Annotated in this window: 145 protein-coding genes, 5 tRNA genes and 2 pseudogenes (1 of these 152 cut by a window edge); 84 read left to right on the top strand and 68 right to left on the bottom strand. The window is 38.5% G+C overall.

Annotation, left to right across the window (positions count from 1 at the left end; translation table 11 throughout):
- The 26 genes from rpsK to rpsJ all read right to left on the bottom strand — a co-directional run.
- Positions 1-282, bottom strand: partial view of a 30S ribosomal protein S11 gene (gene rpsK / locus B9N62_RS07545; RefSeq protein ID WP_021091081.1) — the 5' portion only. Its footprint begins 111 nt before the window's first position; only the first 282 of its 393 coding nucleotides appear in the window; the start codon lies at positions 280-282; the stop codon falls past the left edge of the window.
- Positions 283-304: 22 nt separating this feature from the next.
- Positions 305-673 carry a 30S ribosomal protein S13 gene (gene rpsM / locus B9N62_RS07540; RefSeq protein ID WP_012140556.1) on the bottom strand — a complete coding sequence of 123 codons (369 nt, stop codon included), beginning with the start codon at positions 671-673 and terminating at the stop codon, positions 305-307.
- 3 nt (positions 674-676) lie between these two features.
- Positions 677-790 (bottom strand): 50S ribosomal protein L36, encoded by a 114-nt coding sequence (gene rpmJ, locus B9N62_RS07535; protein WP_002941545.1) that lies wholly within the window; start codon positions 788-790, stop codon positions 677-679.
- Positions 791-979: 189 nt separating this feature from the next.
- The gene (infA, locus tag B9N62_RS07530) at positions 980-1,198 is read right to left on the bottom strand and encodes a translation initiation factor IF-1 (RefSeq protein ID WP_002848031.1); all 219 of its coding nucleotides are present in this window, start codon (positions 1,196-1,198) and stop codon (positions 980-982) included.
- A 34-nt stretch (positions 1,199-1,232) separates the two neighbouring features.
- Positions 1,233-1,991 carry a type I methionyl aminopeptidase gene (map, locus tag B9N62_RS07525; RefSeq protein WP_072595226.1) on the bottom strand — a complete coding sequence of 253 codons (759 nt, stop codon included), beginning with the start codon at positions 1,989-1,991 and terminating at the stop codon, positions 1,233-1,235.
- A gap of 1 nt (position 1,992) precedes the next feature.
- On the bottom strand, positions 1,993-3,255 hold the full coding sequence (gene secY / locus B9N62_RS07520) for a preprotein translocase subunit SecY (protein ID WP_072595225.1): 1,263 nt from the start codon (positions 3,253-3,255) through the stop codon (positions 1,993-1,995).
- A complete protein-coding gene (gene rplO / locus B9N62_RS07515; RefSeq protein WP_021089212.1) occupies positions 3,255-3,656 on the bottom strand; it encodes a 50S ribosomal protein L15 in 402 nt (133 codons plus the stop codon). Before rplO ends, secY begins: the two co-directional genes overlap by 1 nt.
- 15 nt (positions 3,657-3,671) lie before the next feature.
- Positions 3,672-4,115 (bottom strand): 30S ribosomal protein S5, encoded by a 444-nt coding sequence (gene rpsE / locus B9N62_RS07510; protein ID WP_002941646.1) that lies wholly within the window; start codon positions 4,113-4,115, stop codon positions 3,672-3,674.
- A 15-nt stretch (positions 4,116-4,130) separates the two neighbouring features.
- Positions 4,131-4,487, bottom strand: a complete 357-nt coding sequence (gene rplR, locus B9N62_RS07505) for a 50S ribosomal protein L18 (RefSeq protein WP_087584993.1) — start codon at positions 4,485-4,487, stop codon at positions 4,131-4,133.
- A 10-nt stretch (positions 4,488-4,497) separates the two neighbouring features.
- Positions 4,498-5,034 carry a 50S ribosomal protein L6 gene (gene rplF / locus B9N62_RS07500; RefSeq protein ID WP_054197279.1) on the bottom strand — a complete coding sequence of 179 codons (537 nt, stop codon included), beginning with the start codon at positions 5,032-5,034 and terminating at the stop codon, positions 4,498-4,500.
- Between the two features lie 190 nt (positions 5,035-5,224).
- Positions 5,225-5,620 (bottom strand): 30S ribosomal protein S8, encoded by a 396-nt coding sequence (gene rpsH / locus B9N62_RS07495; protein ID WP_021091129.1) that lies wholly within the window; start codon positions 5,618-5,620, stop codon positions 5,225-5,227.
- 9 nt (positions 5,621-5,629) lie between these two features.
- A complete protein-coding gene (locus tag B9N62_RS07490; protein ID WP_002941532.1) occupies positions 5,630-5,815 on the bottom strand; it encodes a type Z 30S ribosomal protein S14 in 186 nt (61 codons plus the stop codon).
- A 1-nt stretch (position 5,816) separates the two neighbouring features.
- Positions 5,817-6,362 (bottom strand): 50S ribosomal protein L5, encoded by a 546-nt coding sequence (rplE, locus tag B9N62_RS07485; RefSeq protein WP_002941643.1) that lies wholly within the window; start codon positions 6,360-6,362, stop codon positions 5,817-5,819.
- Positions 6,363-6,367: 5 nt separating this feature from the next.
- Entirely contained in the window at positions 6,368-6,604 is a 237-nt protein-coding gene (gene rplX / locus B9N62_RS07480) for a 50S ribosomal protein L24 (protein WP_002941666.1), read from the bottom strand.
- The gene (rplN, locus tag B9N62_RS07475; RefSeq protein WP_021091075.1) at positions 6,604-6,972 is read right to left on the bottom strand and encodes a 50S ribosomal protein L14; all 369 of its coding nucleotides are present in this window, start codon (positions 6,970-6,972) and stop codon (positions 6,604-6,606) included. Before rplN ends, rplX begins: the two co-directional genes overlap by 1 nt.
- Entirely contained in the window at positions 6,972-7,223 is a 252-nt protein-coding gene (gene rpsQ, locus B9N62_RS07470) for a 30S ribosomal protein S17 (protein ID WP_021091107.1), read from the bottom strand. Before rpsQ ends, rplN begins: the two co-directional genes overlap by 1 nt.
- Position 7,224: 1 nt before the next feature.
- Complete coding sequence (gene rpmC, locus B9N62_RS07465) at positions 7,225-7,419, bottom strand: 50S ribosomal protein L29 (protein WP_002941625.1); 195 nt, start codon at positions 7,417-7,419, stop codon at positions 7,225-7,227.
- Positions 7,406-7,831 (bottom strand): 50S ribosomal protein L16, encoded by a 426-nt coding sequence (rplP, locus tag B9N62_RS07460; RefSeq protein WP_021091116.1) that lies wholly within the window; start codon positions 7,829-7,831, stop codon positions 7,406-7,408. Before rplP ends, rpmC begins: the two co-directional genes overlap by 14 nt.
- 2 nt (positions 7,832-7,833) lie before the next feature.
- Positions 7,834-8,532, bottom strand: coding sequence for a 30S ribosomal protein S3 (gene rpsC, locus B9N62_RS07455; RefSeq protein WP_002941650.1), 699 nt, complete (start codon positions 8,530-8,532; stop codon positions 7,834-7,836).
- Between the two features lies 1 nt (position 8,533).
- A complete protein-coding gene (rplV, locus tag B9N62_RS07450; protein ID WP_009295259.1) occupies positions 8,534-8,866 on the bottom strand; it encodes a 50S ribosomal protein L22 in 333 nt (110 codons plus the stop codon).
- A gap of 11 nt (positions 8,867-8,877) precedes the next feature.
- Positions 8,878-9,159, bottom strand: a complete 282-nt coding sequence (gene rpsS / locus B9N62_RS07445) for a 30S ribosomal protein S19 (RefSeq protein ID WP_002941639.1) — start codon at positions 9,157-9,159, stop codon at positions 8,878-8,880.
- Positions 9,160-9,161: 2 nt separating this feature from the next.
- The gene (gene rplB / locus B9N62_RS07440) at positions 9,162-9,995 is read right to left on the bottom strand and encodes a 50S ribosomal protein L2 (RefSeq protein WP_021091121.1); all 834 of its coding nucleotides are present in this window, start codon (positions 9,993-9,995) and stop codon (positions 9,162-9,164) included.
- A gap of 1 nt (position 9,996) precedes the next feature.
- The gene (locus B9N62_RS07435) at positions 9,997-10,278 is read right to left on the bottom strand and encodes a 50S ribosomal protein L23 (RefSeq protein ID WP_002941535.1); all 282 of its coding nucleotides are present in this window, start codon (positions 10,276-10,278) and stop codon (positions 9,997-9,999) included.
- 1 nt (position 10,279) lies between these two features.
- Entirely contained in the window at positions 10,280-10,894 is a 615-nt protein-coding gene (gene rplD, locus B9N62_RS07430; protein ID WP_012140561.1) for a 50S ribosomal protein L4, read from the bottom strand.
- On the bottom strand, positions 10,891-11,469 hold the full coding sequence (rplC, locus tag B9N62_RS07425) for a 50S ribosomal protein L3 (protein WP_002941563.1): 579 nt from the start codon (positions 11,467-11,469) through the stop codon (positions 10,891-10,893). The genes rplD and rplC overlap by 4 nt, the downstream gene beginning before the upstream one ends.
- Positions 11,470-11,489: 20 nt before the next feature.
- Entirely contained in the window at positions 11,490-11,798 is a 309-nt protein-coding gene (gene rpsJ, locus B9N62_RS07420; protein WP_009295257.1) for a 30S ribosomal protein S10, read from the bottom strand.
- Between the two features lie 257 nt (positions 11,799-12,055).
- On the opposite strand from rpsJ, the gene B9N62_RS07415 reads away from it, so the two are divergent.
- The 4 genes from B9N62_RS07415 (at position 12,056) to B9N62_RS07400 (ending at position 17,653) form a co-directional block, all read left to right on the top strand.
- A complete protein-coding gene (locus B9N62_RS07415; protein ID WP_087584992.1) occupies positions 12,056-15,112 on the top strand; it encodes an Eco57I restriction-modification methylase domain-containing protein in 3,057 nt (1,018 codons plus the stop codon).
- The gene (locus B9N62_RS07410) at positions 15,075-16,169 is read left to right on the top strand and encodes an ATP-binding protein (protein WP_087584991.1); all 1,095 of its coding nucleotides are present in this window, start codon (positions 15,075-15,077) and stop codon (positions 16,167-16,169) included. The genes B9N62_RS07415 and B9N62_RS07410 overlap by 38 nt, the downstream gene beginning before the upstream one ends.
- 78 nt (positions 16,170-16,247) lie before the next feature.
- Positions 16,248-17,102 carry an S-adenosylmethionine tRNA ribosyltransferase gene (locus tag B9N62_RS07405; protein ID WP_087584990.1) on the top strand — a complete coding sequence of 285 codons (855 nt, stop codon included), beginning with the start codon at positions 16,248-16,250 and terminating at the stop codon, positions 17,100-17,102.
- Entirely contained in the window at positions 17,102-17,653 is a 552-nt protein-coding gene (locus B9N62_RS07400; RefSeq protein ID WP_087584989.1) for a ribonuclease HII, read from the top strand. The genes B9N62_RS07405 and B9N62_RS07400 overlap by 1 nt, the downstream gene beginning before the upstream one ends.
- A 45-nt stretch (positions 17,654-17,698) precedes the next feature.
- Here the strand turns inward: B9N62_RS07400 and tpx are convergent, their stop codons facing one another.
- The 3 genes from tpx to B9N62_RS07385 form a co-directional block, all read right to left on the bottom strand.
- On the bottom strand, positions 17,699-18,223 hold the full coding sequence (gene tpx / locus B9N62_RS07395; RefSeq protein ID WP_021091125.1) for a thiol peroxidase: 525 nt from the start codon (positions 18,221-18,223) through the stop codon (positions 17,699-17,701).
- A gap of 14 nt (positions 18,224-18,237) precedes the next feature.
- Positions 18,238-19,380, bottom strand: coding sequence for a trans-sulfuration enzyme family protein (locus tag B9N62_RS07390; protein WP_087584988.1), 1,143 nt, complete (start codon positions 19,378-19,380; stop codon positions 18,238-18,240).
- A gap of 216 nt (positions 19,381-19,596) precedes the next feature.
- Positions 19,597-20,052 (bottom strand): DIP1984 family protein, encoded by a 456-nt coding sequence (locus B9N62_RS07385; RefSeq protein ID WP_087584987.1) that lies wholly within the window; start codon positions 20,050-20,052, stop codon positions 19,597-19,599.
- A gap of 99 nt (positions 20,053-20,151) precedes the next feature.
- On the opposite strand from B9N62_RS07385, the gene B9N62_RS07380 reads away from it, so the two are divergent.
- The gene (locus B9N62_RS07380; protein WP_087584986.1) at positions 20,152-21,318 is read left to right on the top strand and encodes a MalY/PatB family protein; all 1,167 of its coding nucleotides are present in this window, start codon (positions 20,152-20,154) and stop codon (positions 21,316-21,318) included.
- Positions 21,319-21,821: 503 nt separating this feature from the next.
- On the opposite strand, the gene sodB is transcribed toward B9N62_RS07380, so the two are convergent.
- Entirely contained in the window at positions 21,822-22,439 is a 618-nt protein-coding gene (gene sodB, locus B9N62_RS07375; RefSeq protein WP_087584985.1) for a superoxide dismutase [Fe], read from the bottom strand.
- Positions 22,440-22,882: 443 nt separating this feature from the next.
- Between sodB and B9N62_RS07370 the strand changes: the two genes are divergently transcribed.
- The 3 genes from B9N62_RS07370 to B9N62_RS07360 are packed head-to-tail and all read left to right on the top strand — an operon-like array spanning position 22,883 to position 25,712.
- Positions 22,883-23,875, top strand: coding sequence for a DctP family TRAP transporter solute-binding subunit (locus B9N62_RS07370; RefSeq protein ID WP_087584984.1), 993 nt, complete (start codon positions 22,883-22,885; stop codon positions 23,873-23,875).
- Positions 23,875-24,417: a TRAP transporter small permease gene (locus B9N62_RS07365; RefSeq protein ID WP_087584983.1), complete on the top strand. Its 543-nt coding sequence runs from the start codon at positions 23,875-23,877 to the stop codon at positions 24,415-24,417. Before B9N62_RS07370 ends, B9N62_RS07365 begins: the two co-directional genes overlap by 1 nt.
- A gap of 11 nt (positions 24,418-24,428) precedes the next feature.
- Complete coding sequence (locus B9N62_RS07360) at positions 24,429-25,712, top strand: TRAP transporter large permease (protein ID WP_087584982.1); 1,284 nt, start codon at positions 24,429-24,431, stop codon at positions 25,710-25,712.
- Positions 25,713-25,737: 25 nt separating this feature from the next.
- Here B9N62_RS07360 and B9N62_RS07355 read toward each other — a convergent pair whose 3' ends face one another.
- From B9N62_RS07355 to B9N62_RS07340, 5 genes are read right to left on the bottom strand one after another with little or no spacing between them, the layout of a single operon-like run.
- Positions 25,738-26,790, bottom strand: coding sequence for a GGDEF domain-containing protein (locus B9N62_RS07355; protein ID WP_087584981.1), 1,053 nt, complete (start codon positions 26,788-26,790; stop codon positions 25,738-25,740).
- Positions 26,783-27,862, bottom strand: coding sequence for a GGDEF domain-containing protein (locus tag B9N62_RS07350; RefSeq protein ID WP_257640220.1), 1,080 nt, complete (start codon positions 27,860-27,862; stop codon positions 26,783-26,785). Before B9N62_RS07350 ends, B9N62_RS07355 begins: the two co-directional genes overlap by 8 nt.
- Before the next feature lie 46 nt (positions 27,863-27,908).
- A complete protein-coding gene (locus B9N62_RS10525; RefSeq protein ID WP_021091126.1) occupies positions 27,909-28,067 on the bottom strand; it encodes a hypothetical protein in 159 nt (52 codons plus the stop codon).
- A gap of 10 nt (positions 28,068-28,077) precedes the next feature.
- Positions 28,078-29,922, bottom strand: a complete 1,845-nt coding sequence (locus tag B9N62_RS07345; RefSeq protein WP_087584980.1) for a mechanosensitive ion channel family protein — start codon at positions 29,920-29,922, stop codon at positions 28,078-28,080.
- On the bottom strand, positions 29,915-30,559 hold the full coding sequence (locus tag B9N62_RS07340) for a carbonic anhydrase (RefSeq protein WP_087584979.1): 645 nt from the start codon (positions 30,557-30,559) through the stop codon (positions 29,915-29,917). Before B9N62_RS07340 ends, B9N62_RS07345 begins: the two co-directional genes overlap by 8 nt.
- A gap of 170 nt (positions 30,560-30,729) precedes the next feature.
- Between B9N62_RS07340 and B9N62_RS07335 the strand changes: the two genes are divergently transcribed.
- The 5 genes from B9N62_RS07335 (at position 30,730) to frr (ending at position 33,709) form a co-directional block, all read left to right on the top strand.
- The gene (locus B9N62_RS07335) at positions 30,730-31,428 is read left to right on the top strand and encodes a Bax inhibitor-1/YccA family protein (protein ID WP_084109905.1); all 699 of its coding nucleotides are present in this window, start codon (positions 30,730-30,732) and stop codon (positions 31,426-31,428) included.
- Positions 31,421-31,804: a thiamine-phosphate pyrophosphorylase gene (locus tag B9N62_RS07330; protein ID WP_087584978.1), complete on the top strand. Its 384-nt coding sequence runs from the start codon at positions 31,421-31,423 to the stop codon at positions 31,802-31,804. The genes B9N62_RS07335 and B9N62_RS07330 overlap by 8 nt, the downstream gene beginning before the upstream one ends.
- 66 nt (positions 31,805-31,870) lie before the next feature.
- Positions 31,871-32,200, top strand: coding sequence for a preprotein translocase subunit SecG (secG, locus tag B9N62_RS07325; protein WP_087584977.1), 330 nt, complete (start codon positions 31,871-31,873; stop codon positions 32,198-32,200).
- A gap of 2 nt (positions 32,201-32,202) precedes the next feature.
- Positions 32,203-33,162, top strand: coding sequence for a polysaccharide deacetylase family protein (locus B9N62_RS07320; RefSeq protein ID WP_087584976.1), 960 nt, complete (start codon positions 32,203-32,205; stop codon positions 33,160-33,162).
- Positions 33,152-33,709, top strand: a complete 558-nt coding sequence (gene frr / locus B9N62_RS07315; RefSeq protein WP_072595202.1) for a ribosome recycling factor — start codon at positions 33,152-33,154, stop codon at positions 33,707-33,709. Before B9N62_RS07320 ends, frr begins: the two co-directional genes overlap by 11 nt.
- A 490-nt stretch (positions 33,710-34,199) precedes the next feature.
- On the opposite strand, the gene B9N62_RS07310 is transcribed toward frr, so the two are convergent.
- The 5 genes from B9N62_RS07310 to B9N62_RS07295 all read right to left on the bottom strand — a co-directional run bounded on the left by B9N62_RS07310 (position 34,200) and on the right by B9N62_RS07295 (position 34,785).
- Positions 34,200-34,289, bottom strand: a tRNA-Ser gene (locus B9N62_RS07310).
- 58 nt (positions 34,290-34,347) lie between these two features.
- Positions 34,348-34,503, bottom strand: coding sequence for a hypothetical protein (locus B9N62_RS10520; protein ID WP_180382176.1), 156 nt, complete (start codon positions 34,501-34,503; stop codon positions 34,348-34,350).
- Between the two features lie 32 nt (positions 34,504-34,535).
- Positions 34,536-34,609, bottom strand: a tRNA-Cys gene (locus tag B9N62_RS07305).
- 6 nt (positions 34,610-34,615) lie between these two features.
- A tRNA-Leu gene (locus B9N62_RS07300) sits at positions 34,616-34,702 on the bottom strand.
- Positions 34,703-34,710: 8 nt separating this feature from the next.
- Positions 34,711-34,785: transfer RNA gene (locus B9N62_RS07295), tRNA-Gly, on the bottom strand.
- Positions 34,786-34,891: 106 nt separating this feature from the next.
- On the opposite strand from B9N62_RS07295, the gene B9N62_RS07290 reads away from it, so the two are divergent.
- The 9 genes from B9N62_RS07290 (at position 34,892) to B9N62_RS10515 (ending at position 40,053) form a co-directional block, all read left to right on the top strand.
- Positions 34,892-34,967 (top strand) — tRNA-Ala (locus tag B9N62_RS07290).
- Positions 34,968-35,157: 190 nt separating this feature from the next.
- Positions 35,158-36,378, top strand: a complete 1,221-nt coding sequence (locus B9N62_RS07285; protein ID WP_087584975.1) for a tyrosine-type recombinase/integrase — start codon at positions 35,158-35,160, stop codon at positions 36,376-36,378.
- 4 nt (positions 36,379-36,382) lie between these two features.
- Entirely contained in the window at positions 36,383-37,105 is a 723-nt protein-coding gene (locus B9N62_RS07280; RefSeq protein WP_087584974.1) for a hypothetical protein, read from the top strand.
- A gap of 224 nt (positions 37,106-37,329) precedes the next feature.
- Positions 37,330-37,542 (top strand): helix-turn-helix transcriptional regulator, encoded by a 213-nt coding sequence (locus B9N62_RS07275; protein ID WP_087584973.1) that lies wholly within the window; start codon positions 37,330-37,332, stop codon positions 37,540-37,542.
- Positions 37,539-37,808: a hypothetical protein gene (locus B9N62_RS07270; protein WP_087584972.1), complete on the top strand. Its 270-nt coding sequence runs from the start codon at positions 37,539-37,541 to the stop codon at positions 37,806-37,808. Before B9N62_RS07275 ends, B9N62_RS07270 begins: the two co-directional genes overlap by 4 nt.
- Before the next feature lie 4 nt (positions 37,809-37,812).
- On the top strand, positions 37,813-38,049 hold the full coding sequence (locus tag B9N62_RS07265; protein WP_087584971.1) for a hypothetical protein: 237 nt from the start codon (positions 37,813-37,815) through the stop codon (positions 38,047-38,049).
- Complete coding sequence (locus tag B9N62_RS07260; RefSeq protein ID WP_087584970.1) at positions 38,027-38,830, top strand: phage antirepressor KilAC domain-containing protein; 804 nt, start codon at positions 38,027-38,029, stop codon at positions 38,828-38,830. The genes B9N62_RS07265 and B9N62_RS07260 overlap by 23 nt, the downstream gene beginning before the upstream one ends.
- A gap of 50 nt (positions 38,831-38,880) precedes the next feature.
- A complete protein-coding gene (locus B9N62_RS07255; protein WP_087584969.1) occupies positions 38,881-39,639 on the top strand; it encodes an aspartate carbamoyltransferase in 759 nt (252 codons plus the stop codon).
- Between the two features lie 267 nt (positions 39,640-39,906).
- Entirely contained in the window at positions 39,907-40,053 is a 147-nt protein-coding gene (locus B9N62_RS10515) for a hypothetical protein (RefSeq protein WP_180382175.1), read from the top strand.
- A gap of 288 nt (positions 40,054-40,341) precedes the next feature.
- Here the strand turns inward: B9N62_RS10515 and B9N62_RS07250 are convergent, their stop codons facing one another.
- Positions 40,342-40,563 (bottom strand): acyl carrier protein, encoded by a 222-nt coding sequence (locus B9N62_RS07250; protein WP_087584968.1) that lies wholly within the window; start codon positions 40,561-40,563, stop codon positions 40,342-40,344.
- Positions 40,564-40,720: 157 nt separating this feature from the next.
- Between B9N62_RS07250 and B9N62_RS07245 the strand changes: the two genes are divergently transcribed.
- The 14 genes from B9N62_RS07245 to B9N62_RS07180 all read left to right on the top strand — a co-directional run bounded on the left by B9N62_RS07245 (position 40,721) and on the right by B9N62_RS07180 (position 48,700).
- Positions 40,721-41,086, top strand: a complete 366-nt coding sequence (locus tag B9N62_RS07245) for a hypothetical protein (protein WP_087584967.1) — start codon at positions 40,721-40,723, stop codon at positions 41,084-41,086.
- A complete protein-coding gene (locus tag B9N62_RS07240) occupies positions 41,083-41,352 on the top strand; it encodes a hypothetical protein (protein ID WP_087584966.1) in 270 nt (89 codons plus the stop codon). The genes B9N62_RS07245 and B9N62_RS07240 overlap by 4 nt, the downstream gene beginning before the upstream one ends.
- Positions 41,315-41,653, top strand: a complete 339-nt coding sequence (locus tag B9N62_RS07235; RefSeq protein ID WP_087584965.1) for a hypothetical protein — start codon at positions 41,315-41,317, stop codon at positions 41,651-41,653. The genes B9N62_RS07240 and B9N62_RS07235 overlap by 38 nt, the downstream gene beginning before the upstream one ends.
- Before the next feature lie 102 nt (positions 41,654-41,755).
- Positions 41,756-41,947, top strand: coding sequence for a helix-turn-helix domain-containing protein (locus B9N62_RS07230; protein WP_009492892.1), 192 nt, complete (start codon positions 41,756-41,758; stop codon positions 41,945-41,947).
- Positions 41,944-42,390, top strand: a complete 447-nt coding sequence (locus tag B9N62_RS07225) for a hypothetical protein (protein WP_087584964.1) — start codon at positions 41,944-41,946, stop codon at positions 42,388-42,390. Before B9N62_RS07230 ends, B9N62_RS07225 begins: the two co-directional genes overlap by 4 nt.
- On the top strand, positions 42,387-42,710 hold the full coding sequence (locus tag B9N62_RS07220; RefSeq protein ID WP_087584963.1) for a hypothetical protein: 324 nt from the start codon (positions 42,387-42,389) through the stop codon (positions 42,708-42,710). Before B9N62_RS07225 ends, B9N62_RS07220 begins: the two co-directional genes overlap by 4 nt.
- Positions 42,711-42,962: 252 nt before the next feature.
- The gene (locus tag B9N62_RS07215; RefSeq protein WP_087584962.1) at positions 42,963-43,328 is read left to right on the top strand and encodes a hypothetical protein; all 366 of its coding nucleotides are present in this window, start codon (positions 42,963-42,965) and stop codon (positions 43,326-43,328) included.
- Between the two features lie 152 nt (positions 43,329-43,480).
- Positions 43,481-43,723, top strand: coding sequence for a hypothetical protein (locus tag B9N62_RS07210; protein WP_021083829.1), 243 nt, complete (start codon positions 43,481-43,483; stop codon positions 43,721-43,723).
- Entirely contained in the window at positions 43,717-43,995 is a 279-nt protein-coding gene (locus B9N62_RS07205; protein ID WP_087584961.1) for a type II toxin-antitoxin system RelE/ParE family toxin, read from the top strand. Before B9N62_RS07210 ends, B9N62_RS07205 begins: the two co-directional genes overlap by 7 nt.
- Before the next feature lie 547 nt (positions 43,996-44,542).
- A complete protein-coding gene (locus B9N62_RS07200) occupies positions 44,543-45,667 on the top strand; it encodes a PepSY-associated TM helix domain-containing protein (protein WP_087584960.1) in 1,125 nt (374 codons plus the stop codon).
- A 71-nt stretch (positions 45,668-45,738) separates the two neighbouring features.
- Positions 45,739-46,761, top strand: coding sequence for a ribonucleotide-diphosphate reductase subunit beta (locus B9N62_RS07195; RefSeq protein ID WP_087584959.1), 1,023 nt, complete (start codon positions 45,739-45,741; stop codon positions 46,759-46,761).
- On the top strand, positions 46,748-47,239 hold the full coding sequence (locus B9N62_RS07190) for a hypothetical protein (protein ID WP_180382174.1): 492 nt from the start codon (positions 46,748-46,750) through the stop codon (positions 47,237-47,239). Before B9N62_RS07195 ends, B9N62_RS07190 begins: the two co-directional genes overlap by 14 nt.
- Positions 47,240-48,007, top strand: coding sequence for a carbon-nitrogen hydrolase family protein (locus tag B9N62_RS07185; RefSeq protein ID WP_087584957.1), 768 nt, complete (start codon positions 47,240-47,242; stop codon positions 48,005-48,007).
- A gap of 60 nt (positions 48,008-48,067) precedes the next feature.
- A complete protein-coding gene (locus tag B9N62_RS07180) occupies positions 48,068-48,700 on the top strand; it encodes a protein-L-isoaspartate(D-aspartate) O-methyltransferase (protein ID WP_072595253.1) in 633 nt (210 codons plus the stop codon).
- Between the two features lie 35 nt (positions 48,701-48,735).
- On the opposite strand, the gene B9N62_RS07175 is transcribed toward B9N62_RS07180, so the two are convergent.
- From B9N62_RS07175 to B9N62_RS07155, 5 genes are all read right to left on the bottom strand, one after another.
- Positions 48,736-49,320 (bottom strand): hypothetical protein, encoded by a 585-nt coding sequence (locus tag B9N62_RS07175; RefSeq protein ID WP_087584956.1) that lies wholly within the window; start codon positions 49,318-49,320, stop codon positions 48,736-48,738.
- 186 nt (positions 49,321-49,506) lie between these two features.
- On the bottom strand, positions 49,507-51,504 hold the full coding sequence (locus B9N62_RS07170; RefSeq protein ID WP_087584955.1) for a TonB-dependent receptor domain-containing protein: 1,998 nt from the start codon (positions 51,502-51,504) through the stop codon (positions 49,507-49,509).
- A 225-nt stretch (positions 51,505-51,729) separates the two neighbouring features.
- Positions 51,730-53,304, bottom strand: a complete 1,575-nt coding sequence (gene recJ, locus B9N62_RS07165) for a single-stranded-DNA-specific exonuclease RecJ (protein ID WP_087584954.1) — start codon at positions 53,302-53,304, stop codon at positions 51,730-51,732.
- A 351-nt stretch (positions 53,305-53,655) separates the two neighbouring features.
- On the bottom strand, positions 53,656-54,207 hold the full coding sequence (locus B9N62_RS07160) for an NAD(P)H-dependent oxidoreductase (protein ID WP_087584953.1): 552 nt from the start codon (positions 54,205-54,207) through the stop codon (positions 53,656-53,658).
- Between the two features lie 105 nt (positions 54,208-54,312).
- Entirely contained in the window at positions 54,313-55,947 is a 1,635-nt protein-coding gene (locus B9N62_RS07155) for a CTP synthase (protein ID WP_084109918.1), read from the bottom strand.
- A gap of 128 nt (positions 55,948-56,075) precedes the next feature.
- Between B9N62_RS07155 and B9N62_RS07150 the strand changes: the two genes are divergently transcribed.
- The 3 genes from B9N62_RS07150 to B9N62_RS07140 are packed head-to-tail and all read left to right on the top strand — an operon-like array spanning position 56,076 to position 58,945.
- Entirely contained in the window at positions 56,076-56,291 is a 216-nt protein-coding gene (locus B9N62_RS07150; RefSeq protein WP_021091886.1) for a DUF4492 domain-containing protein, read from the top strand.
- A 1-nt stretch (position 56,292) separates the two neighbouring features.
- Positions 56,293-57,828, top strand: a complete 1,536-nt coding sequence (locus B9N62_RS07145; RefSeq protein ID WP_087584952.1) for a cytochrome ubiquinol oxidase subunit I — start codon at positions 56,293-56,295, stop codon at positions 57,826-57,828.
- The gene (locus B9N62_RS07140; RefSeq protein ID WP_257640223.1) at positions 57,818-58,945 is read left to right on the top strand and encodes a cytochrome d ubiquinol oxidase subunit II; all 1,128 of its coding nucleotides are present in this window, start codon (positions 57,818-57,820) and stop codon (positions 58,943-58,945) included. The genes B9N62_RS07145 and B9N62_RS07140 overlap by 11 nt, the downstream gene beginning before the upstream one ends.
- Positions 58,946-59,364: 419 nt before the next feature.
- Here the strand turns inward: B9N62_RS07140 and B9N62_RS07135 are convergent, their stop codons facing one another.
- Positions 59,365-60,114 carry an XRE family transcriptional regulator gene (locus B9N62_RS07135; protein ID WP_087584951.1) on the bottom strand — a complete coding sequence of 250 codons (750 nt, stop codon included), beginning with the start codon at positions 60,112-60,114 and terminating at the stop codon, positions 59,365-59,367.
- Positions 60,115-60,195: 81 nt separating this feature from the next.
- Here B9N62_RS07135 and B9N62_RS07130 point away from each other — a divergent pair, with 81 nt between their 5' ends.
- The 19 genes from B9N62_RS07130 to B9N62_RS07045 all read left to right on the top strand — a co-directional run bounded on the left by B9N62_RS07130 (position 60,196) and on the right by B9N62_RS07045 (position 70,916).
- A complete protein-coding gene (locus B9N62_RS07130) occupies positions 60,196-60,378 on the top strand; it encodes a hypothetical protein (protein WP_021090359.1) in 183 nt (60 codons plus the stop codon).
- A gap of 1 nt (position 60,379) precedes the next feature.
- The gene (locus B9N62_RS07125) at positions 60,380-62,389 is read left to right on the top strand and encodes a Mu transposase C-terminal domain-containing protein (RefSeq protein ID WP_087584950.1); all 2,010 of its coding nucleotides are present in this window, start codon (positions 60,380-60,382) and stop codon (positions 62,387-62,389) included.
- Entirely contained in the window at positions 62,364-62,495 is a 132-nt protein-coding gene (locus tag B9N62_RS10815) for a hypothetical protein (RefSeq protein ID WP_257640219.1), read from the top strand. The genes B9N62_RS07125 and B9N62_RS10815 overlap by 26 nt, the downstream gene beginning before the upstream one ends.
- Positions 62,496-62,506: 11 nt before the next feature.
- Positions 62,507-63,412: an ATP-binding protein gene (locus tag B9N62_RS07120; RefSeq protein WP_257640218.1), complete on the top strand. Its 906-nt coding sequence runs from the start codon at positions 62,507-62,509 to the stop codon at positions 63,410-63,412.
- Entirely contained in the window at positions 63,412-63,660 is a 249-nt protein-coding gene (locus B9N62_RS07115) for a hypothetical protein (protein ID WP_087584949.1), read from the top strand. The genes B9N62_RS07120 and B9N62_RS07115 overlap by 1 nt, the downstream gene beginning before the upstream one ends.
- 63 nt (positions 63,661-63,723) lie before the next feature.
- Positions 63,724-64,065: a DUF7768 domain-containing protein gene (locus tag B9N62_RS07110; protein ID WP_087584948.1), complete on the top strand. Its 342-nt coding sequence runs from the start codon at positions 63,724-63,726 to the stop codon at positions 64,063-64,065.
- Positions 64,066-64,100: 35 nt separating this feature from the next.
- On the top strand, positions 64,101-64,589 hold the full coding sequence (locus B9N62_RS07105) for a host-nuclease inhibitor Gam family protein (protein ID WP_087584947.1): 489 nt from the start codon (positions 64,101-64,103) through the stop codon (positions 64,587-64,589).
- A gap of 194 nt (positions 64,590-64,783) precedes the next feature.
- A complete protein-coding gene (locus tag B9N62_RS07100; RefSeq protein WP_087584946.1) occupies positions 64,784-65,152 on the top strand; it encodes a hypothetical protein in 369 nt (122 codons plus the stop codon).
- Positions 65,146-65,397 carry a hypothetical protein gene (locus B9N62_RS07095; protein ID WP_087584945.1) on the top strand — a complete coding sequence of 84 codons (252 nt, stop codon included), beginning with the start codon at positions 65,146-65,148 and terminating at the stop codon, positions 65,395-65,397. Before B9N62_RS07100 ends, B9N62_RS07095 begins: the two co-directional genes overlap by 7 nt.
- A 282-nt stretch (positions 65,398-65,679) precedes the next feature.
- Positions 65,680-66,078 carry a phage protein GemA/Gp16 family protein gene (locus tag B9N62_RS07085; RefSeq protein WP_087584943.1) on the top strand — a complete coding sequence of 133 codons (399 nt, stop codon included), beginning with the start codon at positions 65,680-65,682 and terminating at the stop codon, positions 66,076-66,078.
- Position 66,079: 1 nt separating this feature from the next.
- Positions 66,080-66,265, top strand: coding sequence for a hypothetical protein (locus tag B9N62_RS07080; RefSeq protein WP_021090302.1), 186 nt, complete (start codon positions 66,080-66,082; stop codon positions 66,263-66,265).
- Positions 66,262-66,936 (top strand): hypothetical protein, encoded by a 675-nt coding sequence (locus tag B9N62_RS10810; RefSeq protein ID WP_257640216.1) that lies wholly within the window; start codon positions 66,262-66,264, stop codon positions 66,934-66,936. The genes B9N62_RS07080 and B9N62_RS10810 overlap by 4 nt, the downstream gene beginning before the upstream one ends.
- A 90-nt stretch (positions 66,937-67,026) precedes the next feature.
- A complete protein-coding gene (locus B9N62_RS10805; protein ID WP_257640215.1) occupies positions 67,027-67,476 on the top strand; it encodes a hypothetical protein in 450 nt (149 codons plus the stop codon).
- Complete coding sequence (locus B9N62_RS07070) at positions 67,452-67,769, top strand: hypothetical protein (protein WP_021090379.1); 318 nt, start codon at positions 67,452-67,454, stop codon at positions 67,767-67,769. Before B9N62_RS10805 ends, B9N62_RS07070 begins: the two co-directional genes overlap by 25 nt.
- 1 nt (position 67,770) lies before the next feature.
- Positions 67,771-68,193 (top strand): HK97 gp10 family phage protein, encoded by a 423-nt coding sequence (locus tag B9N62_RS07065; protein ID WP_087584942.1) that lies wholly within the window; start codon positions 67,771-67,773, stop codon positions 68,191-68,193.
- Between the two features lie 95 nt (positions 68,194-68,288).
- Positions 68,289-68,477, top strand: a complete 189-nt coding sequence (locus B9N62_RS07060) for a hypothetical protein (protein ID WP_087584941.1) — start codon at positions 68,289-68,291, stop codon at positions 68,475-68,477.
- The gene (locus B9N62_RS07055) at positions 68,467-68,997 is read left to right on the top strand and encodes a hypothetical protein (RefSeq protein WP_087584940.1); all 531 of its coding nucleotides are present in this window, start codon (positions 68,467-68,469) and stop codon (positions 68,995-68,997) included. Before B9N62_RS07060 ends, B9N62_RS07055 begins: the two co-directional genes overlap by 11 nt.
- Positions 68,987-69,244, top strand: a complete 258-nt coding sequence (locus tag B9N62_RS07050; RefSeq protein ID WP_087584939.1) for an ABC-three component system middle component 8 — start codon at positions 68,987-68,989, stop codon at positions 69,242-69,244. The genes B9N62_RS07055 and B9N62_RS07050 overlap by 11 nt, the downstream gene beginning before the upstream one ends.
- Positions 69,231-70,916 carry a hypothetical protein gene (locus B9N62_RS07045; protein WP_087584938.1) on the top strand — a complete coding sequence of 562 codons (1,686 nt, stop codon included), beginning with the start codon at positions 69,231-69,233 and terminating at the stop codon, positions 70,914-70,916. Before B9N62_RS07050 ends, B9N62_RS07045 begins: the two co-directional genes overlap by 14 nt.
- Before the next feature lie 2 nt (positions 70,917-70,918).
- Here B9N62_RS07045 and B9N62_RS07040 read toward each other — a convergent pair whose 3' ends face one another.
- The 5 genes from B9N62_RS07040 to B9N62_RS07025 all read right to left on the bottom strand — a co-directional run bounded on the left by B9N62_RS07040 (position 70,919) and on the right by B9N62_RS07025 (position 74,431).
- Entirely contained in the window at positions 70,919-72,475 is a 1,557-nt protein-coding gene (locus B9N62_RS07040) for a terminase large subunit domain-containing protein (protein WP_087584937.1), read from the bottom strand.
- On the bottom strand, positions 72,476-72,787 hold the full coding sequence (locus B9N62_RS07035) for a hypothetical protein (RefSeq protein WP_087584936.1): 312 nt from the start codon (positions 72,785-72,787) through the stop codon (positions 72,476-72,478). It lies immediately after the preceding gene.
- A gap of 9 nt (positions 72,788-72,796) precedes the next feature.
- A complete protein-coding gene (locus B9N62_RS07030; RefSeq protein WP_087584935.1) occupies positions 72,797-73,123 on the bottom strand; it encodes a competence protein CoiA in 327 nt (108 codons plus the stop codon).
- A gap of 48 nt (positions 73,124-73,171) precedes the next feature.
- Positions 73,172-73,318, bottom strand: a complete 147-nt coding sequence (locus B9N62_RS10510) for a hypothetical protein (RefSeq protein WP_180382173.1) — start codon at positions 73,316-73,318, stop codon at positions 73,172-73,174.
- A gap of 99 nt (positions 73,319-73,417) precedes the next feature.
- Complete coding sequence (locus B9N62_RS07025; protein ID WP_087584934.1) at positions 73,418-74,431, bottom strand: phage portal protein; 1,014 nt, start codon at positions 74,429-74,431, stop codon at positions 73,418-73,420.
- Between the two features lie 138 nt (positions 74,432-74,569).
- Here B9N62_RS07025 and B9N62_RS07020 point away from each other — a divergent pair, with 138 nt between their 5' ends.
- The 24 genes from B9N62_RS07020 to B9N62_RS06905 all read left to right on the top strand — a co-directional run bounded on the left by B9N62_RS07020 (position 74,570) and on the right by B9N62_RS06905 (position 91,116).
- On the top strand, positions 74,570-75,322 hold the full coding sequence (locus B9N62_RS07020) for an XkdF-like putative serine protease domain-containing protein (RefSeq protein WP_087584933.1): 753 nt from the start codon (positions 74,570-74,572) through the stop codon (positions 75,320-75,322).
- Positions 75,322-76,215 carry a phage major capsid protein gene (locus tag B9N62_RS07015; RefSeq protein ID WP_180382172.1) on the top strand — a complete coding sequence of 298 codons (894 nt, stop codon included), beginning with the start codon at positions 75,322-75,324 and terminating at the stop codon, positions 76,213-76,215. Before B9N62_RS07020 ends, B9N62_RS07015 begins: the two co-directional genes overlap by 1 nt.
- A 10-nt stretch (positions 76,216-76,225) precedes the next feature.
- Positions 76,226-76,432 carry a hypothetical protein gene (locus tag B9N62_RS07010; protein WP_087584932.1) on the top strand — a complete coding sequence of 69 codons (207 nt, stop codon included), beginning with the start codon at positions 76,226-76,228 and terminating at the stop codon, positions 76,430-76,432.
- Between the two features lie 11 nt (positions 76,433-76,443).
- Positions 76,444-76,884, top strand: a complete 441-nt coding sequence (locus B9N62_RS07005) for a glycoside hydrolase family protein (protein ID WP_087585019.1) — start codon at positions 76,444-76,446, stop codon at positions 76,882-76,884.
- Positions 76,865-77,224 carry a hypothetical protein gene (locus B9N62_RS07000; RefSeq protein WP_087584931.1) on the top strand — a complete coding sequence of 120 codons (360 nt, stop codon included), beginning with the start codon at positions 76,865-76,867 and terminating at the stop codon, positions 77,222-77,224. The genes B9N62_RS07005 and B9N62_RS07000 overlap by 20 nt, the downstream gene beginning before the upstream one ends.
- The gene (locus tag B9N62_RS06995) at positions 77,221-77,466 is read left to right on the top strand and encodes a hypothetical protein (protein WP_087584930.1); all 246 of its coding nucleotides are present in this window, start codon (positions 77,221-77,223) and stop codon (positions 77,464-77,466) included. The genes B9N62_RS07000 and B9N62_RS06995 overlap by 4 nt, the downstream gene beginning before the upstream one ends.
- Complete coding sequence (locus tag B9N62_RS06990) at positions 77,456-77,836, top strand: hypothetical protein (protein WP_087584929.1); 381 nt, start codon at positions 77,456-77,458, stop codon at positions 77,834-77,836. The genes B9N62_RS06995 and B9N62_RS06990 overlap by 11 nt, the downstream gene beginning before the upstream one ends.
- On the top strand, positions 77,829-78,440 hold the full coding sequence (locus tag B9N62_RS06985; protein WP_087584928.1) for a phage baseplate assembly protein V: 612 nt from the start codon (positions 77,829-77,831) through the stop codon (positions 78,438-78,440). Before B9N62_RS06990 ends, B9N62_RS06985 begins: the two co-directional genes overlap by 8 nt.
- A gap of 2 nt (positions 78,441-78,442) precedes the next feature.
- Complete coding sequence (locus B9N62_RS06980; protein WP_054196747.1) at positions 78,443-78,727, top strand: GPW/gp25 family protein; 285 nt, start codon at positions 78,443-78,445, stop codon at positions 78,725-78,727.
- Between the two features lie 109 nt (positions 78,728-78,836).
- A complete protein-coding gene (locus B9N62_RS06975) occupies positions 78,837-79,919 on the top strand; it encodes a baseplate assembly protein (RefSeq protein WP_087584927.1) in 1,083 nt (360 codons plus the stop codon).
- Positions 79,916-80,464: a phage tail protein gene (locus B9N62_RS06970; protein ID WP_087584926.1), complete on the top strand. Its 549-nt coding sequence runs from the start codon at positions 79,916-79,918 to the stop codon at positions 80,462-80,464. Before B9N62_RS06975 ends, B9N62_RS06970 begins: the two co-directional genes overlap by 4 nt.
- Positions 80,464-81,714 carry a pyocin knob domain-containing protein gene (locus tag B9N62_RS10635; protein ID WP_219336785.1) on the top strand — a complete coding sequence of 417 codons (1,251 nt, stop codon included), beginning with the start codon at positions 80,464-80,466 and terminating at the stop codon, positions 81,712-81,714. The genes B9N62_RS06970 and B9N62_RS10635 overlap by 1 nt, the downstream gene beginning before the upstream one ends.
- 19 nt (positions 81,715-81,733) lie before the next feature.
- Positions 81,734-82,036, top strand: a complete 303-nt coding sequence (locus B9N62_RS06960) for a hypothetical protein (RefSeq protein ID WP_087584925.1) — start codon at positions 81,734-81,736, stop codon at positions 82,034-82,036.
- Positions 82,033-82,299: a hypothetical protein gene (locus B9N62_RS06955; RefSeq protein WP_087584924.1), complete on the top strand. Its 267-nt coding sequence runs from the start codon at positions 82,033-82,035 to the stop codon at positions 82,297-82,299. The genes B9N62_RS06960 and B9N62_RS06955 overlap by 4 nt, the downstream gene beginning before the upstream one ends.
- Complete coding sequence (locus B9N62_RS10505; protein WP_180382171.1) at positions 82,296-82,463, top strand: hypothetical protein; 168 nt, start codon at positions 82,296-82,298, stop codon at positions 82,461-82,463. The genes B9N62_RS06955 and B9N62_RS10505 overlap by 4 nt, the downstream gene beginning before the upstream one ends.
- On the top strand, positions 82,450-83,085 hold the full coding sequence (locus tag B9N62_RS06950) for a DUF7338 family protein (RefSeq protein WP_087584923.1): 636 nt from the start codon (positions 82,450-82,452) through the stop codon (positions 83,083-83,085). The genes B9N62_RS10505 and B9N62_RS06950 overlap by 14 nt, the downstream gene beginning before the upstream one ends.
- Positions 83,086-83,087: 2 nt before the next feature.
- The gene (locus B9N62_RS06945; RefSeq protein WP_087584922.1) at positions 83,088-84,251 is read left to right on the top strand and encodes a phage tail sheath subtilisin-like domain-containing protein; all 1,164 of its coding nucleotides are present in this window, start codon (positions 83,088-83,090) and stop codon (positions 84,249-84,251) included.
- A 12-nt stretch (positions 84,252-84,263) separates the two neighbouring features.
- Positions 84,264-84,776, top strand: a complete 513-nt coding sequence (locus B9N62_RS06940; RefSeq protein ID WP_021090342.1) for a phage major tail tube protein — start codon at positions 84,264-84,266, stop codon at positions 84,774-84,776.
- 73 nt (positions 84,777-84,849) lie between these two features.
- The gene (locus B9N62_RS06935) at positions 84,850-85,074 is read left to right on the top strand and encodes a phage tail assembly protein (RefSeq protein WP_081370933.1); all 225 of its coding nucleotides are present in this window, start codon (positions 84,850-84,852) and stop codon (positions 85,072-85,074) included.
- A 441-nt stretch (positions 85,075-85,515) separates the two neighbouring features.
- Positions 85,516-87,696, top strand: coding sequence for a phage tail tape measure protein (locus B9N62_RS06925; RefSeq protein ID WP_087584920.1), 2,181 nt, complete (start codon positions 85,516-85,518; stop codon positions 87,694-87,696).
- Between the two features lies 1 nt (position 87,697).
- Positions 87,698-88,072 carry a phage tail protein gene (locus B9N62_RS06920; protein ID WP_087584919.1) on the top strand — a complete coding sequence of 125 codons (375 nt, stop codon included), beginning with the start codon at positions 87,698-87,700 and terminating at the stop codon, positions 88,070-88,072.
- Positions 88,065-88,256, top strand: coding sequence for a tail protein X (locus B9N62_RS06915; protein WP_087584918.1), 192 nt, complete (start codon positions 88,065-88,067; stop codon positions 88,254-88,256). The genes B9N62_RS06920 and B9N62_RS06915 overlap by 8 nt, the downstream gene beginning before the upstream one ends.
- Positions 88,250-89,221, top strand: a complete 972-nt coding sequence (locus tag B9N62_RS06910; protein WP_087584917.1) for a phage late control D family protein — start codon at positions 88,250-88,252, stop codon at positions 89,219-89,221. Before B9N62_RS06915 ends, B9N62_RS06910 begins: the two co-directional genes overlap by 7 nt.
- A gap of 125 nt (positions 89,222-89,346) precedes the next feature.
- Positions 89,347-91,116 carry an aryl-sulfate sulfotransferase gene (locus B9N62_RS06905; protein ID WP_087584916.1) on the top strand — a complete coding sequence of 590 codons (1,770 nt, stop codon included), beginning with the start codon at positions 89,347-89,349 and terminating at the stop codon, positions 91,114-91,116.
- A 35-nt stretch (positions 91,117-91,151) separates the two neighbouring features.
- Here B9N62_RS06905 and B9N62_RS06900 read toward each other — a convergent pair whose 3' ends face one another.
- Positions 91,152-91,502, bottom strand: coding sequence for a hypothetical protein (locus B9N62_RS06900; protein ID WP_087584915.1), 351 nt, complete (start codon positions 91,500-91,502; stop codon positions 91,152-91,154).
- Positions 91,503-91,577: 75 nt separating this feature from the next.
- The gene (locus B9N62_RS10370) at positions 91,578-91,781 is read right to left on the bottom strand and encodes a hypothetical protein (RefSeq protein WP_141083208.1); all 204 of its coding nucleotides are present in this window, start codon (positions 91,779-91,781) and stop codon (positions 91,578-91,580) included.
- Positions 91,782-92,025: 244 nt separating this feature from the next.
- Between B9N62_RS10370 and ilvD the strand changes: the two genes are divergently transcribed.
- Both ilvD and rmuC read left to right on the top strand, forming a co-directional pair.
- Positions 92,026-93,699: a dihydroxy-acid dehydratase gene (ilvD, locus tag B9N62_RS06895; protein WP_087584914.1), complete on the top strand. Its 1,674-nt coding sequence runs from the start codon at positions 92,026-92,028 to the stop codon at positions 93,697-93,699.
- 79 nt (positions 93,700-93,778) lie between these two features.
- Positions 93,779-95,347, top strand: coding sequence for a DNA recombination protein RmuC (rmuC, locus tag B9N62_RS06890; RefSeq protein WP_087584913.1), 1,569 nt, complete (start codon positions 93,779-93,781; stop codon positions 95,345-95,347).
- Positions 95,348-95,377: 30 nt separating this feature from the next.
- Here the strand turns inward: rmuC and B9N62_RS06885 are convergent, their stop codons facing one another.
- The 14 genes and pseudogenes from B9N62_RS06885 to B9N62_RS06820 form a co-directional block, all read right to left on the bottom strand.
- Entirely contained in the window at positions 95,378-95,668 is a 291-nt protein-coding gene (locus B9N62_RS06885) for a DUF5339 domain-containing protein (RefSeq protein ID WP_087584912.1), read from the bottom strand.
- A gap of 107 nt (positions 95,669-95,775) precedes the next feature.
- Positions 95,776-96,420 (bottom strand): ferritin family protein, encoded by a 645-nt coding sequence (locus tag B9N62_RS06880; protein ID WP_002940712.1) that lies wholly within the window; start codon positions 96,418-96,420, stop codon positions 95,776-95,778.
- A 93-nt stretch (positions 96,421-96,513) separates the two neighbouring features.
- Positions 96,514-96,738 carry a DUF2798 domain-containing protein gene (locus B9N62_RS06875; RefSeq protein ID WP_087584911.1) on the bottom strand — a complete coding sequence of 75 codons (225 nt, stop codon included), beginning with the start codon at positions 96,736-96,738 and terminating at the stop codon, positions 96,514-96,516.
- A complete protein-coding gene (locus tag B9N62_RS06870; RefSeq protein WP_087584910.1) occupies positions 96,735-97,295 on the bottom strand; it encodes an NAD(P)H-dependent oxidoreductase in 561 nt (186 codons plus the stop codon). The genes B9N62_RS06875 and B9N62_RS06870 overlap by 4 nt, the downstream gene beginning before the upstream one ends.
- A pseudogene (locus tag B9N62_RS06865) lies at positions 97,288-98,736 on the bottom strand (tannase/feruloyl esterase family alpha/beta hydrolase). The gene B9N62_RS06870 and the pseudogene B9N62_RS06865 overlap by 8 nt, the downstream one beginning before the upstream one ends.
- 167 nt (positions 98,737-98,903) lie before the next feature.
- Positions 98,904-99,584: a putative quinol monooxygenase gene (locus B9N62_RS06860; RefSeq protein WP_087584909.1), complete on the bottom strand. Its 681-nt coding sequence runs from the start codon at positions 99,582-99,584 to the stop codon at positions 98,904-98,906.
- A 15-nt stretch (positions 99,585-99,599) separates the two neighbouring features.
- Positions 99,600-101,036 (bottom strand): subtype B tannase, encoded by a 1,437-nt coding sequence (locus B9N62_RS06855; protein ID WP_087584908.1) that lies wholly within the window; start codon positions 101,034-101,036, stop codon positions 99,600-99,602.
- Positions 101,037-101,105: 69 nt separating this feature from the next.
- The gene (locus B9N62_RS06850) at positions 101,106-101,876 is read right to left on the bottom strand and encodes an SDR family NAD(P)-dependent oxidoreductase (RefSeq protein ID WP_087584907.1); all 771 of its coding nucleotides are present in this window, start codon (positions 101,874-101,876) and stop codon (positions 101,106-101,108) included.
- On the bottom strand, positions 101,873-102,514 hold the full coding sequence (locus tag B9N62_RS06845) for an NAD-dependent epimerase/dehydratase family protein (protein WP_087584906.1): 642 nt from the start codon (positions 102,512-102,514) through the stop codon (positions 101,873-101,875). The genes B9N62_RS06850 and B9N62_RS06845 overlap by 4 nt, the downstream gene beginning before the upstream one ends.
- A 29-nt stretch (positions 102,515-102,543) precedes the next feature.
- Entirely contained in the window at positions 102,544-103,689 is a 1,146-nt protein-coding gene (locus B9N62_RS06840) for an iron-containing alcohol dehydrogenase (RefSeq protein WP_087584905.1), read from the bottom strand.
- A 74-nt stretch (positions 103,690-103,763) separates the two neighbouring features.
- On the bottom strand, positions 103,764-104,438 hold the full coding sequence (locus B9N62_RS06835; RefSeq protein WP_087584904.1) for an anaerobic ribonucleoside-triphosphate reductase activating protein: 675 nt from the start codon (positions 104,436-104,438) through the stop codon (positions 103,764-103,766).
- A gap of 85 nt (positions 104,439-104,523) precedes the next feature.
- Positions 104,524-106,806, bottom strand: a pseudogene (locus tag B9N62_RS06830) (ribonucleoside triphosphate reductase).
- Positions 106,807-107,047: 241 nt separating this feature from the next.
- Positions 107,048-107,833 carry a hypothetical protein gene (locus tag B9N62_RS06825; protein ID WP_087584902.1) on the bottom strand — a complete coding sequence of 262 codons (786 nt, stop codon included), beginning with the start codon at positions 107,831-107,833 and terminating at the stop codon, positions 107,048-107,050.
- A 121-nt stretch (positions 107,834-107,954) separates the two neighbouring features.
- Positions 107,955-109,492 (bottom strand): ribonucleoside-diphosphate reductase subunit alpha (locus B9N62_RS06820; RefSeq protein ID WP_087584901.1); only part of this gene is annotated, 1,538 nt, incomplete at its 5' end.

Here is a 109,492-nt window from a genome sequence, read left to right as displayed (position 1 = left end):
TTCACGTCCGCTACCTGGACCTTGAACCTTAATACCAACTTCTTTTATGCCATGCTCTTTTGCTTTATTTAGAGCATCTTCAACTGCCTGTTGGGCTGCATAAGGAGTTGATTTTTTACTACCTTTAAAGCCTAAGCCACCCGCACTACTCCATGCAATAGCATTTCCCATTTCATCAGTTACAGTTACCATAGTGTTGTTAAATGTTGCACTAATATAAACGATACCTTTGGCTATGCTTTTTCTAACTACTTTTTTCTTAACAATTTTTCTTTTCGCCATTTATTATCCTTTAACCCTTGCCTTACTTAGTAGCCGCACCGACAGTTTTACGTCTGCCTTTTCTGGTTCTAGCATTAGTTTTAGTCTTTTGGCCACGAACAGGAAGACCTTTTCTGTGGCGAAGACCTCTATAACTTCCAAGATCCATAAGAGCTTTGATATCCATAGCAACTTGTTTTCTCAAATCACCCTCAACGACGTGGTGCTCTTGAATTTCTTTACGGATAGCTGCTGCTTCGTCTTCGCTAAGCTCATAAACTCTCTTGTCGTAAGAAATTCCAGCTGCGTCAAGAATTTGACGAGATTTATAAAGACCTATACCATAAATATAAGTCAAACCATACTCGATTCTCTTTTTGTTTGGTAAATCTACACCTGCAATACGTGCCATGCCTTATCCTTGTCTTTGTTTATGTTTTGGATTTTCGCAGATAACACGAATTATGCCACTACGTTTGACAATTTTACATTTGTCACACATCTTCTTTACAGAAGGACGAACTTTCATTTTAGTCTCCTAAAAATTTATTCCACTTTTTTAGGGGCTGCATCAGGTCTAAAGAAAGAATTTAGACCAACTATTTTCAAAATAAGTGGGGAACTTTGAAAATAATTCTTCATACAGCTTTTCGCAAAGCTTGGATTTTACCCAAAACCAGCTTTAAATTTACTTAGCATATTTGCCACAAAGTCAAATTTACTTATATCTATAAGTGATCCTGCCCTTGTCTAGGCTATATGGCGTAAGTTCTACTTTTACACGGTCGCCAGGCATTATCTTTATATAATGCATTCTCATTTTTCCAGCGATATGACATAAAATTATATGTTTGTTGTCAAGCTCAACTTTAAAAGTTGCATTTGGCAGTGCTTCAACAACATTTCCATCAATCTCAATGACATCGTCTTTTGCCACAAACTCTCCTTTCTTTAAATTTTTGCCATAAATTTTACGCTTGGCTTAAAATTTCGGCTTTGCCATTAACTATCGCCATACAATGCTCATAATGGCTGGTTCTTAAACCATCTTTTGAGGTTACTTTCCAGTTATCGCTTCCTAAAACTGGCGTGCCGTCTTTTTGGCAGATCATTGGCTCTATACAAAATACCATTCCCTCTTTTATCTTTGGTCCAGCTTTTGGGTTATGCCCCTCAAGATAGTTTGGAATTTCTGGCTCTTCGTGTGGCCTTTTTCCTATACCGTGACCGCAATATCCACGTAAAGGCACATAACCTCTACCAAGAATAAATTTCTCAAGCTCATAGCAAATTTCTTTAAAATGCATACCAGCTCTTATATAGTCAATCGCAAAATATAGTGCATCTTTTGAGCAAGCGATCAAAGCCTCGTCTTCTTTTGAAATTTTACCAACTCCAAATGTCCTAGCCGAATCACCAAAATAACCATCTAAATTTGAGCCGATATCAACGCTAACGATATCACCCTCTTTTAGTTTGTATTCATTTGGGATTCCGTGGATCACCACTTCATTGACGCTTATGCAAGCTGCATTTGGAAAGCCATAAAGACCTTTAAAAGCAGGTTTTGCCCCAGCAGCCCTTATCATATCTTCACAAATTTTATCTATCTCAAGAAGGGAAATTCCAGGCTTTATAATCGTAGAAATGTGATCAAGAGTTCGAGCGACGATCTTGTTCGCCGCTCTCATTTTCTCTATCTCAGCTGGTCTTTTTAGCGTGATAGCCATTTTATAGACCTACTGCACTTAGAGTTTGGTATTTGTTTGTATAAGACTGAGCTTCTATACGCCTCATAGTATCCAGAGCGACAGATACCACGATAAGTACTGACGTGCCACCAAAATAAAATGGTACACCCATAGTTTTTACAAGTACCCATGGTAAGGTTGAGATGATGCCTAGATATAAAGCACCGCCCAAAGTTAGCCTGCCAGCTACTTCATTTAGATAGCTAGCTGTACTCTCGCCTGGTCTAACACCTGGGATAAATCCGCCTTGTTTCTTTAAATTTTCGCTTATATCTTTTGTGTTAAACACGATTGATGCGTAGAAAAACGCAAAGAAGATGATAAATAAAAATGTTAAAAAGTTAAACATATAGCCATTTGGACTTAAAAAGTCGTTGATAGCTTGGATAATCGGATTTGTACTAGCCTGTAAAATCGTACTTGGAAACATCAAAATCGCACTAGCAAATATCGGTGGAATAACACCGCTCAAATTTACTTTGATCGGTATATAGTTCATTATACGTTTGTTTTGATTTTCCATTATAACTTTTCTTGAGTAAGAAATAGGGATACGCCTTTCACCCATCTCAACAAATATAATAGCCCCAATGGTAGCTAAGATAATCGCCAAAATAGCGATAACTGTTAGAAAATTCATCTCAGAAGTATTTACTAAATTTATAGTTCCGCCGATTGCACTAGGTATGCCAGAGACGATACCAGCAAAGATGATAAGGCTTATACCATTGCCTATACCACGTTGCGTTATTTGCTCGCCTATCCACATAAGTAGCATAGTTCCAGTTAGCATAGATACGGCAGAGATCGCGATAAATAAATTTATATCTATCATGATAGCTTGTTCGCCACCACGTCCGCTTAAGCTTTGAAGTCCGATAGAAACACCGATTGATTGTACAAGAGTGATAACGATGGTTGCATAACGTATGATTTGCATGTACTTTTGCATACCGTCACGCTCTTTTTTCATCTGACCTAATTTTGGAAATGTTGCTGCTAAAAGCTCCATAATGATCGAAGCTGTAATGTAAGGCATGATACCTAGAGAGATAATGCTTAAACGCTCAGCAGCTTTACCGCTAAACATATTAAATAAGCCCAAGGCATTACTATTATTTGAATTGAAGAATTCTTTAATTACGTCGACATTAACACCAGGAACTGGCACATAAGCCAGTATCCTGTATGCGAACAAAAATGCCAACGTGATTAAAATCTTGTTGGTCAGTGTTTTATCCATTATTTTGTTCCGCTAACGCTAACGTTCTCGTCTTTGATCTTAGAAGCAAGAGCTTTTGCACTTGCACCGATTAGTTTTATCTTAGTAACGCTCTTTGAAATTTTATGAACGCTAGCTATTGTTGCTATTGAAATTTCAGCAAGCTCTTTTATAGCTGCAATTTTCTCGACATTAATAACATAAGGTTTTTCAAATTTAGAAGTAAAGCCTACTTTTGGAAGACGTCTTTGAAGTGGTTGTTGTCCGCCCTCAAAACCTCTTTTCTCATTGTAGCCTTTTCTTGCTCTTTGACCTTTGTTACCTTTGCCAGCAGTTTTGCCATTGCCGCTACCTTGACCACGACCTATTCTTTTGGTTGCATGAGTTGAACCTGCGGCAGGTGTTAATTTTTCTAATGCCATCTTAACTCCTTTCTCTTAGCTTTTTAGCAAACTAAGTGCTTTTATAGTAGCACGAACGACGTTTGCTGAGTTGTTTGAGCCAAGTGATTTAGTAAGGATATCCTTAATACCTGCAAGCTCGATAATAGGACGTGCACTACCACCAGCGATAACACCAGTACCCTCGCTAGCTGGGCGAAGTAGCATTCTACTTGCGTTATATTTTACCTCTACGTCATGAGGAATAGTTGTGCCTTTGATCTTAACGTGGATAATATTTTTAAATGCGTCGTCAATCGCTTTTCTCATCGCATCTGGTACCTCTTTAGCTTTACCATAACCAAAGCCAACTAGACCATTTCTATTACCAACAACAACTAAAGCTGTAAATCTAAATCTACGACCACCTTTAACAACCTTTGTAACCCGACCGATATCGACGATTACTTCTTCAAATTCTTCTCTATTATATTTTTCCATCGATTTTCCTTTGGGTTATAGCTTGATGCCATTTTCTCTTAAAGCTTCAGCAAATGCTGCGATAACGCCGTGATACAAATAACCATTTCTATCAAAAACTGCAACATCTATCTTCTTAGCTTTTAAAGCCTTAGCAAATTCTTTAGCTAAAGTGACCGCACCTTCTTTATTTGCTTTTATGCCTATCTTTCTACCATCAACCGCAGCTAGTGTAGTAGCTGTAACGTCATCAATTGCTTGAACATAAAGAGTTCTGTTTGATTTAAAAATAGAAACTCTTGGGCAAGTTGCAATACCAGAAATTTTACCTCTGATTCTTCTTTTTCTCTTAATTCTAAGAGCGATTTTTCTTTTTAGTACTTTTGCTGTCATTTACCGCTCCTTACTTCTTAGATGTCTTGCCCGCTTTGCGGATTATGCGTTCTTCTAGATATTTAACGCCTTTGCCTTTATATGGCTCAGGTGGTCTAAATCCTCTAACTTGAGCAGCCACTTGTCCTACTACTTGTTTGTCATCGCCTTTGATAGTAATAACGTTTTTCTCAACGCTAGCTTCAACGCCTGCTGGTAGCTCATAGTTGATAAGGTGTGAAAAACCAAGAGAAAGCTCTAAAATTTTACCTTTTGCAGCTGCTTTATAACCAACGCCGTTGATCTCAAGCTGGCGAGTAAATCCCGCAGTGATACCAGTTACGATATTATTAGCAAGTGCTCTATATGTTCCCCAGTAAGCTCTACTTTGGCGATCTTCACCTTTTGGAGCAAAAACTATATGGCCATTTTCTACCTTGACATCAACATGACCTTTTGTGTCAAGCTCTTTTATATGATTGCCCTTTTTAAATTTTAGGACATTATTTTCAACGCTAACGTCTACACCACTTGGGATAGCGATAGGCTGTTTTCCAATACGTGACATTTTTTTCCTTTACTTGTCTAGGGTGTTCCTACATTTACGAATAAACACCACAATGCCGTAAATTTTATCGTCAAATTTGACGAAACCTTCATTTGAATTTCTAAATTTAGCTTTGGCAAAATCTAAAATTTTACCAAGCTAAAAATTTAACCTTAAAATCATAAGGTTAAATAGCGTTTAATGCAGTTTATTACCAAACCGTACAAAGAACTTCGCCGCCAACGCCAGCCTTACTTGCTTCAATACCGCTCATAACGCCTTTACTTGTGCTAACGATAACTGTTCCGTAACCATTTTTAAAACGCTTAATGTCGTCTTTGCCTTGATAAACACGACGACCAGGTTTTGAAACCCTTTTAAGCTCGTTTATAACGCTTCTGCCGTACTCATCATACTTTAAAACTACGTTTATAAATTTCTTGTTACCTTCTTCGATAACGTTGTAGCTCTCTACATAGCCTTTTGCTGCAAGGATAGAAAGAGTAGCCTCAACAACCTTAGAATGAAGCAATTTCGCAGTTTCAAGCTTTCTCATACTTGCATTTCTAATGCGTGTTAATCCATCTGATATTAAATCGTTTAACATTTCTCTTCCTTACCAACTTGCTTTTTTAAGACCAGGTATTAGGCCTTCGTTAGCCATTTTTCTTAGGCAAACACGGCAAATTCCAAAATCTTTATAAACAGAGTGCGGACGACCGCAAATTTGGCATCTAGTATAGCCACGAACCGCAAATTTTGGCTTGCGTGCAGCTTTTGCTATCATTGATTTCTTTGCCATTTTACTTTCCTTTTGCAAACGGCACACCAAATAGCTCTAGCAATTTGAATGCCTCTTTATCATTTTTAGCCGTAGTAGCAATCGTAATATTCATACCATGAGTTCGTAAAATTTTATCATACTCAACCTCTGGAAACATTAGCTGCTCGCTAAGACCGAAGTTATAGTTTCCACGTCCGTCAAAACCATTTTTTGGAAGACCACGGAAGTCTTTAACTCTTGGAAGAGCAACGCTGATTAGCTTATCCAAGAAAGCATACATTTGCTCTTTTCTCAAAGTTACTTTGATACCAACAGGAAAACCCTCGCGAACTTTAAAGCCAGCAACTGATTTTTTAGCATCAGTGATAACTGCTTTTTGTCCAGCGATAAGTGAAATGGTATCAGCCATATTTTGAAGCACTTTCTGATCCTTAGCAGAGTCTCCAGCGCCTACACTGATCACGATTTTCTCGAGCGCAGGGATAAGCATTGGATTTTTGATGTCAAATTCTTTTACGAGAGCTGGCTTGATAGTTTCGTTAAATTTATCTTTTAATCTACTCATATCTCTTATCCTTCAACTTTCGCGACATTTGATATGTCAATTGGCATCTCTTTATTTACGTGACCACCATTTGGAGTTTTTTCGCTTGGTTTGATAGCTTTTTTAGCTATTTTGCATCCCTCAACTATAACCTGACCTTTTTTTGCAAGAACTGCTAAAATTTTACCAGTTTTGCCTTTATCGTCACCAGCGATGATCTTAACAGTATCGCCCTTTTTGACTTTAAATTTTACATTAGCCATTATAAAACCTCCGGAGCTAGCGAAACAATCTTCATAAAGTTAGCATATCTAACTTCACGTCCAACTGGTCCAAAAATACGAGTGCCGACTGGCTCTTTTTTGCTATCAAGTATAACAGCTGCATTCTCGTCAAAGCGGATTAGCGAACCATTATCTCTTTGAACCTCTTTTTTAGTTCTTACAACAACAGCTTTTACAACCTGCCCTTTTTTGATCTTACCATTTGGAAGAGCTTTTTTAACAGAGCAAACTATAATATCGCCAAGTGTAGCGTATCGTCTTTTGCTGCCACCAAGAACTTTTATACACATTAACTCTTTTGCACCACTATTATCAGCAACTGCAAGTCTTGTAAAACTTTGAATCATTACTCAACTCCCTTTGCTAATACAGCTTTTAAGCGAAAATTCTTGCGAGCTGAAAGTGGTCTGCACTCGATCGCAACAACTGTATCGCCTGCTCTTGTCTCATTTTTCTCATCGTGAACTAAATACTTTTTAAAGCGTTTTACAAATTTATGGTATCTTGGGTGCATAACGCGTCTTTCTACCAAAATAGTAGCTGTCTTATCTCCAGCTTTTTGTAAAACAACACCTTGAATTTCTCTTTTTAATGCCATTTTACGCCCCTTGTCTTGTTGCACTAATTGCAGTGTTGATCTGAGCTATCTCTTTGCGAACAGCACTAATCTCATTAGGGTTGCTTAACTGCATAGTTTTTAGCTTTTGTCTTAAAGTAAATAAAAGCACCTTTTTCTCTTTTAGCAACGCGTTTAATTCTGCAACGCTCTTATCTTTTAACTCAGTATATTTCATTTTCACTCTCTCGCGTTACAAATTTTGATTTGAAAGGAAGTTTGTGTAAAGCCAAAGTTAGAGCTTCACGAGCCAACTCTTCGCTAACACCAGCCATTTCAAATATTATACGACCAGGTTTGATATTCATAACCCACTCTTCAACTCCAGCCTTACCTTTACCCATACGAGTTTGTAGAGGTTTTTTAGTAAGTGGCTTATCAGGGAAAACCCTAATCCAAATTTTAGCCTGTCTTTTTACGTGACGAGTTAGAGCTTGACGAGCAGCTTCTATTTGGCGAGAATTTATTCTACCAGCTTCAACAGCTTTAAGTGCGAATTCGCCAGTTGCTAAAGATGCTCCACGAGTCGCATAACCACGGTTGCGACCTTTCATTTGCTTACGAAATTTCGTTCTTTTAGGCATCAACATAATTATTTACCTCTTCTTGCTCTACGTGTTTTCTTAGGCGCTTCTTCTTCAGTTTTCTCAGGTTGAACACCTTTTTGAAGAACCTCACCTTTAAAAATCCATACTTTAATACCTATGTTTCCATAAGTCGTATGAGCCTCAGCTACACCGTAATCTATCTTTGCTCTAAGAGTATGAAGCGGAACGCGACCTTCTAGATACCACTCGGTTCTTGCCATCTCAGCACCACCTAAACGACCAGCAACTGAAATTTTGATACCTTTAGCGCCTGATTTTTGAGCACCTTGGATAACTTTTTTCATAGCACGTCTAAATGCGACACGCTTTTCAAGTTGCATAGCTACGTTTTCAGCAGCAAGTTGAGCTGAAGCTTGAGCTTTTCTTTCTTCTTTGATATTTACATTTACTTCTTTACCGATAAGTTTGCTAACTTCATTCTTTAGGTTTTCAACGTCTTGGCCTTTTTTGCCGATGATGATACCAGGACGAGCTGCAACTACGGTTACACGAAGTTTTTTAGCCGTTCTTTCGATAAGAATTTGGCTAATTCCTGCATAGTAAAGTTTTTTCTTTAAAAATGCACGAATTTTGTAATCTTCACCGATGTTTTCAGGAAGACTTTGTTTGGTTGGAAACCATCTAGATTCCCAGTTGCGGTTAATTCCTAGTCTAAGACCTATTGGATTTACTTTTTGTCCCATATTATGCTTCCTTCTTTTCAGGTTTAGATACTTCTACCATTACATGAGAAGTAGGTTTGCGAATTTTGCTCGCTGTTCCTCTTGCTCTTGGTCTAAATCTCTTTAATACAGGACCAGCATCAACGCGGCAACTAGTTACTACAACCTCTTCTGGCTCAAATCCGCCATTTGCTACTGCTGAGCTAATAGCGTTTGCTATAAATTTAGCACCACGATTTGGCATAAATTGCAAGCTTGCAAGTGCTAGCTCGGCATTCATGCCTTGAACTTCTCTTGCTATAAGTCTTGCTTTTGTAGGAGAAAGTCTTACGAATTTTATAATTGCTTTACTCATATTATCTTCCCTTACTTGCCGATTTTCTTTTGCACTGAGCCTTTATGACCCTTAAATGTGCGTGTTGGAGCAAATTCGCCAAGTTTATAGCCTATATGATTTTCTGTAACATATACAGGAATAAAGCTCTTGCCATTGTGAACGTTAAATGTTAGTCCAATCATTTCAGGTACAATCGTGCTACGTCTTGACCAAGTTTTGATTGGTTTGTTATCGTTTGCATTTTTTGCGGCAATAACTTTTTTCATTACATGATCATCTACGAAAGGACCTTTTTTGAGTGATCTTGCCATCTCTATTTTCCTTTCCTTCTTGAAATTATAAGCTTATCGCTAGCTTTTTTGCGGCGAGTCTTAGCACCTTTGGTTGGTTTACCCCATGGAGTAACTGGGTGACGGCCTGAATTTTTCTTACCTTCACCACCACCGTGTGGGTGATCAACTGGGTTCATAGCAGAACCACGTGTTTGTGGGCGGATACCGCGGTGGCGATTACGTCCAGCTTTACCGATAGTGATGTTAGCCCAGTCTTCGTTACCAACTACACCGATACTTGCCATACACTCGGCTAGTACTTGTCTCATCTCACCACTTGGCATTCTTAAGATAACGTACTTCTCTTCTTTACCCATTAGCTGAGCATAACCACCAGCTGAACGAGCTATCTGAGCGCCTTTTCCAGGTTTTAGCTCAACGTTATGAACGATAGTACCAACCGGGATAAATCTTAGTTTCATAGCGTTGCCTGGTTTAATGTCTAGTGAGCCCTCATCGATAGATGCGATAACATCGCCAACATTTAGGCCATTTGGTCTAATGATATAGCGCTTTTCACCATCTTTATAAGCTATAAGAGCGATACGGCAATTTCTGTTTGGATCGTACTCGATCGCTTCAACTTTACCTTCTATACCAAATTTGCGACGTTTAAAGTCGATAATACGATAAAGTTTTTTTGCACCTGCCTCTTTATGTCTTGAAGTTATACGACCATTGTTATTTCTACCGCCAGATGCAGGTATTTTAACAAGCAAGCTTCTAACGCTTGGTTTGGCTGTTATATCTTCAGAGCTTAGTCCAGTCATATATCTACGACTAGGTGTATATGGTTTATATGATTTTATAGCCATCTTACGCCTCCGTATTTTCTAGGCTTACGCCTTCAGGTAACTTAACGTAGAATTTCTTTATCTCGTCACGTTGGCCTGCTCTTCCTCTAAAACGCTTAACCTTACCGCTAATTCTAAGTGAATTTACGCGAACAGGCGTTACTCCAAAATACTCTTGTAAAACCGCTTTTAAGCTGTTTTTTGTAACTCTTGGTGAAGTTTGGATAACAACAACGCCTTGTTCTTGAAGGCCTAGAGTTTTTTCTGTATAAATAATTGTTTTGATATCAGTTATATCCGCCATTTTAGCCCTCTTTTGTTATAGTTTTTAGTGCAGCTTTTTCAATGATAACCGAACTAAATGTAGAGACAAGATAAGCATTTACCTCATTTGCATCTACTACATAGCAGTTTGCTAAATTTCTAAAAGCAAGTAGTGTTTTATCGTCTAGTAAATCTTTAACGATAAGTGCGTCTTTTACTTTTAAATTTTTGATGATATTAGCTGCATCTTTTGTCTTTCCAGACTCGATTGAGATGCTATCTACTGCGAAAATTTTACCATCTTGTGCTTTTACTGCCAAAGCGTACTCAAGAGCTAGTCTTTTTTGTTTTTTATTGACTTTTTGAAAATAGTTTTTCTCGTTTGTTGGACCAAATGCAACTGCACCGCCTACCCAAACGTTAGTTCTAGTTGAACCTGCTCTTGCACCACCACGTCCTTTTTGTCTCCATGGTTTTTTACCACCGCCACTTACAAAAGCACGGCTTTTAGTATGAGCCGAATTTGCTCTTATACCAGCAAGGTAAGATTTTACATAAAGATATAGGTTGTGCGGATTTACTTCAGCGTAGCTTGCAGGAAGCTCTAACTCGCCTGAATTTTCAAATTTATCGTTTAATACGTGAATTTTACTCATTTTACAATCCTTATTTTACCCATTGCACCATTGTGACCAGGAACGCAACCTTTTACAACTACGATGCCATTTTGAGCGTCAAAGCTTATTAGCTCGTTTTTAACAGTAACTTTCTCATTGCCCATGTGTCCTGCCATTTTCATACCTGGTTGAACACGACCTGGCCATTCGCAGTTACCAATTGAACCGTGGCGTCTGTGGAAACGTGAGCCGTGGCTTTTTGGACCACCACCAAAACCATGTCTTTTTACCACACCTTGGTAGCCTCTACCTTTTGAGTTAAAACTAACTTTTAAAATTTTAGCCTCGTTTAATGGTGTAAAGTCTAGGTTTCCAACTTCGCTATTAGCTACTTCAAGCGTAGCAAATTTGTTAAATTCTGCTGTCAGATTGTATTTTTTTTGCTGACCAGCGATAGCTTTGTTGTTTGCTTTAGTGTGGGCATACGCTACGATAGCACGTTTGTTTTCGTCGATCTCACATACTTTAGCCTCAACTAGCTTAAGTAGTGTAACTGGCGTACTCTTCGTGGCAATCGTTCTACTCATGCCTATTTTTTCTACAATATATTCCATACTCTTATCCTTTTGTCCGCTTATTTCATCGCACGAACTTCGACATTAACTTCTGGAGCTAGGTCGAGTTTTGTTAGGCTATCTACAGTTTCTGGAGTAGCAGCTACGATGTCAAGCATACGAGCGTGTATTCTCATCTCAAACTGCTCACGTGAGTCTTTGTTGATGTGTGGAGATTTTAAGACTGTATAGCGTTTGATCTTTGTAGGCATTGGTACCGGGCCACGAACGTCGGCACCTGTTCGTTTGACAGCTTCTACGATTGCTGCAACAGTGCGGTCTAGAACTCTATGGTCGTAAGCTTTTAGCTTTAACCTGATTCTTTCCATGTGTTTTCCTTTAAAAAGAACTTGTCGCAAACTCGCGACCTCTTTACATCAAAATAACTCGCATAGGATCAAGCGATCGTACGAGCAAAGACGCTTGTCTTTTCGTAAAGAGAACGCGATTTTACAAAAAAGCTATTATAGTTGTCAAGAAAAACGTCATTTTTTGATGAATTTTGATTAATTATTTCCTTTTAATCAGGAAAATATAAAATTTAAAAAGATAAGATTCCAAGAAATTAAAATTTTAAAGAGAAAAGATGCCGATCTTTAATTCAAAATTCTTATTAACTCAAGAACAAGATGAGGAAAAGCTTAAAAAGCGTTATGCAAATTTGCAAATGTATCAGGCAAAAGCTAGTGACATTAAGAGCTTCAAAGAAGAAAAATTTCAAACGCAGTTTCTAAAATATATCTTTGAAGACTGCCTTGGCTACACTTTAGACACTACTAATCCTACAAATTTCAATCTTGAACGCGAGAAAAAGAACGAAACTGACGGCAAAAAGGCAGACGGGGCGATACTGATAAATGGCGAAGTTAGATGCGTGATCGAGCTAAAAGATCAGACTACACAGCATCTTGATAAAACTCCATCCAACCGCGAGCTTAGCCCGGTAGATCAAGCTTTTCGCTATTTTATCTCACATGAAAATGCCAAATATGTCGTTGTTTCAAATTTTAACGAACTGCGCTTTTACATCGGCAATAAAACAACATTTGAAAAATTTGACCTTTTTACAGCAAGCTTTGAGGAGTTTAAGAAACTTCATTTACTGCTTAGCTTTGAGAGCATTAGCACGGATCTACCGCTAAAGCTAAAAGAGAAATTTGCCACTCACGAGCGCGAAATTTCAAATAAATTTTATAAAGACTTTAGCGCATTTAGACTCACTATTTTTAAAAATATTTGCAAAAACAATACTAGCATTGATAAAAATAGGCTTTTAAGCCTAACTCAAAAACTATGTGATAGGTTTGTCTTTATACTATTTGCCGAAGACCGCGGACTACTAAGACTTCGCACGATAGCTGAGATAAAAGATAAATTTCAAAACCAAGTTACTGAGCTTAGTTTTTATGACTTTTACAAAATTTACTTTAAAGCCATTGATGAAGGCAGTGAACGTCTTGATATCAAACGCTACAATGGAGGACTTTTTGCCACAGATACTGAGCTTGATGCACTAAAGATGGACGATAGCGTGCTTGAAGCGCAGTTTTTAAGCGACTATGACTTTTTAAGCGACATCGGTGTAAATATCCTAGGACATATCTTTGAAAGCTCACTAAACGACCTTGAAGAGCTAAATGCGCAAATAAATGGCAATGAATTTGATGCCAAACAGAGCAAACGTAAAAAAAATGGCATATTTTATACGCCAGAGTTTATAACAGAATTTATAGTTGAAAATTCGCTTGGTGCGCTTTGTAAAGCTAAAAAAGATGAGTTAGGGCTTGATCTAAATGAGTTACTAGCACCAAAAAATCCCAAAAAATTAACCAAAGCAGAAAGCGAGATCAAAGATAAAATTTATACTTACCGCGAGTGGCTCTTATCCCTTAAGATACTTGATCCAGCTTGCGGCTCTGGTGCATTTTTAAACCAAGCTTTAGAATTTCTAATTGCCGAGCATGGCGCATTAGACACTTACCGCAAAGTATATGAGGGCGAGGGCTTAGGACTTTACGATATAGAAAGCACTATTTTAGAAAATAACCTTTACGGCGTAGATATAAATGCCGATGCGGTCGAGATCGCTAGACTATCTCTTTGGCTCCGCACAGCTGCAAAGGGGCGAGTTTTGACAGATCTTAGTAAAAATTTAGTAGCAGCAAACTCGCTTTTAGAATTTCCTTTTGACTTTAAATTTGATGTCGTTATAGGCAATCCTCCCTATGTCAGACAAGAGGCGATAAAAGAGCAAAAGCCGGCTCTACAAAAATATAAAGTTTATAGCGGCACGGCTGATTTGTTTGTATATTTTTATGAGCTTGGCATTACACATCTAAAAGAAAATGGGCTTTTAGGTTTTATATGTTCAAATAAATTTTTCCGTGCCAGCTATGGTGAAAATTTACGTAAATTTATACTAGGAAATACGCAAATAACACACATTATTGATTTTGCTGGGGTTAAAGTTTTTGAAGATGCGAGCGTAGATAGTGCGGTTACTATTTTTAAAAAAATAAGAGCCGATGAAAATTCAAAATTTAATTTCCTAGCTTCAAGCACCATAAATTTAAAAACGCAAAAATTTATCCAAGTACCGCAATCCACACTAAACGAAAAAAATTTCACTTTCCTCGATAACAGTAAATTTGAGCTAAAAAGCAAGATCGAACAAGTCGCAAAGCCATTAAAAGATTGGGGTGTGAATATCAACTATGGTGTCAAAACTGGTCTAAACGAAGCTTTCATTGTAGATAGCGACACTCGTGATAAAATTTTAAACACTTGTATTGGAGAAGAAAGGGAGCGGACACAAAAGCTCATAAGACCAATTTTGCGAGGTCGAGATATAAAGAGTTATGACTATGAGTGGGCTGGACTGTGGCTCATTTGCACATTTCCAGCATTAAAGATAGATATTGAAAATTTTCCAAGTCTTAAGGGATATTTACAAAATTTCTTGCCTTATATAGCACAAAGTGGCGAAACTATAAATGGTAAAAAATGCCGCAAAAGAACATCAAATAAATGGTTTGAGACGCAAGATAACATCGCTTATTATGAAGAATTTGAAAAAGAGAAAATTTTATGTGCAAGAATGGTGCAAAGCCCAAAATTTGCTTACGATACAAATAATAATATTCCAGACAATACTGCATATTGTATAACTGGCGAAAATTTAAAATTTTTATTAGCCTTTTTAAATTCAACAGGTGTTTATAAAATTTTCAACTTTTTCTATGCTGGAGGCGGACTTGAAGGCGAAATAAAAATAAATCGCTTAGAAATTTTGCCTATTCCCCAAATAACGCCACAAAATGAAAAATTAGCAAATGAGATAATAAATTTAGTTGATGAGATTTTAAAAGCCAATGAAAAAATCAAGCTTTACGAGAAACACATGCCTACTTTAAGTCTTGATGAAAAGCTAGAAGCTAAAGAAAATATCAATGCACTAAACGACAAAATCAAGACAAATGACGAAAAAATAGACAAACTTGTTTTTGAGCTTTATGAACTAACGAGCGATGAGATCGCGCTTATAACGGGGGGGGGAATTGACGGCATAACAAAAATTTATATATATATTTTGAAAAGGGGAGAAAATGAACCAATTAGAGCTTTATTACAATCAGCCGCTTAAATCAAGTAAATTTATCCCCAGAAAATACGAAATCATCTCGCCAAAAACGCTTATCGTTGGCGCCATTTCAAGTGGCAAAACAGCCCTTGTTTATGAGTTTTTGAGCCATTATAAAAGCGAGGAGAGACTTTATGTAAATTTAGACGATCTAAGGATAGATAGAGCCTTGCTTTTAGCAAATTTAAAAGAATTTTTAGAAAAAAATGCCCAGATAAAGGTTCTTGCAGTTGAAAATTTACAAGCCGCCGACCTTGCAAATTTAGACTTTTTAAAGGGCGCAACACTTGAAAATATCATCCTTACAAGCAAGGAATTTTCACTCACGATTGACGGCTTTGCTCGTATAAATTTAAACTATCTCGATTACGAGGAATTTATACTATTTTTTAAGAAAAATTTGGACCAAGACCTACTTTTTAGCTACTTTTTGGCTCACGGCAACGAGATAGCAAGTGCTTTTTTAGACTCTAGCGAGGTCACAGTGCACTTGCAACAGCTTTTAAGAGCAAATTTAAGTGAGCAAAGCATTGCGATTTTAAAAGAATGTGCTCCAAAATGCCACGATGTGCTTAGTACTTTTGGTATCTACAAAAACCTAAAAGAGCAGATGAAAATCTCAAAAGATAGTGTCTATAACGCGGTAACCAGCCTTAATGAAAATGGCTTTATAGAATTAGTACCAAATTTAGATGAGAGCAGCACGAGCAAAAAGCTCTACTTTACAAATTTTGCACTTCGTAACGCTTTATACCTAAAAAAGGACTTTTTGGCCGTCTTTGCAAATGTTGTTTTTTGCGAATTGCTTAAATTTAAAGATGAAATTTACTACACAAAAGAGATTGATTTCTTCCTTAATAAAAGGAAGATTGCGATCATTTGTGTGCCGTTTTCTGCACCAGAGATCATCTTTTTGAAATTTAAAAAACTCCACGCAAGCTTAAAAGAGCTGGGTGTAAGCAAGCTTCAGATAATCAGCGTCGCAAACCAAGCTGAGCTTAGCCTTGAGGGCATAAAATGCGAAATTTTGCCCTTTTCTAGGTGGAGTCTAGGTTTATAAATTTAAACCTTTATTTGATTATTGTTTTAAAAGCTTAAAGTAAAGAAGCTATAATCAAAAAAACTATAAAGGACGGATATGAGAGCATTTTTTGGGATTTTTATACTTATAGTAAGCCTATTTGGCTATGAGATAAATCACGAAAACTGGGCAAAATTTTATAAATTTATTGGTGAGGCAAATGGTATAAAATTTGAAGTTTATATGAACTATTTTAAAGATGAATTTGAAAATTTTAAGCAAAGTAAGAGCTTTAAAGTGCCAGCCAAGATAAGCGGACATATCTTTTTTGATGGTACAAAATACGACTATGAAAAAGGTAATCTTGAGCAAAATAGTAGTGAAATTTCATTGCTAAATGCTGTATCTGATAAGATAAATTTAGACGTTAAAAATGAAAATGGTGAGCTAAAGGGCAAAATCATCGTTAAAAACAAAGCCTATAATGCGACTATCAAAAAAGAAAAAGAGTATGAAATGCTAAATATTGGCATCCAAATGATCGAAGCAAATGGTACGAGATACGAAGCTATAATTAACGATATATTTGCCAAAGAATCGGCTAAAAAAAATAAAAATAAATTACTCTCGACACTTTATGACCTAAAAAGCGAGCGTAAAAAATGGCCAAATAACCAATTTGAAAGCCTAGATAACATCTACTATATAAATGACAAAATAAAAAGCATCTGCACCTATAAAAATAACAAAACTAGCTGCGATGTCGTCTTACTTAAAACCAACAAAAAGCTAAAGTTAAAGCAGATTTTTAAAGATATGAACGACCCTCATCTAAAAGCAATCCTCGCAACAGCAGGCGTTAGTGAAAATTTTGTACTTTCGCCACTTGGGCTTACCTTTTTAAACGAGGAGCAAATTAGCGTGCCACTTGATGAGCTAAGACCTTACTTTAGCGATGAAATCGGACTTTAATGGCAAAAATTTGTGGCATAGATGAGGCTGGACGTGGGGCTTTAGCTGGGCCTTTAAGCGTAGCGGCCTGCGTGCTTAATAAAGAAATTTCAGGCCTAAACGACTCCAAAAAACTAACCGCAAAAAAGCGTGAGGAGCTTTTTAAAGAGATCATAAAAAGCTCAAATTTTCTCATCATCTACTTCTCAAACGTCCAAATAGACGAACTTGGGCTAAGTGAGTGCTTAAGACGAGCGCTCAAAATTTTTAAGGCGCACTTTGAGGGTTTTGAGATTATTTATGATGGAAATTTAGACTATGGCGTTGGTATCACAACGATGATAAAAGCTGACAGCAAAGTCGCTGGGGTAAGCGCTGCTAGCATATTAGCAAAAGTTAGTCGTGATAGTTTGATGAAAGGCTGGGATAAAATTTACTCAAAGTATGGCTTTGCTGGGCACAAAGGATACGGCACAAAGGCTCACCTAGATGCCATTGCCAAGTTTGGCTATTCAAGCCTTCATAGAAAAAGCTTTGTAGTAAAGTCTTTTGAAAAATCTCTATTTGACTAAGATTAATTATCTAAGCATCAAATAGATGCTTAGATAACGTCCTTTTTAATGGCAGCCACAACCACAACTACCACTACTTTTAATAGCATCAAATACAGCATCATAGTTTGGCTCTTCTGTCACTTCAGGGACGATTTGCTTATGAATTATTACGCCATCATTGATGACAAATACCGCTCTTGCAAGTAGTCCTTTTAGTGGGCCATCGCTCATTAAAACGCCATAGTTTTTAGCAAATTCTCCGTATCTAAAGTCACTTCCTACACGTAAATTTTCTATGCCTTCAGTCGTGCAAAATCTACCCATCGCAAATGGCAAATCATTTGAGATGATGCTAAGTTTTACACCATGTTTGCCAGCTACTTTTTCGTTAAATTTGCGAGCCTCTGCTGCGCAAACGCCAGTATCAAGTGATGGCAAGCAAACAAGTACTTCTACACCATTATTTCCACCCACGCTAAACTCGCTAAGATCTTGCGCTACGACTTTTGCTTCAGGTGCATAAGAGCCTACGAAGACCTCATTTCCACTTAAATTTACCTCACTACCTTTAAATTTTGTAGTTGCCATATCTATCTCCTTTATTATTTTTTTGCTTTTTTAAATGCTTGATCAAGATCTGCTATTAGATCATCAGCGTTTTCGATACCGATTGCTAAGCGAAGCAAGTTTTGCTTTATACCGATCTTATCTAGTACCTCTTTTGGATATGCCTCATGCGTCATCGTCGCAGGCCTGCAGATAAGGCTTTCTACACCACCAAGGCTCACTGCTAGATCAAAAATTTCTAGCGATTTTACAAATTTATTTACATCATACTTTTCATCAAGCTCAAATGAGATAAGCGCGCCAATGTCGCTTGCTTGAGCTGCTTGCATCTTAGCCTCTTGCTCGCTATATGAACCAGCAAAATGTACCACGCTAACTGCGTCATTATTCTGCAAAAATTTGATTATTTTATGAGTATTTTGCGTTTGTCTATCAAACCTAACGCTAAGCGTTTTAAGCCCACGTATTAGGTAGTATGCGTCCATCGGGCTGATGATGCCACCAAGCGTGTTTTTAGCAAATTTTATCTTTTCGGCCAAAGCATCATCGTTTAGCGTGACGATACCAGCGATCACATCAGCGTGTCCACCGATATATTTTGTAGCGCTATAAACCACGATATCAGCTCCGTGCTCAAGCACTCTTTGATAATAAGGCGTCAAAAATGTGTTATCTACGATGACTAGAGCGCCCTTTTTGTGAGCGATCTTTGAAATTCTAGTGATGTCTGTCACTCTTAATAGAGGATTTGACGGAGTTTCGATGAATATCGCCGCTACGTCGTCACTTATGTCATCTTCGCTTAAAAAATTTAGATCGTCTATAAATTCGCTCTTTATACCGTGGCTTTCAAAAACGGTTGTAACATATCTATAAGTGCCGCCATAGACGTTACTATTTAGTAGGACCTTTTGCCCAGTTTTTATAAGGCTAAGTGCGGCTGCTGTTGCTGCCATGCCTGAACCAAAGCTAAAAGCGTATTTACTGCCTTCAACCTTTGCAAAAATTTCATCAAATGCTTTTTTGGTTGGGTTGCTACCACGCGAATATGCAAATTCTTGAAAATTTTCAAGATCATCTTGCACAAATGTACTTGCTAAAAAAACAGGCGGAATGACAGCTTTATTTGGATTATTCTTAGCTTCAATGCCCTTTACGATCAAGGTGTCAAGTTTCATAAATTTCCTTTTAAAATTTTATGAAATCTTACATAATAAAGATTAATCTTCCCCAAACCCACCCAAAACGTAGCTAAATCAGTAAGTGGTAGTAACATTTATTTTTAAGAATGCATTTTTTAAATTGCTGGGATAAATTTAAGCTTTTGCTCTCTCCCCGCAAGCCTAATAAATTTTTCTTTTTACTCGCCTTTAGCTACATTTTCACCATAAATTTTACTCTACAAGATCAACTTGCCAGTTTGCCTCTTGTAGCTTCATACCTAGCTCTCTGATCTCTTTAGAAAGCTCGTCTATTTGCTTTTGGAGCGTGGCCACATCAACACTACTTAAAATTTTTATCTCACTATTTGAGTAAAGATCGACCTTTTGGCTTGCGCTTTTGGCAAATTCCCTAAGCACGCTTGCTTTTTGGCTTAGCGTATCTTTTTTAGCGATCATTTCAGTTAGACTCGCGCCTTCAAATTTTGCACTCGAGTTTGTTAAATTTATAGCCAAGATCAGTCTAAATAGCTCATCGCTTAGCCTATCAAGCTCTTTTAAAAGAAGCTTTGGATCTTCGCTAGGCCTTTCATTTTCTTGCATTTTTGCATTATCAAGCAACCTACCTTTTAGCTGCTCTAAGCGTTTTTGTGTATCGGCTCTTAAAATGAGAGCCTGGGCTAATTTCATCATTTTTCCTTTTGAAATATTAAATTGAGAGAAAATTTCAAATTATATTAGTATCTTTTGGGTTATAATTGATTTAAAATTTTATTTTAAGGAAAAGCTATGAAGTACGATTTTGATACGCTTATTAGCAGAGATGGCACCAACTCATCGAAGTGGCGAATGAAAAACGATGTTTTGCCAATGTGGGTTGCTGATATGGATTTTAAGGCTGCACCTGAAATTTTAAATGCCCTACAAAAGCGTCTTGATAATGGCGTCTTTGGCTACTCATTTATCCCAAAAGAGTGGAATGAAGCGATTAAAGGCTGGTGGAAGAGGCGTCATGATGTTAGCTTTGAAAACGAATGGATGTGCTTTTGCACTGGCGTTATACCAGCGATTTCTACTGCGATTAGAAGATTTAGTAATCCAGGGGATCAAATTTTAGTTCAAGCTCCCGTCTATCACGTATTTTTTAACTGCATCAAAAATAATGGCCGTGAAATTTTATCAAACGACCTTGTCTATAAAGATGGCTCTTATGAGATTGACTTTGAAGACCTTGAGGCAAAGCTAGCGCAGCCGCTAACAACTATGATGCTTCTTTGCAATCCACACAATCCAATAGGAAAAATTTGGGACAAAGAGACGCTTAAAAAAATAGGCGAGCTTTGCTACAAACATGATGTTTTGATTATTAGTGATGAGATTCACTGCGATATAACTGATCCTGGTCTAAGCTATGTGCCATTTATCAGCGTTAGCGAAGAGTGCAAAAATAACTCAATCACATGCATCTCGCCTACAAAAGCCTTTAACATAGCTGGCCTTCAAAGCTCAGCTATCGTCACGCCAAATGAGCAGATACGTGCAAGAATAAATGCGGCTGTAAATTATGATGAGATAGGTGAGGCAAACGCATTTGCAATAACTGCGACAATAGCGGCATTTAACGATAGTCAAACATGGCTTGATGAGCTTAGGGATTATCTTTTTGAAAACAAAAAAATCGTTATAAATTTCATAAAAGAGCAAAATTTGCCAGTAAAGCTTCTGCCTTCAAATGCAACTTATCTTTTATGGCTTGATTGTAGCGCGTTTTGCGAGGATTCGAGCGACTTTATGAATTTCTTGCGTGACAAAGCTGGACTATGGCTAAATGACGGCAATGCTTACAGGGGAGATAGATTTTTCCTCCGTATGAACATAGCAACCCAAAGAGCCAGAGTGCTTGAGGGGCTAAAACGCTTACAAAATGGTATAAATTTATACACTTCAAAAAGATAAATTGAGTGAATTTGGCTGAGTGGCTTTTGAATTTTAAGCTACTCCTGCCTAATATTGATACAGCTCGGGGCACTTTTGAAGCAGTGAACATTGCCCCCCACCACCATTTTTAACATCAAATCAAGTTTTGCTAATAAATTTAAAGATAAGATGGCCTACACTAGTTTTTATTTGCTTGCTTAAATTTAAGTATATAACCTCTCTCAATCACGATATAATAGATTGATAAAGCAAACATTTTATGCCTTTTTGAAGTGGTAAATTCTATGCCCATAGCTTGTAAATTTAGCAGTGGCTTTAAAATTTTCAACAAAGTAGAAATTTGAAGTTGAGATAGCTTATGCTGGTTTTAAATTTAAGAGAAATTGTTTGCTAAAACAAAATTTTGAGCCATTTCGAAGTTACACTTTCTTTTAAAACAAGATAGTTTTTGCTGATAAATTTGATGACTTTAAAAATTTAGATAAAAGTAGAAATTTAAAGGCGGGAAACCCCGCCAGATATTATTTATGAAGTTCTTTTGTGTAAAACTCAACTGAGCCAAGGCCCTCTTTTTGCGCCCACTCGTAAGCTTTGCTTACAAATTCCCAGTTTATGTTCTCATAAAATGTCTCTAGGTATTTTGGGCGAGCGTTGAAGTTGTCGATGTAGTAAGCGTGCTCCCACACATCAACGACTAGAAGTGGCACTTTGCCGTCACTCACTGGAGTTTTTGCATTGCTAGTTTGTACGATCTCTAGCTTTTTACTGCTTGGATCAAATACAAGCCACGCCCAGCCTGAGCCAAAAAGCGTTGTAGCTGCTTTTAAAAATTCCTCTTTGAAATTTGCAAAATTTGCCTCGATCGCAGCTTTTAGCTCGCTTGACATCTCGCTTTTTTTAGCGATGCAGTCCCAGTAAAAGTCGTGGTTATAAACTTGAGCAACGTTGTTGTAAAGCCCACCTTCGCTACTTTTTAGGATCTCATAAAATGATGCGTCAGCAAATTTTGTATCTTTTATAAGATTGTTTAAATTTGCTACGTAAGTTGCATGATGCTTGCCGTAGTGGTATTCACAGGTTTTTGCGCTAACTACTGCATTGCTATTTGCATCAAATGGAAGTTTTCTAAGTTCAAACATAATAATTCCTTAATAATAAAATTTGTTGTTTCGTATTATAGCCATAAAAAATTAATAAACAAAAATCTTTTAAATTTAGCCACAAAATATAGGTTAAATTTAAGCAAACCTAAACTTACTTTTTTGGCTAGCTTTTAAACTTATAGAAAAGAAAAAATTTAGAGCAAAATATCTCATACATTTGTTTAAATGGATTCAAAAATTTATTAAAAGTAAAAATAAAATAAATTTTATGTGTAAAAAAGTAACAAATGTACTTTAAAAGTTTAGTTATCGAAAAATTATAAAAATTTTTTGAAAATATAAATTAGCTTTTTGAAGTATATTTGTTACTAAAATACACATATAAAAATAAATAGCTGTGAATTTACGAAACAAAATTTCTAAATTTTTATTTTTGAAATTTATAATGCGTTTAACAAAACCATTACAAAGGATAAAAGATGAAATTCTTACAAGCTTTACTTTTCACTTGTGCCATCAGTGGCTTAGCGTTTGGTGCAGACAAGGTCTATACGATCAAATTTGCTCACGTTGTTGCAGCTTCTACGCCAAAAGGCAAAGCAGCTGACTTTTTTGCTAAACGTGCTGAGGAGCTAAGCGGCGGTAAACTAAAAGTTCAAGTCTTCCCATCAGCGCAGCTACTTGATGATGATAGGGTTTTTGGTGCGTTAAAGCTTGACAATGTTCAAATGGCAGCTCCTAGTTTTTCTAAATTTACACCTATCGTACCACAGTTTCAGCTATTTGACCTGCCTTTCATCTTTAAAGATGCAGAGCACCTTCATAAGGTCCAAGATGGCGAGGTTGGCGAGGAGCTAAAAGCCCTTGTTACAAAAAAAGGCTTTGTGGCGCTTGATTATTGGGATGCTGGATTTAAGCATTTTAGCTCAAGCAAAAAGCCAGTTCTTGTACCGGAAGATGCAAAAGGACAAAAATTTAGAATCCAAAGCTCAAAAGTACTTGAAGAACAGATCAAAGTAGTTGGTGGTAACCCACAAGTTCTACCATTTTCAGAAGTTTACTCTGCACTTCAACAAGGCGTAGTCGATGCGACAGAAAACCCACTTTCAAATTTTTATAACTCAAAATTTCACGAAGTTCAAAGCTCGCTTACACTTTCAAGTCACGGATATTTGGGCTATTTAGTCGTTATGAGCGATAAATTTTGGAGCAAGCTACCAGATGATCTAAAAGCAAATGTAAAACAAGCTCTAAGCGAAGCAACAGCTTTCGAGAGAGAAGAGACAGCAAAAGAGGACGCTCACGTCATAGCTGAACTTGAAAAATACATCGCTGCTAGTAAAAAACTAGAAATTTATAAGATCGATGATGCACAAAAGGCTGAGTGGCAAAAGGTTATGCAATCAATCTATCCTAAATTTTACGATGTTATCGGTAAAGATCTCATAGAAAAGACTCTTGGGACAAAATAATGAAGAGTTTTTTTAATGTCCTTGATATAGCGATAGCCTCACTAAATAAAACTATCGCAGTAGTTGGGCTCGCAAGTGGAACATTGCTGGCCTTTACAAATGTTATGGCTAGATATTTTTTTGACAAAAGCTGGTCATGGGCGAGCGAGCTATCAAACTATCTTTTTATATGGTCGGCGTTTTTTGCCGCAGCATATGGCTTTAACAAGGGCATTCACGTGAGCGTAACTATTTTGGTGGAAAAATTTCCACCAGCCCTTGCAAAAGCGTGTTTAATCTTTTCTCATGTGCTAACTACTGTGTTTTTGTTATTTATCGCAGTCTATTCGATCGATTATCTACAAATTCTTCACGAGATCGAGCAGATGATAATAGACCTTGGCATACCTCAATGGGTCCCTATGTTAGTGCTTCCAATAGCCTTCGTTACAGCTAGCTACCGCTCGACTGAAAAAGCCATAAAAGTAGCTCTAACGCCTGCTGAAAATGTTGTGAGTAACGAAGCACATGAGTTAGCTCATGGTAGCGTAGTCAAAGATTAAGGAGAAAAAAGATGACAATAGCATTTTTATTTATCCTACTTTTTGCACTGATGCTAATAGGCGTGCCAGTGGCAGTTTCGCTGGGAACGAGCACGGTTTTAACGATGATATTTTTTACAGATATCGACATCGCTACGATCCCACAGCTAATTTTTGATGGTATCAATAAATTTTCGCTAATGGCGATACCGATGTTTATCTTGGCTGGAAATTTACTAAGTAAAGGTGGCTCAGCAAGACGTATCATCGACTTTGCAAAGTCTATGGTCGGACACTTGCCAGGTGGCTTGCCTATGAGTGCTATATTTGCCTGCATCATCTTTGCAGCTGTCTCTGGAAGCTCACCTGCGACGGTTGTGGCTATTGGCTCAATAATGTTTGCAGCGATAAAAGAGGCTGGCTATCCAAAAGAGTACGCAGTGGGTGGCATAACTACGGCTGGCTCGCTTGGAATTTTGATCCCACCTTCAGTTGTTATGATAGTTTACGGCGTAACAGCAGAGGTTAGTATAGGCAAGCTCTTTATGGCAGGCGTCATACCTGGTCTTATGCTTGGCGCATTTATGCTTATTCAAACTTATATCGGAGCAAAAAAACTTGGCTTTAAAGCAACTAAGGCTGAACCATTTAAAGTAAGAGTGCAGAAATTTACCAAAGCATTTTGGGCGCTTTTGATCGTTGTTGTGGTCATCGGCGGAATTTATGGAGGCATTTTTACTCCGACAGAAGCTGCTGCAGCAAGCGCGGTCTATGCGTTATTTATCTCACTTTTTATCTATAGAGATATAAAGATAAAAGATCTTTGGGATATCTGCCTAGACTCGGCTCTTACAACAGCCATGATATTTTTCATCATCGCAAACGCCGTTGTTTTTGCATATTTGCTAACTAGCGAGCAGATCCCTCAAGCTATCGCTTCGATGATACTTGACGCAAATATCGGTATGATAGGATTTTTGATATTTGTAAATATCTTGCTCTTTATCATGGGTCAGTTCATGGAGCCTTCAAGCGTTATCATGATCATGGTTCCACTCTTGCTTCCGATAGCTACGCAGCTTGGCATAGATCCGATACATTTTGGCATTATCTTAGTTGTAAATATGGAGATAGGTATGGTCACTCCGCCTGTTGGACTAAATTTATTTGTCGCAAGCGGTCTTACAAATATGAATCTAAAAGAGGTCATCATGGCATGCTTGCCGTGGACACTCACTTTATTCTTTGGCCTTATCTTGGTTACTTATATACCGCAAATTTCGCTTTGGCTACCAAACATAATGTATGGACATTAAAATTTAGAGGCTCAGACCTCTAAATTTATCCTTTTGGATCGTAGTCCGCACTCATAACGATATTTTTACCACTTCGCTTACCAGCATAAAGTAGATTATCAGCTTGTTTTATCATCTTTTCTAAGCTAAATTCTCCCGTACCATCATGAGCAACTACTCCAAAAGTCATAGTTGCGTTGATCTTTATTTTTTCAAACTCAACTATATTTTTACTCAAAGTCTCTCTCACACGCTCTACGATACTTACAGCTGCGTCTTTTTTTACGCCCAAGACGACTGCTAAAAATTCTTCTCCGCCAAATCTAGCTACTCTATCTTTATCTCTAAATGTGTTTTTAAATATGCCTGATAAGCTTCTTAAAACAGCATCTCCTGCGCCGTGTCCATAAGTGTCATTTATCTTTTTAAAGTTATCAATATCACACATAACGATAGCAAAGTCCCTATTTTTATAAAGATCGTTTTGACTTAAAATTTTCTGCATCGAAGTGCGATTTAAAAGTCCTGTTAATGGATCGTGATTTAAGATATTTTCAGCCATCTCTTTTTCCTCTAAGATGCTTAAAAATATAAATAAATTTGAGCTCTCCAAAAGGTACGAAATAATAACCGAAAATACACAAACTATACTTAAGTTAAAAACAAAAAGTAGATCTTTAAAGCCGTCAAAATCTTTTACAGGCTGTCCGTCTAAATATACATAGCAGGCTATGGATAAAATTATTTGCACTGCAACTATTATGTAGTTAAAAAATTTATAGGTAAATGAAGTAAAAAACAGTATTAGTGACGATGCTAAAAACAATAACCCAAATCCATATCCCCATCCAAGTGTCAGCATACAAACCAATGCATGAAATAAAATTTCAAGCTGGACTATCAGCATTGTTATCTTGTTATTTTCAGGACTATCGTAAATAAGCCTTAAAAGAAAAAGATAGGTTGCTACTGAAAATATATTCGTAACTGCTAGAATTTCTTCTTTCATAAATAAAAAAATGAAAAAATAACAGACGTGAGTTAATAATATTGAAAATATGATAAGTTTTTGGGTCGTATAGAGTGAAATTCTACGCATCCGAGCCCTTTTTTAAAATTTCTAATTCGATACGGTCTTTGCCATTTTGCTTGCCTTCATAAAGCAGCTTATCTACTAAAGTTATGGCTTGCTCAAAATCCACCTCAATACCATTTGCACATATTAGCATGCCAAAGGTCATAGTAACTGGAGTTTTATCTGGAAGTTTTGCGTTGTTTATCTGTTTTTTAAGCCTTTTGCTCACTTCGTGGATAAATTCTATCTTTGTATCGGGCAAGATTATCAAAAATTCTTCTCCGCCCCAGCGGCAAACATAGTCTTTACCTCTAAATGATTTCTTCAAAGCACTGGCTACATCTTTTAAGACCTCATCACCGCAGTCATGCCCGTATGTATCGTTTATTTTTTTAAAATTATCAATATCGCCTAGCATTATGACTAAATTTGTATTACCGCTTCTTTCCTTGTTAGCAACTAGTTCAAATCTTAAAGTTTTTTCTATTGTTCTTCTATTTAAAAGCTGCGTTAAAAAATCATGATTTGAATCTTTTTCAAGCTCTTCTGTCTCTTTTCTTATTTGCTGATATCCACTAGAAGTGATGACATCTGCAAACATTGAAAGTCTTAAAACAATAAAAAAAGCAAAAACAATACTGCACACGACTATCGTCCCTCGTATAGCTGATGGGATCAGCGGCGCCTCATCTTTATGAATAAAATAAAGAAGTATAAGCAAGATTAATTCTAAAAATGCCATTATATAAGTAAGACTCTTTGAATCAAACGCTAGGAAGTAGTTTATAAAAATTACACCAACAAGTATTATCCAAATTCCAGTATTCCAACCCATAGTAGTAACAATAATAGTAACAAGTAATATGATATTTAGGTGAAATGCAAGGGATATCAATACTCTATATTTTATGTCAAATTTTATTCTAAGCAATATTCCAGCTGCTATAAATAATAAGCACATAAAAAGTAGTGGTGTAGCTATGATCATAAAAAGGAACAAAGATAGTACATTCGTAGCTATCATAACGTCTAATATCGTTTTATAGATATCATCGATCGCTTTATAACTACTTTGATCTACAAAATCGTGTGTCAAACAAAACTCCCTGTAAATTTATTCCATTAAATTTTATTAAGTCATTCTAATAAGAGTCGTAACTATCTTCGTCCTCGTCACTATCTTCGTAGTTGTAGTCATTTTCATCGTAATTATAGTCATAACTATCGCTACTATCGTCCTCATCGTCATTAAATTCAGAGTAGTCTTCTTCTACTTCTTCATAGTCAAAATCATCACTCATTGTTTTCTCCTTAAATTTTATCTTTGACACTTTCAATATACAAGCTTTGGCTTGGGAATGCGAAATTTAGACCATTTTGCTTTAAAATATCCATAATCTTTAGCATTACATCTTGCTTGACATCTAAAAATTCTCCCCAAACGATAGTCTTTGCAAAACAATAAACTAAGATATTTATCGAGCTATCTGCAAAGTCATCAACCACGACAAATAAATTTGATTTATACCCAGCATAATCATCAACCGAAACTATACTTTGTCTATATTTTAGCCCTTTTTTCTTTGCTGTTATATCCTCGCTTTTGGCAATATCTGGATGATTTATCAACATAGTTTTTATGTCATCTACACATTTTTTAATCTCATCAGTTGTCGCTCCATATTCAATGCCTATTAGCATTCTGATACGTCTACCAACTTTTCTTCTACTCCAGTTTCTAACAGGATCACTTGCTAGTTTTGAGTTTGGCACAAAGATTAAAGCATTATCAAAACTTCTGATAGTCGTCTTTCTAAAGCCAACCTCAACAACAGTACCCTCTATATCACCACAAACTATCCAATCCCCTTGCGAAAATGAGTTATCAAAGAGCATCATAACAGAAGCAAAGAAGTTTGCGATGATATCTTTTGCAGCAAATGCAACAGCAAGACCGCCGATACCAAGTGAAGCTATGAGCGCTGATATATCAAAGCCAAGCTTTTGAAGAATTAGTAAAAGTGCGATTATTAATATAATTACGTAGACTACTTTTAAAACTAAATTTACAACCTCTTTTCGTCTACTCTTTTGAGCAATTTTATCGATTATTACTATGCCATAACCATTTAGGATAGTTAAAACAAGCCATGAAAATGCGACTATGTAGACGATCGAGAAGATATTTGCTAGAGTTAGTGGCACTGGTACTGGATAAAAGCCAACACCGATACAAATATTTAGTGCATAAATGATAAGAAGTGCAGAGATAGGCTTTTTAACGATATCTACTATCTGATCCTTTGCCTCCTTTACGCCTTCGCCAGAAGCAATGAGTGACATAAGCCAGTATGTAAGCTTGGCAAGAATTCTTGTAAGTGAGACAAAAAATAAAAATACTGCGATTATAACTACGATCTTGCCAACGTTAAATTTTGCCGAATTTATAGAAGTTAGCTTATTTATATATTCGACCGTATCTACTAAATTTAGCTCTGATAAGATCATGCTTGAGCTTAGAAGATCGGCATTGTTTTTAAGATAGATTAAAATTTCCTCATCAGTCTCTTTTTTTAAATCAAGCTCGGCAAATGCGTTATCGTAAGAGCTTGAAGTCTCATTTAGAGAATCTTTTAGCTCTTTTATACTGACGTAAGAATTTGTTTGTAAATTTAAAAGTCCGTTATCTATCACCTCTTTTATAGAGTTTGCTTTAGCACCTTTTTTAAATATCTCTTCAAGGCTGATGAGTGCCGAGTAGTAAGCGTAGTCGACTTTCATCTTTTCAAGTTCAATGGCACTTTGGATATAAGCGTCTTTATTTGATTGTTTTTCTAGTCTAGCTACTTTTTTTTCTAGATTATTTTTTTGTAAAATAAATTTGTCAATATCGCTTTGAGTCACTTCAATCTGCATGATATATAGCGGAATTTTTTCCAAAAGATCGTTCTTCTTCTTCTGAAGGCTGGCTAAATTTGAATTATCTGTTTTTGAAGAGTTTGTATCTTTTTGCTGTGCTTTTATAATCTGGATTTGATTGTTTAAAGTTAAGATCTGATTTGTTAGGCTTATGATGCTTTCTTCTTGCGTTTTATTATCTTCGGCACCAAAAAGAGTTAAAAATGAGAGCAAGACGATGGTTAAAATTTTACGCATTTTCACCCCTTTTATCTGCTAAAAGTTTGAATGTGCCCTCTTTTAAATCGTAGCTGAAAATTTCACCAGTTTCTATAATGTAGTGCCAGCCATAAATTTGAAGGTTTCCTCTTTCATACTCCTCTTTTACATTTGGATAAGTCATTATATTTTCGATCGAATTTATCACATTTAATCTCTCAGTTAGCCACGCCATCTTTGCTAGATCGTCACTTGTAAATTTAAGCACTTCTCGCTTGATCGGCTCTATTAGCTTTATCCAATTTCTAACATTTGGCGTAGTTTTGAGCTTTTTTTCATCCATATAAAGCGCTGCGCATCCACCACAATCAGAGTGTCCGCAAATAATGATATTTTTTATATTTAAAAGCTCTAATGCATATTCGATAGCCGAAGTCGTTGCCAAAAATTCCTCGCTCACTCTATAAGGTGGCACGATGTTTGCTATATTTCGCACCATAAAAAGCTCGCCTGGAAGGCAGTTTGTTATCAAATTCGGCACCACTCTTGAATCGACACAGGATATAAAAAGGGTATGTGGGTCTTGTCTATTTTGTAGACTTTTAAAAAGCTCTTCATGCTCCAAAAAGCCATCTTCCATAAATTTTACCGCACCTTCAAGTAGCGAGTCATCCATAGAAATTTATCTCCATTTTTTATATTTTTACGCGATTATAGCAACTTTTATTTAATCTAAAAAATACTTTAATATATAAATTTTTAACTAATATAATTTGTTAAAATTCTTTTTATTCATTGTTTAATTATTTTAGGCTAAACTCATTCAAAAATTCATAAGGAGATAAAATGAGTCTGTATGATAGGAACTACGCAAAACAAAATCAAGAAGAACTTGCGTACTCTCAAAGCTCACTAAGCACTTTTATAAAACAAACTTATCAACTTTTTGCAGCATCACTACTTTCAGCAACAGCTGGCGCCTATGTAGGTATTAGCATTGCTGGAGTTTTTGCGGCAAATAGATTTTTGTTTTGGGGACTTGTTATAGTCGAGTTTGCACTACTTTTTGGCTTAATGGCAGCTAAACGTAAAGAGGGATTAAATTTAATACTTCTATTTGCGTTTACTTTCATAAGTGGTCTTACGCTAACTCCGCTACTTTCAGCGATCCTTGCCATGCCAAGTGGAGCTGGTATTGTAGCTCAAGCATTTGGACTAACAACAGTTGCTTTTGGTGCATTAAGTGTCTTTGCAATGAATACAAAACGTGACTTTACAACAATGGGTAAAATGTTGTTCATAACCTTAATTGTTATAGTTGCAGCAGCTATTATCAATATTTTCGTTAAAAGTACAATGTTTCAACTTGTAATCGCAAGTATTTCATCGATCTTATTTAGCGCATATATACTTTTTGATACGCAAAATATTATCCGTGGAAACTACGAAACACCAGTTGAAGGCGCAGTTGCTTTGTATCTTGATTTTGTAAATCTATTTACATCACTGCTTCAAATTTTAGGAATTTTTAATAGAAATGACTAAAGATGAGCGCATCTACCGAGTAATAGATGCGAATCTAAATAGACTAAAAGAAGGGCTTCGCGTTGTTGAAGATATAAAAAGATATGTCTTTGATGACGCCAAGCTCGCCTATAAAATAAAATCTCTCCGCCACAAAGCAAAGATACCACAAAAAGAATTATTAAAATTTAGAAATTCACAAGAAGATGTCTTAAAAACTAGCACGAAAAGCGAACAAGCTAGAGAAAATTTAGACGAGATAATCACTGCAAATTTCAAGCGTGCTCAGGAGAGTGCTCGCGTGCTTGAAGAGTGCTTTAAGCTCATAAATTTAGAACAAGCTGAGCTTTTTAAAAGCATAAGATACGAGCTTTATGAGCTTGAAAAAGAACTTTAACTAAAAATTTAAATCTTTTCTTGTATAATCGCAAACAATTATTTTTAAAAATTTAAAGGAAATTTCGTGAGTTTAATATTTTTGATCTTACAGTTTGCTCTAGCTGCCATCATAACTATCGCTGTTTTACTTCAAAAAAGCTCATCTATCGGACTTGGGGCATATAGCGGAAGCAACGAGAGTCTTTTTGGAGCAAAAGGACCAGCTGGATTTTTAGCTAAATTTACTTTTATCGTAGGTATTTTATTTATCTTAAATACACTTGCACTTGGATACTTCTACAATAAAGATCTAAAACGCTCTATCGTTGATAGCGTCGATAGTAAATCTCTAGTCATACCAAAGTCAAACGACGTACCATCAGCTCCTAGCGCACCACAAACTCCAGCAAAATAACAATGATAAAAACACTTTTAGCGTCATTCTTGACGCTAACATTTGCTTTAGCAGACGCTCATATTTTAGTCTATCATCGCTTTGACGATCCAAGACATACAAGCACTGATATTTCTATTAAAAATTTAAGAGAGCAGTTTGAATATTTCAAAAATAATGGCTATGAAGTCGTTAAGCTCTCAAAGTTAGTTGATGCTGTAAATGCTGGCGAAAGAATACCTGATAACTGGGTTGTCATTACTGTAGATGATGGTTATAAAAGTTTCTATGACAAGGCCCTTAGTGTATTTAAAGAGTATAACTATCCATTTGCGCTAATGCTTTATGTGGAAGCCAGTGCGAATAAATATGGCGATTATTTGGATTTTGATCAGATTAAAGAACTTGAGGCTTATGGTGAGATTGGATACCATTCGTACGCTCATCCGAGGATGACAAAGCTTAGCGATGAGGCATTAAGAGAGGATTTTCAAAAGGGCGTAGAGACCTTTGAAAAACATATGGGCTATAAGCCAAAATTCTTTGCAGTACCTTATGGTGAGATCGATAGTCGAGTCGTAAAACTTGCAAAAGAATTTGGTTTTTTAGCACTTTTAAATCAAAACTCAGGTGCGGTTTCAGACAAGAGTGATGTTTACGATCTTTATAGAACACCAGTAATGAACGGTACTAAAATAGCATTAACTTTTAATAGCAAATTTTTAAATGCCCAGTGGATATTTCCAGATAGCTATCCACAAAATAATGCAATAGACAAACTTATTATAAAAACTGATACAAATGCTAGTGAAGGTAATTTTTTCATGACCGGCTTTAATGGCTTTAAAAAGGTACCTATGACAAATGGTGTTTTTGAGTGTAAATTTAACCCACCGCTCGATAAACGCAAAGTTTTAATATCTCTAAAAGTAGATCATCAACGAAGTACAAAACTTCTAATAAAGGACATCAATGCTAAATAAAATTTATGAAACACAAAAAGAAGGCTGCGAGAAAGCAATAGCTTCATTAAAACGCGACTTTACAACGCTTAGAACGGGCAAGGTAAACATTAATATTGTAGATCATGTAATGGTTGATTATTACGGCTCACCAACTCCGCTCAACCAAGTAGCCACTGTGCTTACAAGCGACGCTTCAACTATCGCTATCACACCTTGGGAAAAGAGCATGATAAAAGCGATCTCTTCAGCTATCCAAGCAGCAAATATCGGCGTCAATCCAAATAGTGATGGTGAGAGTGTCAAGCTATTTTTTCCACCTATGACCGTCGAGCAACGCCAAGAAAATGCAAAACATGCAAAATCAATGGGAGAAAAAGCCAAAGTTAGTATAAGAAACGTAAGAAAAGATGCAAATGATGAAGTCAAAAAGCTTGAAAAAGACAAAGCTATAACTGAGGACGAGAGCAAAAAGGGACAGGATGAGGTTCAAAAGATAACTGACACCTACACTGCAAAAATCGATACTCTTGTAAAAGAAAAAGAAGCCGAGCTTTTAAAAATCTAAAATTTTTAGAAATTTTTCCTTATCTAGCTACTTTTATGTGGCTAGATATTCTCTCAAAATAATATTTCAAAAAAATATTTATCAGCAAGCAGTTTATTTTTTTGTCTGTTGTGCTTTTACCTATTAAATATAAATAGAACCTAGACTACATAAAACATAGCTACCACTTTGTCTTTAAGCTATTTCCATGAATTTTTAATTTAAATTCTTATTTTGGATTCGTCTTAAATTCTTTATTCAATATTATTAATTTTACATATATTTATACATAGGAGTACGAACTATTATGTACTTTGGATGTGCATTACAAATATTATTTTAAGAATTTAATGCAACTCAAAATAAAGTATAAAAACTCTTAAATTTTCCCTTGTCTTACAGTATCTTGCTTTAAATAAGAAATTTACTGATATTTTTAATTCTAGTAAATTTTGGGCTGAATATTTATAGAAATTTTCTTATAGGCATTATGAATAATGAATTAGACGGATGGCCGGGAGATAGGGATTCGAACCCCAGGAGGCTTTCACACCTCAACGGTTTTCAAGACCGCCGCTTTCGACCGCTCAGCCATCTCCCGAATTAAAGATTTGTGATTATAACCAACTTTGCTTAAAATTTACTATAATCTATAAAATTTACTCTGTTTTTTCTTTAATATATGTAGCTCCATCATTTATCTTTTCTTTGGTCCATTCTTTAGCATTATGAGTATCTTCTTTTACACCATGCCAAGTATTTGAACAACCGGCTACAAAAAATGCTATACACACTGCTAAAAGTAAATTTCTCACTGTTATTCCTTCGAGTAGTTATTTTTGAAGTTTGGAGGCGACACCCGGATTCGAACCGGGGATCAAAGCTTTGCAGGCTCATGCCTTACCACTTGGCCATGTCGCCATATCGTGGTGCCCGAGACCGGACTTGAACCGGTACGGTAAAAACTACCGAGGGATTTTAAGTCCCTTGCGTCTACCATTCCGCCACTCGGGCTAAGTTAATGGAGCGGGAAACGAGATTCGAACTCGCGACCCCAACCTTGGCAAGGTTGTGCTCTACCCCTGAGCTATTCCCGCATTAAAGTTTGCAATATTATCCAAAAATTGCTTAAAATTTTATTTTACTAAAACTAATTTCAAAATATTGTAAGGCATAAAAAGATAAAATGTCAAAATCTACTTTGGGGTTATAGCTCAGCTGGGAGAGCGCTTGAATGGCATTCAAGAGGTCGGCGGTTCGATCCCGCTTAACTCCACCAACAGACGTTTTCAGGGGTTTTCAAACCTTGTCAAAAAATGCTTTTCAAAGCCTAAATTTAGGGCTTTTATCACTTTTTAAGCTCTCACTTCTTATCATTGCATTTCATCTAATATCACTCTTTTGAGTGTATATCTGAGTGTAAAAAAGTCTTTACACTCAGATATACACTCAAAATTAAGGGTTACGAAATGGCAAGCTTTACAAACGATTTGGCACTAAAAAAATTTACACTCAAAAATAAAAATCGTGAGTGGGTAAAAGATGACGGAGTGAAATTTTTATACGTGCTTGCATACAAGACCCAAAAAGAAACCACCAAAACATTTTATTTCAAATATCAAGAGAGCGACGAGAAGCGGACGACAAAGCAAATCAAAATAGGCAAATATCCAAGCATAACGCTAGCAGAAGCAAGAGCGAAAGCCTTAGAGCTTGAGAGGCTAAGAGATAGGGGCGAGGACTTGCAGACAGCCACGGCCAAGCAAAAGGCTATCACGTTTAAAGATGTAGCCGATGAGTGGATAGACAAAGAGCAGAGTAAAGGGCTAATCGCTTTTAATAAGCAAATCGGACGTATCGAAAAAAATCTAATCCCATATCTAGGCGATAAAGCCATAACCGAGCTAAAACGCAGGGACTACGCCCACGCAATAGAGCAGATACAAGCACGAGAAGCAAAAAGAGGCATAACACACGAAACATCGTTAAGAACGTTTAGGCTACTTCGTAAAATTTTGGACTTAGCCGTAAATAAAGGCTACATAGAACACAATCCGACAAGGGATATTATCTTTAACGATGCTTTCAAGACCTCATCAAATAACCACTTTAAAGCCATAACCGAACCTAAAAGGCTAAAAGAGCTATTAGGTGCAATGCAGGACTATCAGGGCTCGTTTTGCACACAGCAGGCATTAATCTTTGGCGTGAATACCTTTTTACGTAGTGCAAACGTGAGAGAACTAAAATGGCAATACGTGGATTTTGAGAATAATTTAATCACGTTTCCAGCCGAAGCGATGAAGTTAAGAGAAGTTTTTTATATGCCAATGAGTAAGCAGGTCAAGAAGCTTTTAAAAACAATGCTGGAGCATAAAAGGGGCGATTTTGTTTTTCCTAGTGGCATAAGTGCAACAAGGCCGCTAAGCGATAGCACACTCAACCAAGCAATTAAGCGGTTAGGCTTTGGCGATGAGATGGTATTTCACGGCTTACGCACGACAGCAAGCACGCTACTAAATGAAAATATCAAAAATCACGGCTTTAGTAGCGACGTGATAGAGCTTTGCCTAGACCATAAAGAGCGAAGCAGCGTAAAAGCAATTTACGATCGAAGCCAAAGACTGGACGAGAGGGCGGAGCTCATGCAGTGGTGGAGTGATTATTTGGATAGTTTAATAAAGGAGTGAAAAAATGGCTAGAGGCTACAGTGATAAAATACAAAAGAACAAAGAAATTGCAGAGAAAATTAAAAAAGAACAAGCAGGAGAAGTTATCAATATTATCGGCGATTTTATGATAGATAAACAAAAAGACCTAACAACCACAACTATTTTTTTAGATTTTTTGAAAAAAGTAGAAAAGGGCGAGGTTAAAAATATTTCGATAGATGATTTTGCAATATTTACTAAATTTAACGTTGTCGGCGATATATATCACGAAGTTATGAATAAAGCAATTAATAATTTTTGCACTTTTTTTCAAAGAATAACTACCTCAAAAGCCAAAAAACCTTTAGCAGTAAAAAGATATGAATTATTTTTAAATAGCATAGAGCAATTAAAAGAAGCATTTAGCATAAAAGACAACATTCCCTCTCACTTCACACCAGCAGGCAGAGAAAATGAACCTTATGTGTATTCTGGTAATTTTATGCCAGACAAGAGCAACGTGATAACTGAGTTAAATAAAGCCTTCTACGATTTAGAACATAAAGGCAACAAGTATTTTCAATTTGCCAAAGAGCTTAAAAATGATTTTGAGGCTTTTTCCAACAACCAAAAAGCCAAAGATGAATTTAAAAAAGAGATGCTAAGGCTAATAGAAATTTATGAAATAGACGCTTACGATTTTTTTAGTAAAGCAGCTTTTGCTAATGCAGTAGTAAAATTTTACTACCCAAAAGAAGCTGACTAAAAATATTTTTCACCAAATAAGAAACCCTTAATTAAGGGCTTTAATATCTTACAACCCCCGACTACATAACAAAAATTTACCACTTCTTTAACTACCAACTAAAAATATTTTTCGTTGTCTTATCATTTCAAAACTCGCATAATTCTTACATCAAACCAAGGCAAACTAATAACACTTGCAAGTTTTTAACGTTGGCTTTTGTAAATCAAGATAAAGGATAAAAAATGACACCAACACAACACTTATTTAACAAAAAAGAGGCGGCGGAGTTTCTAGGCATAGGCTTATCAACTCTTTATCGTTATCAAAAAATGGACGACTTCCCAAAACCTATCATCTACACAAATCAAACTATCCGCTTTAAACGTGATGACCTCGAAGCCTTTATGTATAAAAGACAAGGCGGAGAGATACCAGAGCAAGGGGGCGAAAGATGAACGCCTACACGCCAAAATATGACGATATGAGCGAAGAGGATTTTTACTTAGGCTTTATGCTAATAGTAAAAGAGCGTAACCCTAGCCTATCAAAAGCCATAAGCAACGACGAGATAAGCGAACAAACAAAGCAGGCGTTAGATGTAGCCCTTAGCTTTTACGATACATCGCTACAAATAGCAAGAGAGATTAACGAACTAGAGGACAAAATCCGACGGCTAAAATCTAAGCCGTCGAACAATGCACCTCAACGCAAGAAAGGATAATAAGATGAGGTTAGAAATAACAACAGCAGGCAAAGGCGGAGCGATTATCGCTATTGAGCCTAAAAAAATAAAAGAATTTACTAGCCATTTGAGAGATTACGGCGTTTTGAGTGTGAAAGAAGCACCGCAAGGGTTAATAAATATGGCTTACGACTTATTTTACATAAACAAAAACCTAAGAAAGCAGGTAAGAGAACTAACAGAACAAGGATACAACGATGAGGACAATAGTAACGTTTAATAATTTAGATTTAGAAGTTTTGGAGTATCAAGATACGTGGAGCTTATCAGATAGACAAGTAGCTGAGGGCTTTGGAGTTACACAAGAAGCAGTAAGAAAACAAAGAACGCAGGGAGCGACTGAATACATCGAGGGCGTGCATTTTTACTATCAAGACGTAACTCAAAACAAAGATAGAATAATGACCCCCATTACAAATCGGGCGGGGGTATCTAACGCCCAAAAAATGGTGTTTTGGACTAAAAAGGGCGTGATAACCCTAGGCTTCAAGCTAACCGAAACACCTCAAACAATAGCTTTTAGAGACTGGGCTAGCGATTTTATTCTAAACAGCAATAACCGCCCTACTACTATTCAAGAGCTTTTAGATAATCCTCGCTCACTTGCTGAGCTAGCTCTAAGATATGCTGATACGCTAGAGAAAAATAAACGCCTTGAAGCCCAAGCGGTAGAAAATAAGCCTTATATCGCATACGCTAAGACAATAGAGAGTAGCCACGGCGATTTAAAAATAGGCGAATATGCTAAATTGCTTTGTGATAAAAATAAAGGCGTAATTATAGGACAAAACCAGTTATTCGCTTTAATGCGAGAACTAGGGTTTTTAATGTTTAATAACGAACCTTTTCAAAAGTATCTAAATATGGGATATTTTAGACGTGAACCACGACCATTTACAAAGCCAAACGGCGAGCAATGCTTAGACCTTATCACTCTAATAACACCAAAAGGTCAAGTAAAGCTAGCCGAAAGATTGATTAATGCGATAAAAAGCAAATAGTTAAGTCAAAGAGGGCGGAGCAGACAAACCGCCCTTAAAAGTTAATTTCAATGGATATTTTAGCAGAACTTGCAAGCATTATCAATACAGCCGAAAGCAAAATTTACATAGACACCATAAGGGCGACTTTTTACAAAAAGGCTATTACGCAAAAGACACATAAAAAAATCGACCTTTTAAAATCGATCGCTCGAAAATATGGCAAAAAGTGGCAAAAGCTGGATAAGCAAACAGCAAAAGCCGTCAAGATAGAACGCCGTTACGAGTTTCGAGATTATGAGATAGTAAATATTTATGCTCTTAGTGACTTGCCTATTTTTTACGCTACTTTAAAATCGTCAGGCAATGAGCCACAAAAGGCGTTATTTGAAGTTTATGGACTTAGGCAATATAACAAGACACCACCACCCAAAGAGTTAATAGCGGAGCTCCTAGGCGTGATAAATAACATTTCATCGCTTGATTTGTGTTTTGATAAGGATAGCCCCTTTAACCTTGACCCTTTTCGCGATGAGGTTATTAGCTTTGAAAATACCAAGTATCTAAAAAACAATGAGGTATTAACTAGAGTGTATTTTTATGACAAGGCAAAAAAGAATAATCTAAATTTGCCTATCTACCGATCCGAAGCCGTAGTTAGCATAAATCCCAAAAACAAAGATAATCCCTTGCCTCTCAAGCAAAGGCTAAATTTACAACTCCCTTACGCCCTAGATGAGTTTAAATCCATACTAGATAAGACCACTAAAGAACAAGGCACGAGCAAGCCCTACAAGTCAAAAGAGAACAAAAGAGAACTAAGAGCATAACTAGCCTAAATTTTGGCTCATTACCTCAACGCAAGATAAATTCACTGCCCCTAATTTTTGGGTGAGTGAAGCCCTAATTTTATGCGTTAGCCTAATTTTTGGCTTACGTAGTAATGCCATAAAGTAGCCTATTTGTCCGTCGCCTTAATTTTCAGGCATCGAGCGAGTAGCCTAAAATCATCATCTCACAAAAAAACGAAAACGGCTTTTAACCTTAAGCCAAAATAGCCCTTTTTTAGCTTGCTTAAGGTTTTATAAAAAAGGGTATTGCAGAGATTGCCACCGCTTGCCATATTTTTAGCGTTTTTTGTCTATCTTTTAAAATCAAAAATCAAAGCCAACACCGAGGGGCTAGAGCTTAGCAAGCGAGCCACGCACGAGCGAAAATCACAATTTAAGAAAAGCAACGTATAGTGTGCCCTTGTAAAACTACCCTACAATGACCTTTTTGTTACAAAAAATCTCCCTTTATCCTTAAGTGAAAAAATTAATTATCAAGGGGGCTAAAAAAAATCGGGGTCGCGGTTAAAAAAATCAGGGGTCGGCGGTTAAAAAAACGAGCAAGATAAGCACTAGAAAGAGCGTAAAAGCCCTATTCTAAGCGTAATTTTGAGCTAGGTGAATTAAATTCATACAGCTTTTAAAGGGGGTCAGTTGTGATGACACCCCTAGAGGGTGACATGTGTAACGTTACAAATGATATTAATCCTCTTTGCTTTCAGTGTAGGGCTTAACCACCTCAACGATTTTATCCATATCAAGCGACTTAATGTAGTTTTCAAGCATAAATTTTAAATAAGGTGGATATGGAGTGCGTGACCCCCAAGCATTAACGGTTGCGTAAGGGATGTTGGATAATTCACTAAGTCGTTTTTTATTGATACCAGCTTTATTTAACAAGTTTTGAAATTCGTTTTTATCCATTTTTTAGCCTTTATTTTTTTATGAAATAATAGCATAACGCAATAAAAAATAAAAATAAAATATTGTTATGCTATTTTAGTTAATAATCTTTTAAGTATCGTTACAATATGATTTTGCTTAAAATTAATAGCGTAAATATACTTTTAAAGGAGAACAAATGTTAATCCCAACCAATTCAGACAGACCAATGTTTAAAAGGTTTCATGAGTTTGTTATCGAGCAGAATAACGGCAACACAGAGGTAGGCGAACAAACGCTTTATGATGTAGCATATTCTCTATTTTATGAGAGCCATGCGCTAAAAGGCGAACGAGATAGAGCATTTCAAAGCCTAGGCAGAACAAACGCATTATTTGCCAAACTAGAGGAGCAAAACGAGCAATTAAAAGACGAGCTAGAACAAGCAAAAGCAAAGTTTGAGAAGCTGGCTAGTAATTACGTAGCCTTGTGCGATGAAATTGACGAGCTACAAAGAGAGAATGCAGAGCTAAAAAGCAAATTATCACTAAAGGAGCAAAAATGAAGTTAGTTTTTAATGAAATCAATAAGAATTTTGAGTTAGGCATAGAAATAACTTGCGTATTAGGACAAGTATCAACGTTAATGTTAGCACTAGCAAATAAACACGAGAGCATAGACGACAATGAGAGGCTAAACGCTACTTATTTACTTAGTGGCATTTTACTCGATATTGCCTCAACACTTGATGACTATTCGCTGAAAGACACAAAAGCAACTAAGGAGCAAAAAAATGACAACCAAGAGATACGTAAAACTATACGAGCTTGAAAAGGCTCGAAGCTTTGATGAGCTAATAAGTACACTAGAGCAAAGCCAGGACGTTAGCAGAGATGAAGCTATTTATCAAGCAGGAGCTAAGGCGTGGCTATTCGTAGATTATTACATTAACGAACTCAGGCACGCAGAAGCACAAGTAAAGCACTTAAAAAGACAGCTTGGCCGCCTAAGTCCTGGTGATAAAAGCAAAGAGGACTTTAACAAAAATAATCCCCTAGAAGCCAAAGGGATTTTTAAATGGCACAAGCCCTTAAAAGGTGCGAGCTTGCAAAACGATATACAAGCAAGCTAATCATAAATCTAAAGGGGCAAGGCTAGCCCCTAACCTCATCGCAAAACCAACGAACACCCTAATACGCGTTAAAATACCTCAAAACGTCATAAAGGGCAAATAATGGAGCTATTAACGCCAAAGCAGGTAGGACAAATTTTAAACCTATCGCAAAGCACGCTTACCAAGATGAGAAGCGACAAATACAAAGACCGTTTTAACTTCGTTTTACCCTTTGTCAAGATAGGGCGCGCCGTAAGATACGAGCGCGAAGCGGTAAATCAAGCCGTAAGCGAGCTAAAGGCGGTAAAATGAAAATAACGCCCGAAGTAAGAGCGCAGATATTAGCAAAGCATAAAGCAGGAATGAGCCAAAGAGCACTACAAAAGCTTTTTAACCTCAGCGCAGGCGCGATAAATAACATCACTAAGGGCATAACCAAAAATTTAAAAAGCACGATAGCCAAAGGTACTGAGTATCTAGCCGAACTATCCGATCTAAACGAATACGAGCGCGAAGCCGTAACGCAGGCAGTAAGCGATAACGCACGGGCGATAACCTTTTTTAAACAAACGGCGATTAAAAATCAAATAATGGCCAATAGGCTATTAAAAGAAGCTAGAGATTTAAGCGATATTGAGCTACATAGCAGAATAACGGCTAGAAACAAAGAAACGATACTAGGCAAAAATTACGATTTAGGCGAGCAAGGCACGACCAACACTCTAACGCAAATCATAATAAAGCGCGACGCGTGAAAACTTACGACATAGATCTATTTTACGAGCTGTCGCCATTTTTTAAAGACGACTTGCGCCTTATGGCTCACGCCGTAGCTTATGCGCTAAATTTAAACGCTAAGACGATTTACAAAGATTTTTCATTTGGGCGCTACAAGGACGAGTATTTAAAAGCCTTGCTAGAAGTGAGCGATAACCCGAAAGAGGCTTATTTAAATTTACTTATGAAGTTTAGAGATAAAAGCCCGATATTTGACCGCGACGACTTCGCAAACGCAGAAGCTTACAGCGTGTTTAATAGGGAATACAAAAAAGAAGTAAAGGGCGGCAGGAGTTGAACCTGCAATAGCACGGCGATTAAGCCGTGTAGCGTAACCCTATGGCACATCTACCCTTTACTAATAGGCGGTGAGACCACCCACACCCTCACACAGGTTTCTATCCCCAGGGGCGGTAATGCTTTGCTAAGAAGCTGGGCTGTTTGACGAGCCGTTCGCCTATTCACTGGCAGATTATGCCATATTTTTACCAAATTTTACCAAAGGCGTTTAAAGGCTATCATACTAAAAAATGTTTTAAAAGGATAAATAATGCTAAACGACAAGGCACAACAGACGGCTTTAAAACTACTTGATAAATTTGGCAAAGTAGGCACGTATAAACGCAAAAGCGGGCAAATTTACGACCCAGAAACGGGCGGAATGACCGAGCAAATAAGCGAATACAAAGTAAAGGCGTATATCGATAGCGCGAAAAGCTACTCAAATTTAATAGAAAAAAGCTTATTAAACGAGGGCGATAACGTGATCTTGATAGCCGCTAAATCCTTGCCTTTTATGCCGCAAAACAACGACGTAATAGAGTTTCCTCACTGCTCCTATACCATCAAATACAACGACGCGGTATGGGGCGGCGAGGACGTAGCCCTGCATCAGCTAATCGGGGTGGCGAAATAAAAAAACGAACGGACGAGCGCCACAAGAATGCTTAAATTTAGCGCGATTAAGCCGTATTTAGCGCATACGGACGAACGAAAAAACGAACACTAATTAAATCCTAAGCCCCGAGCGGTTAAAATAGTGATGGATTTTAAAGCAAAGGCCAGGATATGCAAACTCTAACCATACGAGCAGACGAAGCACTAATAAGCCAAATAGTAGCAATAAGCAAGGCTCTAGCTAATACGACTAATCAAAAGCTAATTATCGATGAGGATTATCCGATTTACGACGACGGTAAGACGATGAAGCAAAGGATAGCCGATTACGAAGCGGATATTGAAGCTATCAGACGTGGAGAGCTTGAAACCTATCCGCTAGAGACGTTAAAAGCTGAGATGGAAAAATGGTAATTAGACGCACAGCACGCTTTAAACACGAATTAAAAGCAGTGTTTGATTTTATCGCAAAAGATAACCCAAATAGGGCGCGAGAGTTTAGAAACGAGCTTATCGCAAAGATAGAACGCGCAGCACAGACGCCTTTTATTTGCCGTAAGTCTATTAATTTTAACGATGAGAGCATTCGCGACTTGATTTTTAAAGGTTATGTAATACCTTACTTAATAGATGATGAGGTTATTTATGTGCTAGGCATTTACAAGGCTAACGAGTGGCAAGCGTGAAACGAATAAAAACGGCTTTTGTTTCACGTTTTAACCTTAATTAAGTTTTCAGCAAAAAAGCCGTGAAACATACCCAATTCTTAAGAAAATTTAGCCGTTTAAGCGTTTGAAACTTAAATCATTTAACTTTACAACTTCACAATCCCATATTTTAGGCACTTATAATTATTTTGTATTGAAAACTAAACTTTTCATAACCAACAAATCAAACACTTGAAGCTTAAAAATCTAGAGTGTATAAATGAGTGTAAAAATTATTGATTTTAATTTTATTAAAAGTCGATAAATACGAGCTTTAAAGCTAAAATCATTTCCCGCTTAACTCCACCATAAATCTAAATACATCTATCATTATTTATACCTTTTGCTAAAAATAACTTTTTACCAAAAAATAAGATGCCAATATGTAAAAATTTAATAAATAATTGATATTAAGACTCTTATCAACATTAGTAAAAGTTAATAACTAAAAAATAATTTTATAAATTTTTATCTTGCTTTAACAAAAAATAAAATAATATTCGCTATTAAAATTCAAAGGAAAAAAATGTTTTTAAAACGAGGAAAAATCATCTTCAACATCCACCTAATAATTGGACTAATTGCGGCTATTCCGCTAATATTCATGACTCTTTCAGCACCATTTGCATCTTATAGAGAAGAGATCAAAAGTACAATAAATAAAAATTTTATAAACTTAGTTCCTAGCGAAAAAGAAAATTTAAGCCTAAATGAACTCCTAGCTAAAGCAAAAAGTGAGATTCAATTTGATACGCTTGAAAGTTTACAAATAGGTGGAGCAAATGAAGCTTATCGTATAAGCATTACAAAGGATAAAAAACAATTAAATTTCTTTATAGATCCAAGAAGTGGCAAGGTGATCAGCGAGGACTGGGGTGAGAAATTTCGTATCATTATATTAAGTCTTCACAGAAATTTAGGCCTTGCTTTACTTGATAGCAAAGTCCCAGCCAACATCGGCAAGCAAATAGTCGCCATTAGCTCCATCATCATGGCGCTTCTTGCCATCAGCGGTCTCATCCTCTACGCACCAGCGATCAAGAGAAATTTACTAAATTCGCTAAAGATCAAAACAAACACAAAAGGCTACGCCTGCTTTTACAACCTCCACACGAGCCTTGGCACCTACGTGGCGATCCTAATTGTCGTGATGTCACTAACTGGCCTTTACTGGTCTTATGGCTGGGTCAGAAACAGTGTAAATAGCATATTTTTTGACCTAAAGCCAAGCGAGATGAAAAAGTCTATGCCTCAAAGAAATTTGATCCCAATAAGCGATGAGAAATTTAAAGAGATAGAGACTGCGGAGCAAATTTTTAAAGAAAATGTCACGCTAGATCTAAAATCCCTCACGATAAACGTTCCTGAAAACAACCAAAGCACCTATACTATAAACTACGAAACAAGCGAGAGCCAAGTGGGCAAGCTAAAGCTTGACGCAAGTGCTGGTAAGATCAAAGAAAATAAACTTGTTAGCAAGGCTGAAAGCATCCCAGAGGCAAAAAAGGCTGGTCGCAAAGTACTTAGCCTGCATACTGGTGAAATGTTTGGCGAGATCGGTCAGATCGTGTTTGCCGTATCATGTGTGATCGCGGTTTTACTAATCATAACTGGCTTTTTAATGACCATAAAAAGGACTAAGGCACTCTAAATAAAAGTAAATTTTTACCTTGCTTTGGGTAAGATTTTGAAAAATTTTTACCACAAACAAGAGAGAAATTTATGAACAGAAAACGCATATACAACCCAAGTTCAAATGAAAATTTGACCGACAGAAGAGTCTTTAACGGCAACCCACACGGCATTTTAAATTTCACCAAGGCAAAATACGAGTGGGCGTTAAAGCTCTGGGACCTCATGGAGGCAAATACATGGTTTCCAAAAGAGGTCGATACCACAGACGACGTGCGCGACTACACCTACAACCTCACAGAGGCTGAAAAACGCATGTACGACCTGGTCTGGAGCCAGCTCATCTCGATGGATAGCTTTCAGACAAATAACCTAGCCGACAACATCAACCCCTACATCACCGCACCAGAGATCAACGCCGTGCTAAGCCGCCAAGCCTACGAAGAGGCAAACCACAGTAAGTCTTACGCCGTTATGGTCGAGGCGATCTGCGACAACACCGACCTCATCTACGAGATGGAGAAGCACGACGACGTCTTGCGCGAGAAAAACGACTACATCTCAAGTGTCTACGAGGAGCTTGCGGGTGAAGTGACTGATGAGAAACTACTTCTAGCGATGGTTGCGAACCAAATTTTAGAGGGTATCTATTTTTACAGTGGCTTTACAGCGATCTACGCTCTAGCTCGCGCTGGCAAGATGCTAGGCAGCGCACAGATGATACGCTTCATCCAACGCGACGAGATCACGCACTTGCTTTTATTTCAAAACATGATAAACTCAGTCCGCAAAGAGAGACCTGACCTTTTCACGACTGAAACTGAGGCAAAAATTTATGATATGTTTGAAAAAGCTGGAAATTTAGAGATCAAATGGGGCAAATACATCACTCAAAACCAAATAATGGGCTTTACTGATGATATCATCGAGCAGTACATCCACTATCTCATCGACCAGCGCCTAGTTGCGATCGGTCTAAAACGCAAATACAACGTCGCTCACCCGATCAAATGGGTCGATGACTTTGCGAAATTTAACGACCAAAAGTCAAATTTCTTTGAAGCAAAGGTGACAAACTACAGCAAGGGAAGTATCAGCTTTGATGACTTTTAAAAATGGCATCTTAGTCATTGCCTGCATGCTTTTTGTAGGGTGTGCGAGCAGTAGCCAAAGAATAATTGATCAAGCAAATAAAAATAATCTCGAAAATTTCTACGCCTACAAGCTTGTCAAGATAAAAGAGACAAGCCAAGCGGAAATCTATCAAGATATGCCAAACGGCGAAATTGCACCAAGTTTCGCGCCACTAGGATCCGTGCTAGGAAATGACGTGATGCTTGGCATAAACAAGCAGTGTGGCTTTGAGTCAAAAGACCTAAAAGAGATAAGAGTAGTTTCGCATGATGAGGCTAGAGGTTTTGGCTTTGAAGTCTGGGTTTTTAATGATCCTCTCTCTCAGAGAGATGATAAAATCACAGCTATAAGCGTTATTTTAAAAGCTACACCAAACATAGGTGGCACGGATATAAACTGCAAAATTCCAAAAGACTGCCATGATGAAAAACCTATAGCATTTGTATTTGGAAAATAAATGAGCGAAATTTTAAACCTAATAAGCCTAACTTTAAAGGCAAAAAGTGCTACCGAGCGCCTAGAAGAGCTTGCAAATTTAGTTGAGGCTGCGCCTGAAAACTCACTCATTCTTGCAAGCGAGCTTTGCATCAGCGGATATGACTTTGACGGCTTTTTTGCAGGGGCGAACAAAGCGATGCTTAGTGGCATGATAGGCAGCTTTGATGCGATGCTACTTGAGCGCTTGCAAGAGGCGCTTAGCCCAGATAAATTTCTTGGTTTTACGCACCTTACTAGCCTAAACAAAAGCGCAGGGCTCGCTCAAATTTCAAATCTAAATCCGCACCAACCAAAAATTTATAACGAATTTTTGCTTCTTAACTCAAATAATGTCTTTCATTCACAATTTAAAGCCGAACTTTTTAGGCCAAATTTGGAGCATGAAATTTTTACTGCCGGCGATGTGGACGAGATAAATGCCTTTGATTTTAGAGGGCTAAAGCTTGGGGTGCTAATCTGTTTTGAACTACGCGATAGCAGGCTTTGGGCAAAGCTAAAAGGATGTGACATCATCATGGTACCTGCCATGTGGGGTAAGGCTAGAGAGGAAGCCTACCTTAGCCTTTGCAAGGCACTTGCGATCGCAAACAACTGCTATGTCATGATCTCAAGCTCTCTTGCATTAGAAGTTGCTGGAGTATTTTTACCAAATGGCACACTTGTTAAAGAAACGATTTTTGATGCAAATTTAATAAAAGAGATCAAGACAAATTTAGGGATTTTATAAATTTTAAGATAAGTTTTAAATCGTATAATAACGATTTAATTTTTATTTAGGATATAAATTTTGACCCAACTAGAAGCGATAAAATGCCAAAATTTAGCTAGCGATATAGCCGACGAGATCACGCTAAGCCCACTTTTATTCGATGCGATAGCTACCACTGAGCGCGAAATTTTTGTACCAATTACTGCACATGCTTATAAACTTGACGCTCAGCCCATACTGGGCAATCAATGGATCAGCTCACCGCTAACCGTTGCAAAAATGACAATGGCGCTAGAGTGCGAAAATATGGACAATATCCTAGAGATAGGCTGCGGCAGTGGCTATCAAGCAGCGATTTTAAGCAAACTTGCACATAGAATTTTTAGTGTCGAGCGAATAGAGAAGCTAGCCATGGAGGCAAAAAAACGCTTCGAGGCACTAAAAATAAAAAATGTGCATGTAAGATATGACGATGGCAACAACGGCTGGCGAAGCTATGCACCATTTGATCGTATCTTGCTCTCGGCAGCTGCTGATGAGATATCACCAAATTTATTTAAGCAGCTTAAAAATGGTGGAATTTTAGTAGCTCCAATGAAAAAAGATGGCAAGCAATTTATTGCTAAATTTAAAAAAGATAAAGATGGAAATTTAGAAAAAGAATACTTGGATGAGTGCCTTTTTGTGCCACTTCTCGAAGGTAGAGAGTAACCTAAAATAAGGCAAAGCTAAGCCTTGCCTAAATGTTAGAATTTATAAGTATAGCCTGTATAAATCCCTATAGTTGTATCTCTTAGCTGAGCTCCACTATTTTTCTTATAAAAAGTCTTATCAGCTTTTAAGCCAAACTCTATCGCGTTATGTTCATTAAATGAGTAGATACCGCCCGCTTTTGCGCCAACTAGCAAGCCTTTGAAATTCTTCTTACTTGTTTCGTTATTAAATCTCTCTCTAACGCTCAAGTAGCCAAGACCTGTGTATCCGCCAAGAACGGCTTTAAAATTTTCAGTGATATTTGGCGTATAATCAACACCACCTAAAAATTTATGCTTACTCCATTTTGCATCTGATTCACCAGCATTTTTCCTAGCTTTAAAGTCATAATAATAACCACCATAAGCTCTATAGTTGTCAAAATCATAACCGCCATAAAAGCCAAGACCATAGTGACCTTTTTTGAAGTTATTTTTCTCACTACTTGCTATGTTTTTTGTTTTGATTTTTGAGTTAAACGAATAATCACCCTCACCACCAACAAATGCACCTTGAGCTAGTGCAACTGAGCTTACCAAAGCTAGAATCAAGCTTGATTTTACAAGTAAATTTTTCATACCTCTCCTTTAAAAAATTTCTGAGATTTTACATCTAAGCTTTTAATTTAGCTCAAATTTATTCGCAATAGTAAATGTAGTAAGTATGAATATTATTAAGAAGATAAGAGCAAAAATACTTAAATTTAGCACGGCTTTAGGGCAAATCCTAAGCCCACAGCCATGTCAAATTTATTAAGTTACGCCCTAAAAATGCACCTTAAATTTCGCCCAAAAGCTTCTGCCCGGCTCATAAAGCCTCGTGCCGTTCGGGATAGTCTCATAACCTGCGATACCGCCGCCGTAGCCGCCTTTTGAGTTATGATAGGCATATTTGGCGTCGTTTAGGTTTTCCGCCGCTAGCAAAAATTGATAATTTTTATATTTATAGCCCGCGCTCAGCCCCAGCGTCCAAAAGCTATCGCTCTTGCCCAGGTCCATGCCGCCCACGTCGCCGTAGCCTTTTTGCGCGCGGTTTTGCGACGCATTAGCGTAGAAGTCAGCCTTGATGAACCAGTCAGGCTTTTCTAAACCGGCGCTTAGTTTAAATGCTAGAGGCGAAACCTTAGGTAGCGCGTCGCCGTCTTTTAAGCCGCCCGCGTTTTTAGTCACCTTGCCGTAGACGTAGGATACGCCCGCCCCCAGCCTAAACATATCGGCTAGTAGCGTAGTACCCTCGATCTCGCCGCCGTATAGCAGGGCGTCGGTATTAAAGGCGTCTGAGGACATGCCCATAGGATTATATTTTAGCATGATATAATCATCCATCTTTGAGACAAAGAAATTTGCGTTTAGTTCGTAGTTTTTATCTTTTAGCACTGCGCCAAAATCCAGCTGAGTATTTCTTTCTTTACGCAGCGCTAGGTTCGCGTCCTTATTTGTTTCCCAGTGATCGGGCATCCTTTGAGCATGCCCTAGACCTGCGTAGAGAGTTAAATTTTGCAGATATTTTTCGTATCTAAAAAACCCTGCGAATAAATTTTCTTTCCTGCTCTTATGCGTTTTTAGCAGCCTTCTCTCGCCCGCGTCCAGCCTAAGTCCGCCAAAAAGCCCGTAGTCGTTTTCTAGGACGTATTCGTTTTGAGTGTAGATCGTTTTATACGTTACCTTGCGCTCTTTTACGTGCGGCTTTGATACGGCGGCGTCCATTTCGGCTTTAGATACGCCGGCTCCGCCCGTTCCAGCGCCTCTCCACTTAAATACATCCTCAGAGTACCCAGCACCAAGATAGCTGGTTAGATTATCGAAATTTAGCTCGCTTTCTAGCTTAAAGCCGTACATATCGCGTATCGGGTGGCTGATGCTATATCCCTTGCCGCGCCCCGTGCCCGGCACCACCGGACGCATGGTGAAGTTGTCCATTATGTGATCGATCTGATGATAGTACGAACTTAGCCTGATCTTGTGCTCGCCGACGTCTTGTTCAAATTTGAGCCCGAAAGATTTACGGTCAAACTGCACGCCGTCTCTCATCCTGTCCGCATACGCCGCTTCGCCCTCGCCTAGATCCGCGCTTAGCTGTAAGGCAGTAGTTTCCGTCGGCGTTAGCGTGCCTACGAGCGAGACGCTGTTGCGTTTATAGTGCGTATGCATTTTCTGTCCGCCGCCGCTTTTATAGTCGCCGCTCTCATAGTGTCCGCCGGAAACCTCTATACTGCCCAGCTCGTTACCCGCCGCTACGTCCGCGGTAGTTTCAAACCGCTTAAAACTGCCGCCCAGCACGCTTACGTTTCCTCCGAAGCTCGGTTTTGACAGCCTTGCTATCTCTCTATCGAAAAATATACCGCCGCTAATGAGCGCGCCGTATCTGACGTCTTGCGGACCTTTTACGATACGAACCGAGCTGTAGTTTTGCGCCGAGATGTAGGTGATGGGCGTATCCATGCGCATGCCGCAGCCGCCGTTTAGCGTGCTACCGTCGATCAGCACCGGCAGCCTAGCTGCCGTCTGCGAGCGATAATAAACCTCGCTGCCGCCTCCGCCCTTACGCTCCATCGTAAAGCCGTTCAAATTTGAAAGCGATTTGGCGATATCGCTGTTTTCCAGTATCGCGCCCTTGCCGGCTATTTGGGCGTTGGTCGGCTCGTCGAGGGCTGATTTTTGCATTTTTGACGAGACGGTAACAGGACTCAAGCTTATCGCTTCCTCGGCGCTAAGCATCAAATTTGACGCCATGGCCAGCGCCAAAACGTAAGAAATTTTCATGTTTAGTCCTATGAAATTAATATTTAAAATTAAAATTAAGGCAAAAATAAACTTAAATAAAGTATAAATATTTATATAACATTAATTTTACAATACAGAAAATTGGCTCAAATAGTATTATTTTAGTTGGACTGCATTAAATATATAAAGAAACGATTTTGGTGAATTAAACCGAAGCAATCTCGGTTTCATTAAAATTTTAGCATTATAAAACCGAGATAAAATTTATAAAATCTCTTTTATGAGTAGCTGTGGGGTAACAAGTCCGCGGAATGAATTTTTTGATATACAAAAGATAATATCTATCATCTCGCCCACTCTAGCGTGTTTCGTAAAGTTAAAAAATAGAGCCTCAAGTGTTTTATTATCCTTTTGCAAGATGAGCTTTAGGTGATTTTGATCTCTTCCTATAAGTCTTTCGTTTTTAACAAGAGCATTTTTTATCTTAAAGACCGGACGAGGGTTTTTCTGTCCGTATGGCTCATAAAATTCTAAAATTTCAAGCAGCTCAAAGTCTATCTCGCTTGGCATTATATCGCCAAGTAGCTCGTCCGAGCTTTTGCAATCTTGCATATTTAAACAAGAACAACTTTTATTTATCGCTTCTTTAAATTTCACCAAATTTTCAGGCGCAAGTGTAAGTCCAGCCGCTCCTTTGTGACCGCCGTAGCTTGTTAGTAAATTTTCGTGGCTTGCTATAAGAGATAAGATATCAAGCTTACCAATGCTTCTAGCACTACCTTTTGCACGACCTTTATCGATACTAAAGACGATAGCTGGCTTTGCAAAGTGCTTTGCTAGGCGGCTAGCTACGATGCCTATCACACCCTCGTGCCACTGCTCACCCCAAGTGATGATGACTTCATCATCTTCTTTTACGTCCTTTAGCGAGCATTCAAAGAGTTGGCGCTCTTCCTCTTTTCTGGAGTTGTTAAATTCGATAATGGTATCAAGGTAGTTGTAAGCTTCCTCGATACTTTTAGCACGTAAAAAGTCAAATGAATTCATCGCATCGTCCATGCGTCCGGCTGAATTTATAAGCGGAGCTATAAGAAAGCTAATATCATCACACTCAAATTTTTCCTTACCATAAAACTCTTTTATAGCGTGAAATGCGGAACGCTTAGACGCATTTAGCTTACAAATGCCAAGACGAACAAGCATTCTATTCATATCTCTTAGCTCCATCATATCAGCGATTATCGCGATAGCTAAAAGCTCTAGAAATTTGCTCATATCATAATTTAGCCCAAAAACATCCTTTAACGCTCCAACCAAATACCAAGCGACCTCAGCGCCACAAATTTCGATATTTGGAAAGTTGCAGTCTTCTTGTTTTGGATTAATGATCGCATAAGCTTCTGGGAGAACAGCTGGAGGCATGTGATGATCAGTAATAATAAGATCGATGCCTTTTTCTTTACAGATAATGGCCGCATCGTTTGCAGAGATACCGTTATCAACGGTGATAATCAAGCTTACATCGGCTGAGAGTTCGTCTATTATCTCAGGATTTAGCCCATATCCGTCTTTAAATCGATTTGGGATCTTTACTAGATAGTCCTTCACTCCAAGATCATCAAAAAACTCGGCCAAAATTACGCTCGAAACAACACCATCAACATCATAATCGCCCACAATAGCTATGCGTTCGTTTTTCTCGATCGCTTCTTTTATGCGATTAGCGCCTTTATAGATATCTTTTAAGGCACTTGGTGTCGGAATTTCACTAATTTTTTTATGTATGTCGTTACAAAATCTATGCGCTAGTAAATTCCTTATATCCTCTTTATTTAGCATGGTTTTGGCAAGAATTTTTAAAGAACTTACCAACTTTAGTTAATGCCACTTGTTCACTTAAATTTACACCCATATTGCCAAAAATTTGGCTATAAAAATACTTCTTTTTCATCGCAATCTTTCGTCTTTATTTTGAATGCTTGGATTATATCTTTTTGAAATTTAATTTCTTATAATTTTAAATGAAAGTAGGATTTTAGGGCTAATGGCAAGCTTAAAAGCTTTGTTAAATTGATAGTCTTTACAAATTTAACCCGACAAAAATAGTAAGCATTAGCAAAAATTTATACAATTAAATTTATAAATTTTAAATGGTTTATGCCAGAAAATTTAAACCATTTTTATAAAAATTTATTCCAAATTTCTCAAAAACTCCGCGTATTCTCTAGCGCCGCGTTCTATTTCGCTGTCGCTTGATACGTAGTCCACACCCGGAGTCTCTTCAGCGCCGTAAAATGCAAAAAAGTCGCGGTAATCGGCGTGAAAATAGTATTTAAACGCAAGCTCAAACGGCGTAAGAACCTCGCGCAAGCTAAAATGATAGCGTCCTTGCGGGCAGTAATCGCTCTTTTTGATGCCTGCAGTCACGGCTAGCGCCACCTTGCGTCCCGCTATGCCATCCGAGCCGCGTCCATAGGCAAAGCCGTGCGTCATCACCGCGTCGATCCATGATTTTAAAATCGGAGAGCAGGAGAAGTTGTGAAGCGGAAACTGCAAAACGAGGGCGTCGTGGGCCCTGATGAGCTCTTGCTCGTGCACAGCGTCGATGTTGCCGTCCGCGTAAACCTGCATCAAATCATGAACGCTAAAGCGCTGCGGCTCTTTGAGAGCCTCTTGCAGCAGGCGTTTGTTTATGACCGAGTTTTGAATGTCTGGGTGGGCTAAGATGATTAGGGTTTTCATTTTTCTCCTTAAAAATTTATAGAAAGAAGTGGGATTTATTTGGCAAATAATTGAATAAAACAGCAAAATTTTTAAAAGAATTTTTAGAGCCAGATGGCTCTAAATTTAAGATTTGACGTTTTCTAAACTTGCCTTTATAAAGCCTAATATCACAGGATTTGGTTTAGTTAGACGGCTAGTAAATTCAGGATGACACTGCACGCCCACAAACCACGGATGGCCTTTTAGCTCGATAGCCTCTATCAGTCCATCGCTCTCACCGCTTACCAAAAGACCATTTTTCTCAAAAATTTCTTTATATTTTGGATTTGCCTCGTATCGGTGGCGATGGCGCTCTTTTACACTCTTTGCATTGCCATAAATTTCAGCTAGAAGTGTCTTTGGTTTTATCTCACAGTTATATGCTCCAAGCCTCATCGTGCCGCCAAGTGGGCTTGTGTGCGTTCTTATCTGTTTTTTGCCATGAGCGTCGATAAAGCTATCGATTAGATAGATGATAGGGTTTTTACACTCTTTGTCAAATTCCATAGAATTTGCATCTTCTAAGCCTAAAACATCCCTTGCAAACTCAATGAGTGCTAGCTGCATACCAAGGCAAATTCCAAGATAAGGGATCTTATTTTCACGAGCAAATTTTATAGCCTGCATCTTGCCTAAAACACCCCTTTCACCAAAGCCACCAGCGACCAAGATGCCATCTACGTCCTTTAAAAGCTCATTTACATTGTTCTCTTCTATCTTTTCGCTATCTATCCAGCGTAAATTTACCCTAGCATCCAAATTTGCTCCAGCGTGGATAATGCCCTCAGTTAGGCTCTTGTAGCTCTCTTTTAGATCGATATATTTACCTACAAATGCTATTGTAGTTTCATTTGTTGGAGCGATTATCCTTTTTACTAGACTATCCCACTTTGCCATGTCTGGTTTTAGCTCATTAAAGCCTAAATTTTCAGCGATTGGAGTTAGTATGTCTTGCTTTAAAAATGAAAGTGGAATTTGATAGATACTTGCGCTATCTAAGCTCTCTATAACACAATTTTTCTCAACACCACAGCTTGCTGCGATCTTATCTTTTAGCTCACGGTTTAGTGGCATTTCAGATCTGCAGATGATGATGTCTGGTGTTATGCCTATACGTCTTAGCTCGCCTACGCTATGCTGGGTTGGCTTTGTTTTTAGCTCGCCAGCTACTTTGATAAATGGCACAAGCGTTAGGTGGATATTTAGCGCTCTTTTTTTGCCAACTTCTACTCTTAGCGCTCTTATCGCCTCTAAAAATGGTAGTCCCTCGATGTCGCCAACGGTTCCGCCGATCTCAACGATGAGTACATCTTTGCCCTCGCCTGCTTTTTTGATGCGGTCAACGATCTCGCCAACGATGTGAGGGATAACTTGTATAGTCTTTCCAAGGTAGTCACCACGGCGCTCTTTTTCGATCACTGAGCTATAAACTCTACCTGTTGTGAAGTTATTATCCTGACTTAGGCTCTCATCTAAAAATCTCTCGTAGTGGCCAAGGTCAAGATCAGTCTCTGCGCCATCGTCTGTGACAAAAACTTCGCCATGCTCTAGCGGGCTCATCGTGCCAGGATCTACGTTGATATATGGATCAGCTTTTAAAACACTTACTTTTAAGCCGGAATTTTTTAAAAGAGTCGCGATAGACGCAGCTGCGATGCCTTTTCCAAGTGAGCTTAAAACGCCACCTGTAATAAAAATATACTTCGTCTCTTTTGCCATCAAAATTTTCCTTAACTTTAGTTATTTTTTTATCTGCCGATTATACCCCTTAAATATTTAGTAAGGCATTAATCGTGCAAATTTTAAAAATTATTCTTTAAGTCTTTTTGTTATAGACTTCAAAAACTATGATAAAAAACTACCTAAACATCATTGCCTCTTTATATATAGAGGGCTTTAAAAACATGAAAATAGGCAAAAAATTATGGCTTCTCATAATAATAAAGCTTATCATCATGTTTGGAATTTTAAAAGCCTTCATCTTTAACGAGACTCTAAATACCAAATTTCAAACCGACGAAGAAAAAAGCGAATTTGTAATTCGTAATTTAATAAAGGAATAAAATGTCTGAGATGGATTTTGTTGATTGGTCTAGGGCTCAGTTTGCGCTGACTGCCATTTACCACTTTTTGTTTGTCCCGCTTACTTTGGGGCTAAGTTTTATCATCGCCATTATGGAGACGATATATGTTAAAACCGGCGATAAAGTCTGGCTTGAGATAACGAAATTTTGGCTAAAGCTCTTTGGTATAAATTTCGCTATCGGTGTGGCTACTGGTATCATCATGGAGTTTGAGTTTGGTACAAACTGGGCAAATTACAGCTGGTTTGTCGGCGATATCTTCGGCGCTCCTCTTGCGATAGAAGGCTTGCTCGCATTTTTTATGGAGAGTACATTTTTTGCCATTATGTTTTTTGGCTGGGATAAGGTTAGTAAGAAATTTCACCTGCTTTCAACCTGGCTTGTCGCGATCGGTTCAAATTTAAGCGCGCTTTGGATCTTAATCGCGAATGGCTGGATGCAATATCCTATCGGCATGAAATTTAACCCAGATACGGCTAGAATGGAGATGGAAAATTTCTTCGAAGTTGCGCTAAATCCTCTTGGCATTAGCAAATTTTTACACACAGTAACTAGCGGCTACACTATCTCGGCTCTTTTTGTGATAGGAATTTCTGCTTGGTTTTTAATCAAAAAACGCCACATCTTGCTAGCTAAAAAAAGCATCGTCGTTGCTAGCGCATTTGGCCTTATCACATCGGTATTTTTGCTACTTAGCGGCGATGAGAGCGCATATTTTGTAGCTCAAAAGCAGCCTATGAAGCTAGCAGCCATGGAGGGGCTTTATAATGGCGAGAAAAATGCTGGTCTAGTTGCCGCTGGTATTTTAAACCTAGCTAAAAAGCTTGACGACGAGAGCGAGCCATTTTTGCTTGAGATAAAGGTACCTTACGCACTTGGCATCATGGCAAACAGAGAGCTTGACTCATTTACGCCGGGCATAAATGACCTACTTTATGGCAACAGCGAACATAATCTCATGAGCGTTGAAGAGAAGATGGCAAAGGGCAAAGTAGCTATCGAAGCTCTTAAAAACTACAAAGAGGCTAAAAAAGCAAATGACGAGAGCTTGATGAAAAGCTCACTTTCAAATTTAGAGAGCAACCTAAATTTCTTAGGATATGGCTATCTTAAGGACGCAAAAGATGCTGTGCCACCAGTTACACTTACATTTTATAGCTTTCACATCATGGTCGCTCTTGGCACTTACTTCATAGCTCTTTTTGCTATAACTCTTTATCTAAATCTCTCAAGAAAATATAAATTTGAAAACATAAGAGCATTTTTATGGATCTGCCTCTTTACCATACCGCTTGGCTACATCGCAGCTGAAGCTGGCTGGATAGTAGCAGAGGTCGGTCGTCAGCCTTGGGTGATACAAGATCTCATGACCGTTGGCGTTGGAGCTACAAATTTAGCAGACTCAAATATCAAAATTTCATTTATATTATTTGCTGTTTTATTTACGGTCTTGCTGATTGCTGAGATCAAAATCATGCTTAAGCAAATAAAGATAGGATTTAATGATCATGCATAGTTTAAGCTTAGAAAATTTACAAATTTATTGGTGGTTTATAGTTAGCCTTCTTGGCGGACTTTTAGTCTTTATGATGTTTGTTCAAGGCGGCCAGTCTCTCATCTTTAGCCTTGGCAAGGATGAGCTTAAAAAAGATATGCTCATAAATTCTATCGGTAGAAAGTGGGAGCTCACATTTACGACGCTTGTTATGTTTGGTGGTGCGTGCTTTGCGGCGTTCCCACTATTTTACGCTACCAGCTTTGGTGGTGCCTACTGGGTTTGGCTGGCTATTTTATTTTGCTTTATCGTCCAAGCTGTAAGCTACGAGTACCGCAAAAAGCCTGATAACTTCTTAGGCGCTAGAACTTATGAAATTTTCCTTTTCATAAATGGCTCACTTGGTGTTATTCTTATCGGCATGGCGGTTAGTACATTTTTTAGCGGTAGCGACTTTGTACTAAATGAACACAATTTTGTCGAGTGGAAAACTCCATTTCGCGGCCTTGAAGCTTTGGCAAATCCTTACTTGTACCTGCTTGGCATAGCGATGTTTTTCCTATCTCGCGTAGGTGGCTGCTTATATCTTATAAATAACATCGCTGATGGCGAATTTATACAAAACGCTAGAAAACAGCTAATTATCAACACCGTGCTATTCTTGCCATTTTTCTTAGGATTTCTTGCGTGGATACTTACAAAAGATGGCTTTGCGTATGACGCAAATGGCGTAGTTAGCCTTGTTGCTTACAAATACGCTATAAATTTGATTGAGATGCCTATCGCTGGCATATTGCTTCTTGTTGGCGTGCTTTTGGTGCTTGTTGGAATTTTCCAAGGGGCATTTACAAAGAGTATTCGCGGAATTTTCGCTTACGGCGTCGGCGTTACGCTAGCTGTGACCGCGCTATTTTTGATAACAGGACTAAATGGCACAGCATTTTATCCGTCATTTAGCGATCTTTCTAGCTCGCTAACTATCAAAAATGCAAGCTCGAGCCACTACACACTTGGCGTTATGGCCTATGTTAGTTTGCTAGTGCCAGTAGTGCTTGCTTATATCATCGTCGTCTGGAGAGCGATAGATAGCAAGAAGATCACACAAGATGAGATCAAAAACGATCATCACGCATACTAAGGATAAAAGATGTTAGAAGCAGGAATTTTTTTGATACTTTGGCCAGTGACGCTATTTGCTAGCTATAAATTTGTTCTTTTTTCTCTTAAGAAATTTGACGCAAATAACTAAAATTTAGGGGCGTTTGCTCCTAAATTCTTCTTTTTATTTTTACTCTTTAAAACGACTTTTTTATAAATTTATTTAAGCCGCTTTTCATATAAGCGTTAGTGATAAATCTTATGCAAAAGGTAAAAAAATAAGAACAGATAAAAATATGGAGCAAATAGCGTTAAAAACGTTGTTTGGATAGGTGTGGACGTAAGGTAAAAAATGAGAACTCAAAATGCAAAATTTGCAAAATTTAGGCATTTTTTTGCATTTTGAAAGCCAAAGCTTCAAATTGCTTCAAAAACTTCAAAGATAGCTTCAAAGTCCCTTTAAATCACGCCTTTTCTGATATGTGCCACGACGCGTCCTACGATAGCGCAATTTTCTAAATTTTCGCCGTCTATTACGATAGGTTCGTATTTTTCATTATCCGAAAATAGAGTTATAGCCTTCGTTATCGGGTTTTTTTCTAATCGTTTGACGAATACGTCTCCGCCGTAGTTTATGACGTATATATTGCCGCTTATTACGCCACCTGTATTTGCCGTACTTATAAAAAGAAGCTCGCCATTAGCAATAGTAGGCTCCATGCTGTCGCCTTTGGCATTAATGATATGAACCTTAGATAGGTCTCCACTAATACGTAAAAAGCCTCGGAGAAAGTTTTCGTTAAAATCTAACGTAGTCGGCGCTTCTTCATAATTTATAGCACCGTTTCCCGCGCTTGCATAGGTATCTTCAAAATATGGCACGGCTATAATGCCGTTTTCTTCGGCGTCATTGCTTGATTTGTTTTGATTTTTAAGATTAGAGAGATTGGGGGACAAATTTTCTATATTGGGGGACATTTTTTCTTTGGATTGGGGGACATTTTTTTTAATTTCTTTTTGTGTCAAAATATCAACATCCAAATTTAAACCCATTGCAATTTTTTTTATTACATTGGTGGTTAAATTCTCATCATCTGATTTTTCATATCTTTGTATTGTTTTATCGGACACTCCCGCCAAATTGGCTAACTCTTGTTGAGTTAAATTTCTTTCTTCTCTAAAAAAGCGAATTTTCTGTCCTATTTTCATTATTATCCCCTTGACAACCAGACAAAATTGTCGTATAATTTCGACATTGATACCAAAATTATAACAAAGGAAGCTTAAACGATGATAGATTTAATCGGCAACGTAAAAAGCGGCGGAGTAGCGGAGCAAATCCAAATCAAGACAAATAAAACTTTAAAGAGATTTTGCCGCGAAAATAACCTAAGTTATGGAAGTATCTTAAATGGCTATTTCTCTAAAAAAGCTAAAAATACCTTTAAAAAAGTCGGTATAAAAGTAGCCTAATATGTGGTTAAGTTCTAAGCAAGCGGCGGAAATTTTGGGCGTAAAATACGAAACCATTAAGAAATCTGCTCAACGTGCCAGAAAATCAGGAAAAAAATTTTGCTCTATTAACGGACAAAATTGTCTGTTAAATATGCTTGATGGTAATATTGGCGGCGCATCCGGCAAAACCCTCCAAATTTGGATCGACGACGCCGTAGCAAACGACGACCCAAACCAAAAGGAGTCAAACGATGAGAAAAATAGCCTTGATCGTAGTTTGGATCATAGCCGCGGTAGCGATAGCGCCGCTTTTTGCAGCGCTGTGGATAGTGCAGTTAGCGATGGATATATTATGGACGGTAGCGGCTGCTGCGAGCGCGGCGGCGATAGCCGTAATCTGCTTTGCGGAGCGCAAGCTAGCGAAAAAATAGAGGCTAAAAGCGCAAGTCAAGATCAGGTAAAGATAAAAATCGAGGATCTAGAAAACATGAATAAGCTAAAAGCCGTCAGAGAGCTAAAAAACTGCCCAAAAGGCATGAGTAAGACTATGTGGGGGCAAGGAGTAGCGAAAAAGTACGGAGTTAGCCTAAAGACGCTTTACGCATGGGCGAAACTAAATAAAAAAGAGGACGTAGAGATAGAAGACGATGAGTTAAGCATTGATTTTAGAGCTAGTTTTAAGAGTTCTAGCTTTGAAATGAAGGCTTTAGAGTGGGCGACCGGGTTTATGCTGCACAACCCTTTGAGCTCTAAAAGGTTCGTTTACGAAAAGCTTGAAATTTACGCAAAAGAGAACGACCTAAACATAGGCTCTTACCAGAGCTTTGCTCGCCTGACCGCTACGCCTGAGATAAAAGCTATGCTATTTCGCGCAACCGCCGGCGATAGAGGGGTCAGAAACGAGATAGCCTCGTTTGTTATCAGGGATCTAAACTGCTACGAGAGTATGGAGCTAGTTTGCGGCGATCAGATAGTGTTTGATTTTGACGCTATCGGCCCCGACGGAGAGGTGCTAAATCCAAACGCTTACGTATGGATAGATATGGGAAGCGGAGCGATAATCGGCGTGGACGTAACGTTTGGCAAATACAACCGCTTAAGCGTAGGAAGAAGTCTAAAAAGCGCGCTAAGATTTGGCATGGCGGACGCTATATACACCGATAACGGCAAGCCAGAGCTAAGTAACTACATCGAGCAGGTAAGGAGTCAGCTAAGCGGCATAAAATTTAGAGACTTCGACGATCTTGCGCCAAACATGATACACAAAAAAGCAAAGCCGGGAAACTCGCGCGCAAAACCTATCGAAAATATCTTTAACCACGTGCAAAGACGCATGAGCGAGATAGTGTTTTTCGAGCGAGGGGGAGCTAGCTATCACAAAGATAAACGGGGCAACACACAAGAGATCATCAAAAAATACATGAAGGAAAATCCTTTAAATTACGAGGATTTCATTAGTTATTTCGAGCAAGGGATCAGGTGGTGGAACGAGCACTATAACGAAAGTCGCAAAATACACCCTATGAAAAGCTTTCTTGAAAAACTAGAAGCTAAACCAAAGGCGATATTCGACGAGACGACGCTTGATTTTATATTTAGCGAGCGCCGCGCCATCAAGGTAAAAAATAGCAGCGTAATGCTAACGATAATGGGGCAAAAACGCACTTATAGCCATCCGAAACTTTGCAAATTTAACGGCGAAACGGTGGAAGTGCGCATAAACGAAAACGACTACGAGAGAGTAAATATCGTGGATATGGATAGCCATAGAGCGCTATGCGAGGCAAATATCATAGATAGGATAGATCCGAGAGATCACGAAAAAGTAAAAGCGCAGATAGCTAAAAACGAAGCCGTAACCAAGGCGGTAAGGGCGGCGTTTGGATATTACTTCGATCTATACAAGAGAGCAAATACCATGAACGCATATACGAGCGTCGCGCACGAAACCAAAGTAAAAAATGAGAAAACTAGAAAAATAAGCAAAAAAATAGCGATGAGCAATGAAGAGTTGCTTAATGCTATGTGAGCGAGCGCCGGTAGAGGACGACGACTGCTCGTCGTCCGTGCGCGAGCGAATGAGCGGAGTATATCGCAAAAGCGATACGAGCGATGGATATAAAAATAAACCTTAAAAGGAGAATTTATGAGTATCAGTTTAAAAGAAAAATTTGAGCTTTGCCAAGCTTACGGCGAAACGCTAGAAACGATAGGCAAAGCCATAGGCAAAGGCGGGGGAACGGTAAGCGGCGTCATAAACGGCAAATACGCTTCGTCTAAGGCCGAACTTTACGAGACGGCGATCGAGTCGTATTTAGATAGAGTTTTGGCCGCAAACGCCGAAAAAAAAGAGGCAAAGACGCCTAAAAGCAAAGTTTGGCTAAGCACGGCGCAAGAAAAGATTAGAGATAGGATTTTTAAAATGAACGGCTCTAATCTTAGTTTTTTCGAGCTAATTTTAGGCGAAAGCGGTATGGGAAAGACCTTTTTACTAGAAATGACGGCGCACGAGCTTGACGGAGTATACGTAAAAGCTCGCAAAAGCCTAAGCGCAAGCGCATTTATGAGCCTACTTTTGCGAACTATCGGCGAAAAACCGAGCGGAAACATGGACGATAAATTAGAGCACTTTTGCGAGGCTATAACACAGAGCGAAAAAAGGCTAATAATCGTGGATGAAGCCGATTTGTTCGTAAAGGACAACGACTTAACGTTTGAGAAAAAATTTGAGCTTTTAAGAGAAATCTACGAATACGGTAAACGCTACAAACTAGGCATAGCCGTAATAGCAGTAGGTCTTGGGGTGCTTAAAAAACGTATAGATAAGCTCGGCGGCTATTTGCAAAGCAGGCTTACTTATTCTCCAGAGATGGTTTTAAGCAGGGACGAGCTCATAAAAATCGGTCAAATGAGCGGAATAGAGGGTGAGATAGCGGAGTTTTTAGCCGAAGGGGATAACGCAAGGCTATATGAAAAAACGTCGCTAAATTTGGCTTTAGGATATGAGCCAAAGGTAGCGGCAAATCTAGTATATCAAACAAGGAGGGCGTGATGGCGGCGGATATTTTTCAAAATCGCGCGGTGGAGCGAACGCAAGCGGCGGGACTAGTTAGGCTGGTGAGAGAATTTGAAGAGAAAGGATTTGAAATGAGAGTAAGTGCTAAAGGTGAGCTATGGGGCATAAGGCGCGCAAGCATGATAAAGGGCCAAAAGGCGGACTACTCAAAGAGCATGTTTAAACTAGTAGGCAAATATATCATAAGAACCGCCGACGGCAAAGTAATCGATACGGCGGCTTAAATTTGATTTTTCGGGAGCTCTGCGGAGCTTCCTATAAAGTTAAATTTTAAGAAAGGAGAACAGATGAAAACAGCAAGACTCGTCTTTGTTTCTACGCCTTATGCTAGCATCGAGTGCAAAGATCGGGACAGAAACTACTACGCTAAGCAAATAGCACAGCAGGCTTGCGCTATCGTAAGAGCTAATGGCTACGAGCCTATCTCGCCCGTGCTTGCGTGGATGGACGTATATAGCGAGCTTGAGCGTGAAAGAGTAATGAAAAACTGCGAAGAACTGCTTAGAGTGTGCAGCTACTACTACAGCCATCCGTGTAAGTGGAGCGACAAGAGTAAAGGCATGGCACAAGAGGCGGCATGGGCTAAAGAATACGGTCTTAGCGAGCTTAAATTTAGTTTGTTTGAGTGATAGGGCTAATAAAAATTTTTAATGAGGAGTAAAACATGCAAATAAATAGTTTTAGCGACGTGGACATCGCTTTAAAAAGATTATGCGAAGTAAGCGTAGGTATAGAAAAAATTAACGGTGAAGTAACGCTCGAGTGCAACCGTATAAAAGAAGCTAGAAAGAGCGAAGTTGAAAGACTTGAGAGTGAAAAAAGCTACATTGAGCAGCAAATCACACTATTTTGTGAGGACAATAAGGCTGAATTTGCCGAAAAACGCTCAAAAGAATTTACCTTTGGAGAGATAGGATACCGCATAAGCAAAAGCGTAAGAGTACCTAATGTAAAAGCCAAGCTTGAAAGTTTGTTAAGCTCAATAAAGGCATTTGGATTAGGTAAAGAGTGCATTATATATGAAGAAAAGCCTAACAAGGAAGCACTTGCGGAGCTAAAAGACGAGGATCTAGTAAAACTTGGTCTTAAAAGAGTAGTGAAAGATAATTTTAGGATAGTGCCTAAAATAGAGAGCCTGGAGGTAGGAAAATGAACGAGATAAAGAGTGATTTTCAAATCTATTGGAGTAAATATAAAAAGTTAAAAGATAGCAAAAATAGGCTTTTACCTAGGTTTGTAAGACGAGAAAAATTAAAAATTTGTGTTAAAGGGCTTTAAGCCCTTTAAAGAGTGTTTTAAATTATTTTAACACTCTTTAAAAGGTTTAAATTTTTGAAAGGAGCAAGCGTGACAAACGAACAGTTTGATGAGATCAAAGAGCTATTAAAGCTCTACAGGAAACAAAAAGCCACAACTATAAAGAAGTGCAAAGAGGAGTTTAGCGAGCGATTTAATAGTGCGTTTTTGGAATACCAAGCGGCGTTTTGCAAATATACGCAAGAGATGAGCTTGCAGCAATATCCACCCAAGTATTATATCGACTCACTTTGCGCTATGGCCGTAGTCGCTATCAATGCAGGACGTGAGGGATTCTTCTGCCATATAGGCTTTTACACAATCACCACTCACATAAGATATATTTTCGACGAGATAGCTAAGCGCGGACAAAATCCGTACGAGTGTATGAAAAAATTTATAAAGGAAAGATCATGCTAGGTTTTTTGACGTGGGGGCTAATTTTAAACGTTTATGCTTTTATCGTAACTCTCATTGCTACCAGGATAGTAATTCCTAAATCGGAACGGAAAAGAGAACCTAAAAGGATCGTCGCGATAATAACTACGGCGCTAGTTCCTTATATGATGACGGTTTTATGTCTATGCATTATCGTAATTTTAGCGATCTGCAAATTCGACTATGAGGAATTTAAAAAGTTTAAAGAGGAAATAAATAGCAAATAAAGGGCTTTAAGCCCTTTAAAGAGCGTTTTAAACCACTTTAACGCTCTTTAAAAGGTTTAATTTTAAGGAAAGACGGTTTGACAACTAAGCAAAAAATTCACCTCGATAATCTACACGCAAAAAAGAGAGAATCGTATCAAGCTAGACTTAATAATGTCCTAAGCTACGATCTTAGTTTTTACCGTTTTAAAAACGGAAAACTAAACGTATCTAAGTTAGCTAGGTGTAGCGGTTTAAGCCGTGGATTTTTAGAAAAACATTTATGGTTTAGAGGCTTATAAAATGAGCAAAAAAGAAGAAATTTATAGAAAGCAGCTTTTGGCGATCATCCATACGCACCCGTTTTATAAACACGCAAAACAAAATGACGCATGGGAAGAATTTTTAAGCGCTTGGGACGTAAAAAGCTGCGCGCAGTTAAAAGTAAAAGAGCTTATAAATTTAATAGCCGTTATGGACGGTAAAGATAATCCAAAGTCTAGCACAGCAGAGTTTGCAACGCAAAGTCAAATATATGCCATAAAATCTCTTTGGCAAAGAGTGGCTAATGATAAAAGCGACAAAGCCTTGCTATTTTTCATAAAGCGGATAACTAAAAATTTATACCTAAAAATAGAGTATATAAAAAAGAGAGAGGCCTCAAAGATACTTATAGTTTTAAAGAAGATGGAGAATAAATAAAATGCTTTGTCCTAAATGCGCATGCGAAAAAACGAGCGTTTTAAAAACGATTAAGGGACTAAAAAACATAAGAATGAGAAGATGCGAGGGTTGCGGATATAGCTGGATGACCGAAGAAAAGCCCATAAAAGACAAAGAACTAATAGAATACGCCGAATATATAGAGCGTATCGAAGGTAAAAAATGAGATTTTTAAAAGCTTTAACTAGATACAAGATACTAAAATCAAGCGACGATATAGAGTTTTTGCTACAAAACTACACCGCTGCGCAGATAGAAAAACTAGAAACCATAACAGCCGAAATTTTAGCTATTAGCACCGAAAATACGGACAAAGAAACCCTAAAGAAGCTACTTTTAAACAAAGCCAAAAGTGCAAACATAGACGTACTGCCTAGCGATCTTGAAAATTTATATATCATCTTATCCAAAAGAGCTCTAAAAAAAGTGGCTGAAAGTATGAATAAAACTCTAGCGTTCGTTTTTGACGAGATAGACGCGGATGCGGTGGATGCGATGAGAAAGAGTTTTTACTGGATGGGCAAAGAGTATAACCAAAATCTGCAAAACAGGCTAAAAGATAAGATCGAGGGCGTTTTTAAAGGCGAGATAGAGCTTGATGAGATCGGCGCGGAGTTAAAAAGAGAATTCGGCTCTATAATAAGCGCGGATGAGTGCTATTTTAAGGGAGTGAGCGATCATATAGCATTGCAGGCTAGAAACGTCACTACCGTTACGCAAGGGGTAAAATACGGCGTAAAATATTATAAAATTTTAGCTATTATGGACGCCAGGACGACACAAATTTGCCGCTCGATGCACGGACGCATAATCCCAGCCACACATCTTGAAGCGTAAGCCGAGAGGATACTAAACGCAAATAGCCTAGCTAGCAAAAAAGCGGCCGCAGCGTGGAAAAGCGAAGCGTATCTAGGCAAAAGCGATAAGATGGATAGTAATTTCGGGCTTCCGCCTTATCACTTTCGCTGCCGCACGGAAGCCGTGCCGGTATGGGTCGACGAAGAAGAGATAGATGGCGTCAAGATGAGAAATACGCAACCGCTTTACGAAAACGAGATTATAAAACATATAGATAAAATGGGTGTTGAGAGATATACAAACAAAAAGACTTACAATCACTCTGTAAGTTCATCAAAAAGAAACGTAAGCCCAGCAGATACTATAAAAGCACTCAACTCTATCTTAAAGATAGCTCCACACAGAGGACATGCAAACAGAAGCGTAGCTATGAGCCAAAACGGCTATTTTATGGTGTTTGATGGTGATTATTTATATAATATATTTAAACCGAGCGATAATCTGGAAAGATATTTTAAAAGAAGCGCGGTTTTAGATAAAGCGGAGATTATAAAATGGAAATTTGCAATATTTGCCTAGGTAACGGCTGGACGATAGAGAGCGCTAAAAACGCCAGTTTGGGTAAAGGTATGGAGATTGAAATTTTTGCTCAATTTGAAGTGCTTAATGATGATATTACCTGGATTTATGACATTGTCCTCCCAAGCGATGAGGCTATAAGTGAATGTAAAAAGATCGCTATGTTTAATAAAGCTTGTAAGTTTGTTGTTTATGATCTTGATAAAAGTGGCGACAATTGGATAAAAAAAGAGAGTTTTAGCGGTACTTTTATAGACGCATTAGAATACATAAAAGAAAATTTCAAAGTATAAAATGAAAAATATCGACAAATATTTAAAAGACTTCCTTTTTAGAGTGGGTTCGGGCGTAGCGCAGGTCGCCAAAGAAAAAACAGCACCTATAAGAACAGGCAATCTCAAAAGAGATATAAGGGTATTTGAGGCAAACGCTAGTGAAGTGAAAATAGGCAATACCTTAAAAATAAAATATGCCAAATATGTCCATAGCGGTACAAGAGCTTATACTATAAAACCCAAAAATAAAAAAGCTTTAGCCAATAAAAAGGCGGGATTATTTTTTGGTAAAAAGGTAAAACACCCCGGCATAAAGGCAAATCCATATCTGTTAAACGCTTGGAATGTCTACAAAAACGGCGGATTGAAACGCGCAAACAAGGCTCTTGCGGAAAATATCGGACAAGAGATCGTAAAAGAGATAAAAATTATTTTTAAGTAGGCCTTAAAAGCAGATTTAAAAATATAAAAATTCTCATTTTTACCTTGATTTTATAGGAAATGATATATAATCCGCAAAAATATTGAAGGCTTTTTATGAATTTTACAACTATGGATATTGTTGTGATTGTGGGTGTTGTTGCCACGGTAATCGGTGTTATTGTTGCCTATAAAGCATATAAAAAGACATCTAAAACAAATGTCGGCAATAACAACATTTCAAATAACACAAATAGTAATATCGTAATCAATGGCGATCAGAATATAAATAACAATGCTAGATAATAATATTTCGAATAATCCCAATAGCAATATCGTAGTAAACGGTAATCAAACCATAAATAATATTGTTGAAAAGATAAATATTGACATAGGGAGATTATCGAGCATTTGTGAGACCAATGCAAAAGAAATTATAGAGCTGTTAAACAAGTTTGAAAGCGATTGCCAAACAATAGAATATGACGACTATTTTATCAAGATAGATACTAAAAACAAAATAAACGAACTTGAGATATTTTATACGGAGCTTATAAAAGAAGAAGAAGCTAAACTTGCGATTTTGGACGATTTTTTTAAAGACAATAATTTAACGAAGCATATAGAGAACTCAGCCAAAAGTATCAGGATAAGTATACTTTCTTTTAAAAATAGAAACTCTAATAAATTAAATCCCGATATTTTTAATCAGATTATACAAGAACATACATCAATTATAGACGACAACGAGATAAAAGACGTAATGCAGCTTATTATATTTTATTTATACAGATACTGCTATATCGGTGAAAAAGATGGAAACTAGATATATAAAGACGCATAGAAGTAAAGATATAAAAAGAAGTCCGCTAGTCGTAGCTAAAGAGATATTAAATAGACTAAATACGCAGTATGGAATAAAACTAGGTCTTATATACAAAGAGATAAAAAAGCAAAACAATATTCAACAAATAGATTTCGCATATGCTTTAAATTTTTTGTTTATTTTAGGGCAGATTGAGTATATTAAAGAGTATGATGAGCTTATAAGGGTAAAGAATGAAACTATCTAAAATTTATGCAAATAATAGTGAAATTTTTAAACCTATAATATTTAACGATGATATAAATTTTATATTAAGTAATGATCATAGCGTAGGTAAAAGTACGCTATTTGCTTTAATAGATTTTTGTTTACTAAAAAAAGACAAGGGCGTATTCGGTAGAGAAAATTTTAAAGATTTCGTCTTCTTTTTGGAATTGAAATTTAAAGACTACTATATAACCATAAAACGACCAACTCAAGGTAGGGCTAATATAGGCATTAAAAAGACTCAAATTTCTGAGCATTTATTGGAATGTGACGATTTTGATAAAACAGGCGGGCTAGATACTATAAAAGAACATCTAAATTATATATTAAATTTTAAAGTCGATAATTTTAGAAGCTATTTATCATATTTTTTAAGAGATCAGGATAATCAAAGCGATATTTTTAGGCTCAATAAATTTTTAAGAACCAATGATATAGACTTTAAGCCGATCGTTGCCAATTTGCTTTCTATAGATGGTCAAAACATAAAAGAAAAATACGATATAGAAAATAATATAAAAAAAATAGAGCAAGAAATAGCTTTGCTTGAGGCAGGTTTAGGCGACTATATAACCAAAGAACAAATTGAAGCGGAATTATTGATATATGAACGACGCCTAAAAGAAAAGGACGACATGTATGAGAAGTTTGATTTTTATCTATCTGAAAAAAATATTAGCAAAGAGCTTGTGGATAGAATAGAAACAGACATATCCACATTAAACAAAAAGAGAAACTCTATTATGAGAGAAATTGCCTATATAGATGAATTTATAAATCAAGAGATAATCGTTAAAGAAGGTGATTTGGAGGCTCTATTTAAAGAAATGAAAGTCTTGTTTCCAGAAGATTTAAGAAAAAATTATCAAAGCGTTATATATTTTAATAAACAGCTAGCAGAAGAAAGAGCAAAGACTTTTAACGAAAATAAAGTAAAATTTGAAAAAGATTTGGATCATATAGACGCTAAACTAAAAGAACTTAATAAGAAAAGAATGCAAATTTTATCAGTCCTAGAAAATACGGACAGTATGGATAAATTTAAAAAGCTTCAAGAAGAGATAACAAATTTAAGAATAGAGATAAACTTACATAAAGATAGACTCGATAAATTTGATTTTATCAATAATAAAAAAGCGGAAATAGTTTCACAAAAAAATAACTTAAATCTTGTAATTGAAAGAAACAAAGAGCTTGTAAAAACCTCTTTTATAAAACAAATACAAGAAAAAATAAGCGAATATAGCACTATCGTGTTCGGTAAAGATGCTGCTTTTTCTGTAGGTTTTAACAAAGAAGATAATATAGAATTTGATTTAAAAATAGCAGGAGAAAAAGGTTTTGACAATGATTTAGAAAAAGGCAAAACCATAAAAAAATTATTGTGCTTTATTTTTTCTGCAGCGCTTTTAGAAATGTATAAAGATGATAATTTTTTTCATTTTTTGGCTTTTGATAGTCCTTTTGACGGCGATAAAAACGAGTGGCAAAAAGGTACTTTTGAAGCTATTTTAAGACTAGCAAGTCAGGGAATACAGGTTATCATAACTTCAATAGACGATGTCATATCTTCCGTGCTAGACATGAAAAAGGTCGACGAAAAAACAATCATGGTTTTATCAGAAGAATACAAGCTTATGGGCAACTTCTGATTTTACCTAATTATATACGCCTTGCCTCTTTTATCCCTCACCTTTTCAAAGTAGCTAAGCGCCAAAGCTAACGCCCAAAAGCGGTCGGCGTGGCCGTGTTCGTTGCGGTCGCTGTCGTAGGTAAAGCTTTTAGCGCCGGCTTTTCGCTTTATAGCGTGAAGATCGGCTATTAATGCCGGGTCGTTTGGGATGATTATGCTTTTATCCTCAAAGTGCTTTTTTAAATTTAAAGCCATAGCTTCTTTACTGCTTTGCGTAAAATAGACCCCTTGCACTCTTGAAGGGAAACGTCTTTTTACCTTTTCGGCTACGCTCATGCCGATACCCGTTTTATCTATCTTTTGCATGGCTAAAGGGTTTAAGCGCAAAAAGTCTATGAGTAGATTTTCTTGCGCTTCAAAGCTAGCTTTTGCTATGACGTCGAGCACGCTTAGCTTCTTTATGCCGCCTTCGTCGTATACGGCTATATGAGCCGATCTATCTTTCGTGCGGCCGACGTCAAATCCCGCATATTGCGGAACGCTTTTGGCGGGGAGTGCTGGCGCATAGTCTTTTATGCAGCTTTTTATAAGCTCCACGCTTAAAAGCGCGTTTTCGTCGTCTATGAATTGGCACTCATACGCACTAGCCCACGTATCGGCGTCAAAAAGATCTCGCATAGTTTCAAGATCGAAATTTAGTCCGTCCTCTATGGCCCTGTAAATATCTACTCTATGCCTCGAAAACATGTAGTATTTTGTTTCGTTATCGAATAGCTCATGAAATAGCGAATTCTCTTCAAACGGCGTAGATAGGATAGTGAGGCGACCTGCTACCGCGCCGATTGAGGGCACGAAAGCATGCCAGATTCGCTTTTGATTCGGATACCAAGCGAACTCATCCATCCAAATATCGCCCGTAAAACCTTGCACCGTACGGAAGTTATGAGCCATAACCCTAATCGTAGCGCCGCTATCTAGGCTCTTTTCGTATTCGCTATTTTTAGCAAAAAGTATGCCGAATTTCTCGGCCCATCCGTCTAGGTAGTTCATTAAAATTCTAGCCTGCTCTTCGCTCGCGCTCAAAAACAGCTGATTACGACCTGCAACGGCTCCAAGCAGCGCATCAAGGCTTGAGGCGTATGAAAAACCTATTTGGCGGGATTTTAGCACGATACGAAACTGAGACGTGTCATTGATAAAATCTTTTTGATAACCGTAAAGCCCGCCCTCGTCCATAGCTTTAGCCTTTAGGCTTTCATAGTCTGCGTTCATTATGGTGGTAGGCTTTTTCTTATTTTTTACCTTCGCCTCTTTCGCCTTTTGACCTTCAAGGCGAGATAAAGATGCGGAGAGCATCGCTATTTGTTTTGCTTTACTGTCGCTGCTTTTGCCTTTGCTAAGCTCTGCGATTTGAGCTTTTAAATTTTGAGCGGTTAGGCGGCCTTGCTTATCCTCTTTGCCTTTCCAACGCGACAGAGTAGATACGTCGATCTTGTATTCTTTGCTAATTTCAGACAACGAGTATCCAGAGGAGATTAAATTTAAAACGAGTTCTTTTGTCTGCTTAGAATACGCCATTTATTCATCCTCCAAACAAGAGCGCATAAAATCAAGCGTGAAATCGAAATTTAGTATATCCACGCCCCGCTCATCGGTAGCATCTACGCTTGAGTTTTTAAAATTTAAAAGAGGAGTTAGACCCATAAGCTCTTTTAAGACGGCCTCTCCGGTACTAATAGGAACAATAACGGTCAAGACGGCTTTATACTGCGCATGATTAAGTGCGCTTCTTTCGGAAACGAAAATTTTAAAATCGTCTTCGTGTTTTAAAATTAATTTTTCGCAAAACGCAATTAGCTCTTTTTCGGTCTTAATATTCTCTACTTCCATACTCTCTCCTTAAACAGCGGCATAAAAATATCCGCTCGTATTTTTCTTCGTCGTAAGTTTGTAAAATTTATCCATCCAATATTCCTCCCACTGCTTAACGTCTTTAAAAGTGTCTAAGCTCTCGTCGTATTCATTTGCGCGCTGCTGGATTTTAAGCCAAAGCTTCTGTCCTAAAAGCGCTAATGTATAAAAAGCGGCGGCTTTTGTTTTGCTCGCCTCTTCTACGGTGTATTTGCCTATCTGAGACTCTGCCATTTCTATATACGGTATTATCTCGTCGTCAGCTATCATTTTTAATTTGTTATAGCGTCTAATTTCATCTATGATATTTTGCATATTATTTTCCTTATTTATTTTATACTCTACTCTGCTTTGTTTGAGCGATTAAACAAGTTCTAAAATCATATGCGCTTCGCTCAAAGTCGCAGAGTCGGATACATCGCTCGCATCGTGTTGATATGCTCGCTCACTGGTTTTTGGCATAAACGCAAAGCAGTTTGCATTTATGCTTCGCCTTTGGCTAGCAACCAAAAACCACCTTCAAAACGCTTCAAAACCGCTTCAATTTCAACGAACGTATTTTAAAGATACGTTTGCATTGTTTTAGTATTAAAACGGCTTAAAACGTTTTTATTTGTTATAACCCAAAATTCCGCGCGCTTCGTTTAGGCTAATTATGCCGCTGCTTACCAGTCCGGCCACCAGCTCTCCGTCGTCTTTAAAGTTGCTTACGTCGATAGGCTTAAGCTTGATCGGATAGCCGATGCTATCGAAAAACCACTCTATTTGCTCTTGTTTTGGGATGATCGTAAGTTCGTTAAAGCTGTGCAGCTGTCCGGTTACCTCTCCGCTGCCTCCAAGCTGTCCGGCGGTCATTACTCCGACCATTCTAGGCGGTACTCCGTGCGCGGCTATGATCTCGTCTCTATTTAGGTTTTTAAGCTTTTCAAAACTAATATCGCTTACCTTGCTTAGATCCTCAATACGTACTTTTGCGTTATCGCCGTTTGCGGTTAAAACCAAAGTTTTGTGCGCATTGCCCATCCCTTTAAAATTCGAGCCGAAAAATTCTTTAAAGGCGTTAAGCTGCATTTCGTCAGGCTCTGAATTTTCAAAGATTATGGCCGTATCGGCGCGGGCGGAGTTTTCAAAAAAAGCGTTATTAAAGCTATCGGCTTTTTGATTGGTTAGAATTGAGAGCATGGCCGCCAAATAATCAGGCTCTCCATAAAATCTAGAATTTGGAGAATAATAATATAAGTGTTTTGCATTAAGTGCTATTGATTTATTGTTTTTTACTTGAAATATTTCTCTATTTTCGTTTACTCTAGCTTCGATAGAGGGAAGTATATAAAGGTTTTTGCCCGCGATCTCCACAAACGCGTTTCCAAAAATTTCAAGATTTAATATAAACGCGTACAAAAAATCTTTGGGCGTCATAGCGCCACCTTCAAGCTTTGAGCCATCTTCTATATTAGATAACAGTGATGCTTTTAATTGCACAGCTCGCCTGTGATAGGTATTGGCGTAAAAAAGACTTAGCAATCTATCAAAGCTAAAAAACGGCTCTATTAAGCCTTGTGAGTCTTTGCTTTCTTCAGTAAGCTGTACGCTACCTTGCGCCGCTTTAAAAATTCTATCCATATTTATCCTAAAAATTTTTAATCCAATTCTACGATAAAGATTTTTCGCTTTCTAGCAAGATAAGACATATATGTCTTATTTAGGTTTTTTAAAATCTTATTTTTGGCAAAAATGGCGGAAAAAAATAAGGAGTAAGTAATGGCTAGAGAGATAACCGATATGCAAATCAAGTTAATTTCGCTGGTATCAGCAGGCGCTAACAATAAAAAAATTATCTACAAAAATGAGAATTTTAACGAGCTGTTAAGAGTCGATTTTAAAAAGAGCGATGCAGAACAAGGAGTTGTTTACGGGATAGTTTATGCCCCAGACGAAGTGGATACGCAAGGAGATTTTGCAAATGCTGATGAAATCAAAAGGGCTGCTTATAACTTTATGAAGAGATCGGACCTTAGCTACTGTATAGATGTAAATCATAATTTTAATATCGCAGACGCCTATATATGCGAAAGCTGGATAGTAAAAAGCAAGGATAAATTCTTTAATGAAGAGGGAGCGTGGGCGGTAGGCATCAAAATAGAAGATGAGGAGCTGCGAGAAATGATAAAAAACGGAACGATAACCGGACTATCAATGTATGGCAGCGGCGTTATAAAGGCGCAAGATAAGACCGAGATCGAAAAAAACGGCTTTTTGTCGGCATTAAAAGAATTTTTCGGATCTAATGAAATAAAAAAAGAAACTCACAAAGGAGAAACAATGGATGAAAATAGAGTTGCCGAGCTTGTAAAAGCTGGCATTAGTGCAAATGACGCAAGGCTTGAAACACTTGAAAAATCGGTAAGCGAGCTAACCGCTAAACTTGACGCGATAACAAACGAGTTAAGCAAATCAAAACAAGACGTAACGATCGAAAAAACGCAAATTTCAGCAAGCAAAGGAATACTATAATGGACGGATTAAACGATATTTTAAAAGGCTCTATGAATGCTACCAACGTTACTCTCTCGGGTTCACTTACACCTGAGCAATCGCATAATTTTATAGACGTTATTAAGCAAAATAACGGCTTTTTGCAAAAAATCCATACTGAAAAAATGGGTCGACTTACTAAAGAGCTCGATGCATGGGACGTAGCAAAAGGAATTTTGGTGCGCGTAGCTAGTGGCGAAAAACCAAACGACTCACAAAGATCGGCTTTAAGCAAAGTAGGTGCAAAGCTAGATGCCAAAAGCGTTCAGCTATTCTCTCGCATCTTGCAAGACGCGTTAGAAGACAATAAGTCAAACCCTAATTTTGAAAAAGAGACTTTTGATGCGTTTGCTAAGGCTTTCGGTAACGATTTGGCGCTTCTTGGCTTTACCGGAGAGAGCGATACTTACGACGGAACTTTTAAGACGCTACATAAAGGCTGGCTACAAGTAGTCAAGGACTCTAGCGACGCAGTTAAATTAACCTATGCAGCATCAGAAAAGGTATCAAATAGGCTGAGTGCATTAGTTGGATCTATAGACCCGGACATCGTAAGCGAAGCTAGGATTTTGATAAACCCTTCCGACGTTCAGGAATACAATAAAGAGTTAAGCGCGCTAAATTCGCCGCTTCATCTCGTTCAAGGCGGAGCCAACCAAATACTTGGCATTCCGTTTGAAATAACTCCTCTTATGCCAAAAGGCACTTATCTAGCTACTCCACTTAAAAACTTAGTTTTAGGAGTGGTTTTAGACATCCGCCGTAATCGCTGGTATGACGCTGAAGAGCGAGCCTTAAAATACGTATTTGATGTATTTACTGATTATGAAGTAGTTGTTAAAAAATGGGCTAGCCTTATGAGTAAGGCATAAAGGAGCAAACATGAGGTACATAGCTAAAGGCAATATATGTGTAAAAGGGAATTTCGTTAAAGAGGGTGAGATAATCACCCTTAATCAAAACGAAGCTAAAAAGTATTTGGACGCCTCAATGATAGAGGCTTTTGAAGAAAACGACTCAAATACGCAGTTGCAAGATCAGGACAAATCCTCTGATCAAGACGATAATTTGGGGTCAAAAGAAGAGTGATCGAGGTCAAAATGTCATTAAAAGAAAACATAAAAGAGAACGAAGGCTTTAAAAGCTACATATATCAGGATACTCGTGGGTATCCTACTGTCGGATATGGCTTTAAGGTTTCATCTCTTAGTAAAGACGAACTCTTTTTAAATGGCGGCAAGGCTGAGCCTATGAGTAAAGCGGCAGCAGAACAAATTTTAGAGATAAAGCTAATTAAGCTTGCCTCTAGCGTTTGTGAAGCATTTCCTTGGCTAGAAGACAAGCCAAAAAATGTCCAAGACGTGGTAATAGAAATGTGCTATCAAATGGGCGTGCCAGGCGTGAAAAAGTTTGTTACCACTCTTAATTTTATAAAGTCTGGCGAATATGAGGCAGCCTATAAAAATGGACTAAATAGCCTTTGGGCAAAACAAACGCCCAACCGAGCAAAGAAGGTGCTAAGTGGGTTACTTGATAACTAAACTTCCTATAGTAGGCTTTGCATTGGCCGCGCTTTTAGGTTTTACTTGCGTAAATTTGTTTTTGGAAAATTCAAAACTCCAAAGTATAAATTCCGTCTTGCTTAAAGACCTTGAAAACGTAAAAGAGAAAAACGAGCGACTAACCAAGGACTACACTACAGTCAAAAACAATCTAAGTGCCTGCGATACAGCTCTTGCTTCACAAAACGAAGCTATAAAGGCTGCTGCGGTAAAAATCGACGATACTCCGTCAAAAGAGGTCGAGAGAATAAAGAAAATCTACGTCAAAGATAAAAGTTGCGAAAGCGAGCTGGCTGCATATAAGGAGCTGTTTAAATGAGAATATTAGTGTTCTTTATGGCGCTCGTTCTGCTTTTTTCAGGCTGTGCAGATAAGCAAGTGTCTGAGCCTATGGTTGTTTATAAAGAAAAATATATGCCTATAAAATGCAATGCCAAAATGCCACTAAAACCCAAAAATGATGGCACGTTTGAGACGGACAAGAAGATTGCTGTTTACTACCGCGACTGTGAAAGAAAACTAAAAAAATGTCTTGGAATAAAGGAAGAAGATGGAAAATAGCCTAGATTTTGGCAATGAGATAAGAGAGACAGCTGGATTAATAAATTTAGCTGGATCATGGGGTTTAAATGAATTTATCGTTTTTATGGCGATTTTTGGCTTTATCGGTTTTGTGGTGATCTTTTGGCTGCTTAGTAGATATACAAGCAAAAACACTGATTTGATGATCGATGTGGTGAATAAAAATAGTGAAGCGATAAATAAACAAAGTAGTGCCACTGAAAAACTAAGCGATATTTTGGCAGCAAATTTTGCCATAAATAAAGAGAAGCTCAATGAAATACATGATGATGTAAGAGAGATCAAGCATAGCGTAAAGTACACAAGAACGCCAAGAAATAAAAAATTTAGCGAGCATATAAATGATTGAAGTTGGAATTATTAGTGAAGTAAGAGATGACCGTGCAAAAGTTGCCATTGGTTCGATGGTAACTGATTTTTTGCCAGTATTTCAAGCACATGCCAACTCTTATGCAGTGAGCTTTTCACCAATACGTGTAGGAGAGCAAGTGCTAGTGCTACCTGTGCATGATGAGTTAAACTCAGGTGTGGTGCTTCGTGGGCTTTATCAAAGTTCTCACAAGGCAGACGCTACTGATAAAAAGGTGCATGTAAGTTTTGAAGATGGCATAAAGATGAGCTATGACAGCTCTAGCTCGTGCCTTGAAATTTCATCTCCAAAGCTTATAAACATAACTTGCGATAACGCAAATGTAAAGGCTAAAAATGTGATGGTAGAAGCTAGCGATACAACGATAAAAAGCGGGAGCATCAAGCTACTTGGCAACACTTTGATACAAGGGGCGATAAATACAGCTGGAGTTGGTGGTGGTAGCGGTAGTTTTGAGATAAACGGAGATGTAAGGATCACTGGTTCAATCACAGCAGGTGGTGATGCAAACTTTGGCGGTAGCGTACGTGATGGACGTGGCAGCCTAAGCGAGCATACAAATAACGGACTTGCGAGGGATTAGTGATGAAATATCTCATTGATATAGAAAACTCTATCAAAGACATACTCCTAACTCCGCTTGGCTCAAGGGTGATGCTGCCTGAGTATGGCAGCAGAATTTATGAGCTAATAGATCGCAAGGTAGATGATGAATTTCGTGCTGATCTGGCGTGTTTTGTCATTGAAGCGGTTGAGAAGTGGGAAAAGAGAGTAAAGATCGATGAAGTTCGTCTTATAGGTCTAAAAGATCATAAGCTTAGCTTTAAAGTAGTGCTTATGAGTGGTGATGAAATAGAGGTAAGGATATGAGTTTTATCCATAAACTGCAGTTTGCGAGCAGCAAACATGGCTTTAGGTGGGTCAAGGGAGCTTTAGCTTCCTGCCGGAACATGGGCTATGCTCATGTGAGGAGTAAAAAATGAATTTAAAAAAACTTCCATATCCAAACGTTATTGAGGTGCTTAAATATGATGAAATTTTAAATAATGTTAAAAACCTTTTTAAAGAGCATTTAACTGATGATGAAATTTCACTACTTGAAAGTGACAATTATTCGGCGCTTCTTGAAACGCTAGCTTATAGAGAACTGCTCTTGCGAGCCAGGATAAATGATAGCGTTAAGGCTATGTTGCTGCCATTTTCTACTGGAGATGACCTTGATAACATAGTAGCGATTTATGGCATAGAGAGGTTAAAAGGCGAGAGACCAACGGCGCAGTGTGAGTTTAGTCTTTCAATGCCAAGAAGCAGCGATACATATTTGCCAAAAGGGCTAATTTTACGCAGCGAAAATGGTGAAATAGCTAGCTTAAAAAGTGAAGTTGTAATAAGAGCAAATGAGCTAAAAGCTGTTGGAGTGATCATCTTAGATGAGTTTACAAAAACCAGCAAGGCAAAGTGCGAATATATCCAAACGCCACTTCCTTTCGTATTAAAAGCAAAACAGACGAGCGAGTTTGGGGGCGGAGCGGAGGTAGAAAGCGACGAAAGACTAAGGGAAAGAGCGGTGCTTTCTCTTGAAAGATTTAGCACCGCGGGAAGCAAAAAGGCTTATATATATCACGCTCTTTCGGCAAACGCCAAAGTAGAAGAAGCCAGCGTGCTAAACGGAGGACCCGGCATAGTAAAGGTATATCTAAAAACTAGCGATATGAGCGAAGAGACCAGACAAAGCGTAGCGAATTATCTAAGCGGCGAGAAAGTAAGGCCGCTAACCGATACGGTTACGGTAGCAAACGCTACGATAAAAAATATAGAGGTTAGGGCCGAGTTGGAGCTCACCGATATGTTTTTGCAAGATAGTATAGATAAAGAAATCAAGGCTTCAAAAACCTCTCTTTCTATCGGCGAAGATCTAAATCTAAGCTACGTATATTCTACGCTTCACAAAAACGGGGTATATAGAGCAAGGCTAGTAACTCCGAGCACAGATACCAAGGTAGGAGACGATAGCTTTATAAAAGTAAGTTTTTCTCTAAGCTACAAAAAGGCCGAGTTATGAGCTTGCTACCAAACCACAAAAGTAAATTTGACAAGAAATTAGACGAGTTATTCGGAGTAAGGCTTGACAATCTGGATTTAGGAGCGATAAACATACTGGCCGACTCTTGCCCGGTTTCTCTTTTGCCTATACTAGCTCAAAGCTACGACGTGGATATAGACGGACTTAGCGAGTCGGCTATAAGAGAGCTTATAAAAAACGCCTTCGAGATACATTTTTATAGCGGCACTTTTTACGCCGTAAAAAAAGCCGTGAGCGCATACGATAAAGACGCGCTTATAATCGAAGGAAATTTAAGCCAGAAATATAACGGCACCTTTAAATTCGACGGATCGCGCTTTTACGGTAGCAATAACCACTGGGCCGAGTATAGCATAATTACCAGTGGGCTAACCGACCGCGCAAAAGCGCAAAAACTAAAAGAGGCCGCTATCGCGGCTGCGCCCGCTAGGTGCGTATTAGTAGCGGTAGAGGCTAGAACGACCGCGCTAAGATACGACGGCAAGGCAACCTATGATAAAACCTACAATTACGGAGTGTATTAATGGCAAATTTAAAAGAAAAAGCCGCTTGGGAGAGCGGAATTTATCAGTTAGAAACGACTGACCCAGTAGTCGGCGGAGCAGATGGAATAAGCAACAAGCAAGCTATTCAGCTGGCAAACCGCACGAGCTACCTCAAAGAAAAAGTGGACGCGCTCACGCCTGCAAAAATCTTTGAAGAAATCAAAAAAATAGACGGAACGGATAGCGGATTGGATGCGGACAAACTAGACGGGCTTAATAGCTCATCTTTCGTCCAAAAAGGCGAATTCGGCATAGGAGCAAACAATGCCCCCGTCATCTCAAATCTCGACGACATTACTACGCTTGCGGGTTTTTGGAAGACGAACGAGCAATCTACGGGAACCTTCCCTGCGGCTTGGAACGGCAGAGCTAAGCATGCAAACGTCATCGTCGAAAGACTCGATCCAAACTGGATCAAACAAACCATCACGGAGATCTCAAGCGTAGATACGCCTAGCATATACTATCGCACGAACAAAAACGCCTCTAGGACATGGGGCGAGTGGAAAGAAGTCGTGGCCGGCAAAGCTTCGGCGGTATCGTCCTCAAATTCTATCGTAGCTAGAGACGCGAACGGCGATTTTGAAGGTAGATGGGTGACCGCTTCGCACTTTCTGATGAAAACAGCCGCGCAGGACAATATATTCGACGCAAATAGCGAGATATGTTTCAGAAACAAACAAGCTGCGGGTATGACCCAGCACATGAGATTCGTGAGTCTCGAGAGCTTGACGGGCTTTCTGGGAGCGACCGATACGGTAGCGGGAGCTTTGGTACGCAGAAACGCCGACGGAGATTTCGCGGGAAGATATATTTCTGCGGCGCATTTCAGGCTGATGGCACAGCAGCAAAACAATCTTTTTCACAACGGATGCGATCTGCTGTTTAGAACAAGCTCTGCAGACGATCAAAACTACGTCCGCGGAGTAAATGCAAACTACGCAGCAACCATGATGGGCGTGATAGGTATAGGCCAAAGCTGGCAAAACGTAACGGCTCAAAGAGCGGCGAACGTAACATATACGAATACCACGGGGCGTCCGATACAGGTTTTTATCCAGTCACAAAATTTACATCAAAGTGGTAGCTTTGTGATTAATGGCATTTCTTTTCAATTTGCCTTTGCTACAAACTATTATCAAGCAGGTCAAAATGTTTCGTTTATAGTCCCTGCAGGAAATACATATTTTGTAGACTTACCATTTTCAATGTGGCTTGAACTAAGATAGCGAGATAAAAGGAGAAACGATGAAATACTATAAAAATTCAAATGGTGAAATTTACGCTTACGAAGACGACGTAAGCGAAAAGTTTTTAAATCAAAAGATAAAAGAGCTAGGCTTAACATCGATAAGCGACGAAGAAGCAAACAAGCTTTTAGAGCCAAAGATAGACGAAAAAGCGCGCGAACTAGCCGAAATTGAAGCTGAGATAAGTGAGTGTGAGAATCATATTAGGCACGCATTGTTTATCGGAAACACTGCTGTATTAGAGAGTTTAAGAAATGAGTATAAAGAGTTAATCGCTCAAAGAGAGGAGCTAAGAAAATGAGCTATGTAATTATCTGTGTACTATCCCTAATCTTAGGCGTTTTACTATGCCCTATCGTGATCTTTCTAAGGGCGAGAAAGTGCGAGGGCTGGGACAGCTCGAATATGACAAACATTATTAGAGTATTCGCCCATTTGGCGACACATCCAGATGACTTTGCAAAAATGCAATACCCAGACGGTAAAAAACCATTCTGGTACTTAGACAAAGACGAATTCACAGATGTGGTTCAAACTAGACCAACACAAAAGGATAGGAAATGAGAGTAAGAATAAAAAGGTGCGAAATTTGCGCATCAAAGATTGACAAAGACGGCAACTGCACTTGGAGCGAGTGTCCTAAATGCCCAGAATACAAACAGAGCGAAACAAAAGAGAGCGAGAAGCCAAGCAAGAAGTCAAAAAAGGAAAATGATGCTAAAGAGTAAAGAGATATTACAGCTTATAGTGATCATTTTAGTAGAGTTTTTGCTTGAGATCCTCTCATTTGTAGTTGTGCCAGTTGCATTACTATTTTGCAAAAAAAATGACGAGCATTTACCAAAGATATTTAGGTGGTTTGAAGATGCAAACGACTATTACGATGGCAAGTGTGCTGCTATCAATGGTGATAGTGGCTGGAGAGAGAAGCACTATCCAGAGCCAAAGAATAGAACATATAAAGCAAGGCTTCTTTGGCTATTACGCAATAAGATAGGATACTTTTCAAGTGAGATTTTAGGCGTCAAAGTAGATGAAGTAAATCCATATAGCATAGAAACTATGGGTGATCCCAATATCACCAGTAATGGCGGCAAAGAGAGTGGCTTTTGCAAAGTTACTTGCAAGCTTAAAAATGGTCGTACTCGTTTCGGACTTTATAAAGTAGTCCGATACAAAGGCTTTTTAAGTGGCTTTTATTGTCGTATTTATGTCGGGTGGAAGCTTATGGATATAGCAGGGGCAAATGCCTTAAATTTTAAAGAGTTTACCCAAGGAGATGATAAGAAACATCTAAAAACGGTGTGGTGTATAAATCCATTAAAAAAAGTAAATCAAAAAGGAGAATAAAAATGGCAGCAAAATTCGGAGTAAACGTAACCGTCTCAGCTGAGGCAGCTAGACCAATAGTGGTAGAAAGTACTACGCCTATTGGTATAGCAGGGTATGAAGAGGTGCTAGAAAATGGCCTACATTTTTATATGACAACAGCAAAGGCACTTGAAGCTCTTGAAGCAAAATACAAAGCAAAAAAGGATGCGAGCCAAGCTTTTAAAAAAGGCTCTATTTATAGGGCTTTAAAGGGCATCGAAGATCAGGCGGTTAGTACGCAGATTATTTTAAGCGTATTCACCAAAGACGACGATAGCGATACGAACGATGAGATCACGGAGTGCAAAAGTGCCGTTACAGCGTTTGCTAAAGCTAAATCACGCTTTGGTTATAGCCCAAATTTAATAATCGCACCTGGCTTTAGCCATGAAGATGCTATCAAGGGTGAGATAGAAAAGATGGCAACCAGACTAAAAGCAACCGGCATTGTAGATCTAAAAGCGGATGACGCAGCAGCAGCCATTGTTAAAATGGGCGATTTTGGTACAAATAGGCTAGTTGCCGCTTATCCAAATGTCAAGATTTGGGATGATGAGACTAATGCTTATGTCTATGAGGGGCAAAGTGCGAGAATAGCGGGGATGATAGCCCATACAGATGGCGCAAGCGAGTTTGGATATTCAGATAGCTACTCAAATAGGGTTATGATAGGAGTTTCAGGCACGCAAATAGATGTGGATTTTGAGCTTGGGGAAACTTGCACGGCTGATGAGCTTAGAGCAGCAAAAATTTCTACCATCATTAGAGAGAGTGGCTTTAGGGCTTGGGGTGGCGAAACGAGTGACCAAGATACTATTTGGCAAGATCTAGCACGTGTTAGAATATTTGACCGAATATCGCAAGCTTGCCAAAAAGGGGTGCTGTTTGCGATCGATAGAAAAGCTAGCGAGCTTTATCATGCAAAAAGATCAGTTAGTGAGCTCCTTCGTCAGCTAGTTGGAGCAAAGGTACTTCTTGGATATGAGCTTAGCTGGAGTGCAAAAAACACCGACGCAACTATCACAGCTGGTAAATTTTACCTTGATGTCAGAATGCAAAACAATCCAATCGTTAAGCAGCTTACACTTGATTTTATCTACGTGGATAAATACGGTAGCGTTTTGATGGATGAGTTAAACAAATAAAGGAGATAAACAATGAAAAGACAAATTCCTCAAGTAATCCAAGAAGGTAACGTTTATATAGATGGAATCGGCTATCTTGGTGTAACAAAAAAGCTTAAACTTCCCACAATAGAGTTTGAAATGATAGAGAGCAAAGGAGCTCTTAGCACAAATTACACAACAGGTATGCTAAAGGCAACAGAGGTTGAATTTACAGTTAGTGTGCTAGATAAAAACATGTGGGTAAATTTAGGACTAAACAGCTTTACCAACCGCATTCCGTGGCTTTTTAAAGCTAGCATTTTCCAAAGTGGCAAAAGTAAAACTGTGCCTTTTAGCGCAGCTTTTACCGGAGATATTATCAGTTATGAAGTATCTGAGTTTGAAAGCGGAAAAGAGCTAGAAGTTACTATTAAGCTATCAGCTCATTTTGTGGACATCAACGTGGATGGTGTGCCGATGGTGCTAAAAGATAGTGAAAATATGATATGCGTTATAGGCGGAGTTGATTATATGGCAGGGGTTCGCTCAAATTTAGGAGAGTGATTTTTTATACTAAGCCTGCTTGTTTTACTTTGATATGTAGCCAAGCAGGTAAAAATAACAAAAGGATACAAGAATGAAAGAGATAAAGATAAAAGATGAAATTTGGCAAATGCACGCACCAAAAGTAAGAACCATTAAGATGGCGGATGAAAATGGTGGTAGCGATATGGCAAAGACTATCTATATGATAGCTGCACTTTGTAATAAGACACAAGATGAAGTTGAAAATTTGGAGTTTAAAGAATTTATGTCTTTACAAAAGGCGTTAAATGATTTTTTAGATGTAAGGGCGGAGTAAATAACGAAAATATCGCCCTTATAGCTCATGTTTTAGGCTATGGATATAGCGAGATAATAAATCTTAGTTTGAGTGATTTTAGTGAGTTTTTAGAAATTTCAGTAAAGATCTTAAAGACTAGGCAGGTTTGAGCGTTTATCTTTTGAGTTAAAAAGGCTATAAATGGATATTAAAAAGGATTTAACAATATCTAATGCTAAAAACAAAACAGCTACAAGTAAAAAGGCTGGAAAAGATAAAAATAGGCCTATGATATAAGCAAAGGGAGCTGCTATTAGCATACCTAAAAGGTCAAGCTCGCTGCTAAAGATAAAAAATAGAGAAAAAAGCGTGGCAAAGCACTCCATAAAGTAGTTATTGCTACACAAAAACTCTGTAAAGCTAAAATTTTTCATAAGTTAATTATAGCTTGCAAAGATATAAAAAGCAAGAAAGGTAAAAATGGATAATACTTCAGTTAGTATAACAGTTGGACTTATTACAAAAGGCTTTTCTGCACTAAGTGGAGATATAGGCAAACTTAGTGCATTGACTAATCGTCTAAGTGCTGCTGGTAAAGAGGTTGGTAAGCTAAATGAACGTATTTCAAAGATTAGTGCAATAAAAGCAAACATAAGTATAAACAAGCAAAACATTGCTAGTGAGCTTTCAAATGTTGCAGAGATCGCTGCAAAAATATCATCTGTTGCTCTACCTGTAAAGCTTGCGATTGACTATGAAGATGCCTTTGCTGATGTTAAAAAGGTGGTTGATTTTACCGATAATGGCGAGATGAAAAAATTTAGTAACGAGCTTTTAAAGATGAGCCAGGTTATACCGCTTAGTGCAAAAGAACTTACACAAATAGCAGCTGCTGGCGGTCAAATGGGTATAGCAAAAGATGAACTACTTGAATTTACGCAGATCACCGCAAAGCTAGCAGTTGCATTTGATACCACGGCTGATAGTGCTGGAGAGAGCATAGGAAAGATAAAAAATATCCTAAACATGGATCTGGCTCAGACAAAAGGGCTAATGGATGTGATAAATGGTCTTTCAAACTCAAATCCAGCAAAAGCGTCTGAGTTAGTTGAGATAATGAAACGAATAGCAGCACAAGGTAAGCAAATAGGATTAGCTAGTGAAAAGACAGCCGCTCTTGGCGCTGCATTTATCTCACTTGGCAAAGCTCCAGAAACTGCTGCGAATGCTGCTAACAAACTTATGAAAACGCTTGGAAATATAAGCGCTTTAGATGAAAAAGGTCAAAAAGCATTAAATGAGCTTGGGATTGATAAAGGATATATCTTAGCTGGGATGAAGGCTGATCCATCCAAAATGATGATAAGTTTTTTAGAGCGCATAAAGAGTGTAGATGATAGCAAAAGAGGAGCTATTTTAAATACTTTGTTTGGAGATAACTACGATACTGATATCGCAACCTTAATAGGCGGTCTTGATACGCTTAAAAAGGCGATGGCTGATGTAGCTGATACTTCAAAATTTAAAGATAGTGCAGATAAGGAATTTGAGAATAAATCAAGCACAACAGCTTCAGCTATAAAACGCTTACAAGGTGCATGGAGTGCCTTTGGCATAAGCATAGGCGAGATGTTTTTGCCAGCTATTAACGCACTATCATCATTTTTAGCAAATATTGCAAAGACACTATCATATATACATGAGAATTTTCCAGTAGCTTCAAAGATTGTTTTTGGATTTATTGGTGGATTTATGGCATTTAGTGCTATTGCACCGATGCTAAAGATCGCAAGATATGGCTTTAGCATACTTTTTTCAGAAATAAAAATAGCATATCAAAGCACTATGTGGCTAGCAAATGCCTTAAAGCTGGTTGCATCTCGCTCACTTTTAACTTCAGCCTACACGAAAGCTCTAGCATCAGCGCAAAGAGTTTGCCAGGTAGCTACAATAGGACTTGGTAAGGCTTATAAGACCTTAGCTGCTGCTATGTCAGTATCTATAAAGGCTATAAAATCTATGAAATTTGCTCTTATTAGCACAGGCATTGGCGCTATAGTAGTAGCTCTTGGTATGGCAGCAGCTTATCTTATAGAAAATTGGGACGAAGTAAAGGCATTTTTTGAGAGAATTTGGGAAAACGTCAAGCCATATTGGCAGAGCACGACAAAGTTTTTTAGTGATCTTTGGCAAGGAGTGAGCGACTTTTTAAGCGCTATTTTTGAGCCGGTTATTAAGATATGGGATGAGCTCTTTGGCGGTTTTTTTGACTGGATAGCTGAGAAATTTGGCTGGATAAACGACATGGTCGGTGAGGCCATTAAGGGGCTAAGTAGTGCTTGGAGCAAGACAAAAGAATTCTTTGGCTTTGGAAGTGATGAGCAAACAAGTAGTGAGCTAAAGGCAAAAGATGATAGTGGTGGCTTTTTTAACTCTATTTTTGGCTCAGATAGTGATACTCACACAAAAGAGGCTCCAGCTTTAGTGGCAGCTAGCACAGGTGGTGGCGCCATCAACATTAGCTTTAATGGTGATTTTTTACTTAACTCAGACAATGGCAAATTTGACCTAGAGAGCTTTAAGGCTCAAATAGTAAAAGGTGTTAAAGACGCACTAAGACGTGATGAGTTTAACCGTAAAAACACGGATATAAGGGGATGATATGGTGCTAAATCTTGGTGGGTTTAAATTTAGATGGGAGCAAACTAATAGTATTGACACCCAAACAGACTTTGGGATAAGCGAACAAGAGCGTATACAAAACTATCCAGCATTATTTAGTGCAAATTTAGGAAGTAGCGCTCTTAATATAGATGGTCAAACACTGCCATATCACGGCGACAAACAAGGCGCACTAAAGCCACTTTATGCCTTAGCCGCCTTACGTCAAAGCTTGCCGCTTACAAACGGAAATGGTAAATATTTTGGTCGCTTTGTTATAGTAAAAATCAGTGAAAAACAAGCTATTTTCACTCCAAATGGAGCATTTTTTACACAAAGTTTTAGTTTGGAGCTAAAAAGGGATTACGATGGATAAAATTTACATAGCTAAAGATGGTGATAGGCTTGATACTATCGTTTACTCTCATTACGGACATTTAAGATTTTTCGAGCAAGTACTAGCTCTAAATCCAAAACTAGCCGCTACGCTTAAAGCCGGCGACAAGGCGTTTCTACCCGAAATAAAAGAGGAAGCCAAAGAACAGGCCAAATTATGGTAAAACACCCTAATTTTAAGCTCGAAGCAAACGGTAAAGATATTACGGACGTTATCAGGGCAAATCTCATCAGTCTAAATTTCGACGACAAGGAAGGTAGCAAAAGCGACGAGATAAGCTTTAGCGTTAGCGGTATATACGCCAAGCCCGTATTCGGCGATAATCTAAAGCTTTGGCTAGGATATGGAGATGATCTTTATCTTTGTGGCTCTTTTAGCGTGCAAACAACTAGCGCAGACTATAAAGCAAACACAACAGAGGTTAGAGCAACTGCTGTAAATTTTGCAAGCCCTCAAAAGATCAAAAAGCGAAGAAGCTGGGAAAAGACTACCGTATTTGAAATAGCAAAGAAAATAGCTGCCGAAAACAAGCTTGCCGTAAAAACGTCCGGGCAAGATCAAAACATCGCCTCCGTCTTACAAAACAATGTGGGAGATCTAGATTTCTTATACGGATTATGCTTTGATTACGGTTTTATCATGGCCGTAAAAAACGCTACTATCATCATAGCCTCCAAAGACGCCAAAGGAGATGAAACGCAAACGAGCAATACTCCAAAAAATGAAAGCCTACCTACTTTTGCACTTAATTTAACTGATCTTTATTCGCTAGAGATTACTGAAGCTAATAGAAACTCTTATACGGCCGTAATAGTAGAGTGGCAAGATATTGAAGCTGGTAAAGTAAAAAGTATTAAGGTGGGAAGTGGGGAACAGGTATATAAGATGCAGATAGCTCAGCCAAAGAGCGATAATGAGGCCTTTAAACAAGCAGAAGCTAAACTTAACGAGCTACAACGTGGCGGAATAAATGGCAGATGTAGCTGCGAAGGGAAAAATATCATAGCAGGCGGCAAGATTAAATTTGGTGGAGTTCCTGGGCTAGAAGCAAATGAGTTTAGCATAAAAGAAGTAAGCCATAAGCTTAGCACGAGTGGGTATGAAATAGATATAGAGTTTGAGGGGTAAAAATCTCATTTTTTACATTAAGGTTAAAAATGAGAAATTTTTTTACAAAAAAAGTGAGATGGGTTATTAGTTCTGTGTGAAATTTAGGTAGTAAGATATTATTAAATTTTATTAAAGGAGCGAAAATGAGCAAGAATTTCTTAGGTTCTGTTGCCCTTGCGGCTGTTTTGGTTAGCGGTCTTAGTATAGGTATCACGTCACTAGAGGCTGGAGTCCTGGCTCATCACGCAAAGGTTCAAGGCGAGCTGGGATCGGTTTTTATAAACCCATATGACGTATCGCCTCTAACTGCTATCATCGATAGAGCTGGTAAAGACATCAAAGATATCCACGTCAAAGTAAAAGGCAAGCCAGATGGCGGCATCGACATCGACTACAACGTCTCAGAACATGCCCTGCTTACGCATGATGGAGTGCCTATTTGGGGACTTTACCCTGACTATCTAAATGAAGTAGTCGTAAGCTACACATTTAACGGAGCTAAAAAGGTAGAAACATATAAAATTTATGCCCAACCTATCGTCACATATAGCCGTGATTATAGGTTTTCTCACATGCAAAAGACTCGCGTCAAAAAGGTCGATCCTGCTTTCAAAAACAGGCTCTATCTCATAAATAACACGATCACGAGCGTCTACAAACCGCTTGATTGGAAAAATGGCGGAGCTGCTAGCTGGAACGACTTTACCGAAAACTACATCGTAGATACAAAAGGCGAAGTCAGATGGTACCTCGACTATCAGAAATTTTATGACCGCAGCGAGAGAAGAGTAATGGATGGAGGCATGATGATGGGCTTTCATCAGCTAAAAAATGGCGATATCAGCTTTGGTATGGCACAAAGATATCTAAGATATGACCTTATGGGAAAAGAAATTTATAATCGCCCACTTCCAAGAGGCTACATCGATCTAAGCCACGAAGTTATGCCATTAAAGGACGATCACGCACTTCTTAGAGTTGGCAAATACAACTATCACCACAAAGATGGCAAAATTTCTCACACCATAAGAGATCACATCATCGAGGTCGATAGCACCGGTAAGGTGGTCGAAGAGTGGGATCTAAATGAAATTTTTGGCAACAACGTCTACCGCAGCAACCTCATAAAAGCGCTTGATGCTAGAGCTGTTTGCCTAAATATCGACATGGACGCAAAAGAGATAAAGATAAGCGACGATCAGCCATTTGGCGACATCGCCTCTACTGGCACAGGCAGAAACTGGGCTCACGTAAACTCTATCTCATACGATGAGAGCGACGATAGCATTATCCTCTCACTTCGCCACCAAGGTATCGTTAAAATCGGCCGCGATAAAAAAGTAAAATGGATACTAGCTTCGCCTGAAGGCTGGAGTGAAGAATTTAAAGCCAAAGTGCTAACTCCAGTCGATAGCAAAGGCAATAAGATAAAATGTGAAAACTCAAAATGCGAGGGCGAATTTGACTGGTCATGGACTCAGCACACCGCATGGCTAACACCAAGATACGACAACAAAGGCAATATAAAACACCTAAGTGTCTTTGACAATGGCGATGCAAGGGGCATGGAGCAGCCAGCCTTTAAAGAGGATAAATACTCCCGCGCGGTTGAGTACAAGATAGATGAGAAAAAGGGCACAGTTGAACAAACTTGGCAGTTTGGCAAGGAGCGTGGCTTTGACTTTTATAGCGCAGTTACTAGTAACGTCGAGTGGCAAAAGGATAAAAATACCTACTTCATCTCAAGCTCAAATGTAAATTTGCTCCGTCCTGACAAGACTATCAAAATGGTTTTAGTAGAGATCGATCCAAAGACAAATGAGATCAAATTTGAGATGGATGTGGACTCTGCTTCAAGAGATGATGTCGCTTATAGGGCGATGGTTATTGATCCGGAGGTATTTAGTTATTAGCAGTATCTGGTGTGAGATTTTTCTCTCACCAGCTTTTAGTTGTTGTTTTGAAATTTGTAGATTGCTTCTTTGATTCTAGTAAGGTTAAAATTTATCGCTCGCTCTAGTTCTGGCAAGTCTATATCTTTATCCGCTTCAAACACTTTTACCATCTCGCTTAGCTCTTTTGTCTCATCACTTGCAAGAACTATGCTTTTAAAATTATCATCATCTATCTGGTCAAATTTTAAAAAGATCGATGCAAATTTATCTTTTAAAATTTCTTTATTTAGCTTTCTATTTTCCAAAGCTTTCTTTGTTCCACCATTTTTATTACAGGTTCTAAATATCGAATCTATTGTTTCATTCACTTCATCAAGTAAAATTTCTGTTTTTTCACTTTGCATATAAAACTCTCTTAACTATAAATTAAATTTAAAATAAAAGCTAAATCGCTCTTGTTTTGGAGATTAGAAGTTGTTTTACTTCTTCGCGTAAAAAGGAAAAATTAAAGTTGTATTTGTGAAGTTATTTTCATAAAAGTTTGTGCCAGAATTTAAAATTTTAGTTTGCATTGGCATCACTTTTATGCCCTCTATTTTTGCGATCATTTTCTCATCCTTGTTAAAAAATTTTATCGCATTGTATAAATTTTCATAGGTCTTGTAAATTGTACCAGGGTACAATAAAGCCCTATAAATCAATATTTATAACACATTGATAATATTTTTACGTTATTATTTTGCATACTGCTTTGATTAAAATTACCGAAATTTCGTAGCTATTTAGCTCATCCTTTTTGGATAAATTTTAAAAATTTAATGTGTTATTTATGTAATAAAAAAATTTTTAAATTTGCAAAAATTTTTTTAAAATCTTTGATACTTTATATGTGATAAAATCCTCTCAAATTTTAAAAAAGGATCAAATTTGAGAAGCAATATAATCAAAAAAGGCTACACAAGAGCCCCACACCGCTCACTTTTACGTGCGACTGGGCTAAAAGACGATGACTTTGCTAAACCCTTCATCGGCGTTGCAAACAGCTTTATAGAGATCATACCTGGGCACTTTTTCTTAAACAAATACGCACAAATTTTAAAAGATGAAATTCGCAAAAATGGCTGTATTCCATTTGAGTTTAACTGTATCGGCGTGGATGATGGCATCGCGATGGGGCATGGAGGCATGCTATATAGCTTGCCTAGCCGCGAGATCATCGCAAACTCGATAGAAACTGTGATGAACGCTCACGCGCTTGACGCACTTGTTTGTATGCCAAACTGCGACAAGATCGTCCCTGGCATGGTTATGGGTGCTTTAAGGGTCAATGTCCCAACCGTGTTTGTAAGCGGTGGCCCTATGAAAAAAGGCTACACAAAAGATGGTAAGCCAATCGACCTTGCGACTGCGTTTGAGGCGGTTGGTAAATTTGAGACCAAAGAGATAGACGAGGCTGAGCTAAAAGATATCGAGTGCAACGCATGTCCAAGTGGTGGCAGCTGTAGCGGTATGTTTACAGCAAATTCTATGAACACGCTTTGTGAAGCGATGGGCATAGCACTCCCTGGCAACGGCACTATCCTAGCGCTAACTCCGGAGCGTGAGGAGCTTATTAGACAGGCTGCTCGCAGGATCTGCGAGATCGCACTTGATGAGAAATTTAAGATAAGAAACATACTAAATGAAAAAGCGATCCGCAACGCGCTTGTCGTTGATATGGCAATGGGTGGTAGCAGCAACACCGTTCTTCACATGCTAGCTATCTCAAGAGAGGCTGGCGTAAATTTAGATATCAAAGAGCTAAATAAAATCAGCCAAAACATCGCTCACATCGCTAAAATCAGCCCAAGTTTGTCAAACGTGCATATGGAGGACGTCGGCAGAGCTGGTGGTATGAATGCGGTGATAAAAGAAATTTCACGCAGAGATAACGGCATGCTAAATTTAGACAACCTAACAGTTAGCGGCGAAACTTTGGGCGAGCGTGTAGAAGCAAGTGACATCAAAGATGAAAGCATCATTCACAAGGTGGAAAATGCCTATTCACAAGTTGGCGGACTTGCCATTTTATTTGGAAATTTAGCCGAGCAAGGCTGTGTTATCAAGACAGCTGGTATCGTTGGCGAGCGTAAATTTAGCGGTAAAGCGGTCTGCTTTAACTCACAAGATGAAGCTATAGCTGGCATTTCAAGTGGTAAAGTAGATAAAGGCAATGTCGTCGTCATCCGCTACGAAGGTCCACGTGGAGGCCCTGGCATGCAAGAGATGCTAAGCCCTACCTCACTCATCATGGGACGAGGACTTGGCGCAGACGTAGCGCTCATCACAGATGGTCGCTTTAGCGGAGCGACAAGGGGTCTAAGCATCGGTCACGTAAGCCCAGAAGCGGCTGAAGGCGGCATGATAGGCTTGCTAAAAGATGGCGATATCATCGATATAGACGTCGATAAATACGAGATAAACGTTCGCCTAAGCGAGGTTGAGATCGCAAAGAGAAGGGCGGAATTTAAACCAGTTGATAAGGCGCTAACCTCTCGCTGGCTAAGGCAATACCGCAAACTAGTCACAAACGCAAGCAATGGGGCAGTGCTAGAAGCATAAAAATTTATTACAAAAGCAAGGAGTAGTCTCTTTGCTTTTATAAAAATATAAAAATTTCTTCACTTTTTAAGGATACCAAATGCAACAAGATTTCTATTTTTATGCTGCCATATTTTTAGGAGTACTATTTTTGATTGCGATATTTGTCATCTATTCATTTAATAGAGACAAACTCGAGCTAAAAAGAAATTTGGCGCAAAAAGAGCAAGAAAATTTTGAAATTTCATCAAATTTAGCAAATTTATCATCTCAAAATAGTGAAAATTTACAGCTCATCAGCGAGCAAAAAGCAAGACTTATGTCAAATCACGAGCGAATAGACGAGCTCATCGGCGAGATCGATGCTCTAAAAACCAAAATAGCACAAAAAGACGAAGCTGAAGATGCGATGGAGCGCGTGATAAATGAGCTTAAAGAGAGTATCGGTACAGCAAATGAAAGGGCCAAGAATAACGAGGTAAATTTCACTGCAACACTAGCTGAGCTAAATCAAAATAAAAATGCTTTAACTGAAGCAAATGAGAGAGAAAATAGATTAAAACGTGATATGGCTGTGCTTAGAAATGAAATAGAAGCGAAAGAAAATAGCCTAAAAGAGCAAGAGGCAAATTTATTAAAAGTGAAAAATGAGTTAAATTTGGAATTTTCTAATCTTGCAAATAAAATATTTGAAGAAAAAAGTGCAAATTTCACACAAAATAGCCAAAATTCTTTAGATCTTTTACTAAAGCCGCTAAAGGAGCAAATTTCAACCTTTCAAGAGCGCGTAAATGCAGTCCACGACGAATCAGTTAAGGGCATTAGCGCGTTAGGAATGCAGATTAAGCACATAAGTGAGATTGGTATCTCGATGTCAAAAGAGGCAAACTCGCTAGCCACTGCACTAAAAGGTAGCAATAAAACACTTGGGAACTGGGGTGAAATACAGCTTGAACGCACATTTGAGGCTTCTGGACTTGTAAAAGATGAGCATTACTTGACACAACAAAATTTCAAGAACGAAGAAGGTAAACGTCTTATTCCTGATTTTATAGTAAAGATACCAGATGGCAAACACCTAATAGTTGATTCTAAAGTCTCACTTGTAGCTTACGAAAAGGCTATCACAGCCAGCAATGAGGAGGAGTTAAATTTAGCATTGAAAGAACATATTGCTTCTATGAAAAATCACATAGATAGCTTAAATAGCAAAAATTACGGTGAGATCGTACCTGATAGTCCTGATTTTGTATTGATGTTTATACCAATTGAGCCAGCATATATCGAGGCTATGAAATTTGATAGTTCTCTTTTTGACTACGCATTTCAAAAGCGCGTAATACTAGTTTCTCACACTACACTTATGCCTATTCTTCGCACAGTGGCAAATTTATGGCGCATAGAGCGTGGCAATGAAGAGGCCAAAAATATCGTAAAGAGTGCGATTAAAATTTATGATAAAGTCCGCAATGTAGCCGAGCATATGAATAGACTTAGTAATACACTAAATACTGCAAATAAACATTTTAACGCCCTTGCATCAAGTTTTAGTGGTAGAGATGGTCTTGTTAGTAGACTTGAAAATTTTAAACGCTTGTCTCCAGACGATCAAAAAGATATAGAAGTAAAAGAGATCGGCGTAAATAACGAATTAGAAAAAGAGGATTAGGATATGGCTAGAAAGTCTAGCCATAAAAATTTATTTTAAAAGACCTTGTTTTTTCATTTGTTCCATTACTTGAGCAAACATCTCTTTAGCTTGTTTGCAAGTAGCGTCTTGTTGCTCTTTTGGAAGTGCAGCAAGTTGATCCATTGATTGTTTCTTTTGATCTTCATAAATTTTTACTTGTTGCTCTTGACCAGCTTGTTTGTAAGCTTCGACCATTTTGTCGATGTCTGAGAAGTATGATTTGCAAGTATCTGTAAGATCTGCAGCGTTTAGGCTTAGTGCAAAGCCAAGAGTAGCTAAAACTAAAAGTGATTTTTTCATCTCTTTCTCCTTATAAAAATTTAAAGTGATTATACAATTTTTTTATTTTAAAAGAGATTTAAATTTAATAAATTTAGCCAAGACAAGCGCCTTGGCTATTTTGGCTTTTAGCCTAGAAATTCGCGTTTAAAATACTCTTTTGGAGCTTTGCAAAGTGGGCAAGCACCTGGAGCTTTTTTGCCTCTGTGAACGTGTCCGCACACCTCGCAAACCCAAATATCTTCTTCGTCGCTCTCAAAAAAGCCCTCTTCATCAAGCATCTTTTTAAGCTCTAAATACTCTCTTTCGTGCTCAACTTCAACCTTGCCGATCGCGTTAAATAGCCTCTCAACATCTCTTAGCTCTTCTTCTTTTGCGATCTTTGCAAAGTCTGGATACATCGTCGTATGCTCGTAGTTTTCGCCAGCTGCAGCGTCAAGTAAATTTTTATCCATCTTATCGATCGGATCGTTCATCATCTCGTGATATTTCTTAAACTCAGCCCTTGCGTGCCATTTCTCGTTTTCAGCTGCCTCGTAAAAGTGTCTAGCTATTGCGTGATAGCCTGCTTCTTTGGCTAGATCGCCGTAAAGCTCATACTTGTTTCTAGCTTGTGACTCGCCAGCAAATGCCTTCATTAAATTTACCGCTGTTAAATTTTCAGTCACACATTTCATCTCTTCGCCGCAACAGGTTAGTGTACCACCGCCAACCTTTTGCACCTCGATCTCGTTGCCGCATTTTTCGCATTTGTATGTTTCATACTGTCTCATTTTGACTCCTATTTTGATAAATTTTGAGTGGATTATAACTAAATAATTAAAATAAGTAAATAATAATTTTTATTGATAACGTATATTATTATTTTATTTTTTACATAAAATTTGTGTGAGTTTTGTTACAAATGGAGAGACTAGCAAAAGCACTGGATACGCTACTATAAAGGCTTTTACGTAGGCGATTAGCCAAATTTTTACAAAGCCATCAACAAAGCCAAGGTTTAGATACGTCAGCACAAACGACATAAAAAATGCCATAAATGCTGACATTATAAACGCAAAAACATATTTATAAAATTTTGCTGGTATCATGAAATTTTGCCTATCAGCTCGCCTAGCCTCTTTGCATGATCAAGCGCCTTTTCCTTCATCAAAGCAAGCTTTGCCTCATCGTGCCTGCTCTGATATGATAGCCCTCCGCTATAAACATAGCCTGCAAACTCTATGCCACAAGTATTTGCTAGTGCCTTAAATGGCGGCAAAAATTCCTCTATCTCGTAGCGCTGAAGCGCTTCTTTTTTATAAAGCTCTTCAGGCGCGCCAGAAGTAAATGAAAGCACCAGCTTTTTGCCACGTAGCTTATCTCCCTTGCTGCCATGAGAGAAGCCATGAACTAGCACATCTTCAAACCACTTTTGTAAAAGAGATGGCACACCGTACCAGAAAAATGGATAAACAAGCACGATCACATCAGCCTTTACTAGCTTTTCTTGCTCGGCTTTTACATCGATCACGTAGTTTTTATAAAGCTCGCTTAGTATGTCAAATTTAGCCTCTGGCAAGTGCTTTTTTAGCTCGCTCAAAATTATCTTATTTGCAAAGGAATTTTCAAGGTCAGTGTGACCTGATACGACTAAAATTTCACTCATTTTTGCCCCTTAAATTTACTTTCTTAAATTTACTTGCAAACAAAGCTACTAGCCTTGCTCGTGTCACCACCCACGTATGTAGCACCTTTGGATACGCACACACCAAAAATTCCTTGCCAGCGTAGCTCCTGCTCTTTGCTAGCATGCTCTTTGGCGCTTCGCCCTTTTCATGCCACGCTTCAAGCGCACTAAGCGGATCGACATCATCTATGGCGTTACCGCCACCGCAGTGGTTCATCCCAGGTAGCGCAAAAAATGCCGCGAAATTTTGGCTATTTTCATTAACAGCTTCTAGCTTTTTAAACCAGTCCCTTTGATCTTTTGCTGAGAAAACTGGGTCTGAGACGCCGGTTACTATTATGAGCTTGCCGCCATTTGCACTAAATGTGCTAAGGCTCGTTGAGATGGCGTCATTTATCGCCGCAGTCTCGAAAGTCTTTGGCGTGTCTTTGTCAAAGTCAAAATTTATCGTGTCAAAATTTGGCTGTGCTGGTGTCAAAAAGTAGTAATTCACCGAGCCGCTAGAAAGCGTGATATTTCTAGCGTTTGGCTTGGCACTTTGCGAGTCGCCTAGCTTCCACTGCCTCCAGCCCTCAGCGCTCACGCCTGAGTCGTAAAACCAGCCGCTATAAATTTGCTCGCCCTTGCTGTTTTTGGCTCCATTAAAGATTTTTTCGATCGCCTCTATCTTTTGCTTAGATAAATTTAGACTTTTTGGATCAAATTTGCACGCTTCCCACGCATTTATGATCCCATCTTTTAACCCGTCCAAGGCGTCACATTTTTCTAGCACGGCGTGGCTTAGCTTGTTAAGATCATCCTTAGTTAGTGCATTTGCAAAAATTTTCTCGCCTTTTTCATTTTTCGGAGCTATCTTCATAAGGGCTTGATTGTCCCACTGCTAAGCGATCGCCGCGCGAGATAGCCTAAAGCCAGGATTTGCAGCGATGACGCCGTCAAATTCAAGTGGATAACGCTGTGCTGCTATGAGTGCTGCCCTGCCACCATTTGAGCAGCCCATAAAGTAGCTATGTTTTGGCTTTTTATCGTATGCGGCGACTAAAATTTGCTTAGCTGTGTCTGTGACCTTGCCGATCGCCTGATAGGCGTAGTCTAGCCTTGCTTGCTGATCTAGCCCAAACTCAGCCGTTGGCTCTGGGTGTCCTGAGTTTGTAGTGACGACCGCATAGCCTCTAAGAAGCGCTGGCGTGGCTGTGCTTGTTCGTATCGGTACTGCACCAAGAGCAGGCGCTACAAAGCCGTCCATACCGCCGCCACCTTGAAATAAAAATTTCTCATTCCACTGCTCTGGCAGCCTTAGCTCATAGTCTATCTCATACTCTTTGCCATCTGAGCCAGTACGTTTATAGAGTTTGCCATGCACCACGCAGTGAGGCTTTGCTTTGATATTATTTTTACTACCACCAGTTAGCGCGGACATCTTATCGGCTGAAATTTCGCCACTCTCATTCCACACCGCATCTATCATCTCATTGTTTAAAATTTTCACATCTTTTAAACTCTCACATCCTGCCTTATCAAGGGCAAAAGCCGTGCTACCAACAAGCGCCAGTGCGCAAAAAAGTGAAATTTTATTCATAACATCTCCTAAAATTTTATCTTGCTAAATGAGGTCTCATTTTTGAGACCAAAGCCGTCAAATTCGTCTATCAGCCCAGCTCGCTCTTTGGCGTAAGCCTTGTAATTTTCGCTGTGGTGGTAGCTCTCAAAGCTAGCTTCATCTTTGTAAATTTCAACCAGCACCCACTTGTTAGGTGCCTCTTTTTGGCTAAAGGCAAACTGCGCGTAAGCGCTCTCATCTACGCTTTTTTGCATATATTTTTTGATGATCTTTTCAAATTTCGCATCGCTTTTTGCCAAAAGGCTTAAATTTGTGATGTGAAAGTAGGCATCTTTTAGGCGCTCTGGCGTTAAATTTTTAGAAAAAGCAGCTCGTTTTTTCACGCTTATAGCCTTTTTGCTAGCTAAAATTTCAGCGCTTGCGCTTGCAAATTTCTTAAAATGCGCCGAGCCTATATGCTTTTTATAAGCCGCCTCGTCCTTATAAAACTCAAGCACGTAAAATAGCTCTGGTTTGCTCTTCGCGCTCGCAAAAAAGATCGCCTGCGTGCCTGGCTCGCTCTTTGAGCTAAGGATATTTTCCCTACCAAGCTGTCTCAGCAAGCTCTTATTATTTAGCGTCGCAAGTAGCTCGTGTAAGCTCACTTGTGCCTCTGCGCCAAAGGCAAAAGCCGCCAAAACCGCTAGTAAAAATAGCTTTTTTATCATCAAATTTCCTTAAATTTATTTCTCAACCACTCTTTTCATCCAAGCAAAAAGCTCGTCTAAGTCATAGTCGCCGCCATGTCCTTGTCCCCAGACCGCTTCAAAATCAACCTCTTTGCCAGTATTTTTAAGCGAAAGTGCAAGCATAGCAGGCACGGCGAGGGCTAGATCGGTGTCGTTTGTGCCCTGCCTTATGCGGTAAAATTTCGCCGCCTCTTTATTTTTAGTGTAGTTCATCGCATTCATCATCTTTATGACACCAGTCTCCGCCATCTCGCCACCACCTCGCTCTTTTGCAAATTTAGTAAAGTGCTTTGCAGGCGTTTTGCTATCACCAAAAAGGTCATTTTCAGGACTTTCCAGTGCAAGTCCGTCAAAGGCAACTGGTGCTTTAGCACGTTTTAGTGAGGCAATAAAGTCTTCAAATTTAAATGTATATCCAAGCTGGCAACCTTGCGTGTCAAGCGTGATAAATTTAGGTGTGAGCGTATTTTTATCACCACTCTTTGTAGCTGTAAATGCTTTTGAAATCAGAGCGTTTATATACTCTTTGAAGCTGCCCTCGCCCTTTTCATCAAGGCTTAAAGAATGGCCCTTAGCGTCCTTTAAATTTAGCGAGTTTAGATAGGCTGGAAATTTGGCTTTTAGCTCGCGTGAGAGCTCTTTTTGCGTGGCGTTTAGCTCACCTGTGATCATCTTTGGTTTTTTACTCCTGTCGTTAAAGCTGGCCGCATCAAGGCTTGAAAAGTCTATCCTCTCAAATTTATCCAGATCCCCAAACATCCACTCATACGCCTCGTCCTCATGCTCTAAATTTGTAACAGGACAATAGATAGAGGCGGCATAAATTTTATCGTCTGCTCTTGCAGCGCCTAGCTCTTTAAGATATGGCTCATACTCTTTTACCCCTGCGCTAACGCCAAGAAGTGCCGACATTGCACCGCCTGCGCTCGTGCCGTTTGAGATGATCTTATTTGCATCGCCTGGCATAAATTTATCGTTAAATTTTAGATACCTAACAGCTGCTTTTAGATCAACTATCGCGGCTGGAGCTTTGCCGATGAAGTTCTCGCCATCTTTTAGCGTCCTGCCTCTAGTGCCAACACTCGCCACGACATAGCCTATAAGAAGCGCTTCAAGGGTAGCATTTGGCTTTTCGTTTTGAATTTCTGGCTTTGACGGCATTGCTGGCATGTAGCCGCCGATCGCATTTGGCATGAAAATAGCGCTCTTTTGGTCGCTAAATTTACCCTCTGGCACATAAAAATTTAGTACCTGATAGTCGCTAACCGGCTTTGCCACATAGACTATGCCTTCATATGCTCTAAATTTAAGCGTCCTCTCGCCAACTTGCACGCTTTTTAGCTCAAATTTGCTTTCATCAAATTTAAGTTCATTTCCAAAGCAAGCGCCCACCAAACAAACCCCTAAAATAGCAACTCTAACACCTTTCATGATCTGCCTTTTTATTTTGTCCTACTTTTTGCTCCACATCCTTGGCGTAGGCTACCAGGGCTTTAGTGCCTAGTTATCTTTTGGCTCGTATTTGACCGCATAGTCAAATTTTGGCTTACTTAGGCTAAACTCAAAGCTATCTCTATCGACCGAGCCAACGCAGTAATGGCTATCATAAAGGCGAAGCAAAAACTCCGCCATCTCTTCACTCATGTGGTACTTTTTAAACGCTTTGTCGTAGTCGTAGCTCTCTTTGCTAGTTGCTACCATACCAAATTCTGTCTTTGTGGCAGCTGGAGCTAGGACTTTTGCCTGCATTTTTGCCTGCTCGTCCTGTGCTAGCTCGTGGTAAAGTCCTTCGCTAAAAGCACTTACGAAAAATTTGCTAGCGCAGTATGTGACGGCGTTTGGCACGATCTTGTAGCCACCTATCGAGGATATGTTGATGAGCTGCGTATCTTTGTCTTTATATTTTTTAGTAAAGAGCGTTGAGAGCGTCACAAGAGCTATGATGTTTAAATTTATCATCTGCGTGATTTTTTCTAAATTTTGCTCGCCGACCTTGTTATAGTCGCCAAAGCCAGCGTTGTTTATAAGCGCTTTTAGCTCAAATTTTTCTAAATTATGCCAAAGAGAAAGGACATTTTCTTGCTTTGAAAGGTCGCAAAGCTCTATCACGACATCGACATTTGCAAATTTAGCTATCTCGCTTTTTAAATTTTCTAAAAGCTCGCCCCGCCTTGCAACTAGGATCAAATTCTCCCCACGCCTTGCAAATACCTTTGCCGCGGCCGCTCCTATGCCTGAGCTTGCTCCAGTGATGGCGATGTATCTTTTCACTTCGCATACTCCACTGGACTATAAATTTTGACACCCTCGCTGTGGTCATCTTGTGCTACCTCCACGATCACTTTAGCGATGTCAGCCGCCCTCATCGGACGATACTCGTCAAAAAAGCCTTTTGGGATAAATTTAAACACCTTTATCGCCAGATACTCGCCAAGTCTAAATTCCTTTCTCTCAGCCTCGATAAGTGGCAGCCTAGCGATGTGAAATGAGCTATATCCAAGCTCTTTTATCTTTGCTTCTGCTTGACCTTTTGCCTTTAGGTAAAACGAGCCTGACTTTCTGCTAGCACCTGCAGCCGAGAGCAAGACAAAGCGTTTTGCCCCACACTCCAAGCCAAATTTGGCGAAATTTATCGGATAGGTCACATCGACTTTATAAAACTGCTCTTTGTGCTTTGCTGCCTTCATCGTAGTGCCAAGTGCGCAAAATAGCTCATCAGCGATAAATGGCACCTCATCTTTTAGCTCGTCAAAATTTACTATCTTTACTTCAAGCTTTTCGTGAGTGAATTCTAGTTCATGCCTAGCAAGGGCGATAACCTTACTATAATGCTCGCTCACACATAAATTTTTTAAAATCTCACTTCCCAAAGCACCGCTAGCTCCAGCTATAAGGGCGATCTTTTTCATATCTTTCCTTTGTAAAATTTAGATAAATTCTATCTCGCTAAGGCAAAAATTTCACTTATTGCCTCTTTTGTATAAATTTGCTCTAGCCTCCTGCCCTTGGCGTAGTCATAAACCAAAGCCACAATATCGTCTAAATTTGTATCATCGACGCCGATCTCGATGAGGCTTGTAGGTGTGCCGATCTTAGCAAACCACTCTTTTAGCTTCTCTATGCCTGCGTCTGCGTCATCCACGCCAAAAATTTCTTTGCCAAAGCGCTTAAATGCATCTAAATTTCTACTCTTATACCACTTCATCCAAGCTGGCATCACGACACTTAGCCCAGCCCCATGCGCGCAATCAACCACCGCACCTATGGCGTGCTCGATCATGTGATTTGGATATGAGTAGCCAGCTGTGCCAACGTAAGTTAAGCCATTTAACGCTATCGTAGCAGCCCAGGCAAACTCGCCTCTAGCGTCATAGTTTTCTGGCTCTTTTAGTAAAATTTCAGTCGTTTTCATGACCGTTTTGATGTTTGCTTCGATGTATAAATTTATGATCTCAGGCTGAACGCTCGCCGTAAAGTAGCCCTCGATGCTGTGAGCGATGATGTCAGAGGCTGAATAGACCAAATACTCCTTGCTAACGCTTGCTTGAAGAAGCGGATTTACCACCGATACTTTTGGGTAAAGACAAGCGCCGTGCATGGCAAATTTCTCTTTTGTGGCTTCATTTGTGACGACTGCGCCGCCGTTCATCTCTGAGCCAGTTGCAGCAAGCGTTATGATGTCAAAGATCATAAGCGCTTCGCTTGGATCTTTGCCGGTAAAAAAGTCCCAAACGTCGCCATTATATTTAACTCCAGCAGCCACAGCCTTGGCGCTATCAAGCACTGAGCCACCGCCTATTGCTAGCACACTATCGACGCCTTGCTTTTTAGCTAAATTTATAGCCTCATTTACCTTGCTTAGCACTGGGTTTGACTTCACGCCACCTATCTTGCAAAACTCGATGCCATTTGCGCTTAGACTCTTTGCTGCGACATCAAAAAGGCCATTTTTTATGATCCTATCGCTGCCATAGATGATAAGCGTCTTTTTAACGCCAAATTCTTTCATGTATCTGCCGATATTTTGCTCTTTGTCTTTGCCAAATTCTATTCTTGTAGGGTTTAAAAAGCTAAAATTTTGCATATTTTCTCCTTATTAGTTTTAATGATTATAGTTTTGCAAAGCAAAAATTTTTGTTAAAAATAATGAGTAGAAATTTAAAAGTTTCTTAGTTTGATAGGAAGTTTCGAGATGATTTTTTTCGGATCAAAGCTACTTTTAGCATCAACTAAATTGCCAAAATTTTCACCTGTGCTAAGGAATTTTTGCAAATAATAATTGCCTCTATATCCAAGGCCATAAAGGATTTCAGACATCAAAGAAATATCTGCTTCATCTAAAAAATCTGCATGCACGGTTGTTCTTACTTCAAAATCGAAATTTATCTCAAGCAGATACTTTAGTGCGCTAATAAATTTTTCATATAAATTTGAGCCAGTTACGCCCACAAATTTCTCTTTTGGTGCTTTAAAATCAAGTGCAATATAGTCAATCAGCCCTTCACCTATCGCCTCTTTTAAAATCTCAATATGAGAGCCATTTGTATCGACCTTTAGGCAAAAATTTCTTGACTTAACCTCTCTTGCAAGTTTTAAAAACAAAGGATTTGCTGTGCATTCGCCACCGCTAAAGACGATGCCATTTAGCTTGCCTATGCGGCGACCTAAAAAGTTACAAACCTCATCCATTTCTATATTGCCATTTGAATTTACAACTTCTATATTGTAGCAATACACGCATCGCATATTACAGCCTGCAAACCAAACTACCGCAGCCACTTTGTCTGGATAATCAAGCGTAGTAAATGGTGTTATACTAAAGACTTTATGCAAATTTATGGACCTTTTGAGATTTAAAAGGCACAGAAGATTGTGCCTTTTTTATTTGAGTTTTTTATATTTTTATTGGCTGCGGTGATTATCTTTTGCAGCAACTTGCGTATTCGTCAAATTTAATACGCTCTTTATGCTCACCTTTTTTACCAAGGTTAAAGCTCTCAACTGGGCGATGATAACCCATAACACGAGTATAGACTACGCATTTTGTGCGCTTATCTTGTACTTTTTCTAAAATTTCTTTTTCTGTCATTTCCTCTCCTTATTTGGAATTGTTTTTCTCTTTTTCTATTAATTCTGCATCACAAAGCGGACAAAATTCATGCTCTCCAGCAATGTAACCATGTTTTGAACAAACGCTAAATACAGGCGTTATCGTGATATATGGAAGCTTATAATTTGAGATTATGCTCTTTACAAGCTCTTTACAAGCTTTAGGTGAGCTGATCCTTTCTTTCATATAAAGGTGAAATACTGTGCCACCAGTGTATGAAGTCTGAAGATCATCTTGCAAATCAAGTGCCTCGTAAGCATCATCTGTAAAATTTGCTGGAAGCTGGGTTGAGTTTGTGTAGTAAATATTCTCCCCGCCACCTGCTTGGATGATGTCTGGATAGCGCTTTTTATCCTCTTTGGCAAAGCGGTATGTTGTGCCTTCAGCTGGAGTCGCCTCAAGGTTATATAAATTTCCAGTCTCTTCTTGAAATGTCCTTATCTTGTCGCGTAAAAACTCAACCATCTCAATAGCAAAATCACGTCCAAATTTTGTTGAGATATTTTCCTTATCATTTGTAAAATTTCTAAGAAGCTCGTTCATGCCATTTATGCCAATCGTGCTAAAGTGGTTATTAAAGTGTTTTAGATATCTAGCCGTATAAGGATAAAGCCCTCTGTCATACATCTCTTGGATAAATTTACGCTTTTTTTCAAGTGTCGATTTAGCAAGCTCCAAAAGATAGCTTAGCCTGTTATAAAGCGCGACTTTATCACCTTTGAAGTTGTATCCTAGGCGAGCCAAATTTATAGTGACAACGCCAATCGAACCTGTCATCTCAGCACTTCCAAAAAGACCACCACCTCGTTTTAAAAGCTCTCTTAGATCAAGCTGCAAACGGCAGCACATAGAGCGGACATGTCCTGGTTTGTAGGCTTTTTCGTTTTCTATCTTGTTGCCATTTTCATCGTAAGTGTATTGTGAGCCGATAAAATTTTGAAAGTAGCTTGAGCCCATTTTGGCAGTATTTTCAAAGAGTACATCCGCTACTTCGCTATCCCAGTCAAAATCCTCTGTAATATTTACCGTTGGTATCGGAAATGTAAAAGGCTGCGAGCACTTATCGCCAGCTGTTAAAACCTCGTAAAATGCCTTATCTATGCGTGCCATTTCAGGCTCGAAGTCCTTATAAGTCATATCAATTAGTTTTTCTCTGCCACGCTCGTTTGCTTTTTTCAAAATTTTCTCATCTTTTACATTTGTAAAGAGGTGTATATCATCACTCGTTGGGATCTGATCTCTTAGGTCGCTTGGGCAGGTGATGTCTATTGTTACGTTTGTAAATGGACTTTGTCCCCAGCGTGCAGGTACATTTAGGTTGAAAATAAAGCTAGTTATCGCCTTTTTGATCTCGGCATCGCTTAGATCATCTTTAAAAACATAAGGCGCAAGGTAGGTGTCAAAGCTAGAAAAAGCTTGAGCGCCAGCCCACTCGCTTTGCAAAATTCCTAAGAAATTTGCCATTTGATAAAGCGCTTCCCTAAAATGCTTTGGCGCTTTGCTCTCGACCCTACCACGAACGCCGTTAAAGCCCTCGTTTAACAAAGCCCGTAAGCTCCAGCCAGCACAATAACCTGTAAGGCAGTCAAGGTCGTGGATGTGGTAGTCGCCATTTCTGTGAGCAAGACCTTCTTCTTTGCTATAAACAGCGTCTAGCCAGTAGTTTGCTATGACTTTGCCAGCGGTGTTGTTGATGAGACCTGCGTTTGAGTAGCTTGTATTTGAGTTTGCGGAAATTCTCCAGTCGGTACCGTTTATGTACTCATTTATCGTTTGAGTTGAATTTATATAAGTCGTATCGTCATTTAGGCCTAAAATTTGCTCACGTTGAAGCTTATGCGTGTGGCGGTAGAGCATAAAGCTCTTTAAAACGTCGAAATATCCACTATTAAATAGCTCTTTTTCGATCGCATCTTGGATGTCTTCGACTGTTATCGCGCTTGATTTTTGAAAGATATCTTGGACAACATTTGTAAAAACTTTCTCATCATAAGCTAAATTTTCACTAGCAAATGCTTTTTTTATCGCATCTACTATCTTATATGCTACAAATTCTTGTCTTGTGCCATCTCTCTTCAAAATCTCACGCATTACTCGCTCTTTCTTCTAAATTTTTCAATATAAAGTTTAAAAGTATAGGACAAGAAAGCTTAAACAATAGATAACTATTTTATTTTGTTTAATAATATTTATCAAAAAATATAAAATTTTGAGAAGTTTTCTTAAATGATATATTTACTTTATTAAAGGCATATAATATAAATTATTATTTATTATATTAATTTTAAAAATTAATTATTTTTTATAAAATAATTAGGTTAGACTAATACTATTATAGTTTCGTATCTCTTTGCTTTTTTAAATCTAAAATAGCCATTTTTAAAACCTGAAAAGCAACTTTAGCCGTTTGGTCGTCAGGTTTAAAATTATTAGCCATCTGTTCCATAGGATGTATATAGTTTCTGAAATTTCTTAATTCGTGTGAAAATTTTTTAGTATCTTGAGACAAAATCCCTATCCCGCCAGATACATCTATCATTTCTGCTAGTTTCCAATCCTGAAAAGGTTTTACTTTGCCAGTTTTGTCTTTTGGAGATTCGTTATATACATTAAATTGTTTTGGATTTTTTAGCATAAAGTTTAACAAAAGACATTCTAAGATACTTCCACATAGTATAATTGCTGACATATATGCACCGATATCCAAGCATTTATCTATCTCTGTAACTCTATACTCCAAGACCTTTTCTAGTCCATAATCCAAAGTTAAATCTTTAATATTAATGTCATCAAATTTTTTCTTTAATAATTCATCTTCCGAATCTATAGTATTTTGAACACCAAGAAGCCTATTGGTGATTTTTATGCATTCACTGTAAATTTTTTCGTTAAATTTAATCCTTCCGCTATCAACATTAAATTTATAGCGTTCCAATAAATTCTTTAATACTCTTCCATTTACTGCGTCGCTTTCAGTTTGCCAAAAGGCTCTTAATTTTTTGGCTTTGGAACTTCCATAAATGTTATATTTAATAGCATGTATATCGATTCCAGTGATATTTTGTATAAAATCGTAAAAAGTCCGATCAGTAAAATCTAAAACATAGCCTGTATTCATTTCAAAAAGTGTTTCTAAATATTTTTTTCAATATCTGTTAAACTAGACAAAATAATCGCCTTTTATTTTTATATGAAGCAAGAAAGATATCTATGGCAAACGCCATAGATATTGAATAATTTTACTGACAACCCTCACACTCGATAGAGCGGTCAGCCACGTCGTTTAGTTTTTCGCTGTCAGGCGACTCTGAGCGTAGATAATAGGTTGATTTTAGTCCAAGCTCCCATGCAAGCGTGTAAATTTCGCTTAAATATCCGCCGCTTGCTTTGTCTAAGCTCATAAATATATTTAAACTTTGACCTTGATCGATCCATTTTTGGCGGATCGCGCCTGCTTTTATCAAAATTCTCTGATCAAGCTCATATGCTGGCGTGTAAAACTGCCACGTCTCAGGGCTTAAATTTGGCACGACATTTGGGATCATACCGCTTAGGTTGTGCTCAAACCACTTGCGTTTGTAGACTGGCTCGATGGTCTGAGTAGTACCAACAAGGATCGAGATCGAGCTAGTTGGAGCAATCGCCATTAGGTAGCCGTTTCTCATGCCGTCACGCTTAACCTTCTCTCTTAGCTTGTCCCAGTCGCAGACATTTTCGTCAAATAGCCCGCCTTTGTCATTTAAAAGAGCTTTTGCGTTCTCGTTTGCGGTGTCTATAGGCATGATGCCTTTGCTCCACTTTGAGCCTTCAAATTTTGGATAGACGCCCTTTTCTACGGCTAAATTTGAGCTAGCGTAGATCGCGTTATAGCTTATGTTTTCCATTATGCTATCTATCAGCACCAAATGCTCATAGCTGCCCCATTTTACGTTTTTCTCAGCTAGCATTTGCGCCTCGCCCATGACGCCAAGGCCGATCGAGCGGGATGATAGGTTTGTATGTTTTACCTTTTTGTGTGGGTAGAAATTTAGATCTATAACATTATCAAGCATCCTAATAGCTATCGGCACGACACGCTCAATGTCCTCTTTGCTGTTTATCTTACTTAAATTTATACTTGCAAGGTTACAAACTGCTGTTTTGCCCTCGATGCTTTCTTTTTCTACGATGAAAATTTGCTTGCCTTTTAGGCTATCAAGTGCGCTAAGCTTTTTGGCCTTTTTAGTTATGCCGTTATCGACAGTGACGTCTTCTTCTTCGTCAAATAGCTCCTCGCCGCCGTCTTCATAAGTGATCTTGATCTTATAATAATTTGGCGCTGTGTTTTGGAAAATTTCGGTGCACAAATTTGAGCTTCTGATGATACCCTCGTGATCGTTTGGATTTGTTTTGTTGGCATTGTCTTTAAAGCATAAAAATGGCATGCCAGTTTCAAAATAGCTAGTTAAAATTTTCTTCCAAAGCTCTTTTGCAAGGATGGTGTTTTTCTGGATATTTTCGTCGTTTTCATACTCTAAGTATCTCTTCTCAAACTCCTCGCCGTAAAGGTCACAAAGGTCGCTTACTTGAGCTGGGTCAAAGAGGCTCCATCGGCCATTTTCTTTAACACGCTTCATAAATAAGTCGTTTATCCAAAGCGCAGGGAAAAGCTCGTGTGCGCGGCGTCTCTCTTCGCCAGAGTTTTTACGAAGATCGAGAAAATCGCTCACGTCCATATGCCAAGGCTCGATGTAAACGGCTATCGCGCCCTTTCTAGTGCCTAGCTGATCGACCGCTA

Origin of the sequence: Campylobacter concisus (assembly GCF_002165785.1) — a bacterium.
Taxonomy (GTDB): domain Bacteria; phylum Campylobacterota; class Campylobacteria; order Campylobacterales; family Campylobacteraceae; genus Campylobacter_A; species Campylobacter_A concisus_W.
Note: the sequence above shows the minus strand (reverse complement) of the source record. Positions and strands in the feature narration are given on the sequence as shown.

Coding starts and splice junctions, on each gene's coding strand:
- B9N62_RS07055 (WP_087584940.1), top strand. CDS start 68,467: ATGCTAGATAATAATATTTCGAATAATCCCAATAGCAATATCGTAGTA.
- B9N62_RS07030 (WP_087584935.1), bottom strand. CDS start 73,123: ATGCAAAATATCATAGATGAAATTAGACGCTATAACAAATTAAAAATG.
- B9N62_RS07370 (WP_087584984.1), top strand. CDS start 22,883: ATGAAATTCTTACAAGCTTTACTTTTCACTTGTGCCATCAGTGGCTTA.
- B9N62_RS07145 (WP_087584952.1), top strand. CDS start 56,293: ATGTCTGAGATGGATTTTGTTGATTGGTCTAGGGCTCAGTTTGCGCTG.
- B9N62_RS07225 (WP_087584964.1), top strand. CDS start 41,944: ATGAAAATAACGCCCGAAGTAAGAGCGCAGATATTAGCAAAGCATAAA.
- B9N62_RS07185 (WP_087584957.1), top strand. CDS start 47,240: ATGAGCGAAATTTTAAACCTAATAAGCCTAACTTTAAAGGCAAAAAGT.
- B9N62_RS07080 (WP_021090302.1), top strand. CDS start 66,080: ATGCTTTGTCCTAAATGCGCATGCGAAAAAACGAGCGTTTTAAAAACG.
- B9N62_RS10805 (WP_257640215.1), top strand. CDS start 67,027: ATGGATAGTAATTTCGGGCTTCCGCCTTATCACTTTCGCTGCCGCACG.
- B9N62_RS06935 (WP_081370933.1), top strand. CDS start 84,850: ATGAAAGAGATAAAGATAAAAGATGAAATTTGGCAAATGCACGCACCA.
- B9N62_RS07320 (WP_087584976.1), top strand. CDS start 32,203: ATGATAAAAACACTTTTAGCGTCATTCTTGACGCTAACATTTGCTTTA.
- B9N62_RS06840 (WP_087584905.1), bottom strand. CDS start 103,689: ATGCAAAATTTTAGCTTTTTAAACCCTACAAGAATAGAATTTGGCAAA.
- B9N62_RS07245 (WP_087584967.1), top strand. CDS start 40,721: ATGTTAATCCCAACCAATTCAGACAGACCAATGTTTAAAAGGTTTCAT.
- rplV (WP_009295259.1), bottom strand. CDS start 8,866: ATGAGTAAAGCAATTATAAAATTCGTAAGACTTTCTCCTACAAAAGCA.
- B9N62_RS07010 (WP_087584932.1), top strand. CDS start 76,226: ATGAGGTACATAGCTAAAGGCAATATATGTGTAAAAGGGAATTTCGTT.
- B9N62_RS07060 (WP_087584941.1), top strand. CDS start 68,289: ATGAATTTTACAACTATGGATATTGTTGTGATTGTGGGTGTTGTTGCC.
- B9N62_RS07095 (WP_087584945.1), top strand. CDS start 65,146: ATGCTAGGTTTTTTGACGTGGGGGCTAATTTTAAACGTTTATGCTTTT.
- B9N62_RS10810 (WP_257640216.1), top strand. CDS start 66,262: ATGAGATTTTTAAAAGCTTTAACTAGATACAAGATACTAAAATCAAGC.
- rplN (WP_021091075.1), bottom strand. CDS start 6,972: ATGATTCAAAGTTTTACAAGACTTGCAGTTGCTGATAATAGTGGTGCA.
- B9N62_RS07045 (WP_087584938.1), top strand. CDS start 69,231: ATGAAACTATCTAAAATTTATGCAAATAATAGTGAAATTTTTAAACCT.
- B9N62_RS07250 (WP_087584968.1), bottom strand. CDS start 40,563: ATGGATAAAAACGAATTTCAAAACTTGTTAAATAAAGCTGGTATCAAT.
- B9N62_RS07065 (WP_087584942.1), top strand. CDS start 67,771: ATGAAAAATATCGACAAATATTTAAAAGACTTCCTTTTTAGAGTGGGT.
- B9N62_RS07385 (WP_087584987.1), bottom strand. CDS start 20,052: ATGAAATTAGCCCAGGCTCTCATTTTAAGAGCCGATACACAAAAACGC.
- rpsC (WP_002941650.1), bottom strand. CDS start 8,532: ATGGGACAAAAAGTAAATCCAATAGGTCTTAGACTAGGAATTAACCGC.
- rpmJ (WP_002941545.1), bottom strand. CDS start 790: ATGAAAGTTCGTCCTTCTGTAAAGAAGATGTGTGACAAATGTAAAATT.
- B9N62_RS06915 (WP_087584918.1), top strand. CDS start 88,065: ATGGATAAAATTTACATAGCTAAAGATGGTGATAGGCTTGATACTATC.
- B9N62_RS07380 (WP_087584986.1), top strand. CDS start 20,152: ATGAAGTACGATTTTGATACGCTTATTAGCAGAGATGGCACCAACTCA.
- B9N62_RS07215 (WP_087584962.1), top strand. CDS start 42,963: ATGCTAAACGACAAGGCACAACAGACGGCTTTAAAACTACTTGATAAA.
- B9N62_RS06905 (WP_087584916.1), top strand. CDS start 89,347: ATGAGCAAGAATTTCTTAGGTTCTGTTGCCCTTGCGGCTGTTTTGGTT.
- B9N62_RS07175 (WP_087584956.1), bottom strand. CDS start 49,320: ATGAAAAATTTACTTGTAAAATCAAGCTTGATTCTAGCTTTGGTAAGC.
- B9N62_RS07260 (WP_087584970.1), top strand. CDS start 38,027: ATGAGGACAATAGTAACGTTTAATAATTTAGATTTAGAAGTTTTGGAG.
- rplX (WP_002941666.1), bottom strand. CDS start 6,604: ATGGCTAATGTAAAATTTAAAGTCAAAAAGGGCGATACTGTTAAGATC.
- B9N62_RS06855 (WP_087584908.1), bottom strand. CDS start 101,036: ATGAAAGGTGTTAGAGTTGCTATTTTAGGGGTTTGTTTGGTGGGCGCT.
- B9N62_RS06910 (WP_087584917.1), top strand. CDS start 88,250: ATGGTAAAACACCCTAATTTTAAGCTCGAAGCAAACGGTAAAGATATT.
- B9N62_RS07330 (WP_087584978.1), top strand. CDS start 31,421: ATGACTAAAGATGAGCGCATCTACCGAGTAATAGATGCGAATCTAAAT.
- B9N62_RS07130 (WP_021090359.1), top strand. CDS start 60,196: ATGATAGATTTAATCGGCAACGTAAAAAGCGGCGGAGTAGCGGAGCAA.
- B9N62_RS06975 (WP_087584927.1), top strand. CDS start 78,837: ATGAATTTAAAAAAACTTCCATATCCAAACGTTATTGAGGTGCTTAAA.
- rpsM (WP_012140556.1), bottom strand. CDS start 673: ATGGCACGTATTGCAGGTGTAGATTTACCAAACAAAAAGAGAATCGAG.
- rplD (WP_012140561.1), bottom strand. CDS start 10,894: ATGAGTAAAATTCACGTATTAAACGATAAATTTGAAAATTCAGGCGAG.
- rpsJ (WP_009295257.1), bottom strand. CDS start 11,798: ATGGAAAGAATCAGGTTAAAGCTAAAAGCTTACGACCATAGAGTTCTA.
- B9N62_RS07085 (WP_087584943.1), top strand. CDS start 65,680: ATGAGCAAAAAAGAAGAAATTTATAGAAAGCAGCTTTTGGCGATCATC.
- B9N62_RS06950 (WP_087584923.1), top strand. CDS start 82,450: ATGCTAAAGAGTAAAGAGATATTACAGCTTATAGTGATCATTTTAGTA.
- rpsS (WP_002941639.1), bottom strand. CDS start 9,159: ATGGCAAGATCACTCAAAAAAGGTCCTTTCGTAGATGATCATGTAATG.
- B9N62_RS07015 (WP_180382172.1), top strand. CDS start 75,322: ATGGACGGATTAAACGATATTTTAAAAGGCTCTATGAATGCTACCAAC.
- B9N62_RS07115 (WP_087584949.1), top strand. CDS start 63,412: ATGGCGGCGGATATTTTTCAAAATCGCGCGGTGGAGCGAACGCAAGCG.
- B9N62_RS06945 (WP_087584922.1), top strand. CDS start 83,088: ATGGCAGCAAAATTCGGAGTAAACGTAACCGTCTCAGCTGAGGCAGCT.
- B9N62_RS07155 (WP_084109918.1), bottom strand. CDS start 55,947: ATGGCAAAAGAGACGAAGTATATTTTTATTACAGGTGGCGTTTTAAGC.
- rpsQ (WP_021091107.1), bottom strand. CDS start 7,223: ATGGCATTAAAAAGAGAAATTCAAGGTGTTGTTTTACAAAAAGCTGGA.
- rmuC (WP_087584913.1), top strand. CDS start 93,779: ATGCAACAAGATTTCTATTTTTATGCTGCCATATTTTTAGGAGTACTA.
- B9N62_RS06900 (WP_087584915.1), bottom strand. CDS start 91,502: ATGCAAAGTGAAAAAACAGAAATTTTACTTGATGAAGTGAATGAAACA.
- B9N62_RS07360 (WP_087584982.1), top strand. CDS start 24,429: ATGACAATAGCATTTTTATTTATCCTACTTTTTGCACTGATGCTAATA.
- B9N62_RS07050 (WP_087584939.1), top strand. CDS start 68,987: ATGGAAACTAGATATATAAAGACGCATAGAAGTAAAGATATAAAAAGA.
- B9N62_RS06960 (WP_087584925.1), top strand. CDS start 81,734: ATGAAATACTATAAAAATTCAAATGGTGAAATTTACGCTTACGAAGAC.
- B9N62_RS07120 (WP_257640218.1), top strand. CDS start 62,507: ATGAGTATCAGTTTAAAAGAAAAATTTGAGCTTTGCCAAGCTTACGGC.
- B9N62_RS07200 (WP_087584960.1), top strand. CDS start 44,543: ATGTTTTTAAAACGAGGAAAAATCATCTTCAACATCCACCTAATAATT.
- B9N62_RS06845 (WP_087584906.1), bottom strand. CDS start 102,514: ATGAAAAAGATCGCCCTTATAGCTGGAGCTAGCGGTGCTTTGGGAAGT.
- B9N62_RS06870 (WP_087584910.1), bottom strand. CDS start 97,295: ATGAGTGAAATTTTAGTCGTATCAGGTCACACTGACCTTGAAAATTCC.
- map (WP_072595226.1), bottom strand. CDS start 1,991: ATGGCTATCACGCTAAAAAGACCAGCTGAGATAGAGAAAATGAGAGCG.
- B9N62_RS07355 (WP_087584981.1), bottom strand. CDS start 26,790: ATGCGTAGAATTTCACTCTATACGACCCAAAAACTTATCATATTTTCA.
- rplE (WP_002941643.1), bottom strand. CDS start 6,362: ATGAGTAGATTAAAAGATAAATTTAACGAAACTATCAAGCCAGCTCTC.
- B9N62_RS06980 (WP_054196747.1), top strand. CDS start 78,443: ATGAAATATCTCATTGATATAGAAAACTCTATCAAAGACATACTCCTA.
- B9N62_RS06985 (WP_087584928.1), top strand. CDS start 77,829: ATGATTGAAGTTGGAATTATTAGTGAAGTAAGAGATGACCGTGCAAAA.
- B9N62_RS07365 (WP_087584983.1), top strand. CDS start 23,875: ATGAAGAGTTTTTTTAATGTCCTTGATATAGCGATAGCCTCACTAAAT.
- B9N62_RS07210 (WP_021083829.1), top strand. CDS start 43,481: ATGCAAACTCTAACCATACGAGCAGACGAAGCACTAATAAGCCAAATA.
- B9N62_RS07240 (WP_087584966.1), top strand. CDS start 41,083: ATGAAGTTAGTTTTTAATGAAATCAATAAGAATTTTGAGTTAGGCATA.
- B9N62_RS07345 (WP_087584980.1), bottom strand. CDS start 29,922: ATGCGTAAAATTTTAACCATCGTCTTGCTCTCATTTTTAACTCTTTTT.
- B9N62_RS06860 (WP_087584909.1), bottom strand. CDS start 99,584: ATGATAAAAAAGCTATTTTTACTAGCGGTTTTGGCGGCTTTTGCCTTT.
- rpmC (WP_002941625.1), bottom strand. CDS start 7,419: ATGAAATATACTGAGTTAAAAGATAAGAGCGTTGCAGAATTAAACGCG.
- B9N62_RS07335 (WP_084109905.1), top strand. CDS start 30,730: ATGAGTCTGTATGATAGGAACTACGCAAAACAAAATCAAGAAGAACTT.
- B9N62_RS07105 (WP_087584947.1), top strand. CDS start 64,101: ATGCAAATAAATAGTTTTAGCGACGTGGACATCGCTTTAAAAAGATTA.
- B9N62_RS07110 (WP_087584948.1), top strand. CDS start 63,724: ATGAAAACAGCAAGACTCGTCTTTGTTTCTACGCCTTATGCTAGCATC.
- B9N62_RS07150 (WP_021091886.1), top strand. CDS start 56,076: ATGATAAAAAACTACCTAAACATCATTGCCTCTTTATATATAGAGGGC.
- B9N62_RS07230 (WP_009492892.1), top strand. CDS start 41,756: ATGGAGCTATTAACGCCAAAGCAGGTAGGACAAATTTTAAACCTATCG.
- B9N62_RS07070 (WP_021090379.1), top strand. CDS start 67,452: ATGGAAATTTGCAATATTTGCCTAGGTAACGGCTGGACGATAGAGAGC.
- B9N62_RS10815 (WP_257640219.1), top strand. CDS start 62,364: ATGAAGAGTTGCTTAATGCTATGTGAGCGAGCGCCGGTAGAGGACGAC.
- B9N62_RS10525 (WP_021091126.1), bottom strand. CDS start 28,067: ATGAGTGATGATTTTGACTATGAAGAAGTAGAAGAAGACTACTCTGAA.
- B9N62_RS07125 (WP_087584950.1), top strand. CDS start 60,380: ATGTGGTTAAGTTCTAAGCAAGCGGCGGAAATTTTGGGCGTAAAATAC.
- B9N62_RS07135 (WP_087584951.1), bottom strand. CDS start 60,114: ATGAAAATAGGACAGAAAATTCGCTTTTTTAGAGAAGAAAGAAATTTA.
- rplO (WP_021089212.1), bottom strand. CDS start 3,656: ATGGCATTAGAAAAATTAACACCTGCCGCAGGTTCAACTCATGCAACC.
- B9N62_RS06885 (WP_087584912.1), bottom strand. CDS start 95,668: ATGAAAAAATCACTTTTAGTTTTAGCTACTCTTGGCTTTGCACTAAGC.
- B9N62_RS06970 (WP_087584926.1), top strand. CDS start 79,916: ATGAGCTTGCTACCAAACCACAAAAGTAAATTTGACAAGAAATTAGAC.
- B9N62_RS07005 (WP_087585019.1), top strand. CDS start 76,444: ATGTCATTAAAAGAAAACATAAAAGAGAACGAAGGCTTTAAAAGCTAC.
- B9N62_RS07170 (WP_087584955.1), bottom strand. CDS start 51,504: ATGAAAATTTCTTACGTTTTGGCGCTGGCCATGGCGTCAAATTTGATG.
- rplC (WP_002941563.1), bottom strand. CDS start 11,469: ATGGAATATATTGTAGAAAAAATAGGCATGAGTAGAACGATTGCCACG.
- B9N62_RS07025 (WP_087584934.1), bottom strand. CDS start 74,431: ATGGATAGAATTTTTAAAGCGGCGCAAGGTAGCGTACAGCTTACTGAA.
- B9N62_RS10635 (WP_219336785.1), top strand. CDS start 80,464: ATGGCAAATTTAAAAGAAAAAGCCGCTTGGGAGAGCGGAATTTATCAG.
- rpsE (WP_002941646.1), bottom strand. CDS start 4,115: ATGGAAAAATATAATAGAGAAGAATTTGAAGAAGTAATCGTCGATATC.
- B9N62_RS06875 (WP_087584911.1), bottom strand. CDS start 96,738: ATGATACCAGCAAAATTTTATAAATATGTTTTTGCGTTTATAATGTCA.
- B9N62_RS07285 (WP_087584975.1), top strand. CDS start 35,158: ATGGCAAGCTTTACAAACGATTTGGCACTAAAAAAATTTACACTCAAA.
- secY (WP_072595225.1), bottom strand. CDS start 3,255: ATGGATAAAACACTGACCAACAAGATTTTAATCACGTTGGCATTTTTG.
- B9N62_RS07405 (WP_087584990.1), top strand. CDS start 16,248: ATGAGAGCATTTTTTGGGATTTTTATACTTATAGTAAGCCTATTTGGC.
- tpx (WP_021091125.1), bottom strand. CDS start 18,223: ATGGCAACTACAAAATTTAAAGGTAGTGAGGTAAATTTAAGTGGAAAT.
- sodB (WP_087584985.1), bottom strand. CDS start 22,439: ATGTTTGAACTTAGAAAACTTCCATTTGATGCAAATAGCAATGCAGTA.
- B9N62_RS07390 (WP_087584988.1), bottom strand. CDS start 19,380: ATGAAACTTGACACCTTGATCGTAAAGGGCATTGAAGCTAAGAATAAT.
- B9N62_RS07035 (WP_087584936.1), bottom strand. CDS start 72,787: ATGGAAGTAGAGAATATTAAGACCGAAAAAGAGCTAATTGCGTTTTGC.
- B9N62_RS07410 (WP_087584991.1), top strand. CDS start 15,075: ATGAACCAATTAGAGCTTTATTACAATCAGCCGCTTAAATCAAGTAAA.
- frr (WP_072595202.1), top strand. CDS start 33,152: ATGCTAAATAAAATTTATGAAACACAAAAAGAAGGCTGCGAGAAAGCA.
- B9N62_RS06880 (WP_002940712.1), bottom strand. CDS start 96,420: ATGAGACAGTATGAAACATACAAATGCGAAAAATGCGGCAACGAGATC.
- B9N62_RS07435 (WP_002941535.1), bottom strand. CDS start 10,278: ATGGCGGATATAACTGATATCAAAACAATTATTTATACAGAAAAAACT.
- B9N62_RS06825 (WP_087584902.1), bottom strand. CDS start 107,833: ATGAATACAGGCTATGTTTTAGATTTTACTGATCGGACTTTTTACGAT.
- rplF (WP_054197279.1), bottom strand. CDS start 5,034: ATGTCACGTATTGGAAAACAGCCTATCGCTATCCCAAGTGGTGTAGAC.
- B9N62_RS07265 (WP_087584971.1), top strand. CDS start 37,813: ATGAGGTTAGAAATAACAACAGCAGGCAAAGGCGGAGCGATTATCGCT.
- B9N62_RS07195 (WP_087584959.1), top strand. CDS start 45,739: ATGAACAGAAAACGCATATACAACCCAAGTTCAAATGAAAATTTGACC.
- B9N62_RS10505 (WP_180382171.1), top strand. CDS start 82,296: ATGAGAGTAAGAATAAAAAGGTGCGAAATTTGCGCATCAAAGATTGAC.
- recJ (WP_087584954.1), bottom strand. CDS start 53,304: ATGCTAAATAAAGAGGATATAAGGAATTTACTAGCGCATAGATTTTGT.
- B9N62_RS07415 (WP_087584992.1), top strand. CDS start 12,056: ATGCCGATCTTTAATTCAAAATTCTTATTAACTCAAGAACAAGATGAG.
- B9N62_RS07340 (WP_087584979.1), bottom strand. CDS start 30,559: ATGGATGACTCGCTACTTGAAGGTGCGGTAAAATTTATGGAAGATGGC.
- B9N62_RS07400 (WP_087584989.1), top strand. CDS start 17,102: ATGGCAAAAATTTGTGGCATAGATGAGGCTGGACGTGGGGCTTTAGCT.
- B9N62_RS07040 (WP_087584937.1), bottom strand. CDS start 72,475: ATGGCGTATTCTAAGCAGACAAAAGAACTCGTTTTAAATTTAATCTCC.
- B9N62_RS06925 (WP_087584920.1), top strand. CDS start 85,516: ATGGATAATACTTCAGTTAGTATAACAGTTGGACTTATTACAAAAGGC.
- B9N62_RS07205 (WP_087584961.1), top strand. CDS start 43,717: ATGGTAATTAGACGCACAGCACGCTTTAAACACGAATTAAAAGCAGTG.
- rplB (WP_021091121.1), bottom strand. CDS start 9,995: ATGGCTATAAAATCATATAAACCATATACACCTAGTCGTAGATATATG.
- B9N62_RS07280 (WP_087584974.1), top strand. CDS start 36,383: ATGGCTAGAGGCTACAGTGATAAAATACAAAAGAACAAAGAAATTGCA.
- B9N62_RS06955 (WP_087584924.1), top strand. CDS start 82,033: ATGAGCTATGTAATTATCTGTGTACTATCCCTAATCTTAGGCGTTTTA.
- B9N62_RS06920 (WP_087584919.1), top strand. CDS start 87,698: ATGGTGCTAAATCTTGGTGGGTTTAAATTTAGATGGGAGCAAACTAAT.
- B9N62_RS07270 (WP_087584972.1), top strand. CDS start 37,539: ATGAACGCCTACACGCCAAAATATGACGATATGAGCGAAGAGGATTTT.
- B9N62_RS07235 (WP_087584965.1), top strand. CDS start 41,315: ATGACAACCAAGAGATACGTAAAACTATACGAGCTTGAAAAGGCTCGA.
- B9N62_RS07160 (WP_087584953.1), bottom strand. CDS start 54,207: ATGAAAACCCTAATCATCTTAGCCCACCCAGACATTCAAAACTCGGTC.
- B9N62_RS06990 (WP_087584929.1), top strand. CDS start 77,456: ATGGAAAATAGCCTAGATTTTGGCAATGAGATAAGAGAGACAGCTGGA.
- rplP (WP_021091116.1), bottom strand. CDS start 7,831: ATGTTGATGCCTAAAAGAACGAAATTTCGTAAGCAAATGAAAGGTCGC.
- rpsH (WP_021091129.1), bottom strand. CDS start 5,620: ATGTTAAACGATTTAATATCAGATGGATTAACACGCATTAGAAATGCA.
- B9N62_RS06940 (WP_021090342.1), top strand. CDS start 84,264: ATGAAAAGACAAATTCCTCAAGTAATCCAAGAAGGTAACGTTTATATA.
- B9N62_RS07255 (WP_087584969.1), top strand. CDS start 38,881: ATGGATATTTTAGCAGAACTTGCAAGCATTATCAATACAGCCGAAAGC.
- B9N62_RS06995 (WP_087584930.1), top strand. CDS start 77,221: ATGAGAATATTAGTGTTCTTTATGGCGCTCGTTCTGCTTTTTTCAGGC.
- B9N62_RS07490 (WP_002941532.1), bottom strand. CDS start 5,815: ATGGCAAAGAAATCAATGATAGCAAAAGCTGCACGCAAGCCAAAATTT.
- rplR (WP_087584993.1), bottom strand. CDS start 4,487: ATGACAGCAAAAGTACTAAAAAGAAAAATCGCTCTTAGAATTAAGAGA.
- B9N62_RS07020 (WP_087584933.1), top strand. CDS start 74,570: ATGGCTAGAGAGATAACCGATATGCAAATCAAGTTAATTTCGCTGGTA.
- B9N62_RS07275 (WP_087584973.1), top strand. CDS start 37,330: ATGACACCAACACAACACTTATTTAACAAAAAAGAGGCGGCGGAGTTT.